The following is a 115343-nucleotide window of genomic DNA, read 5'->3' as shown; positions in this document are numbered from 1 at the left end:
TTATCCTGATTTGAATTGCAACAATCCTGAAAATCAGTAGCCGGGAGTGTATTTCTTACTGTTGGCCGAACGGTATTCTCCGGGCGTGAGCCCGATTGCCGCTTTGAATAGGCGGTTAAAGTAAGAAATGTTATCGATCGACAAGTCCAAGGCGATATCGCGCACCGCCCGGTCGGTCGTAAGGAGGAGAAGTTGCGCTTTTTCTATCTTCTTAGTAATAATATAATGTAGGGGGGTGTTTCCCATCTCTTTTTTGAACAGGCGGATCAGGTGGTCGGTCGTAATGCAGGATATGTCGGCCAACTGTTCCAAACGGATATTCCTGCCGATATTCTCATGGATATGACGCAAGCACTTGCTGATGCGGGGGTCGGAGCTTTCCATCTTATCTTGGCGCAGCGCTAAAAAGCGGGACATGAGTTGGGATAGGATCCCCTGCGTTTCTTCCGAAAGATGCAAAGGCATCTTCTGGTTATCCGCTGCATAATAAGAAAAAGTCGGCAGGTTATCGTATACCTGCGGATCGATATAACGGAGAAACCGGTCGGGATGGATCTCTTGCAGGCGCCGGATGAGCGACAGATCCAAAGGAGTGGCTTCAATTTCCACCGGGAAGCGGTAACGATCGAAAAAAGATTCCCGGTTTGGTTCGTTTTCATAGAAATGAATATAATAAAGGGAGAAGAAACTATCGCATTCGTCATCATGAAGCGTAAAAGGCGGAGTCAGGTAAAGATGATCCGGTTTCAACCGATGAGGCTCCCCATTGATAAAAGTCCGCGCCTCCCCGCCTTTCACATAATAGATGCGGGCAAACGGGCTATATATTTTCTTCCAGTTCCAATTAGCTTCCAGTTCGGAATAACCAATATTCAACAACATTATATTCATACGCGTATATTTAAGAACAAATCGGTTTCATGCCATACCCGAAAACGGTAAATATACTTATTCATAATCATATAAAAGAATAGAAAAGAGGAAAAATCGAAATCGTGTTATCTATTGGTCGAAATAGTGACAGTCCGTTCTTTTTTTTATAAATAGTTTTGTTAAGTACTTCTGAAGAAGCTCCTTTTTCAGATAAGAAGATAAACGAAAGCATAAGATTAACCTATAAGTTGAAGGATTATGAATACGAAACGATTTCAGGGAGACTGGCCGAAAATAGGGATCCGGCCAACCATCGACGGGCGCATGAAAGGTGTCCGCGAATCGCTCGAAGAGCAAACGATGGGGATGGCGCATAGCGTCGTAAATCTATTGTCAAACGAATTAAAATATCCGGACGGCACGCCGGTGCAATGCGTCATTGCCGACTCGACCATCGGGCGAGTGGCTGAAAGCGCCGCCTGCGCCGAAAAATTCAAGAAGGAAAATGTAGGAATCACGATCACCGTTACCCCTTGCTGGTGCTACGGAAGCGAAACAATGGACATGGATCCACACACGGTGAAAGCAGTATGGGGATTCAACGGCACCGAACGTCCCGGAGCCGTCTATCTGGCGGCGGTTCTGGCGGCCCATACACAAAAGGGCCTGCCGGCATTCGGTATCTATGGACACGACGTGCAGGATGCTTCCGTGAAAGAGATCCCTGCCGACGTAAAGGAAAAGCTGCTCCGTTTTTCCAGGGCCGCGATGGCGGTTGCCATCCTGCGAGGCAAATCCTATCTCTCCATCGGCGCCGTCTGCATGGGAATCGCCGGATCGATCGTGAATACCGATTTTTTCGAAGATTACCTCGGTATGCGTTGCGAAGGAATCGATGAAGTGGAAATTATCCGGCGTATGACCGAAGGGATCTATGACAAAGAGGAATATGAAAAAGCGCTGGCATGGACCAGGGCGAATTGTATCGAAAACGAAGATACCTGTAACCGGGAAGATTTAAAGAAAAGCCGGCAAGCGAAAGACGCCGACTGGGAATTTTCGGTCAAGATGATGCTGATTGTACGCGACCTGATGCAAGGTAATCCGAAACTGAAAGAAATGGGCTTCGGAGAAGAAGCGCTGGGCCATAACGCCATCGCCGCCGGATTCCAAGGGCAACGCCAATGGACCGACTTCTATCCGAACGGCGATTTTACCGAAGCGCTCCTCAATTCTTCCTTCGATTGGAACGGCACGCGCGCGCCTTATATCCTTGCTACGGAGAACGATGCCCTGAACGGCACCGCCATGCTGCTCAACCATCTTCTTACCAATACTGCCCAGATCTTTGCCGACGTCCGCACCTATTGGAGTCCCGAAGCCGTGGAACGGGTAACGGGCAAGAAACTGACAGGCGTTGCCGCCAACGGAATGATCCACCTGATTAATTCGGGAGCCGCTACACTGGACGGCTCCGGGCAACAGGCGAAAGACGGCCAACCGGTGATGAAACCTTTCTGGGAGATATCGGAGGCTGAGGTAAATGCCTGCCTGGATGCCACCCGTTGGGTTCCTGCCAACCGAGAATACTTCCGGGGCGGAGGCTTTTCCTCCAAATTCCTGACCAAGGGAGGCATGCCCTGCACAATGGTCCGCCTGAATCTGGTAAAAGGATTGGGTCCCGTACTCCAACTGGCCGAAGGTTGGACGGCGGACATCGATCCGGAAATCCATAAGATCCTGGACGAACGTACGGATAAGGGATGGCCAACCACCTGGTTCGTTCCCCGCCTGACCGATTCCCCGAACTTCAGGGGAGTTTACGACGTAATGAACAATTGGGGAGCCAATCATGGCGCCATCAGCTACGGACATATTGGTGCGGATCTGATCACGTTGGCTTCCATGCTGCGCATCCCCGTTTCGATGCACAACGTAGACGAAAGCCAACTCTTCCGCCCGTCGGCATGGAGCGCTTTCGGCATGGACAAGGAAGGAGCCGACTACCGCGCCTGCCAAACCTACGGCCCACTCTATAAAAAGTAAATAGTACGCCAACTATTTTCTATATCAATTACATTAAACCCGGAAGCGGACAGGTCTTACTGCCTGTCCGCCTTCCCTTTTGAGCCGTCCAAGATGGGAAGAACCAATCATTTATGTTATATTTACGCCATTTCAACAGATAGTAATCTTAAATCAATGAACCGATGACACAAAAAAACAGCCGTCCGGCTTCCCTTCTCAGAGGAAAGGAAGGACAGAATTACCTGTTTCCTTTCGTTCTCGTGACCAGCCTTTTCTTTATGTGGGGATTTGCCCATGCCTTGCTGGATGTACTGAACGCCCATTTCCAGGAAATATTAAGCATATCCAAGGCGAAGTCCGCACTGGTACAGTTTTCCCTCTACGGCGGATATTTCGTAATGGGTATCCCGGCGGGACTACTCATCAAGCGCTTCGGATATAAGAAAGGAATTATTTTCGGGCTGCTTGTATTTGCTCTTGGCGCCTTCCTGTTCTATCCGGCGACATTGATCAAAACTTTTCCGCCTTTCCTTATTGCCCTCTTTGTCATCGCCTGCGGGCTGACTTGTCTCGAAACAGCCGCCAATCCTTATACAACTGTCCTCGGTCCGCCGGCATCGGCCGCCCGGCGCATTAACCTCGCCCAATCGTTCAACGGCCTGGGATGGATACTGGGGCCGCTTTTGGGAGGAATGTTCGTCTTTTCAGGAGGAGATCCGTTCACCTCATTAGCAAAACCGTATATCGGAATCGGGATACTCGTCCTGCTCATCGCCGTTCTTTTTATCCGTACGCCCCTACCTCAACTTAAATCCGAAGCGGGAAGTGTGAACGCATCAACCGGAAAGAGCCGATACAGTGATCTACTGAAGCATCCGCTCTTTCTCTTTGCCGTCATTGCCCAATTCTTTTACGTTGCCGGGCAGACGGGAATCGGAAGCTATTTCATCAACTATGTCGTTGAAGTGCGTCCCGACATCAGTCATCTGCAAGCCTCCCAGATTCTTGCTTTCGGAGGAATGGGCCTGTTCATGGCCGGCCGGTTGACCGGCAGTTATCTCATGAAATTCTTCAATCCCAAAAAACTGCTCTCCATCTATGCCGCCGTCAATGTATTGCTGATGGTGCCCGTAATGATGGGCTGGGGACTATTTTCCGTCGTCTGCCTTTTCTCCTCCTACTTCTTTATGTCCATCATGTATCCCACGATATTTGCCTTAGGGATAAACGGACTGGGAAATAACGTAGAGAAAGGCTCTTCCGTCATTGTCATGGCGGTAGCAGGAGGAGCCGTTATCCCTATGATTATGGGAAGAATCGCCGACCTGTACACAATGAGCGTAGGATTTGCGGTTCCCCTGATTTGTTTTGCCGTAATTTTGATCTTCGGGCTTAGCAAATTAAAGAACTAAACCTTTCTTCTTTCAAGAATTATGCTAATCTTTGTACCGCTTTAAACGTACAAGATCAGATATGTTAAGAGGTATAAAGGCCATGATGCCCGTTAAAAAGCCTTATAAGATAGGCTTGGCACTCAGCGGCGGAGGCGCTAAAGGATTCGGACATTTAGGCATTCTTCAAGCATTAAACGAGCGGGGAATTTTTCCGGATGTGATAGCCGGAACCAGTGCCGGCGCCTTTGCCGGCGTACTTTATGCGGACGGGAACGACCCGGAGAATATCCTGACTTTCTTCAAGAAAAAAACTTTTTCCGAATTCGCCAAGCTCACCATTCCCCAAGGCGGTTTCCTCAACACCCTTCCCTTCCGCGCCTTTCTCGAAAAACATCTGAAAGCGCGTACATACGAAGATTTAAAGATACCGCTTTATGTGGCAGCGACAGACATCGAGCGTGGAAAGTCCAAAATCTTTCATTCGGGGGAGTTAATTCCCTCGATTGTCGCCTCCTGCTCCGTCCCGATCATCTTCTCCCCAGTGGAGATCGACAAACATTATTATGTCGATGGGGGACTGTTCCGCAACCTGCCCGTTACGCCCATCCGAAAACTTTGTGAAAAAGTGATTGCGGTCAATGTCAGCCCGATAGCCTATTCGGAGTTCAAGCCCGCAATCAAATATGTAGCCGAACGCACTATTCATTACATGAGCGCCTCCAACACATTATACGACAGGGATCTCTGCGATTATCTCCTCGAATCGAACGAACTGTCCGATTACACGCTTTTCGACCTGGAACATAGCAAGGAAATTTTCCAAAAGGGCTATGAAGTAGCAATAAATTATATGGAGCATGAAAAAGATCACTTCAAAAAAGACTTCCCCTCCTTTCATTAAATTCTTTGTATAAGGTACTTATCGATTATTCCGTACCAAGGTCGAACAATAGGCAGGACATATATTCATATGAAAATATACATGTTGCAATACTCAAATGCCAACATACAGATTACGCTTTCGATTGCATCCGTTCGCAATGTCGGACAGCGGCTCCGGGACGATCCGTTAATCAGTAGGGATAATCAAATTCCATAAAACGCCTTGAGGGTTTGAATCAGGAATAAAAGATCCTCTTCCGTATGACAGGCGTTTAAAACAATACGCGTCAGATTAGCTCCCTCCGGTTTAGGATATGGAAACGAAGAAAGCAAGATCCCCTTATCCAGGCAATATTCAGCCACTCCATCATCTTTTAAAAGAAAAACCGGGTAATCATAGGTCAAATCCGTAATGCCGGACGGAGCATGCGCTTTAAAAAAGGTAATATTACGGGATAAACACTCCATCGCTTTCTTCCGTTCGGATCCCGTTTGCATAAAAGCGAATAAATAGGCCGGAATAATCGGGGAACTTCCCGTATAAAAAGGCGAATGCCGGAGCTGTTCCAACAAACTCCGGCGTCCGAAAATCACTCCGCCCGGGATTCCTAAGGCCTTGCCGATTGAATCGACAACAACCGTCTCAATCCGGCTTGAACGCAAGGGCGGAAGAAGTTCGGAGATGCCTTTATGTTCTTTCCCAACCACTCCGATACCGTGTGAATCATCAATAATAACCGTAACATTTTTATCGGGATGGATCCGGTTCAGCCAATCAAACGGATAGATTACCGCACTTAAATTGGACAGGGAGTTCGTAAAAATTATATAATGCGCTTCATCGGTCGTATTTATCAGCTGAACCGTTTCATCGGCCCAACTTTCAAACGATTGCCCGTTCGCCTTGCGTTCCCCCTGCCCCCATAACGTCGGGTGAACATCCGGCGAATAAAACATACGCCCCTTATTAAAATAATAATCAACCAACAACCGGCCGGCCAAGTATCCGGAAGAAAGCGTCATGCAATCTTCGAAAAGAAATTCTTTCGCCATAAATCGCTCAAACCGATCGTATATATCCAACCGTATATTCGAACTTCGGGATACGGCGAAATTGGAGCCGTACTGATCTAAACCCTCCTTGATTTTGTCGTGAAAAGCTTTATTATCCGCTAATCCGAGATAAGAAGTACCTGAAAAGAAAAGAAGCGTTTGCCCTTCTACCGCCACAATACGCCCAGGGCAACCATTTGCATACACATTCATAAATAAAAACATTCAAATGATACTAAAAATATGCCAAAGATACAAAAACGACATATATAACACTCCTATCCTATCATTTTATCCAAACAATCTTCTTAAAGATGTTTTTCCGACAACAGGAATAATGAAACGGAAAAATATCTAACTTTGTCAGGCAGAAACATTTTCTGCGGAAAATAGGTATTAAAAAAGAATTCTGACAATGAGTATAACGATTTTGGGTATCGAGTCTTCCTGCGACGATACCTCGGCGGCAGTAATACGGGACGGCGTACTTCTCTCAAACGTGATTGCCAGCCAGGCTGTACATGAAGCATACGGAGGAGTGGTTCCCGAGCTAGCCTCACGCGCGCACCAACAAAATATTATTCCGGTAGTGGGCGAGGCCGTCAAACGAGCCGGCATCGATAAGACCGAATTGAATGCTGTTGCTTTTACGCGCGGCCCCGGCTTGCTGGGCTCCTTGCTGGTCGGCACCTCTTTCGCCAAAGGATTAGCTACTTCGCTGGATATTCCGATGGTAGAGGTTAACCATTTACAGGCGCATGTGCTGGCCCATTTTATCAAAGAAACACCGGAAGACAAGAATCAACCTGATTTTCCGTTTCTTTGCCTTCTGGTTTCAGGGGGGAACTCGCAGATCATCAAGGTGAACGCTTATAATGAAATGGAAGTGATCGGGCAGACGATTGACGATGCGGCCGGCGAAGCCTTCGATAAATGCGCCAAAGTAATGGGATTAGGCTATCCCGGCGGACCTATAGTCAACCGCCTGGCCAATGAAGGAAATCCGAAAGCCTTTGCATTCAGTAAACCACATATCCCAGGATACGATTATAGTTTCAGCGGATTGAAAACTTCTTTCCTGTACCGGCTTCGAGACGAGTTGGAAAAAGATCCCGGTTTTATCGAAAAGAACAAGGCTGATCTCTGCGCTTCTCTGCAGGCAACCGTGATCGATATCCTAATGAATAAGTTGCGAAAGGCAGCGAAGGACTTCGGGATCTGTGAAGTAGCCGTAGCGGGTGGAGTGTCGGCCAATACCGGTTTGCGGGATGCCTTTCATGAGCATGCGGAGAAATTAGGTTGGAAGATCCATATTCCTAAATTTGCATTTACAACGGATAATGCAGCTATGGTCGCCATGACCGGCTATTATAAATATCTGGATCAGGAGTTTTGTCCGATGGACGCCGTTCCTTTCTCCAGAGTGGTTATTTAATCAAATAGAAAATGAAAGTAGAGATTATAACGATCGGCGACGAATTGCTGATCGGACAAGTGGTGGATACGAATTCGGCATGGATCGGACAGGCTTTGGGTGACCTGGGTTTTCAGGTGGTTTACCGGACAGCGATCGGTGATGTAGAACAAGATATTCTGGACGCCTTCGAAACAGCGTTAAAGCGGGTGCCGATTGTATTGGTTACGGGTGGAATCGGCCCGACGAAAGACGACATTACGAAGAAAACGCTTTGCAAATTTTTCCATACGGAACTGGTTTATTCGGAAGAGGCCAACCGGAATATGGAGGAGCTTTTTCTCACCAATGGTCGTAAAATGAATGAGCTTACACGCACCCAGTCTTACGTACCGAAAGATTGCACTGTCATCCAAAACCGGGCGGGAACCGCTCCCTGCACGTGGTTCGAGCGCAACGGTAAAGTACTGGTTTCGATGCCGGGCGTACCGAGCGAAATGAAATGGCTGATGACTAACGAAGTCCTTCCACGCTTGAAAGAAAGGTACAACCGGGACTTGTATATCAAACACCAGACTTTCTGGATTAGCGGCTATACGGAATCGTTATTGGCCTTGACCCTGGATAATTTTGAGGCCACCCTCCCTCCTACGCTAAGGCTGGCTTACCTGCCTCAGGCCGGGATCATTCGTCTCCGCCTTTCCGCCTATTGCGAAAGCGAAGCCTTAGCCGAACAGGAAATCGAAACGGCCAAAGAAAAACTTCATACCTTGCTGAACAGCCATATCATGGTGGAGGCAGACAAGGCGATTGAAGTTCAGATCGGCGAACTGCTACGCGAAAAGCAGTTGACCCTCGGTACGGCGGAGAGTTGTACCGGAGGAGCGATTGCAAAATTGCTGACCTCCGTCCCCGGTTGTTCGGATTATTTCAAAGGGAGCGTTGTCTCCTATGCCAACGAAGTCAAAGCGCAGCTCTTAGGCGTTTCGACCCGGGATTTGGAACTCCACGGAGCTGTAAGTCGCGAAGTGGTAGAGCAGATGGCCAAAGGAGCCTTACACATATTGGATTGTGATTGTTCGGTAGCCACTTCCGGAATCGCCGGACCCGGCGGAGGAACGCTCGAAAAGCCGGTCGGCACCGTTTGGATTGCCGTAGCCTATAGGGACCGGATCATCTCCGAGCGTTACAAATTCGGGCTTGTGCGCGACCTCAACATCCAGCGGACAACCAATGTCGCCCTCTTGATGCTGTACAGTTTGATCCAGAAGGATGAACTCTACAAAGAAGTTCATAATCCGTAAAGGCAAAAGAGACTCCTTTTACAGAAGATAGTCCGTCTTTTTATTTATGCCGGCAGTTATCTATAGAGCATCATTCTCCCCCAAAGAATCTGCGGGGTAAAAAAATGTTTTAATTTTTATGTTATAATTAAATATTTCACTACCTTTGCAGCGCTTTTCAAATAGAAAAAGAAAGCGGAGCAGAAGGAGAGATGGCAGAGTGGTCGATCGCGGCGGTCTTGAAAACCGTTGAACTGAGAGGTTCCGGGGGTTCGAATCCCTCTCTCTCCGCTGAAAGGTCTGGACAAAACCAGACAATAACAGTACAAAAACCTACAAGTCAATGATTTGTAGGTTTTTTTGTTTCCAATATGTCCGTCATAAAAGACACGAAAAAGCCCCCAAAAGACACAAATTTGTGCCTAAATCGTTACCGATTCCGTTCCGGACAAAAACGGTAACGATTTGTCCAAAATTGACCTCTCGCTGCCCTAATTTGTACAGCCTGTATATATCTCACAATTAATATATTAAAAGTAATTTTGCAACATTGAAAAGTGAGATTATGAAGAGTACATTTAAAGTCCTTTTCTACCTGAAAAAAGGGTCGGAAAAGCGTAATGGAGAGGTGTCGATTATGACAAGAGTTACCGTTGATGGAAAAGTTTGCCAGTTCAGTACGAAACAAAGCATCCTTCCTGAGAACTGGAATGTGAAAGCAGGAAAAGCCACAGGAAAGTCTGCCGGACAAATCAACAAGCTGCTGGACGACATCAAAGCTTCCCTCAACCAAATCTACCACGAGCAACAGCGGCGGGACAACTACGTTACTGCCGAAAAGGTAAAGAATGAGTTTCTGGGTCATTCAGAAAATCATGCGACATTACTGGACCTGTTTGGTAAGCACAACAACGATGTGAAACAACTTATCGGCATATCTAAATCCGCATCTACTTATCAAAAGTATGAAGTAACCCGGAAGCATCTTGAGAACTTTATTAGACACAAGTACAACTTGTCGGACATTGCACTGCATGAGATAAACCTAATGTTTATTACCGATTTTGAAGTGTATCTTAAAACGATTTGCAAGTGCAATTCCAACACTACAGCCAAATTCATGCAGTTTTTTAAGCGCATCGTTCTGATTGCCCGCAATAACGGAATCATTATTGGAGATCCTTTTGCGAATTACAAAATCCGGCTGCAAAAAGTGGATAGAGGCTATCTTACGGAAGATGAAATCAAAAAAATACTAGAACTCAACCTTGTATCCGAAAGGTTGGAACATGTCCGTGATTTATTTATCTTTTCTTGTTTTTGCGGTTTGGCTTACATAGATGTGGCAGGTCTTAGAAAGGAGCATATCCGCAAATCGTTTGACGGCAACCTTTGGATTATGACCAAACGGGTGAAGACAGGCACAGATGTCAATGTCCCGTTATTGGATATTCCCAAAATGATCCTAGACAAGTATAAAAACAAGCTCCCAAATGGAGAAATCCTTCCAATAATCAGCAACCAGAAGCTAAATTCGTACTTGAAGGAGATTGCCGACCTGTCCGGAATCAGAAAGAACCTTACTTTCCACCTGGCAAGACATATAATCTCGCCTTTGGAGCTGAAAACAAGCCAGTTGCAAAATGATTCTTGCAGACAGGTAACGATTTAGAAACGAGCGAACTTCATTGATTCACTTAGTTTTTGCATAAAATAAAGAGCGCCTTAACTTGGTGTAAAGTTACTAAATAATACGTATATTTTCACTGCTTCTACAATATATTCTTAACTACAAAAAAAGGTAAATACTTCCATTTTCAGAAAAGTCCTTTTCATAAAAATGAAAAACATTCATTCCTAAACTATATTTTAACAACTTCTGAATATATTTTTATACTGAGAAGGAGATTCCCCTGTATGTTTCTTGAAAAACTTGCCAAATACTGATTGGTCGGAAAAATTAAGGGTTTCCGATACTTGTTGAATATTCATATCCGGTTTCCGAAGTAACAGTCTGGCTTCCGTTATTAAAGCATGATTTATCCACTTTATCGCTGAACGACCACTGTATGTCCGCATTATTTTCGACAGATGGTCAGCAGTTATATTCAGTTGGGAAGCATAAAAAGAGACTTCATGTTCTTTCTTGGCATAGCGGGAAAGTAATTTTCGAAAGCGCAGACTAACATTTTCTGAATGGGTTATTTCAGGGTACTCTTCACCTCGTTTCTTCCAAACTCCATTATCCAGTTCCAGCATCAGGTTTGAAAGGTCGTTTCGGATAATAAGTGAACGATAACGATGCTCCTTATCCGTAATATATTTTTGTATTCTATGGACGATACCCAATATCGTATCTGTTTCTTCTTCGTTGAGTTGATTTAGCGGATATGCCCGTTTAGCATACTCGGCACTATCAGACAGCAAATGTGTAATTGGTGTTACTATTTCTAAAAGTAAATCCTGTGATATTATTATATGAAAACCCTTAAAATCTTCACTGAACGTAATATTGTCAATAATATTCTCAATATGCATTTCCAACAGCATGTTTTTCTGAAACGAATAGGAAACGTAATCCATCACGACTTCTATTTCTCCCTGTAAGGGCAAAATCATTGAATGGGCATTGAGCCGCATCGGTTGAAAGGGAGCTTTCGGAACATCCCCTTTCATTTCAATGACAACAAGTTCATTGCCAAATGTTTCTTGTGGCAATAAGAGATTGATAAATTCATCAAGACCAAGGTCAAGGGTATCTTTCATTGTAATCATAAGTAAATGTTACAAAGATAAACATTCAACTAACAAAATAACGGTTATATTCCTTTTTTTGACATTTTGAGTTATTAATATCACCTGAAATAACGGATATAGACCAATATTGGACGGATTAAACTCTGTTAATTGCTATCATAAAAGCAGAACTTTGCAACGGATTTTTTTAAGTAGAATCATTATTGGTATTGCCACAGATAAAGGTAGAACATGTTTAGAAAAAAATAAAAAATGAATAAAATTTCAATCAAAGGAGTGTATTTGGCATTCCTGACAGTAATGGGCATGATAGCTGTTTCATGTAGTCAAAAAGCTCCCAATTCGGTAAATAACGAATACAATTTATTAGAGGTATCTCTTACAGATAAATCTCTGTCCACGAATTATTCGTCAACAATACGAGGTAAACAGGATGTCGAAATTCGACCCCAAGTTTCAGGACTGATTACTGAGGTTCGTGTTACCGAGGGAGAAATAGTGAAAAAAGGACAGACTTTATTTGTCATTGACCAGGTTGCTTATCAGGCAGCATTGGAAACGGCAAAGGCAAGCGTCAGTGTGGCTCAATCGAATGTGGCGACGGCACAGCTTACTGCCGACAGCAAGAAGGAGTTGTATGCCCAAAATGTGGTATCGGAGTACGAAATGCAAACAGCCCAAAATTCTCTGAGAAGTGCAGAAGCCGAGCTGGCACAAGCACAGGCACAGGAAACCAATGCCCGCAACAACCTCTCTTTTACGCTCGTAAAAAGTCCGTCTGACGGCATAGTCGGGACGCTTCCCTACCGGGTGGGTGCATTAGTCAGTTCTACCATCACCAATCCGTTGACGACCGTCTCGGACAATGCGGAGATGTATGTTTATTTTTCCATGTCGGAAAACCAGATTCTCTCGCTCTCCCATGACAACGGTTCTCTTGGCAATGCTGTGAAGGCAATGCCGGAAGTTGAACTCAAACTAAATAATGGAAATACATATGCTAAAAAAGGACGTGTTGAAAGCATCAGTGGCGTTATCGACCAAAGTACAGGTTCGGTCAGCGTCCGTGCCGTCTTTCCAAACGAAGAACGCATTCTGCTGAGCGGCGGTTCGGGTAGCGTGGTCTTTCCTTATAAACGAAAAAATGTCATCGTCATCCCACAGGCAGCCACTTTCGAGACGCAAGACAAAGTTTATGTCTATAAAGTAATTGATGGAATTGCACAATCAACATTGGTAGAGGTTTTCTCCATTAACGACGGACAGGAATATATTGTGGAATCGGGATTGGCTACTGGAGATATCATCGTTGCCGAGGGAGTGGGCCTGTTGCGAAACGGAACTCCCGTATCACCCAAAAAAGAACAAAAAGGAGAATAAATTATGACACCAAAAACATTTATAGACCGACCGATACTTTCGGCGGTTATATCCATCGTTATCGTTCTGGCTGGAGTGATAGGACTTGTGACGCTGCCTATCGAGCAGTACCCGGATATTGCTACACCGACCATACAGGTTACCGCTACCTATACAGGGGCTAATGCCGAAACGGTTCAAAATAGTGTAATTGTCCCGTTGGAAGAAGCCATAAATGGCGTTGAAGACATGATTTATATGACTTCTACGGCGAGCAACATGGGGAGTGCCTCTATTACCGTTTATTTCAAACAAGGCACAGACCCCGATATGGCAACAGTCAATGTACAGAACCGCGTATCAAAAGCTACCGGACAACTGCCTTCGGATGTAACGCAAGTCGGGGTTTCGGTCAGCAAACGCCAATCAAGTATGATACAGATATTTACGATGTACAGTAGCGATGATGCCTACGATGATATATTTATATCGAATTACTTGAAAATTAATGTCATTCCCCAGATACTCCGTATTAGCGGTGTCGGTGAAGCGTCATCCCTCGGTGCGGATTACAGCATCCGCATCTGGATGAATCCGGAAGTGATGGCACAGTACAATCTTGTTCCGTCGGATATCAGCAATGCACTCGCTGAACAGAACATCGAGTCTCCAACCGGATATATGGGTGAAAATTCCGACAACACCTTTCTTTATACGATGAAATATCGCGGACGTCTTGAAAAAACCGAAGAATTTGAGGAAATTGTCATCCGTTCATTGGCTGACGGAGAAGTTTTAAGACTAAAAGATGTCGCTGTTATAGAATTGGGTGCGGATAGTTATGAGAAGATTGGGGAGGCCAATGGTCATCCCGGCGTGAGCTGTATCGTATTTCAGACAGCAGGCTCAAACGCGAATGAAATCAATACCGAACTCGACAAATTGCTTAAAGAAATAGAGCCTGATTTACCTCCGGGATTAAAAATATCAAAAATACTGAGTACAAAAGATTTTCTGGATGCGTCGATATTCAATGTGACAGAAACCTTGCTGATTGCTTTCCTTTTGGTTGTGCTTATTGTTTACCTGTTTTTACAAAATTTCCGTGCAACACTTATTCCGGCCGTTGGGATTTGTGTTTCCATAATCGGAACATTCGCTTTCCTTTCCCTGTTCGGATTCAGTATCAATTTACTCACACTGTTTGCATTGGTGCTCTCTGTCGGTATTGTGGTTGATGATGCCATTATTGTAGTGGAGGCTGTACAGACCAAATTCGATGAGGGGCATAAGTCTCCTTATCTTGCCGCAGTCAAAGGAATGGAAGAGATTACTTCGCCGATTATAGTTACCACACTCGTTTTTATGGCAGTATTTATCCCTGTATCGTTTATGGGAGGTACTTCCGGGGTGTTCTTTACACAATTCGGTCTTACAATGGCCGTCGCCGTAGGTATATCGGCGGTCAATGCCCTTACATTAAGTCCTGCACTATGTGCGTTGCTTCTCAAGCCAAATCTGGAGACAAACGGGAGTAAAAAGTCACTGAAAGAACGTTTTCATACTTCGTTCAATATTTCGTTCCAGAGGCTGACTAAACGATATATGGGCGGTTTGAAATTCTTTATGCGCCATCGGTGGATTACTCCCACTTTGCTTGTCGGTTCCGTTATTATACTTGCTATATTAATGAATACGACTAAAAGCGGCCTTGTGCCTGACGAAGACCAGGGTGTGCTGTTCGTTTCGGTAAATACTGCTCCGGGAAGTACAATCAATCAGACAAAAAAGACTGTGGATAAAATAGAGGAACGTATCAATTCTATTCCGCAGGTGGAGTCATATAGTAAAACCGTAGGTTATGGATTCGGGGCAGGAAGCGGACAGAGCGCCAATACAGCCTCATTTTTCATACGGCTTAAAGACTGGAAAGAGCGTAAAAACAAGGAAGACAGTAAGGATGCCGTTTCTGCGAAGATATACGAATTGACAGCAGACATTAAAGATGCAGAATTGTTTGTCATGTCTCCTCCCATGATTGCCGGTTACGGTTCGGGTAGCGGAGTGGAACTTTATGTGCAGGACAAAAAGGGAGGCAGCCTTACGGATTTTTACAATGTTACTCAGGATTTCATTACCCGGCTGAATGAGCGTCCCGAGATAGGTTTGGCTTTTTCGTCATTCAACATAAATTATCCGCAATATCTGGTTGAAGTGGATGCAGCCAAATGCAAACGTGCCGGAATTTCTCCCGATGAAGTTCTGAATGTCCTTTCCAGTTATTATGGTGGAACTTATGCTTCGGATATTAACCGTTTTTCTAAAATATACAAAGTGATGATACAGGCATCTCCCGATAGCAGGTTAAACACGGAGTCACTGAATAATACGTTTGTACGTGTAGATGATAAAATGGCTTCGTTAAGCCAATTCGTCACACTAACAAAGACATACGGTGCAGAATCTTTGACCCGGTTCAATATGTTTAATTCCATTTCCATCAATGGTATGATTGCCGAAGGCTATAGTTAGGTAGATGCAATTAACGCTGTTCGGGAAACTGCAGAACAGTATCTTTCGACAGGATACGGCTATGAATTCGGAGGTATTACAAGGGAAGAAGCCGGAAGCACCAGTAATACGGTTATTATTATCTGTATCTGTATCCTACTTATATATCTGATACTGTGTGGCCTTTATGAGAGTTTCCTGATACCTGTCGCTGTATTGCTTTCTGTTCCGTTGGGACTTACGGGTAGTTTCTTTTTTACGAAAATAGCGGGACTTGAAAATAATATTTACCTGCAAACAGGGGTAATCATGTTGATCGGTCTATTGGCGAAAACGGCTATTCTGATAACCGAATATGCCTCAAAACGCAGGAAGGAAGGGATGAGTATTTCGCAAGCGGCCCTTTCGGCTGCAAGAGTTCGTTTCCGCCCTATTTTGATGACTGTACTTGCGATGGTATTCGGACTCCTGCCCCTGATATTTTCATCGGGTGCCGGTGCCAACGGGAATATATCACTGGGAGTCGGAACTGTCGGTGGATTGATTGTCGGTTCATTGGGATTAATATTTATTGTTCCCACAATGTTCGCTCTCTTCCGAATGTTGGACGAAAAAATTTCACCGTCGAAAGTTCCCGGTAAACAAACTAAAAAGATTGAAGAATGAAAAAGATAATCATTATAGGGGTTGTGGCCATTTCAGTTAGTAGCTGCAATGTGTACAAAACATACAACAGACCGGATGTGACAACAGACAATTTATATGGTGAGTCTCTGAATACGACCGATACGGCAAGCATTGCTTCGCTTAGCTGGCGGGAGCTATTTACCGATTCACACCTACAAACGCTGGTTGAAGAGGGATTGGAGAATAATACAGACCTTCAGATTGCCTACCTTCGTATTACGCAGGCACAGGCAACTTTACAATCTTCCAAGTTGGCTTATCTTCCTTCCGTTTCGTTTAATTCGGAAGGAGCATTGAACAGTTTCGACAGGCAGAAAGCATCGAAAAGCTATCAGTTAGCTGTATCATCAAATTGGGAACTGGATGTTTTCGGAAAACTAACAAGTGCCAAACGTGGTGCGAAAGCTGCTCTTGAACAGAGCGAAGCCTACAGGCAGGCTGTACAAACGAATCTGGTTTCTACAATTGCAAACAGCTATTACACGTTACTGATGCTTGACAGACAGTTGGAGATTACGGAACATACGCTCGACAGTTGGCAGGAAACTATCCGTACACTACACGCCTTGAAAAAAGCGGGTTCGAGCGATGACGCGTCAGTGGCACAAGCCGAGGCAAACAAACTCTCTGTTGAGGCTTCCATGCTTTCGCTTCGCCAACAAATCACGGAAACGGAAAACGGCTTATCTTCCTTGCTGGGCAAAACACCGCAACAGGTTGTCCGAGGCAAGCTGGACGACCAACAGTTTCCACAGGAAATGTCTGTTGGCGTTCCATTGCAACTACTTAGTAAGCGTCCCGATGTGCGAAATGCAGAAATGTCATTGGCACAAGCGTTCTATTCAACCAACGAAGCACGAGCTGCATTCTATCCAAGCATCACGTTGAGCGGAACGGCAGGATGGACGAATAGCGGAGGTGGGATTATCGCCAATCCGGGAGCCTTGCTGTTGGAAGCGGTTGGTTCCCTTACGCAACCGATATTTAATCGCGGGACAAACAAAGCCCGACTTAAAATTGCTGAAGCACAGCAGGAAGAGGCAAAGCTGGAGTTTAAACAATCGATACTTGATGCCGGTGCGGAGGTAAACAACGCACTCACACAATGGCAAACTTCACGCGGCAAGATTGAGATAGACATTCAACAGATAGCCTCGTTGGAAAGAGCCGTCAAAAGTACGCAGTTAAAGATGAAATACGGGAACACGACCTATCTTGAAGTGCTCACAGCCGAAACATCGCTTCTTGATGCCGAGCTCACACTCGTTAACGATAGGTTTGACGAGATTCAGGGAGTGATTAACCTGTACCATGCTCTTGGGGGAGGATACTAAGGGAATATTTATAGCAATTAAATCAAATAGTTTAGTAAAGTGGGCGGACTACATAGTTAATAATACTGTTTACATTTGCAATGAATAAAAGCAACAAATTCTGAAATAGAATAATGCAAATAAAACAGATTGGAATTTATTAATCCATAAGACAAAAAACGTATGACCGAAAAAGAAAAATGTCAATCAGGTCTTTTGTATGATGCAAATTATGATCCGGAGCTTCTTGCAGAGAGAGTTGCATGCAAAGAGAAGTGCTACGACTTTAATAATCTACGACCTTTACAAAAGAAAGAACGTGAAACCATAGTCCGCCAGTTATTTGGTCGAACAAGTAATAGTTTTACAATAGAATCACCCTTTCATTGCGATTATGGTTATAATATTGAAATAGGGGAAAATCTCTTCATCAATATAAACTGTATCATCCTTGATGAAGCAAAAGTTATATTGGGGGATAATGTGTTTATTGCTCCCGGTTGCGGGTTTTATACAGCCGGACACCCTTTAGATGCAGAGCGGCGTAATAAAGGATTAGAATTCGCTTATCCAATTTCAATCGGAAATAATGTTTGGATTGGCGCACATGTCTGTGTATTACCGGGTGTTACTATTGGAGACAATACGGTTATAGGAGCAGGAAGTATAGTTACCAAAAGTATTCCGTCCAATGTTTTAGCTGTCGGAAATCCATGTAAGGTAGTCCGGGCTATCACTGAAGGAGATAGACGGAAATATACATAGTTGAGAAGAATGAAGAATGAAAATAAAAAAATAATTTACTGCTTGCCGCTTAGCATTTTAACGAACTGCTGAATGTGCTGAGAAAAGCAATATGAGGTCAAAAGAAAAGTATATGTGGACATAGTCGTCCCAATTATTATCGGGAACTTTGTCGCGATAATAATTCAAATTCATAATTATTAATAAAGGAGAAATAAATGAAATACATAGTAACAGGAGTGGACGGAAAACTGGGTGGAAGAGTCGCAGAAAATATGCTGAAAGAGGTAGGTCCTAAAGACTTAATTTTTACTTGTCCAAATATTGACACATTAAATCCGGAAAAAAAAGAGCGTTGGCAGGGGCTTGGAGTAAGTGTAAAACAGGCTAATTATGATCATGTCGAAGAAATGACAGAAGCGTTTGCCGGAGGAGATCGAATTTATATTGTTTCCGGGGTGTTGATTGGCGACATCAGGGTGCGGCAGCATAAAAATGTGGTGGATGCCGCCATTGCAGCCGGGGTAAAACATATAACATATACTTCCTGCTTAGGTGCCAGCGATCCGGCATACAAGCATGTATATGTAACACCGGATCATACCACAACTGAAAAGTATATTAAAGAGAAAGCGGCAGAAACGGGTATTTCATATAACTTCATGCGGGATAATCTGTACCTGGAAAACTTTCTTACAACTTCTGTAATTCTGGCTTTAAAGGCAGACAAAAAGTGGTATACTACGGCAGGTGAAGGAAAGGCTACCTTTATAGCAAAAGATGACTGCGCAGGGATTGCCACAGCTTTGCTGCTGGGAAAGGGAGAGCACAACGCGGCATATAACGCATGCGGATCCGAATCAATTTCCGAGAGAGATATTGTGAATTTAATCAACGAACTATCCGGTTTGGAAATCGAATATTGCCCTGTCAGTCATGATGGGTTTTTTAAACGTTTGGATGAACAACATATCCCCAGAGACAGCAGCGGTGACTTTTCCAAATCTCCGGTTCCGTGGTGTGGAAACGATATGGTTACAAATGAAGCCAGCATAGCAGAGGGGCTGGCGGATGTGAAAAGTGATGCTGTGGAAAAACTGACCGGTCAAAAACCAAAAACCGCGCGAGAGATTGCACAGAATTACAGTTATATTTGGGAGCAGAACATCACAAATTGGAAAGATATCAAATAACTTCTAAAATAAAGGAAAAATGAAAATGAGAACCATTCGTAGATTTTTAACAACTCTGTCGCTGCTGATCATTTCAGCAGGCGGAATACTTCCCGCATCGGCACAAAGCGCGGCGCACAGCCAAGACGCGAAAAATAGCGGAAATATACCGGAAGCAGTTCCATCCGAAGGGATTAAAAACTGGCTTTCCGATCATCCGTTTAATCTTGTGAAATACTCTTTGCCGGACAACATACTGGAAGAAGAGGTATTTATCCCCATGAGAGACGGAATAAAGTTGTGCGCGACCGTATTTCGGGAAAAAGGTGGCGCTCCCGTTCCGGCTATCACCACAGCCACTCCGTATGGTAAAGATAATTTCAACCAATGGGATTTATTTCGGGACCCGCCGGTAGGAACTGTACCGGGTGGCGGAGGTTTTTATATGGGAGATGTAAGAATTTCAGACCGAACTCCTTTTGAGGCGCCCGATCCCGGTTTTTGGGTGCCGAACGGCTACGCCGTAGTGATAGTAGACCTGCCCGGAGTTGGAAAGTCGGAATCGAATCCGTCGGCAAACATCAGCCACCACGACAGATGGATAGATATAATGAACTGGATAGAAAAACAGTCGTGGAGTACTGGAAAAGTCGGAATGAGCGGCGTGTCTGCGCTTGTTGCTACGCAATGGATCGCGGCGATGTCTCCGGCGCCAAAACAGCTGAAGGCATTTATCGCCTGGGAAGGAATCAATGAAAACGGCCCGGGTGGAGGATATGGCGGCATTCCGGAGAAAAATTTCGCCCCCTGGATAGCGAAAGACCTGCGCGGTCCATACATAAACCCGAACACTGCCGAGCCGGAACTTGGACCGGACGACTGGGATTTCAATGTTTCGACCATAGAAGTTCCCGCCCTGATATGTGCAAGTTTTTCCGATCAGGAATTGCATACTTGGGACACTTTCAACGCGTTTACCCGGATTCAGTCAAAAGATAAATGGCTGTATAATCACCGCCGGCAGAAGTGGGCGGTCTATTACAGCGAAGAAGCGCTCAACTTGCAGAAACGTTTTATGGACAAATACCTGAAAGACGAGCAAAATGCGATGGACGGCGTACCTCTTGTCCGCTTGGAAATAAACAAAGACCGCTTCAATTACAAAGTGGTTGAGACAACCGATTGGCCCGTACCGGGTACTGAATACAAGAAATTGTATCTGAATGCCGCAAATGCATTGACATCCAATCCTACGGATCAGTCAGCTACCGTTGCTTTTAATTCATCTCCTGTCGGAAATTCGGAAAATCGGGCTGTATTCGATTATATTTTCACTCAAGATGTAGATATTGTCGGTTATATGTCGGTGAAACTATATATAGAAGCAATAGATGCCAATGATGCCGATTTATTTATTGGAGTGGAAAAGTTAGATAAAAATGGCGATAAAGTCTATTTTTTCAGCAGTTCAGGCGGTAACGCCAACGGTCCTGTATCAAGAGGTTGGCTGCGCGTATCAAAGCGTGAACTGAATACAGAACGTTCCACTCCGTGGCAACCTATATTGTCTATGCAGAGTAATCAACCGCTAAAACAGGGGGAAGTTGTTGAGGTAAACATTCCTATAATGCCATCAGGAACTACATTCCGTGCCGGAGAAACCCTTCGTCTTGTTGTACAATCCTGGTCAGTGCCTGGACAATGGGAAGGTGGAGAAACTCGTGATTGGGATACAGTATCTGCTGAAGTAAAATTGCATATAGGCGGGAATTATAATTCATATCTTCTTATTCCTGTTGTCTCTTTTTAGCATTCTGCCTGTGAAGTTTAATCTGTGAAAATTAAGTTCTAAGAGGCGATAGTATTGTAATAAATAAATTCTATAACGTATTGAAAAACACCGATTTCCGAGGAATACCGATAGGTAGCAGACTCTTGCTGGCACGGAGTTTCGACTCCGTGCCATATAAGAGTTTGGTTTTCAAAATAAGGCATAGGTTTGGAAACCTGCGACAACGGGGCTGTTTTCGAAAAATACATTATATCTTTATAGATTCAAGGATGGATATTTATAATTTTTATTTATAGTTAATTACCTCAATTTTTAAGGTGTAAAATCTACACTTTATGTTTTCTAAATTCTAAAGGAGTCATCCCTGTGTATTTTTTAAAGTAACGGGTAAAATAAGATGAATTAGGAAAATTTAATTCATCGGATATCTGTAAAATACTCGCATTGGTGGAATTCAACATAATCTTGGCTTCTTTGATGATAAATTCACAAATCCATGCATAAAGTGTCAGCCCCGTAACTTTCTTAAGAATCTTTGTCAAATATTTGGTTGACAGGTATAGTTTGTCCGCATAAAAATCCGGTTTCCGTTCTTTCCTGTAGAAAGTGTGTAGTAATCTGAAAAAGTCGTCGGTTACTTGTTCTTGATGCGTACTCTTAACATTTACTGTTTCTAACGAATAAATATAACTGGCTTCTGCTACCAATATGTAAAGGCTTGCTTTGATAATATTTATTCTGGATGGATGTTTATCCCGCTTATATTGATCCTGAATATTTCCGTAATACTTTTTAAATAAAGTAAAATTGTTCTTATTAAGAAATATACACGGAAGCCTTTCCATTTTTTCAGCCACATTAGGTTGCAGCATCAATGGGAAGTCTGCCATAAAGTCAAGCTTAAAAGTGATACGTTCAAATTGGAACTCGTCTGATTGCTCCGAAAAGGTATAGGATTGGAATGGGGCAATGGAAATGAACATTTTTTGGTGGGCGGAGTAATTTTTCCCATTTGTATGAATTATCGCCGTCCCGGATAAGATGAGAATAAATACGAGTCCATGCATTGGTGTATGTGGAAACTGTTGCTCTGCAAATTTGGTATCATTCCCTACCAATGATATCGAAAAGTTATCAATGATATAATTATCAATTACTTCACAAGTTATTTGTTTTGTTGTTTTCATATTTTCACCAATATGCAAAGATACTAAAAAAGCCCATATAAGGATATATTGAGCGTATATGTGGACGATATAAATCAAAAAAATATGATGAATTTTGCACGATTTATTAAATATAAAAGATATGGGAAGATTAAATAATACCAATTCACAAGCTTATCTATTGGCTCTGGTTGCTTTGCTGGCTGCAATAGGGCCTTTCGTTACCGATTTTTATTTGCCGGCTTTTCCTCAAATGAGAGAATTTTTCGGAGTAAACGCCTCGATGATACAATTGAGCCTTACAGCCTGTATGGTAGGTCTTGCTCTAGGACAACTGTTTATTGGTCCGTTGAGCGATAAATATGGAAGGAAATTACCACTGCTGGTAAGTATTTCAATTTTTATTGTCTCGACCATAGCCTGCATTTTTGCATGGAGTATCGAATCGTTTGTCGTGTTTCGCTTTATACAGGGACTTTCAGGGTCGAGTGGAATTGTAATATCAAAGTCGATTGTGGTGGACAGTTATGAGGGGAAAAAGATGGCTGATTTCTTTTCCATGTTATCGCTCGTACAAGCCATAGCGCCTATTTTTTCGCCTATAATGGGAGGACTTCTGTTGAACGTAACCGACTGGCGGGGTATATTCGTCACGCTTGTTCTTATCGAAATCATAATGTTGTTTTTTGTCGCGCGTTTCAAGGAGTCTTTGCCGGTTCAGAAAAGAAGTACAGGAAAAATACTGAATACATTTAAAGGATACGGTATTGTGTTGCGCAATAAAAAATTTATGAGTTTTACCATGGTTCAGTTTTTTGCCATGGGAATACTGTTTGCTTACATTGCTTCATCACCATTTATCTTTCAGCAGTCTTATGGTTTGTCTCCACTTCAATATAGTCTGTGTTTCACGGTTAACGGATTGGCCATTATGTTGGGACATGCGGTAGTTACCAAATTTTCAAGCTCCGGAAAAGCATTGATTACAGGAACACGATTGATCGTGCTTATGGGAATACTGCTGGCGTTGACGTTGACATTACAATTACCTTTACTCGTACTTGAAATCGTAATGTTTGTATTCCTTATTGCGGTGGGTATGTTGCTGCCTACTTCTTCCACTTTGGCGTTAGGGCTTGAACGAAACAATTCGGGAAAAGCATCTGCTGTTTTAGGATTTCTGGGTTTTCTTGCCGGGGGACTGGCATCGCCATTGACCGGATTGGGTAATATATTGTATTCAACAGGGGTGATAATTCTTTTCTGCTGTTTATGTAGCGCATTTTTTGCATACAAAGCAATCGGGAAAAGAGAAAAAATAGCAGAAGCATCTACTACCAATGAAGATGCGTAAGAATATTAGTAATTAAAATAATTAGATAATTATGGAAAATAAAATCGTTTCATTGGCAATTCATAGGGAAACTAAAGCCAATATAATGAGAGACCTTTTGGAAAATAACGGAATCAAGGTATTTCTCAAAGAAATCCAATCCGACACATTAAGTTTTTCCGTAGGGATATTTGAAAAAGATATTGCGAAAGCTCTGGAAATTATTGAAGACAACCGGCTTTTTAATTACAGTAATAAAGAAATAGCAAAGATTGACGACGGCAGAAAACGAATCCTGGTTCCGGTAGATTTTTCGAACGATTCGTTAAAAGCCTGTAGATTTGCTTTTAGCGTTGCCAAATCAATCGGAGCCAAAGTTAAAATCCTCCATGTTTTCGACAGAGTATATCCTGTGCAGATACCTTTTATAGGAATGACTCAAGAAGACAAAGAAAAAAATGAGGATTTGCTGACTAAATCACGTAAGAAGATATTGGACTTATGTAATAGTATTGATAAGGAAATCTCAGAAGGAATATTACCTTCCATTAATTTTTCTTATGCGCTGCGAGAAGGAGACGCGAGGGGTGAAATAGACGTTTTTATTGATGAATACCAACCGTCATTGGTTGTAATGGGGACACGCGGCGTAGGTGCAGGAAGCAAGTCCTCCGACTATATCGGAAGTAGTGTTACCGCCGATATAATTGAAACAACTAATGTCCCGATTATAGCCATTCCTTATTCATCTTACATCAATGATGTAAAAGATATAAAACACCTTGTTTTCTTGGTAAACAATCTGAGTCAGGAATTAACTTTTGACAATCTGGTGCATTTATTGAATTTAAATAATCCGTTCAAAGTTACAGTTGTTCACCTCAATATAGCCGGAGAAAGTATCATCTGGGGAGAATCCGAAATTCAATCTCAAAGAGATATAATTCAAAGACAATATCCTGGTCGAAATATTGAATCCAAATTGGTTGAAACCACGGGTGTTATTGAAGGCATAGATGATTTGTTGAAAGATATTAAAGCGGATATGATTGCTTTAAACACGAAGGAACGAAATATCTGGGGGCTTATATTTAAGCCAAGTACTTCCCGGAAAATCATATCCCAAATAAATACAAGCATAATGATTCTTAGAAATTGATTGAACATGTAAAGCATAAAACGATACTTTTTTTGATAAGAACAAATTATTCACTATCAAATTTTATGCTTACCTTAAGTTTGCATGAAAACGTTTAGATGAAATAGGAATGATAGTTTTGTATAAACTGAATTAGTTGAAAGAAAGGGAGGCAAAGTGTGAACCAATTTATGCGCTGAATTGATGCTTCATATTCATAATCGGACTCTTTACCTTTCCTTGAACTGAGACCTGAATAAGAATTTAACCTTTTATTGTTAAGGTAGCTAGGGTAAGTTCAAGTTCCTTTCCTTCGATTGATGTTCAAAAACAAAAATATGGAAAATTTTTATTTTATCGGTGTAGATGTATCTAAAAGAAAATTAGATTTCTGCGTAATGCTCCAAGGTAAGGTTTTGCGAGAGGATCAAGTCAGTAATCATCAACAAGCAATTAAAGCTTTGATTAATGAGTTTAAAAATGATTTAGGAATGGATAACAACCAGTTTTTGATTTGTGCTGAACACACGGGACAATACACATATCCTCTAATATGCGCCTGTAAATTACACGAATGCAAACTATGGTTGGAGAATCCATACCAGATCAAATATTCTTCTGGTATGCAACGCGGTAAGAACGACAGGATAGACGCAAAACGTATTGCTCTTTATGCATCTCGTTTCGGCGATAAGGTTCGCTATTATGATGGCCCAACCGAGCAGATAGAACGCCTTAAGCAATTAGAACGAGAGCGTGATCTTTACACCGGACATTTAGCTGCGTATAAAGCACAGCTAAAAGATCAGAAAGATTTTATGCCTGAAGATATTTATCAAAGGAAAGCTAAACGGCTGGATAGTGTAATGAGGAATCTTCAAACAGTAATTGCGAGCATTACGACTGAAATGGAGAACATTATTCGTTCGACGGAAGTATTGTATAGGCAGATGCAACTGTTGATGTCAGTGGATGGTGTAGGTAAAGTTGTTGCTCTAAATATGATTATTGAGACTGGTGCTTTTACTCGTTTTAATGATTCAAGGAAATTCTGTTGCCATGCAGGAGTAGCTCCGTTTTCATACACGTCCGGTAGTAGCCAACATTCGAAAAACAAAGTCTCACACAAAGCCAATAAATCCATAAAGAGACTATTACATTTGGCAGCTGTGTCTGTGATACATAAAACCGGGGGACAACTTAAAGAATATTATCTGCGAAAAGTTGATGAAGGGAAAAATAAAATGCTAGTAATTAATGCGCTAAGAGCTAAAATCGTAGCACGGATGTTTGCAGTTATAAAAAGAAATGAATTTTATGAACCTATTTATATCTAAAAAACTTGCAAAAATCATAAGAATATGAATGATTTATTTATTTCGAGATTTTTCGGCCTATTAACCGAATCCTCACCAGTATCAAACGAAGAAATGAAAACCGCTTATGAACATTTTCTGAAACAAGTATTAACTTTAGATCAATCCGAAACTGATTATTCGGTAATCTTTCGGACACTGAATTTGACTCGTATAGAGCTTAACTCGTTACAGGCGCAGATTTTATACGAGGAGGGAAAAAAATGCCCCCAAATTTACTTATTTAAAAAGAGCATTAGCTTTTGTCATTTCGGAATTAAGACTCTTAAATCTCAAAATTCTCTATCCCGAACAGTTTTGTCAATCTGAATCACGACCATCCCAACACAATCTACACATAATCCCCAAGTCGAAAGGCTTGGGGATTATTGGTATGGCCGAAATTGTAATAAGTATCTTTCTGTCGAAAGAAATCAAAGACAGAAATGGCAAACCCGCTTCACTAATTCAGCTAGCAAATGTTTTTGAATACGTTTTCAATTTCAGTTTCGGAAGTATATACGATAAACGTGCAGAAGTATATAACCGTAAGGCTTGTAATCTTACGAAGACATTAAGTTTTCTAACAAATGTCTTAGAACGAAGTAGAAATAACAAACCGTCTGATAAAAATGAAAAAAAATGATTTTTCAATCAGCTGGATATTAGATGATTATTTGTTTATTATCGGGTAGTAGTTAACTACTACCCCTGTTTTTGCATGTTTAATCAGTCGATCTTTGTACCAAATCAATAAGTTGCGGGTATGAAAATAGTAACTATAGAATCAGAAGCTTATAAAAAGCTGGTGCAAAAAATCGAATGGATTTATTCCTATACAAAAAAGAGAGAGGAAAAGAATGCAACCTTGCAAGCCAACCCGTCTGAGGTTTGGCTAGACGACCAAGATGCTGCCGCTATATTGCGGGTAAGTAAACGTACCATGCAACGGCTACGCAGTAACGGAGAAATAACTTATTCAATCAGAGGCAATAAAGCGTGGTACGCGCTGGCAGAGGTTAAACGTCTGTTATCCGGTCGTGTAGTAAGAAACGATAAACAGGAAGGAGGTAAGCCATGAGTGAGGACGAAGGATTAAGAAATTGGATGCGGGAATGGTTCGAGCAATTCATGGGGCGTTTTGACCGACTGGATAAGTTTATGGATATAATGAGCGGGCGACATAATGTACTGAACGGCGAACGGCTTTTGGATAATCAGGATTTGTGCCAACTGCTGAACGTTAGTAAGCGGACTTTACAGCGTTACCGTTCTGCGGGCGAATTAACCTATATAACCATTCATCACAAAATATTTTATACGGAGAAAAATGTAGAGAAATTCATACGTGACCATTTTGCCAAAGGTGATAATAATAGTGAAACAGAACTTGAACCGGAACCATCTGATTAGCTTTTCTGATTTATCCATTGTTTATACCCCGTACTGTTGTGAAATAGAGCGGGGTTTGTTATTATAGGAGGCGAAAATAATGACTGACACCCAATTATTTACTATTTTTGTAAATGAAGAATCGAATTATAGTTATAAGATATGGGACGTTATGATCGTTCAATAAAAATCGCATTTGACAAAACATCAGGAGAAATCCTTGATGCGGATGAAGTCTTTGATATAACTAAAGATGCCTTTCAAATAAGAAAAAAATATCACGAAAAGAACCTCATACTTTCTTGCTGTGAATGCGAACAGGATTTAATGGTTTCAGGAAGCAAATATGACAGATTACACTTCAAACACAAATCGGGACATGGTTATTGTATTTTAGCTGACGGAAAACTTACACCGCAGGAACACGAAAGATTTACAGAAATTTTAAAATCCAAAGAAAGCGACAGGCACAAAGAACTTAAAACCAAAATCGGAGAACTTTTAAAAAGTGTACCAGATGTTGATGTGAATACTATTTCTATTGACAACAGGTTTATTGTCAAAGAAGATGGTAAAAGAAAACCTGACGTTTATTGTAAATTTCAAGATAAAGAACTTGTATTTGAAATCCAATTGTCTGATTTATCTCTTGGCTACATTTTAAGCCGTTACAAGTTTTACAAAAAGCATGGAATGTATCTGATTTGGATACTTGATAATTTTGACATACATAATCAAGGGACATTAGAGCGAGATATAAAGTATTTGACGGAATATGAAAACTTCTTTAAACTTGATGAAAAGTCTGATACACTTAGACTTGAGTGTGAATACAAATTTCCATTTTTGACAGATGACAATAGGGTTCTTACGAAGTGGCTTAAAAAATCTGTTTCATTAAGCGAGTTGAAATTTGACAACGAAGTTTTTCAAGCATATTTTTATGATTTTGGTGATAATAAAGCAAAAATCGACACTCTTCAAAGACAAAAAGCAGAAGAAATTAAGGAAAGTGAAAGAAAGAGGCTTGAACAAAAGAAACTTGAACGGGCTGAAAGAAAAGCGGAGAATTTAGTCACTAAAATTGCTGACTTCCGAAAACGAAAAATGCTAATCTTCAATTCTATTTCAAGTGAAGTTCGTGAAATGAACGATTTTGAAATAGGAATTCTAAACAAAGTTCTGAACTTAAAAGGAAAAATAACTGCCGGGAAACCTCCCTTAATTAAATGGATAGATGAAGCCCAACAGAATGATGTTGCTTTTCTTGAATTTATTCTAAAAACAAAAGAAATTGAACTTGACATAAATACGGTTGATAATACTGGTAGAACCCCATTGCAGGCGATATTTCAGAATAAAAATATTCACAAAACATTACCAGTATTATCTTTATTGCAAGTCGGTTACAAGATGACTGAAAACGATCATTTAACCCTTTCTGAACTACTTGAAAAACAAAAAATATCAGTTACAGATTTTCACATTTTCAAAATCTGCAATAACCTAACTGATAGAAATCTTGTTCCTAATGCATATCAATTTTCAAAATTGCTTTTTATCGTAGAATCTGCACGTCAGAATGAGTTGATAGCATTCAATTTCACTGGAAATAAATGGATTTCTTTTGCGAACAACGCAATTCAGCATTACAGTGAATATTGGGAGTATATTGAATTAGCATTTAAGCGATTTGGGCTTTGGGATAGACTAATTCAACTTGACACAAAAGCGACTTTCCAGAAAAAAGTTGAGCAATTTTATTCTAATATCCCAAACCAAAAATATGATTTTGACGAAGTGTTTAACGACCTTTATCCCGAATTGGAATATACACTTTGACAAATCTTAGATTGACAGGCAAAAAAGGCGGATTGTTCCGCCTTGATAACCGTTTCCGGTTAGGTCATGAACGCCGGAATACGTAACCGTCATCGAACCAATAGTCGCCTATAAATAAGTCATGGGCGAACTTTTCATAGTCGAAGTAAGTTTTCGCAAATTCTGGCAACTCGTAGCATTCTTCAACGACTTCATACGCATAATCTTCTTCATCCTTGTATGCACCCTGAAAGTCATCCTCGAAAGAGGAAATAAGGTCGTTTATATCTTTGGAACTAAGGTCGTAGCTTTCGTGGTTCAGCCAGACCTCGAATGCCTCTTTTTTCGTATCGTCCATATCGTCTATGGCTTCGATAATTTCAAATATGTTATCGGACAACCAGCTTTCCCCGATAAGAGCTTCGGGTATATATTCCCAATCCTGAAACATTAATTCCGGGTCTTCCTCGTCCTTGTGTAACTCGCGGCAAGCCTCGTAAAATTCTTCTTTATCGGAATAATCCGAAAGGTCTAACCACTTACCTTCTATTGAACCTTCATTATACTTAGCGTAAGTTCCTACATAAATCCGTGCTTCTGATATATTTTCCATAACCTTAATTTTTAATCGGCATCTGCCGGGTTGATTTTTTATTCAGGTGCATTCCCGGTGTAGGGATTAGGGATGTCAAGTATTCATGGACAAAATACAACCTGCAAGCGTGGAGATTTTTCCGTGAACCTGCAAGGCTTGTACTTTACTGCCCGTTAAGATTCCGTAAACACCTTTGCGCCATGATAGAAAATAACCCACCGGGGCAGTTGCCGTATGTGTTAAGGTGGAAAATGAAAGAAGCCGGATTTTTAATGCTTACGCCTATGAATTGAAGGTGCTTACTTAGAAGTGGTTGCCTGCCGTAACCGATAAGGAAGATAAAAGGTGCTGCCGATTCGACCGGACGAAAGGAAGAACCGTTAATAGTATAAGATTGGGAATATCCCGGTTTGTAGGGGAAACGATGTCGCTTTATATGTAAATGCGAGCCTTTAATATGGACGAAAAAAAGGCATCCGAAGCCTTGCCCCGGATGCCCACCACTAAAAGATCAATGTTAAACGACTATTCCGAATCGTAAAACAAAGTCTTTCAGTGGCAAAGATAATGAAGATTTTACTTAGATCGTCGTTTTTTGCTGCCGCCTTTATTTTGCGGGAACTCAAAGACTGTTTTATAGTCCGCATCGAACTTGATTGCTGCATCGAATGTGCTTCCGGTCTTACTGCTTACAAAACCTTTAATAAGGGCGGTCTTGCCGTTCATCAAAAGGTCTGTCAGTTGCCCGTCCGTCAGTTCCTTTTTAGCAATGGAACGCCACACGGTAAGCCCGCAGGATTCATTCTGACACTTGGCGACTTTCTGATAGATAACCACATTTCCGCTCTTACACTTCGGGCAAGGGCATGACTGGCGATTATTCTGCTGTTCAAAAGTCATATCCAGCAATTCAGACGTTATCTGTGAAGCATAGACCTCTATTGCTTTATGGAATGTAGAGGCATCCATATTGCCCGATGCAATCTTATTCAGGGCTTGCTCCCATTGTCCGGTCATGGCAACGTCCGCAATCTTCTTATCCTTTACCGCCAGATAGACCACCAGCCCTTTGTTTGTCGGGACAAGAGATTTTTTCTCGCGTATAATATATTCACGGGAGAATAGCGTTTCAATAATGGCGGCGCGGGTAGCAGGTGTTCCGATACCGCAGTCTTTCATCACCTCGCGTTCTTCTTCGTTTTCTACCTCTTTGCCTGCGCTCTCCATCGCCGCCAGCAATGAACTCTCCGTGTGAAGTGGGCGAGGCTTGGTCTGCTTCTCCTGAATCTCGCAATCGCGGACAGATAGACTATCTCCTTCAATGAGGGCGGGTAAAACTGCCGTATCGTCCTCATCGTTTGGCTCGTCCTTAGAGTTAAATACTGACCTCCAACCGGGGACGAGCGTAACGCTTCCTTTGCAGGAAAAGTGTACGCCGCCCGCGTCAAGCGAAACGGTGGTGTTCTCTTTGATGCAACGTTCGCCGAAGGCTTCAAGCATACGCCCGGCAACCATATCGTAGATAAGCTGTTCATCTTTGGATAATCCCGAAACGGGATCTTCCGTAATAATCAGCGCATGGTGGTCGGTGACTTTACTATCGTCCACCGAACGGGTATTAAGCGTAGTGTCAAACCTACTGTCGATATACGCTCCGAAATCGGGATGCGAACGAAGCATAGCGATCAGGTGCGGAATTTCCTCCAGCACATCTTCGGAGATATAGCGGCTGCCTGTTCGTGGGTACGAAATCTTTTTTACTTCATATAATGCCTGTGCAATCGTCAGGGTCTTATCTGCCGAAAACCCGTACTTGCTGTTGGCTTCTTTTTGAAGTGTGGTAAGGTCGTAAAGTAAGGGCGGTTCCTGTTTGACCTCCTTACACTCCACTCTGGTAACTCGTACCGCATCGACAGCTTTGACCTGTGTCGTTACTTCTTCGACATTACTTCTACTATCGAACTTATCTACCGAATGAACGGCAAACGCCACAGCATCTTTCGCCGTATGCAGCTTCAGACGGAAATAGGTTTGCGGTTTGAAATCCTTATTTTCAAGGTATCTGCTGCAAATAATCGCCAGTGTCGGGGTCTGTACCCTGCCAAGCGACCAAACGCCATAACCTGCCGAAATAGAAAGTGCCTGACTTGCATTAATGCCGACAAGCCAATCGGCGGTACTGCGGGCTTTCGCCGAAGCATAGAGGTTATCGTAATCGCTTCCCGGACGTAAGGTTTGGAATCCATCACGGATGGCGCGGTCGGTAAGTGAGCTTATCCAAAGCCGCTGAAAAGGAAGAGTGCAGCCCAAATATTCATAGATAAAACGGAAAATATTTTCGCCCTCTCTACCTGCATCGGTACAATTTATAACTTCATCCCCGCTACTGAACAATTCCCTGATTACTTTTAGTTGCTTCATTACGCCGGGATCGTTCTTATACTCCTTGCCCTCTTTTACCTGACGGGGCAACAGCTTAAATTCTTTCGGGAGTATCGGCAGGTTCTCACGCTTAAAGCTCTCGATACCGTAATGTTCCGGCATGGCAAGCCCGACCAAATGCCCGAAAGCCCATGTAACGGCATACCCGTTACCCTCTATATAGCCATCTTTTTTATTGTTTGCGCCGACTATGGCTGCTATACTCTTAGCCACAGACGGTTTTTCTGCAATTATAATTTTCATTTTAACATTGATTTTTTAGTGGTTGATAAAACAGATTACATCTTGCGCCCCTTGCCTTTCTTCGGGGCGGCAGGAGATTGTTTTTGTTCCTGCTTCTGCTCTTTTTTCTCCGCCTGCTTTTCGGTGGGCTGCGACTGACCTTTCTTTAGCGGTTCGGTCGAATGCTTGGTCGCTTCGTTGGTCTTACCCTCGTTATTGACTGCGACTTGCGTTTTACTCTCTGCGGCGGGTTTAACGTTCTGTGTATTCTGCGCCGCCTGCTTTGCCTCGATAGCCCGTACCTGATCGGGGTGCTTGGTGGTATGGCGAACCTTACCCCTGTTTTCGTCAATCCATACCCACGCATTGTACTTCTGTCCTTTCTGGTCGGTGGCTTCGACCTTTTGCACTCCCGAAGCATCCGGCTGTTGTTTGGGTTTCTGTGCTTCCATGTCCTTGACAAAGACAGGCTCTTTGTTACACAGCTTGTCGAAATCTTCACGGGAAAGTTGTACGCCGCCCTGCTTGGAATAGACCCATATCTCACCGAGTTTGCGGGCTTTAGGCATTTTCTGTTCCTGACCTTCTGCCTGCCCCTCGCTCTGCTTGGCTCGCCGTTCTTGGTTGAACTGCTGGCGTTGTTCATCGCTGAACTTGAAATCGAAATTCTTGCTTACAGCGTTGTACTGCACGAAGCGGTCAATCTTCTGTGGCTGTTCGCCCTGCTTCGTTTTCTTATCCATACCCTCAATCCAAACGGCTTTACCCTCTTTCAGTCCTTGTTGTTGTTCATCGGAAAGCGGGGCATTTTTCAAGGTCTGCGGAATATAAATATCCTTCAACGCCATAGCCTCGAAACGATTTGTTAGTTTATCAAGGGAGATAAGCGAAGGTACTTTCTCGCCTCCGGCTACGGGTTCAAGGTCGAACACACGCCCGCCGTGTCCTGTCTTTTGGAACTGTTCTTTATCCTGATCGGTAAAGACAACTCCCATGAATGGCTTTTCAAAGTCGGGTTGCTCCTGCTTGGGATGGGTGGCGATTTTGATGCTGCCGTCCGGCTGTTGTTCCAGCGATAAGCGGGCTTGCATGGGAAATTCCTGTCCGTCAACGGCAGGCTTAATTTCGACCAGACCGGGCGATTTATGCCCGTAAACCATTGCTTTGAAGGCATCTTGCAAGTTCTCACCGGAAAGCCCTAATTTTTCAACCTCTTTCCAGTTGAGCTTATTGAGGTCTAAAGGTTGATACTTTCCTGTAAACTCTACCTCTATGCGTATCTTACCGTCAAATTTGACGCGGTACGGGTCGAGTGCCTTGTCTTTGTGGTCGATACGGATAAGTTTGTCGAGGAAAGCCGCAACCTTATCTACCGCAGACGCGGTAACAGCATAAACACCCGTGTGCGATGGGTGGCTGAACTGTGCCGAAAACTTCTTGAAGAAATTCTCCAACGCATTGCCGTTGGTGTCGATCTTCATAAACCGGTCGGCGTTCTCTTTCTTGGGATCGACCGTTTTTAACTTGCCGTCCTGTTCTCCTGCGATGGCTTTTAACTTGCCATCTTCGCCCTGTGTCAGAAAGACTTTAGGTTCTTCATTTTTTACTTTTTTTTCGTCCATAATAAATATGTTTTTATTCTGCATTAATATTAATGCAGAACGAAAGTAAGCCTAACTAATGGACTGATTGCAAGGTTTTAAGACGGTGGATGCTTGTGTCCGGGGTTGTCTGGGGTTGTTTTGAAATCGGGGTGTTTTTGCTTTCCGTTTTTGTCCTTTAAGTCGAAAATGCAGTTGCAGTTTTTATTGTTTAATATGCTTACAGTTTATACTAAGCCCAAGAATATGTTAAAGAACAATTAAATTCACTATCTTTGTGGTTTATAACATATTGTATTATGATACATCCATTCTTTAATGTGATAGTCCATAAGGACGATGAACTTCCGAACTTACATGGAATATGTGCGGGTTTTGAAAATCGTCTATGGAGAAAAGACCAATTAGTCGATTACCTGTTTGAGTATTTACCGGAATTCGCTTTAACGCATACGGAGTTTTCAAACCTTAATGGAGAAAATGCTGTTGCAACGATACGACAAGTCGTAGCCAATATATATCAAACTAAAAAGTTCAAAAGCAGAGGTGAGTTTGGAGAACTTTTACTGCATGCGATTATTAGAGAAACATGCGATACGATTCCAGCAATAAGCAAGATATATTATAAGGATGGGCCAAATGATACCGTCAAAGGCTTTGATGCTGTTCATGTTGTGTTAGCAGGAGAAGCGTTAGAATTATGGTTAGGAGAGGTTAAGTTTTATCAAAGCATTTCAAGTGCAATTCATGATGTTGTGGAAGAATTGAAGCAGCATATTGAAATTAGATATGTAAAGAACGAATTTGTAGCTATTGCAAATAAAATTGATAACACTTGGCCTCATGCCGAAAGACTTAAAGCCCTTCTAAATCCTCATACTTCTTTAGATGATGTATTTTCTAATACTTGCATCCCTATTCTACTGACCTATGATTCAGCAACATTAGCAAAGCACAATCAAAAATGTGACGAATACATAGCAGAAATCTCTGATGAGTTTTCAAAATTTCATAAAAATTTTAGTGACAAATTAGGTGATTTCCCTTTAACAATACATTTGTTTCTGCTACCATTAAATACTAAGGAAGAGTTAATGAAATCATTAGAAACTAAGTTGAAAACATGGCAGAACCTATGACCACACAAGAACTCCGGACTATATTAAGAAAGGAATTGCCCACTGATATAGATAAATTCCATTTAATAAAACAAGTTGCCGCATTTGTAATGACTAACCAAGTTGTTGGTCAAGAGTTTATTCTGCGTTTATTAGCAAGAATAAATGAATTTCAGGGATTAGAACCCATGATAAGTGGGTTAATAAGACAGGTTGGGCTTTTCCCGTACATGGATGAAGAGAATCTATCTTTTAAAGATGCTATTGCTCATGAATTACACCGTCCTGTTGGATTCAGCGAAAATATAGTATTTCATCATGCTCAAGCCGAAGTGTATTACGCTCTTCTTCGAGGAGAAAATATTGTTTTGAGTGCGCCAACAAGTTTCGGCAAAAGTCTGATTATAGATTCCGTTATAGCTTCTCAAAAGCACTCAAATATAATTATTATTGTTCCTACAATAGCCTTAATAGATGAAACTCGAAAGCGATTATCCAAATTCAAAAACTCATATAAAATTATCACTCATCCAAGTCAATCTTTTGGCAAACGAAATGTCTTTATACTTACCCAAGAGCGAGCAGTAGAAATAATTCCAAAAATTGATGTGGATTTCTTCGTTATAGATGAGTTTTATAAACTTAGTCCTCAAAAAACGGACGAAGAAAGATGCCATGTTCTGAATCAGGTTTTTTATACGTTAGTAAAAAAAGGAGCGCAGTTTTACCTTTTAGGACCTAATATTGAAAGAGTCACAACAGCTCTTTTAGATAATGTTAAATTTAAGTTTATTAGAACAGATTATAAAACCGTTGTTTCCGAACGACATCCAGTAAGAATTAAAGAGGGGCAAGGATCAATAGACCGATTAATCGAGATAAGTTCATCTTTGGATGAACCAACTCTAATATTTTGTCAATCTCCCGCAAGTGCAAATAAAGTAGCAAATGCGTTTTTAAATAGTGGAAAATTTGAAAAAATAAAAGAGAATGATGATTTGGCTGATTGGATAAAGAGTAATTATCATTCACAATGGATTCTTCCCAATTGTTTAGAGCATGGAATAGGTATTCATCATGGTAGAGTTCCTCGTGCAATTGCCCAAAAATGCGTCAAGTTGTTTAATGAAGGAAAAATTAAATATTTGATTTGTACTTCAACTCTAATAGAGGGGGTTAATACTAAAGCAAAAAATGTTATAATATATGATAACAAAATAGCTCGTACAAAATTTGATTATTTTACATTCAACAATATCTGTGGCCGTTCAGGTAGAATGTTCTCCCATTTTATAGGGCATATATATCTTTTTCATGAACCGCCCGCAGCAGAATTACCATTAGTCGATTTTCCGATTTTCTCTCAAAATGATGATGTTCCAGAAAAGCTTTTAATTAATATTGATGAAGACGATTTGAAAGAAAGTTCAAAACAAAAATTAAAGAAATACTTTGAACAAGATATATTATCGAAAGACACATTGAAAAAGAACTCATATATAGATTTAGATAAGCAATTAAAGTTGGCGGGTATCATTCATAATAATATCTCTAAGATATATCGTATTATGAAATGGAATCAATACCCTACAAACGATCAATTAAAATTAGCCTGTATGTTAATCTGGGAGTATTTCATAGCTTCAAAGAAAAGAATATATGGGGTAAGTTCTGGAAAGCAGTTACATTTTAGAATTAACCAATTTAGAGAGGCTGGAAGTATAAAAAACTTTATTGACACCATTGTTAATGAAGTAGATGGTAATAAACCTGATGAAGTTAATGAGGCTATCGAACTATCTTTTGATATTCAACGACATTGGATAAACTTTCAATTTCCTCGTTATTTAATGAGTTTAGGTAATATTGCTAATGATGTTTTTGAGAAGCATAATCTTGCTGCTTGTGATTATTCATACTTTGCCAGTTTAGTTGAATGTTATTTTATATCTCCTTATGTTGTACCAATGGATGAATATGGATTGCCTATTCAGGTCTCAAAAAAAATAGGAGATATAATTCCGATTTCTTCAAATATAGATGAGGCATTAGTACAATTATCGCGTTTTAACCCATCTCCCCAAAGATTCTCTGGAATTGAAAGAGAGTTTATTGGAGAATTTCAAAAATATATATAAGAAAAGAGGCTGTCATACAGCCTCTTTTCTTATATTCCTACTCCTCCTTCGGCAACAAATGCCGCAAATTCTCATCATTACGAATCCGCTCCAATTCATCAACCACAATCTGTTTTGCTTCTGCTTTGATGCGGTCGTAATTCTCCTTAATCATTTCTTTCATGCGATCCACGCCGTTTTCATCTACAAAGTTGGTGATAACAGGGATTTTCTTGTACTCCTTCGTTTCGGCGGCTACCCGCTCGTTATGGACTACGATTTCACAGTGGAAAATCTTCTGCTCTATCCGTTCATCAAAATTGTCCGCCACCGCACCCACGAACATACCTTGTGTAAGATTAGAAATTTTGGAAGGCGGTATGAGGCTATCCATTTGGGTAGAAATCGAGGTCGATTTATCGTTGCGGTTTATTGTCATGGATTGCCGCTTTTGAAGGACTTTCCCGAAGCGGTCGGAAAGTGTTTTCGCCGTATCGCCGACTACTTGTCCGGAAAAGATGTTACCTACCGTGTTCATCACTACGGCGGCTTCTTTATCGCCGTAATCACGCTTTAGCTGCGAAAAGTCCTGAAAGCCCAATAGTACGGCAACCTTGTTGCTTCGTGCGGTGGCTATCAGGTTATCCAGTCCTTTGAAATAGATAGTCGGCAACTCGTCAATGATAACCGAACTTTTCAGCATCCCTTTCTTATTAATCAGCTTCACGATACGGGAATTATATAATCCCAATGCCGCACCGTATATATTCTGGCGGTCGGGATTGTTCCCCACGACCAACATTTTAGGGTCGTCCGGATTATTAATATCCAGCGTAAATTCATCGCCCGACATCACCCAATATAATTGTGGGCTGATCATGCGGGAGAGCGGAATCTTCGCGCTCGCAATCTGCCCCTGCAACTGGTCGGCAGCACCAGATTTCCACGCATCCATGAACGGAGAAAGGTAGTTTTCGAGATCAGGATAAGAGGTCAGGATCGGGAAAATATCTTCGTAGCTTTTGTTCAAAAACTCAATGGCATGGGGAAAAGTACAATACTTCCCATCCTCGTAAATCCGCAAGTACCATATAATAGCGGCGAAAAGGATAATCGGGGATTCCACGAAGAAATCGCCCTGCTTCTGCACCCACGTCCGGTTCAAGTTCAGCATAATCGTATATGCCGATTCGTAGGCATCCGAAATATCATCCATGAAAGAAGGATTAATCGGATTGCAACGGTGCGAACGGCTCGGATCGTCGAAGTTAATCACGTAGAAAGTCGGAACTTTCTCGTAGCCTTCGCGGTTGTTTAACAGGTGGTTATAAGCAATGGTCGAAAGGTCGGGAAACTTAAAATCATAAATATAGCCTGTATAACCTTTCTCAATTTGCTGCTTGATGAACTGGTTTACAACGGCATAAGACTTACCCGAACCCGGAGTACCTAGAACGATAGCTGCCCGGAATGGATTTACAACGTTTATCCAACCTTTCCATTGCTTCTTTTTATACCAGAACTTCGTAGGCAGGTTTACCGAATAATCATTTACCATCAGCTTAGTTTCCTGCATGAACGATTCGTTTTCCGTATTGAAAACATCATCAAACATATTGTTTTTGAGTAGGCGGCTTATCCATGTACCCGCCATCAATAGCAATATGTAACCTACTGAAATGCTGAAAATGTAAAACCCGGCATTGGCTACTTTGGGTAACGGCAATGCCAACAGCCACCAGTTCAAAAAGAACAGGACAAAACCGATACCGAGGCACACATAGATTTTCGTCCATGTAATCTTTTCCTCTTTTACTCCCTTTGTTCCCAGACAGGATAGGGCAAGGAACACTACGGCAAAGATTTTGGTTATCAGAATTGAGCCAAACAGTCCTGCCGTCCGTTGGAAATTTATCAGGATTTTATCGACCACCCCGATATTGATTCCCCACTCGTGCATTGCTTCATAGCAGAACCAATACACATTTATCACTACGAATAGTATAGAGAGCGCACGCATAAAGTCCATTACTTTAGCCAATCCCCTCAGGTCATCTTCATTTTGCATAATCGTAAAAATTAAATTGTTATTATTTCAAATTTTATAGCTGCCTGCCATACCTGCGCTTTTTCTTCTTCCTGCGCTTAATGGTCGGTTGGTTGTTGTCCTGCCCCTGCTGTTCGGGGGTAAGGACAGATAACAAGCTGCCCGCTGCATCTTCGACTGTAGAATGTCCGGCTTGCGGTTGTTTGTCGGTAGCGGATTTATCAGTCTGTCGTAAATTATCGGACTGCTTCGGCTGCTGTGTTTGCAGATCCTCGCGGGGCGAATCATCTGCGAACCGTTCGTTAAGGACATTCGCCGAGAACTCCTTACCCAGACGCGAACCGTTCAATACCGCCCGCTCGTTGTGGTCGATAAACGTAGCCCCGAAAATGCGCCCTTCATCATTCCGACGAAGTACCAAGTCAATACCTTTCTTCTGCAATGCCGCCCGGAACTCGCTTTCGGTGCGGGTACTGTTCAAGGCTTCGGAAACCACTGTACGGGTACGGGCTGTAACGCCGTCCGCCTTAATCGTTTCTTTCGATTTACCGAACTGCTTTTCCAATGCTTCGATACCGAGAGCTTTGCCGAACAGGGAGGATTTCAAGGGCTTACCGATACGGTTGCCCTCATCGTTCAATGCTGAATATACCAATCCCCTATAAGGCTTGCCTTTATTCTCCCCTTTGATTTCCTCTACGCCTACATTATATAAGGATAGCAGGGCGCGATATTCGCCGAGTGTCTGGAAACGGTACATTCCGGAAAGCGGCTTGATAACGTTTGCCACCTGTTTTTTTAAGTTCTCATGGCTAACGTTTACCGGGGCAAGCTGCCACGCCTCGCCCTGCTTCTGACCTTTGGCGGGAATCAGATTGTATTTCCGCTCCAAATCTTCTACAATAGCCGCACTGCGCCGTTTTTCCATTTTGTCGGAAACGGGCCTGCCGTTAGGCTGCACCCGTGAACCGACAATGTGAATATGCTGTCGGTCGATGTCCTCGTGCTTAAAAATTATATAAGGCTGATTGCCATAACCGAGGCGTTCCATGTATTCACGCCCGATGTCCGATAGTTGCTGATCGGTCAGCTTATCGTCGGGATGTGGATTCAGTGAAATATGGATTGCGGGGTTTTTGGTGGTGATATGTGAAGGCATAAACCGCTCAAAATCCTGCATACAGGCAGAGGTGTTGAACGCTCCATCAGCAGGTTCAATCACTAAATTAGTCGCCAAAACCTTACCTAAACCCTCGTCCACTTTCTCCTGATTGTAGGAAAGTGCGCCGTACAGGTTGCTCCCGTGAGAAATTTTCGCCACCATTTTTTAGAGGTATTTCGCCTTAAACTGCTCGCATAGCTGCATCACTTCGCGCCCGATTCCCGCCAGTTCTACGGTCGCTTTCTCCAATTTGTAGAGCAATGCGAGTGCTTTTTTCTCCCCGAAATTGCTGTGCAGTTCTTTTACGATCTGGTTGTAATTCACGCCAACGCTCCGAAACTGGCTGTGTAATGCGGTCAGCTTTGCGGTAAATTCGACAGCCGATGCGTCCGTTTTTACTACCCGGAACTCATCGCCAAAGATGCGGGCTGAGATAAAAGCAGACAGTGATTGTACGCCTGACTGCTCGAACATGGCAAGAAATCCGGCGTGCTGTGTATCCGTCAGGTTCACCGTCAGCCGATGTTTCGCCGGGTCGTTCTTCGGTGGTCTGCCCCCCTTTCCCCGTTTGCGGGGTTCTCTTTTTTCTTCGTTCATAACATTAATCTTTTAGTGGTTATATGAACGCTACGGACGGCTCATGCCGACTTAATTTTTCCCGACTTCGGAGAGGAAAATCCCCTCTGGAAGAGCAAGAGGTTGATGCTGCAAAAAACGTAGTTTGCTGCAATCAACACATCTTGCTATTTGCCAAAATGCAAATACGTTTTGCCCGCAAGGGGCATCTTTTCGTCCCGAATTTTTCGGGATGTAAGACTGCCCTTCGCCGGGCAATTTATGAGTGCCGAGCTTATCTTAAAAATCGGCATGAATACCCCGTAACATTTCATGCTGCAAAGTTACGGTGATTAAATAATATGCTGTATATCAATAAGTATAGACAATGCCGGACAGAAGCTACCACCCCTCGAAAATATAGTTCAAGTATGAAAAAGAAGGCGTTTATTTGCCGTCAAAATGGATTTGAAGCCTCGTTGATTTATGAATTTACAGAGGTAAAAAATCAACGATTTGAATTTGCACTGTCGTGCTGTCGTACTGTTGTAAATAAGTGCTGTCGTAGTTGTTTATCGCTTTGCATTTTTAGTCCTGTGACTATGTATTGTAGTAAACAATCAAATAAGCGGGGAACTATCAATACAATTCAATCCTCTGATACGAAAGCATTGTAGTCAGTAAGCATATCATCAAATACCAACTGAATAAAAACAGTACCGAATTAGAGGTACGGATAATTCAATAAATAACAATTAAAACATTCAGAACAATGAAAAAGGAAGTAAGTAAAAAAGAGCCGAAGTATGTAGCATTCAGCACACAGAAAGGTGGAGCAGGAAAAACTACCCTTACCGTTTTGGTCGCAAGTTACCTGCATTATGTAAAGGATTTCAATGTTGCAATCGTGGATTGCGACTACCCGCAGCACTCCATCGCGGAGATGCGGGAACGTGATTTCAAAATGGTGGAACAGGACGAGTATTACAAAGGGATGGCTTATGAGCAATTTACCCGTATGGGAGGTAAGAAAGCCTATCCCGTGATTGAGAGCAGTACGGAAAAAGCGTTGAGCGATGCCGATACGCTTTGTGAGCAGGGCGAATATGACTTTGTATTCTTCGACCTGCCCGGTACGATGAACAATCGTGATTTAGTCCTCGCCCTTGCCAGCATGGATTATATCATTGCTCCGATTGCCGCCGATAGGGTGGTAATGGAAAGTACACTTAACTACATGATTGTCGTAAGGGACAATATCGTGAATACGGGTAAGTCCAATATCAAAGCTATACGGCTTTTATGGAATCTGGTCGATGGCAGGGAAAAATCCGAATTGTATGAGGTGTACGAAGGGGTTATCAAAGAGTTGGGGTTTATAGCCCTTAACACCTTCATCCCTGACAGCAAACGTTTTCGTAGGGAGCAGTCCGTCAATCACAAAGCCCTGTTCCGTTCAACATTATTCCCTGCGGATAAATCCCTTGTCAAAGGCAGTAATATAGATGCCCTTACCGATGAGCTTTTGGAATTGATAAATGGGTAAGCTATGGCAAAGAAAGTAGATACATCAGGGTTTGACCCCGACTTTATCATAGGTCAGACCAAACCCGACAACAGGGCAAATCCGCAGGTTATCCAACCCGCTGAACCTGCGTTGGAAGATAGCCCGCCGGAACAGCCGAAAGAAAAAGAAACGCCAAAGCGTAAGCGCGGCGGGCAGGCAGGATATAAAGAAACCTTTTTGAAGCGTAACGAAATCAAAACACGGCAGTGCGTCTATATCAGCTTCGATGTTCATGCGGTTATCACAAAACTTGTCAGGGCTTTGGTCGATGCCGGAAATGATATTTCCGTAGGCGGGTATATAGATACGGTGCTTAATGAACACCTGCAACTCCATAAGGAAGAAATAAACGAGGTATATCGGCAACGCCCGGACGATTTACTGTAAATGAAAAAGCTATGGAAAGATATATCATTTCAGCCATTATGCTGTACGCATTAGTTGTTGTCCTATACCTGCTCCGGGAACGGATGCAGAAACGGAAAAAGAACGCAGCGAAAAATCCCGCTTTCAACCCGTTTCGCTCTGCTCCGAAAGAAGATATAGTCGGCAAAAGCAAATTTGACCTTAGACAATCCCGGACAGTAGCTACCACGCTGATTCATAACGAAAAACGGATTGAAAATGAGCCTATATTTGCTGACGAAAACAAAAAAGATGCTCCGGTAATACCCCCTTTGGTTGAATCGGAAACAGTCGTATCAAGCGAAAATATGACGGACGAAAATTCAAACGAAATCAATTTAGTAATTGAGAACACAGCCCCCGAATTTGAGCCGGAATATGAAGATATAGACGAAGAAGAAACAGAGGACGAAGATACCGAAGGGGTCGCCGGGGTTTCGATGGCACTTGGACTTGGCTTTGACGAACTGGCGGGCATGGTGCGGACGGTAGAAACTGCCAACGATGCAACATCCGAAGAAAAAGAAGAAGCCGGGCGGATATTGGTAGAAATACGGCAGACCGAAATGTTTGAACAGGTCGCAGGCGATGAACCGAAAAAGAAAGTGGTGTCTGCACTTATGGACGATTACTTTTCCGCTTTCCATAGAAAGAAACGGGAGGCGGGAGAAACAGACGAACCAGCGGTAAAAGCACCGAAAAATTTTGATGTTCGCAGCTTTGCGTAGGATGTGGAACAATTAAAAAAACGAAGCAAAATGAAAGAACGGGATTACGGTTAGCTATGGATGCCAACCACTAAAAGATTGAGTTAAACAACATTATTCATTTCCGGTACAGGGGGCTGTTCCACCCCCTGTACCATTAATCAAAAAATCGTATGACAAAGAAAAAAATTCTTATGTCGGCAGCCTTCATTTTCGCTGCCGCATCATCCGCCCTTGCACAAGGCAACGGTATCGGAGGTATTACCGAAGCTACCAACATGGTAACTTCGTATTTCGATCCCGGCACAAAATTGATTTACGCCATCGGAGCCGTTGTCGGCTTGATCGGCGGAATCAAAGTATATAACAAGTTCAGTTCCGGCGACCCCGATACATCGAAAACCGCCGCCTCTTGGTTCGGCGCGTGTATCTTCTTGATTGTCGCCGCCACCATCCTACGCTCCTTCTTCCTGTAACCCATTTCAAAAACGATAAAACGAAATGGAGCATAATATTAATAAAGGCATTGGCAAGAGTGTAGAATTTAAGGGTTTGAAGGCGCAATATCTGTTCATCTTTGCGGGTGGTCTGTTGGCTGTATTCGTAGTTTTTGTCATTCTGTACATGATCGGCATAGACCAATGGGTATGTATCGGCTTTGGCGTTATTGCCGCATCCGTTTTGGTATGGCTGACTTTCAACCTGAATGCGAAATACGGAGAACACGGATTAATGAAAGTGCTGGCAAAACGGCAGCACCCGCGCTACCTGATAAACCGCAAAAATTCCCGCCGCTTGTTCCAACGCCCTAAAAAGAAGGAGGTGCGCGATGCGTAATATATTGAAAGCGGCGACCATCGAAAGCAAGTTCCCGCTACTGGCTGTGGAACACGGCTGCATCATCAGTAAAAACGCGGATATAACGGTAGCCTTCCGTGTCGATCTGCCGGAACTGTTTACCGTTACCGCCCTAGAATATGAAGCCATACACTCGGCTTGGGCGAAAGCGATTAAGGTTTTACCCGACTATTCAATTATTCAAAAGCAGGACTGGTTCGTAAAGGAAACCTACAAACCGGAAACGGATAAGGAAGATATGAGCTTCCTGTCCCGCTCGTTTGAACGCCACTTTAACGAACGTCCCTACCTGAACCATAGCTGTTTCCTGTTCCTGACAAAAACGACTAAAGAGCGAATGAGAATGCAGAGCAATTTCTCATCGCTTTGTCGTGGGAACATTATTCCCAAAGAGGTAAACAAGGACACGGCTACACGGTTTTTGGAGGCGGTCGGGCAGTTCGAGCGAATTGTAAACGATTCGGGATTTATAAGCCTTACCCGCCTTACTTCGGACGAGATCACGGGAACGGAGAACCAGCCCGGATTGGTGGAGAAATACTTTGCCCTCTCGTTGGACGATACGACTTGTTTAGAGGATATGGAACTTGGAGCGGACGGTCTGCGTATCGGAGAAAAGAAAGTATGCCTGCATACGATTTCCGATGTGGAGGATTTGCCCGGAACGGTCGGAACGGATATGCGGTATGAAAAGCTATCGACTGACCGGAGCGACTGCCGACTGTCGTTTGCAGCACCCGTAGGGTTGCTGCTCTCATGCGACCATGTATATAACCAGTACATTTTTCTGGACGATTCGGCGGAGAACCTGCGGAAGTTTGAGAAGTCAGCCCGCAATATGCAATCGCTATCAAGGTACAGTCGTGGAAACCAAATCAACAAAGAGTGGGTCGATAAATACCTGAACGAAGCGCACAGCTTCGGGCTTACTTCGGTACGGGCGCATTTCAATGTGATGGCATGGTCGGAAGATGCGGAGGAACTAAAGCATATCCGTAACGATGTCGGCAGCCAGCTTGCCTTAATGGAGTGCAAGCCCCGCCATAATACAACGGATGCGGCTACGCTCTATTGGGCTGCCATGCCGGGCAATGCGGGGGATTTTCCGAGTGAGGAAAGTTTTTATACGTTCATCGAACCTGCCCTGTGTTTCTTTACCGAAGAAACCAACTATCAAAGTTCGCTTTCTCCTTTCGGCATTAAGATGTGCGACCGTGTGAGCGGTAAACCGCTTCATGTGGATATATCGGATTTACCTATGAAACGCGGGATTACCACCAACCGAAATAAATTCGTGTTGGGGCCATCCGGTAGCGGTAAATCCTTTTTTATGAACCACCTCGTCCGCCAGTATTGGGAACAGGGTACGCACGTTGTCTTGGTCGATACGGGTAACTCCTATCAGGGATTGTGTGAAATGGTGCGCCGGAAAACCAAAGGGCAGGACGGCATCTATTTTACATACACGGAAGAAAATCCGATTTCTTTTAATCCTTTTTACACAGACGATTACAAGTTCGATGTAGAGAAAAAAGACAGCATTAAAACATTGCTTTTGACCCTCTGGAAATCCGAAGATGATAAGGTCAGCAAGACCGAAAGCGGCGAACTTGGTAGCGCGGTATCGGCGTATATCGAGCGTACCAGGGCTGACCGCTCTATCGTACCGTCCTTTAATACATTTTACGAATATATGCTNGGATTAATGAAAGTGCTGGCAAAACGGCAGCACCCGCGCTACCTGATAAACCGCAAAAATTCCCGCCGCTTGTTCCAACGCCCTAAAAAGAAGGAGGTGCGCGATGCGTAATATATTGAAAGCGGCGACCATCGAAAGCAAGTTCCCGCTACTGGCTGTGGAACACGGCTGCATCATCAGTAAAAACGCGGATATAACGGTAGCCTTCCGTGTCGATCTGCCGGAACTGTTTACCGTTACCGCCCTAGAATATGAAGCCATACACTCGGCTTGGGCGAAAGCGATTAAGGTTTTACCCGACTATTCAATTATTCAAAAGCAGGACTGGTTCGTAAAGGAAACCTACAAACCGGAAACGGATAAGGAAGATATGAGCTTCCTGTCCCGCTCGTTTGAACGCCACTTTAACGAACGTCCCTACCTGAACCATAGCTGTTTCCTGTTCCTGACAAAAACGACTAAAGAGCGAATGAGAATGCAGAGCAATTTCTCATCGCTTTGTCGTGGGAACATTATTCCCAAAGAGGTAAACAAGGACACGGCTACACGGTTTTTGGAGGCGGTCGGGCAGTTCGAGCGAATTGTAAACGATTCGGGATTTATAAGCCTTACCCGCCTTACTTCGGACGAGATCACGGGAACGGAGAACCAGCCCGGATTGGTGGAGAAATACTTTGCCCTCTCGTTGGACGATACGACTTGTTTAGAGGATATGGAACTTGGAGCGGACGGTCTGCGTATCGGAGAAAAGAAAGTATGCCTGCATACGATTTCCGATGTGGAGGATTTGCCCGGAACGGTCGGAACGGATATGCGGTATGAAAAGCTATCGACTGACCGGAGCGACTGCCGACTGTCGTTTGCAGCACCCGTAGGGTTGCTGCTCTCATGCGACCATGTATATAACCAGTACATTTTTCTGGACGATTCGGCGGAGAACCTGCGGAAGTTTGAGAAGTCAGCCCGCAATATGCAATCGCTATCAAGGTACAGTCGTGGAAACCAAATCAACAAAGAGTGGGTCGATAAATACCTGAACGAAGCGCACAGCTTCGGGCTTACTTCGGTACGGGCGCATTTCAATGTGATGGCATGGTCGGAAGATGCGGAGGAACTAAAGCATATCCGTAACGATGTCGGCAGCCAGCTTGCCTTAATGGAGTGCAAGCCCCGCCATAATACAACGGATGCGGCTACGCTCTATTGGGCTGCCATGCCGGGCAATGCGGGGGATTTTCCGAGTGAGGAAAGTTTTTATACGTTCATCGAACCTGCCCTGTGTTTCTTTACCGAAGAAACCAACTATCAAAGTTCGCTTTCTCCTTTCGGCATTAAGATGTGCGACCGTGTGAGCGGTAAACCGCTTCATGTGGATATATCGGATTTACCTATGAAACGCGGGATTACCACCAACCGAAATAAATTCGTGTTGGGGCCATCCGGTAGCGGTAAATCCTTTTTTATGAACCACCTCGTCCGCCAGTATTGGGAACAGGGTACGCACGTTGTCTTGGTCGATACGGGTAACTCCTATCAGGGATTGTGTGAAATGGTGCGCCGGAAAACCAAAGGGCAGGACGGCATCTATTTTACATACACGGAAGAAAATCCGATTTCTTTTAATCCTTTTTACACAGACGATTACAAGTTCGATGTAGAGAAAAAAGACAGCATTAAAACATTGCTTTTGACCCTCTGGAAATCCGAAGATGATAAGGTCAGCAAGACCGAAAGCGGCGAACTTGGTAGCGCGGTATCGGCGTATATCGAGCGTACCAGGGCTGACCGCTCTATCGTACCGTCCTTTAATACATTTTACGAATATATGCTGGGCGACTACCGCCGGGAACTGGAAGAAAGGGAAATCAAGGTAAGCAAAGAGGATTTTAACCTCGACAATATGCTTACCACCCTTCGCCAGTATTACCGGGGCGGGCGTTTCGACTTTCTGCTCAATTCCGAGCAAAATATCGACCTGCTGAATAAAAGCTTTATCGTCTTTGAAATTGACAGTATTAAGGAGAATAAGGAACTATTTCCTGTGGTGACGATCATTATTATGGACGCGTTTATCCAGAAAATGAGGCGGTTAAAAGGTGTGAGAAAGCAACTCATTGTTGAGGAAGCATGGAAGGCTCTCTCATCGGCGAATATGGCTGAATATCTGAAATATATGTATAAAACAGTCAGAAAATATTTCGGGGAAGCCATTGTCGTAACGCAGGAGGTGGACGATATTATCGCTTCGCCCATTGTCAAAGAGGCGATTATCAACAATTCCGACTGTAAAATCCTCTTAGACCAGCGAAAATTCATGAACCGCTTTGATGTGATCCAGTCGCTTTTAGGATTGACCGATAAAGAGAAAGGGCAAATCCTGTCTATCAACATGGCGAATCATCCCGGCAGATTTTATAAAGAAGTCTGGTTCGGGCTGGGTGGCGTTCAGTCGGCGGTATATGCTACGGAAGTTAGCGGCGAAGAATACCTGACTTACACAACGGAGGAAATCGAAAAAATGGAAGTTTTCAAAAAGACGGACGAACTCGGCGGGGATTACGAACTGGCGATTAAGCAGATTGCCGAAAGCAAACGCGGATAATTATTAACCGGGGCGTTTGAGCCCCATAACCACTAAAAGATCATGTTAAAAAGATTCAGTAACGAGCAACTGGAAAAGTTGCTCATCCACACGGTAGGGATAAACAGTATCCTTACCGAAGTTCTGCTCAAACAGCAGGAAGAAACGGAAGTCATCGGCGACAACGCCCATATCGACATCCTTGTTATCGACCCCAACGGTAGAGGTAAACGCTCCGTAAGAGAGGCTGAACCCCTCAATCTTGATGTGCTGTGCGGCGATTGGAAAAGTTGTAAAAAGAAACCGGATTTATTGATATTCAAGGCTGAACCGGGCTATATGATAGCACTCGGCAAAAAGCCTGAAAACGGTATGGTCGCCGATTGCTACCTGATCCAAAACTTTCAGGGAAACCTCTGTTTCTATGCGGGAGATGGTGCGGTTATTCTTTCCTACGACAAAGAGGGAGATACGATTACACTCTTTCCGGGCGGCGAGTACAATCGAGTGGAAGAAACGAAAAAGTAAGAAGGTACGCCATGTTCAGCAAATGTAATGCAGCCGACCCTTGTGCCGCACATCAGGATTTTCACCTGTGGGAGATTACGGGACGTTGGGTAAGCCCGGACGGTGCGCCTGCGGTAACTATTTACCGCAACACTTCCCGCAAGCGGGGAGGCATCCAGCTCCGTCTTACTTACAACAACCCGCAGGTGGTCTGTGATTGTACGATGTACTGTGTGTTCGGTCTGTATTACATAGACCTGTACGGGCGTATCGGGATTGCCTACGACCGGGAGCGGGAGGTACTCTTGCTTTCCGCTTTCGGCGAATATATCCGGACAGAGGATTAGCCCGAAAGGGCTATCCACTCTCTCGGATAGTAAGACAAATAAATAAGTAATAAACAATTAAAAATTCATAGCAATGAAAAAGATTTTTTTAAGCCTTGTATTAGCCGTTAGTTTCTTCGGCTTTGAGGCAAAAGCACAGTGGGCGGTAATCGACCCGACGAACCTTGTTCAAAACATTTTGACGGTTGGTAAGACCGCAACGACAGCAACCAATGTAATCAACTCCTTTCAGGAAATGCAGAAAATCTACAATCAGGGCAAGGAGTATTACGACAAACTGCAATCGGTACATAATCTTATCAAGGATGCCCGCAAAGTAAAGGAAACGGTAGAGCTGGTAAGTGAAATATCGCAGATATATTCTACCAACTTCAATAAAATGCTGACGGATAAGAATTTCACGCCCGCAGAACTGGAAGCCATATCAGACGGATATACCAAGATATTGAAGGAGAGCGGCAACCTGCTTTCCGATATAAAGAATATCGTTTCAGCCTCCAACGGGCTTTCCATGACCGATGCCGAGCGCATGGCAATCATAGACCAGATACATACTAAAATGGTGGAACATCGCAACCTTGTGAGCTACTTTTCCAAAAAAAGTATCTCCGTTTCATTTATCCGCAGTCAGGAATCGGGCGATATGGAGCGGGTACGCTCCCTGTATGGTGATCCATCCGAAAGATACTGGTAAGCCATGATGTTGTTAGCAATAGATTTCGATAACCTGCACCAGCTTCTTAGGAATCTGTATCAGGAAATGATACCCCTTTGCGGCGACATGATCGGTGTCGCTAAAGGGATAGCGGGTTTAGGTGCGCTGTTCTATGTGGCTTCCCGCGTATGGCAAGCCCTCTCACGGGCAGAACCGATAGACGTATATCCACTGCTACGTCCCTTTGTGATTGGCTTGTGCATTATGTTCTTTCCGACTTTTGTACTCGGTACGATCAACGCTGTTATGTCGCCTGTGGTAAAAGGAACGCATACCATTTTGGAATCGCAAATAGAGGATGTGCAGGCATTACAGGCGGAGAAAGACGCGCTGGAATATGATGCGCGGGTACGCGAGGGCAAAGCGTGGTTGGTCGATGACGAAGTGTACGACCAAAAGATGAAAGATTTGGGGATATGGGAAATGGGGGAGATAATCAGTATGTGGGGCGAACGCAAATGGTACGATATGAAAATGTGGTTTCGCCAGTTAGTCCGGGATTTCTTCGAACTGCTGTTCAATGCCGCTGCCCTGACGATTGACACGTTGCGTACCTTTTTTTTGGTGGTGCTGTCAATCTTAGGGCCGCTGGCATTCGCACTCTCTGTTTATGACGGTTTCCAATCCACGCTTACCAACTGGCTTTCACGGTATATCAGCGTGTACCTGTGGCTACCCATTGCCGATTTGTTTTCGGCGGTGCTTTCAAAAATTCAGGCGCTCATGCTGCAAATGGATATAGGGCTACTCAAAGACCCGTCCTACGTACCGGACGGCAGTAACGGCGTGTATATAATCTTTCTGATTATAGGCATTATCGGGTATTTCTCTATCCCGACCGTTGCAGGCTGGGTCATTCAAGCCGGAGGCGGTAGCGGTACACGCGGGGTAAATGCGGCTGCGAGTAAAGGTGCTGCCCTTGCCGGAGGTGTAGCCGGAGCCGCTGCGGGCAACGTAGCCGGACGCTTATTAGGTAAATAATAAAAAACACTCAAAAAATTATGGAGTTCAAAAGTTTAAAGAATATAGAAACATCATTCAAGCAGATACGCCTATTCAGTATCGTGTTTCTGGTACTGTGCGCCGCCATTACGGGTTATTCCGTATGGTCGTCGTACAGCTTTGCCGAAGCGCAACGCCAGCGTATCTATGTGTTGGACGAGGGCAAGTCTTTGATGCTTGCCCTCTCGCAAGACCTTTCGCAGAACCGCCCTGTCGAAGCACGGGAACACGTTAAGCGTTTTCACGAACTGTTCTTCACGCTCTCGCCCGACAAGAAAGCCATCGAAAGCAATGTAAACAGGGCTTTGTTTCTTGTCGATAAAAGTGCTTTCAAATACTATCAGGACATGGCGGAAAAAGGGTATTATAACCGTATCGTTTCGGGCAATATCAACCAGATTGTGCAAGTGGATAGTATCGCCTGCAACTTCGATGTGTACCCTTACACGGCGGTAACGTATGCCCGGCAAATGATTTTACGGCAAAGTAATGTTACAGAACGAAGTTTAATTACCCGCTGCAACCTGATTAACTCGGTACGCTCGGACAATAACCCGCACGGTTTCACTATGGAGAAATTCGAGATTGTGGAAAACCGCGATATACGGGTAACGGAAAGGTAGGTGCGCCATGATACGGAAAATCATCAATCGTATAAACGAGTGGCTGGAAGACCGCTTGCGCAGCCTCGTCAGACCGTTAAGCCCAGATGCACGGGTAATCGTAATCGTTACTATGCTGATTGTATTCAGCGGGCTGTCTATCTACATGACCGTTTCTTCCATTTACAATTTAGGTAAAGACAAGGGCGAAAAAATGCAGATAGAACAAATAGAAACTCTGAAACTGCAACAGCAGCAAAGGGACAGTATTAACAATCAAAACAAATTTTATAATGGAACAGGAGAATTTGAATAGAGGAACGCCACCGCCGGAAACGGCGGCTGTTCCCGAAGTACAACCATCCGCGCCGGAAGCGAAAAAAGAGCCTCAAAATCCTATGAAAAAGGAACTTACAATGGCAGAGCAGCAGAAGCGTAAAAAGATGCTGATAATGCCGCTTTTCTTCCTGATTTTCGGTGGTGCGATGTGGTTGATTTTCTCGCCATCGGAGAAAGACGAAGCAAAGGTCGAAGGGTTGTCCGGTTTAAATGCCGAACTACCCATACCCAAAGACGAGGGAATTGTTTCGGACAAGCGCGATGCTTACGAGCGGGAAGCCATGAGGCAAAAGGAACAGGAACGGATGCGCTCTTTGCAGGACTTTTCGACCATGTTCGACCAGAACGAAAAGCAAAAACAGGAGGAATTAATCACTACTCCCGAACCTGTCGGGAATAATGAAAGCAGTTCCCGGCGGGCAGGCAATACCGTACAATCTTCGGCACACGCCTATCAGGATATAAACCGCCAGTTAGGGGAATGGTACGAAGAACCTGCCGAAGCGGACAAACAGGCGCAACTTGTCGTAGAGCAGCGTATGAATGAACTCGAACGAAAGTTGGAAGAAGCCGAAGCGCGTAAAGCCGCTGAGGACGAACAGACGGCACTACTGGAAAAGTCTTACCAAATGGCGGCGAAGTATATGCCGCAGCAGGCAGGACAAACCGAAAGCAACAATACTGCTGTTCCTTCAACGAAAGACAAAGTAAATGTTCAACCCGTAAAACAGGTGCGCAAAAACGTAGTATCGTTGTTGGCCGCACCGATGTCGGACAAAGAATTTATCGAATCATTCAGCCAGCCCCGCAATATGGGATTTCTCACTGCCGCCGGAAACGAGGGAGTGAAAGACAAAAACAGTATCCGTGCCTGTGTGAACCAGACCGTAACGCTGACAAGCGGACGGGAAGTACAAATCCGGTTATTAGAACCGATGCAGGCGGGAAATATTCTTATCCCGGCTAACAGCATCGTAACAGGTTCATGCAAGATTGCGGGCGAACGACTCGATATAGCGATTAACTCCATTCAGTACGCCGACAATATTATTCCGGTTGAAATTTCGGTGTACGACACGGACGGTCAGCGGGGCATTTTCATTCCCAATTCGGACGAAATAAAAGCGGTCAAAGAGGTGGCTTCCACGCTGGCATCGTCAGCCGGGACAAGCATTATGATTTCAGACGATGCGGGTTCGCAGCTTGCCGCCGATATGGGAAAGGGACTTATACAGGGAGCAAGCCAGTATGTGAGCAAGAAAATGAGCGTGGTTAAGGTTACGCTGAAAGCGAACCACCGCTTATTGCTCCTGCCAAAAGAAAATTAAAATCCACTAAAAATCAATGTTTAACGAATTCTTAAAATTAAAAGTATGAAACGAATCTTTTTAATGCTCGCCTTTGCTGTGAGCGTATTTGCAGCCAATGCACAGGAAGTAATCGGAGAAACGGCCACGGTAGTACAGACCAATCCTACAATGGGCGACTACTATCAGGGCTTTACCCGTCCGCTGACGTTCGATAGGATGATACCGCCGTATGCGCTTGAAGTTACTTTCAATAAGACTGTTCACGTTATTTTCCCCGCACCAATCCGCTATGTCGATTTGGGGTCGGCAGATCTTCTCGCGGCGAAAGCGGACGGAACGGAAAACGTGTTGAGAGTGAAAGCCGCTTTGCGGGATTTCAGTCGGGAGAGTAATCTGTCCGTCATTACAGAAGATGGAAATTACTATACGTTCAACGTAAAATATGCCGATGAACCTGTGAAACTTTCCGTTGAAATGACCGACTTCCTGCACGATGGCGAGGCGGTAAACCGTCCGAACAATGCTTTGGCGGTTTATATGCGGGAGTTGGGACAGGAATCGCCCTTGCTTGTCAAGCTGATTATGCAGTCCATATACAAAAACAACGATAGGGAAATAAAACATATCGGCTCAAAACGTTTCGGAATACAGTACACGCTCAAAGGGGTTTATACCCATAACGGCTTGTTGTATTTCCACCTGCAACTGAAAAACTCGTCCAATGTGCCGTTCAATGTCGATTATATCACATTCAAAATCGTGGATAAAAAGGTAGCCAAACGCACCGCCATTCAGGAACAGGTGATTTACCCACTCCGGGCGCACAATAACCTTATGTTGATAGGCGGTAAGCGCACGGAGCGAATGATATTTACCCTGCCGAAGTTCACTATCCCCGATGATAAAATGCTGGTCGTGGAATTGGGCGAACAGGCAGGCGGACGGCATCAGCGTTTCACGGTTGATAATGCCGATTTGGTGCGGGCAAAGGTTATTAACGAACTGAAAGTGAAATAACCATGAAGCGACTAACAATCATATTAACGCTTGCTCTATGCTTCGCCTTTTCGGGCCGGGCATACGCCCAACGTTGCTTACCGGGTATGCAAGGCATACAGGTAACAGGCGGCATGGTGGACGGTATTTATTCGTCCGAAACCAAGCATGAAACGGGCTACTACGCAGGTGTGGCGATGGCTACATACGCAAAGAACGGCAACAAATGGATATTCGGTGCGGAGTTTATGGAACGATACTACCCGTACAGGGAAACACGCTTACCCCTCACACAGTTTACCGCTGAAGGCGGCTACTACCTGAAAATCCTATCCGACCCGTCAAAGACCATTTTGCTGTCGTTGGGTGGTTCTGCCCTCGCAGGTTACGAAACATCGAATTGGGGCGAAAAGACCTTGTACGATGGTTCTACGCTCAAAAACAAGGATGCTTTTATCTACGGCGGAGCTATCACGCTGGAATTGGAAACTTACCTTTCCGACCGTGTTGTGTTTCTTATGACAGGTCGCCAGCGTGTCCTTTGGGGCAACTCTACGGGGCATTTTCATACGCAGTTCGGTATCGGGCTGAAATTTATTATCAATTAGCCCCATGAAAGAGAATGATGAATGGTACACACCTATTGAGATTATATGTTCTCTGGGTGAATTTGATTTAGACCCTGCAACCTCCTCAGAGGCATACGGTTTAAATCATTCCGCAAAGCATATTTACACAGTAAAGGAAAACGGTTTGAAACAAGACTGGATGGGGAGAGTATGGCTTAATCCTCCTTATTCCAATCCTTTGATTCAACAATTTCTTACCAAAATGGCAGAACATAATAACGGAATCGCTTTAGTTTTTTCCAAGATTGAAGCTAAATGGTTTCATGATATTGTTTTTCGTCATGCTACGGCTGTGAAATTTCTATATGACCGCATTCAGTTCTACCGACCTGACGGAACAAAGGGAACACAACCAAGAAATGGCTCTATGCTTTTGGCTTATGGTAAAGAAAATGCGGAGATACTTTTAAATAATGCCCTAAAGGGGAAATTTGTATTCTTATAAATAAAAATAATTAAAATGAAAAAAATAAAGAGTTTTTTCGGGATAACAGCGTGGCTGGTGGCGATGATGCTACTGGCCTTAGCCTGTAACGACAATATGGATATTAATAAGGTGTACGCATTTGATTTGGTTTGTATGCCAGTTCAGAAAAAAATCGTTCAGGGAGAGGTGGCGGAAATCCGTTGCCGGATTGTAAAAGAGGGGGATTATCAGGATACACGGTATTTTATCCGTTATTTTCAGCCGGATGGCGTGGGAGAGCTTCGATTGGATAACGGAACGGTTCTTCTTCCGAACGACCTTTATCCGTTGGATAAAGAAACGTTCAGGATGTATTACACTTCGCACTGTACCGACCAGCAGGCAATCGACGTGTATATCGAAGATAATCACGGACAGGTCGTGCAAAAGTCGTTCAGCTTTCAGAATGATAAGGGAGAGGACGAAACGGAAGATGGTAATGATACTGTGTAGTTATATTATATTCAACGTCCTTTGCTGGCTATGTATAGCCCGGTCGTTGATGAACGCCCCGACAGACGTAGAACTGTGGGGAAAAGAAGTTGAATAAGTAGAAGTACCCGGAGCAATTCGGGTACTTACTGCATTTATAAATTGGCTATGAAATACATAATAATGACCCTTACCGTTTTGCTGCATTTGCCCGCATCAGGACAGCAAAAAGTTTCTCTTAGACAATCGGAAATAAAGCAATGTATGAAACTTGTTTACTCCGTAAAAGAGTTTCAGCACATTGCCGATTCCATGCAAATGACCATTGAGGAACTATGCGACTATCCCGTGATTTTTCCGATTAGGAAACCGGAGCGTATTTCATCGGGTTTCGAGATACGCAAACATCCGATTTACATGGTGTGGAAATTCCATACAGGGATTGATATTTCAGGCGTAAAAGGCACTGCGGTATATGCCACAGGTAACGGAACAGTAATTCGTAAAGGCTATTGTTCGGGTTATGGAAATTATATTGAGATTCAGCACGCTGGCGGTTTTCGTTCATTCTATGCACATTTGAGTAAAACGATGGTAAATGTTGGCGATTCGGTAAGTATCGCTACACAGATTGCCTACATAGGCAATACAGGGGTTGCAACTGGTAGTCACTTACATTACGAAATTCGGAAAGGTAATTACTACCTGAATCCGACCGGATGGTGCAACCTGCTGTTTGTAATAAAAATACAGGCGGAAAAATACCAGAGTAATTAATGAAACTTCTTTTTTGCGAAAATTCAACAGATTATGAACTATATAAAGCAAAACTTACAACCCGGAGAAGAAATAAAATATGTTGCAAACCTGCATTTTTTCCTGTTCATCCAGCCGATTATATTGCTGCTTATCGGTGCTTTACTGGCATCAAGTCCTAAAGAAATATCAGCGATGACGCACTATGCGGGTCTGTTGATTTTATTTTTCGGGGTTGTGTCGCTCGTGCAAAGGCTACTTGTAAAAATAGGCTCAGCTTATGCCGTTACCAATAAGCGGGTAGTGCTTAAAACAGGCGTAATCAGCCGCCGTGCGGTCGATTTGGTATTGGCAAAATGTGAGGGATTGCACATAAAACAAAGCATTTTAGGCAGAATATTCGGCTTCGGCACAATAACCGTTACAACGGGAGGCGTAACAAGCTCATATCCGTTTATAGCCAATCCGCTTGCTCTCCGGCGGGAGATAAACACACAGATAGGGTAAACAAAACACGAACAAACAACTTTGGGTAAGTTGTTGAAAAACATCTGACAAACAGTTTCGTCAGGTGTTTTTTTATGAGTATTTTTGTGAAAAATATAATTATGAGTTTAGAAACAAAATCAAAAGAATTAAAGAATCTTGTGTCAGCTTATCCGACAGACTGGTTCTTAGGAAATCTGTGCCAATTAATGAGTTTTATAGCAAATGGTATGGCACAAGATCAATTAGGGAACTTATCTTCTCCCTTACGTCAATTATATTTTTTGGCTGGACTCCATATTACGTCTTTGCCGCAAAAGATCAAAACTCAATATACGGAGGAGGAATGGGATAAGTTTGTTGATCTGCTCAATGATATTGAAAATGAGTACAGTAAATTGTTTTTTCCTGAGCCAGACGAAGTAATTGATGAGGAATGGAAGAAAGTTAGAAGTGTTGCAATGCCTTCTTTCCTTTCTTATTTTAATCAGGGGCCGCTGAATTATGAAGAACAAACTATAAATTGGATAAAAGATTTATTTTCCCATTTAGATGCTACAATACAAAAAGAAACTGGCTTAACAACCGATGATTTCCTTACTTTCTATGATAATTTAGACAAATTAGTTCAAAAAAATTTCGAAAGCCATTCTTTAGGTTCTGCCCCTTTAAGAAAAGATTGGGATAAATATACAAAATTGAAGATGGCAATTCCTGAAGAAGTTCCCGAAGAAATCAGAAATATCGGTAAAGAAAAAGAAGCTTTATATATCTCTGTTGCGGATCATGGAATTATGAATAGATTTTATGCAGAGGAACTGGTTTCTGATAATTTAACGATAGACCAAGTGAATAAAGTATTGTCTTTGTTGTCATGTAAAAGAGACGAAACGGATTATTTATATTATACTTCCACTAAGCCAGGAAATCCTTTGTACGAAAGACCTATTATTTCTTTAGATGAGAATATGTTTCAAGTCTTTGAAATAAAACAAGTAATACATTCTATTGAATACTTATTAGAATCAATATGTAGTAAAGAAGAAAAGTCTAAAACAGCATATATTGACAGAAAAGGGAAACTGTTGGAAACGAAAATAGTTGATTTATTTAAACTTTTCTTTAAAGATTGTGAGGTTTATACGGGTTATTATGTAGATGGATGTGAACAAGATATTCTTATTTTATGGAAAGAATATGCATTTATAATTGAAGCAAAAGGATACAAATTGAGAGAGCCACTTCGTGATCCTGACAAAGCCTTTGTTAGAATCAAAGATGATTTTAAGGGTTGTATCGAATATGCCTACACACAAACAAAAAGAGTTGAAGAAAAATTTGTAAATCAAGAACCCTTAAAAATATGTGATAAAGACGGTAATCTAATAAAGGAAATTGATACTCAAAAATATGAAAATAACGATTTTTCAATTATTGTAAATCTTAAATCATTCGGTCAGATTCAAAATGATTTATCCACTCTATTACCGGTTGACAAGGAATGTAGTGCTTATCCATGGGCTGTAAAATTAGATGACCTTGAAACATTTCTTTTAATGCTAATTGCAAAGAAAAAAGATCCAATGTCTTTCATTAATTATCTTATAATGAGAGAAGAACTTCATGGTAAATTGATTTGCTCCGATGAATTAGAGATTTGTGGTGGGTTTATTTCAGGTAAAATCAATGATAAGGTTATCGAGAAAAATGACAAAATAGTAACAATGCCTGATTTAGCTAACATTTTTGATGAACAGTACAAAAAAGGACTTGGATTTAAAAACGAAAAACATTGGAATGAGAAGCAAGAAGGCAAAACATTGTTTCTATAAATAGGTTCTTTGGTGCTTTTATCGCATATAATCAAATAAAAATATAGGACATGAATCTTCCAAAGCATACTCAATCTAAGAAAAAGGGCAGAGATGGGCTAAACATTGTTACAAAAATTGTAGAAAAGGAATTTGATTGGATAGTCCGCCCAAATCATCAGGAAGATGATTATGGAATAGATGCTTACATTGACATTACTATTGATGGCTATGTTACTGGCAAATCTATTGCGATTCAAATAAAATCGGGAGAAAGCTATTTGAAGGAATTAAATAATGACTTTTGGAGTTTCATAGGAGAAAAGAAACATTTAAACTATTATCTAAATCACGATACCCCTGTACTAATCGTGTTGGTAGATTTAGATAAGGAGATTGCATATTGGGAAGTCTGTAAAATTGAATATATAAGTCTAAATGAAACAAGTTGGTCGATGCCAGTACCTAAGAATCAACAAATAAATATTCATCAAAAGGACGAGCTTCTAAAATATATATCTAAAAATGTTGATTATGTATCTCAATTAGAGCAATACTGGAATGACAATAAATCATTGTCAGAATATGCGCGGATTTGTATTTTTGCGGGGAAAGAGGATATTGAGCAAATGAACTATCAACCACTAATTGACCTCATAGAACGAATTTGTGCTAACAAACTTCATCTTTCTCGTTATAAAGCAAATGTTGAAATAGGAATACATGGTTATGATTACGACGAAAGAGAATTATATCAGATAGATGAAGTGAAAAATTGGGCGATAAATATATTTAAAAATGTCCCCGGTTTATCCTACTTTTTAGTAAATGATGCAAACGCTCAATTTCTAAAATTATTTCTATTTTCAATGATTACAATAGTTAAATCAAGTAGTCAGCTGGAAAATAGGAGATTTTACATTGAATATGAATCGAAAGAGTTAGAAAAGGTTTTCAATATTTTATTTGCGGACTTAAATGATTTTACAGAAGCATTTAAAATAGACCAAGAAATTAATAAGCAAATGTCATTCTCTATTGCAGAATGTATAACAGGGGATGAAATACCCTTTAAATGATTGCATATCGGCTTTTTGCTTCTTTTTCTCCCGCATAAAGCCCTGCTAATGGCTCATGGAAAAAGAAGTCCGGGCAAAGTTCCCCCTGCCCGGATATAAGTTCTTAAAGTCGTCTTCAAAGGCATTTATAGCCCATTCTCAACCATATACCGCAGTCTCCCGGCTACCCACTCAATAGAGGGCTTTCGTGGATAATGAAACGTCCTACGGGCGATGTTCTCAATAATAACAACCTCCTGTCGGAGTTGCACCGAATTACATTTGGGGTCTATCTCATGCAAAAGTTCTTCCAGTTCATAAAACTGCTCTTGCGTAGCTATAATCGGGTTGCCGATATATGAGTCTATCCTCATACTTCCCCTATTTTATCCACTTTGCACTCAATTATAACTACTTCGGCATTATGGGTATATAAGCCGTTTTCTTTGGCGTGGTCGATTGCCTGTACTTCGGAAGAGAATGCGCCAAAAAATACACGGCTTGCCCTTGTCTTGTATATGTCCGTTTGGAATAATATAAATACTGTCATAATGATATTTTTATAGGGCGAGATTGCTCCCGCCCTTATTAATACTTGGTTTATACTGCCACCGCCTCCGCTTTGGATTGCGCTTTGGGTACTCCGACAATCTGCACCTTATCTGCTTGCGGGGTCGGTTTCGCCTCTTTCTTTTCGGATTTTGTCGCTTGGGACTGTTCCTCGCCTTTCGGGGCGGTGGTTTCCGACTTCGGGGCGGTGGTGTTCGCTCCCTTTTCGACTGCTTTTCCGGCTGTTTTAGAAGTTTTCTTCGTCTTGGTGGTCTGTTCTGTCTTTTTTACTTTGGCATCGGCTTTCGCTTTCTTTTCAGCCTCTTTCAGCCCTGCGATACGTTCGTCCAATCGGGCGTTTTTCTTGCCGTATTCCTCTTTGTGAGTGCTTACAATTTCCTCCGTCTTTTCGGGCAGATGTTGTTTTGAGAATGCCAATAACATACCGCCTTTTTCATCGCCTACGGTTCTTGTGCCGTCCGTAAGGTGGCTATACAGATAATCACGGCGTACAATGGTTTTCTGTTCTTTGGTCAGCGAAGATGCGATTTTGAGTTTCTTATCATCCGTCAGATAGCCGTAATAGTCATTTTCTTTCAGTCCTACGGCTTTGTAGCTATGACGGCGCAATTTAGACAGCATAAAGAAATATATTACTGTTTCTTCATCGGCGGTAAATGCCGACTGTGGTATCTGTTCCGTGCGCAAAAGTTCCTTTAAGCCCTCGGCGGTCTTTTCGTCTGCCAATTCGTTATTACGCTTTTTCTTGGCGGTAAGGTCGGAGATTAACTGCTCGTTGGTCTTGGTGTCTTTGGTAGCTACTTCTTTGTAGTACATTCTTACGTTACTATCGCCGATTTTAGCGTACACACGGATTTTGCCCTGCTCTTTAAGCGTTTCGAGGTCTTGGCTCTCTTTTTCGTACCGTTCCTGTTGCTTACCGTATTTTTCCTGTGCCTTGTCGTAATCTTCGGGCTTTTTGTACTCGGAGGCTTGCGGTTCGGTTGGGGCTGTGGGGTATGAATTAAGGTTATACGTTTGCACGTTCTTAAACTCGTAACCGCCCTTTTTGATTATTTGGGTTGCCTCGTTGTCGTGGCTGTACTGTTCGCCGACAAATGTAAGTTTCGGGTCGGCAAGGGCTACGGCTTGCGCCTGTTCTACAAGGTATGCCGTTTGCTTGTCCGACAAACATTTTTTGTTGGTACACTTGCCACAACCGCCATTCTCGGCGAACAGGTCAAAATTGCTCGAATTGTGAATACATTTCAGACACCCCGTTTTGTCGAAACTGTAATTATCAAGGTTGTTCGTATAACAGTTCCGTATCTTGCCCTCCAACGCATTGGCGGAGATATGACACCATTCGCCTGCGCCGTCTTTGCCTAAACGGTCGTTCAAAATGTCCTCCTGTATCTTCTTGTCGTATTTGCTTATAACTATCCCTGCCGATGCGGTCAGCTTGCCCTCTTTTACGAGATTGGCGATGCCTTTAACGAGGTCGCAAAGTTTCAGCGTTTGATAGATATGCTTTTCACTCTTACCGTATGCTACTGCGAGGCTTGCAATGTCGTACCGCTTTGTGTCTATCAGACGTTTGTAAGCCTCTGCCGCCTCCATTGGTGGCACATCCTCACGCTGTAAGTTCTCAGAGATTGAAAGGTCATACGCCTGTTCGTCTGTTACCTCCCGAACAATACATGGGATTTCGGCAAATTTGAGCATACGGCAAGCCCTGAAACGGCGTTCCCCGCAAATGATTTCATAATGTTCGCCCTTTTCTCCCTTACGTCGTACCGTAATGGGTTGTATCAGTCCATGAACGGAGATACTTCGCGCCAACTCTTTCAGAGCATCGGCATCGAATGTTTTTCGGACGTTGTAATTGCTCGGCTCTATCAAGTCCGAAAGAATGTTTACGGCTTTGCGTTCGCCGTTGTCGGGTTTGCTAACCACTACTGCGGTTACTACTTCGTTTGCTTTCTCTGTTACTGCTACGGCTGTGCCGTTGTTCTTTACTGTTGTCATAATCGTAATTATTAAAGTGATTTACTATTGTTTGTTTTTAGGTTATTGGCACAAATGGGGCAAATAACAAGGATTTCCATAATGTCGTTATCCTCTTTGTCGGTTACATCGAAACTGGCTCGAACGCTATCGCATCCGCATTTTCGAGGGTTATGCTCAAATGAAAAACTATTATTAGGATAGTTGTTTGCGTACTCGTTTAACGAGCCTAACGAATTGAAATACTTTGGTTTCATGTCTTTTCAGTTTTAGAAAATTAATACTATCAAAAGGAGGATAAAGCCAACGATAACGGCAAGAGAAATAAGGCAGGATAAAACGCCTTTAATGATTGCCCATACTAAATAAATCCCTGCGACAACCGCCACGAACGACCAACCCCAGAGGGCAAAACCCGCCACTGCAAAAGTTATTTTCAAAATCGAACCTATGCTGATTGGAAGGTTTGAGAATCGTTGTTTCCTGTTTTTTTCTGCTGTTCGTATCATAATTCTGACTTTTTTTTAGAACGCTATGCCGTATCGGAGCCGGTTATGAGTGATCGAGTTTCAGGGGCAGAGAAAGGTAGTGTTTAGCCGATGCAAGTTTTTCGGGAATAAATACGCTCGCCGGAACGGAAAGAGGAAGATTTTTCATGAAACCGCCTGCGGCTTGAACTTGCTTCGGCGTGAAGAACACGGAAATACTTTCGCGCATGAAATCGAATCACTTCATCGGTACAGTCGGCATTCCGCTGAAAGAGGAAGAAGTTATAAGATACGGGCAGTAGAAAAAATCACCGATTACTCTTATCAGTCTAAAGCAGGAGTACAAAAAGTAGCATATTTAACCGCTGCCAAAATCAGTTTGCACTTTAAGTATAGACAAGTGCAGACGAAAGCTACCAGCGCGCAAGGGATTGATATATGTTGTATTTTAATGACTTACCTTTGTTTTCCCGTAATCGTAGTATTAACGATTAAAAATAAAATGATATGGAAATAGTCAATATAGAATCCGGCACATTCGAGGCTATGATGTCGCGTTTTGAATCCTTTACGCAAAAAGTGGAATCATTATGCGGGCAACATCATAAAGATAAAGACCTGAAAGACTGGTTGGATAATCAGGATGTATGTTTAATTCTGAATATAAGCCAGCGAACATTGCAGACCTTACGCGATACCGGAAAGCTGGCATATACCCAGATACACAGGAAGATGTACTACAAGCCGGAAGATGTGGAAAAGGTCATTAACAACTTAAAACCGTAAGTAAGATGAGTAATGAGATTATAACAAGGGATAATGAGCGGATAAAAACATTTTTTCGCTCGCTCGACAGGATGTTAGATAGCATCGAAATCGCTCTGACGGACTACAAGCCGATGCTGAACGGAGAAAGGTTTCTGACCGATGTGCAGGTGGCGGAGAGCTTAAAAATCAGCCGCCGGGCATTGCAAGTATATCGCTCCGAAGGCAGAATGCCTTATATTCAATTTGGGGGTAAAACCCTGTACCGGGAATCCGATATTCAAAAGATATTGGAAAAGAACTACCGAAAAGCATGGGAGTAATTTATTGTTAATCCACTTTGCCACTAATATTAAGCCCCCGAAATCTCTTGATTCCGGGGGCTTAATGCAGAGGGAAGCTACATCGCTTTTCTTCGCTCCATAAGCCTATCCATATCCTCCGAAATTTTATCATCGGTTACTCTGGAATAAATCTGCGTACTGCTGATATTAGTATGCCCCATCATTTTGCTGATACTTTCTATCGGAATACCTGCTGAAAGCAAAAGCGTCCCGAACGTGTGGCGGCTTTGATGATAGCTCAAATTGCCTTTTAGACCCGCCAAAAAACCGATTTCATTGATACAATACCATAGCTGATCCCGATTAGGCAGAGGAAAAACGGGCTTGGTATCATCCTCTGTATTATATAGCGACAGGATTTGCTCGGCAATCGGATGTAAAGGGATAAAGGCTTCAACATCGGTCTTTTTCCGATGGATTCTTATATACTTTCGCCCATCGGCTGTCTTTCCGATATGATGAGGGTATAATCCTTTTATATCCACATAGGCAAGTGCCGTGAACGCAGAAAAGATAAAGGCTCTACGTGTAAGTTCCTGCCACTTATCGGGCATAGGATGCTCCATAATTGATTTCAACACATTTCTGCTTATATGTTGCAACTTAGGAGCAGCTTTCTTTTCATACGGAACATCGGCAATCGGATTGAACCGAAGTATTTCCCGGTCAACGGCAATATAGATAAGTCGGTTCAACCAAGTAAAACAATGGTTGATATGTCCCGATTTATATTCCATGCTTTTTAAGTAGAGTTTGTACCCCTCACCAAACTCTTCGGTAATATCCGTAAAGGCAATATCTTTCAACTTTAGTGTAAGAAGATACCCTCGTAGATTGCTTTGGGAAACCTTTGATTGTCGATAGGTGGATGTTGAGTTTATCTCAACCGAACGCAGCCGAAGTCGTTCCCGCTCTTCTTCACCTGCCTCCAGTAGCATAGTCGGGATGGAGTTTAGTTCTGTGATAGTATTTTTGAGTAGTTCAGCACTGATAACGCCTTGTTCTTTGAGGATTTTCTCATAGGCTTGTTCAATCCGCCCGCGAAAAGCCATCAGTTCATTATTAGCCCTTTCTTCTTTAATCCTGCCTTTGCTACTATTCCAATTATCGGGATTACAAAAGATGCCTGTCGAAATAGCCGTTTGCATGTTATCAACAGTAATGCGACACATAACAGCCGTCGTTCCGTCTGTTTTAATCTTGTTCTTATTGATGTAGAATAATATTTTGAATGTACTTCGCATAATATTTCTATTTTAAATGGTTAAAGAACTAATTTTAAATCTTGGGTTTCTTCAATATACCTATCCATATCCTCAAAGAGTTTCTTCGGAGTAACACGGGCATATATCTGGGTGGTTTTTATATCCGAATGACCGAGCATTTTGGAAACCGTTTCGATAGGTACGCCAGCTTCGAGCGTAATTAAACTCGAAAACGAGTGCCGTCCCATGTGGTAGGTCAGTACCGGAATATCGAGCATCTGGCGTATGCTTTGGAGATTCCATTTCAGCGTGTTGTACTCCATCTTAGGGAATAATGTCTGCCTTGACTTGTTTCTGTACTTCTCGATTAACCCGATAGCTTCGGGAAGCAACTTTACCCTGCAAAGTTTACCGTTCTTGCCTCGCTGATATTTGAGCCACAGGTCGCCCGCATCATCTTTGGATAGATTTTCGTTTGTGATGGCTACCACATCAACGTAGGCAGTCCCGGTATAGCAGGCGAAAAGAAACATATCGCGGGTGGTAATATGCGACCATCGATGTTCTTGAATCTCCAAATCCCGTATTTTCTCAAATTCTTCGCGGCTAAGGGCTCTTGGCGGATTCTCTTTCTGCTTTAGCAGCGGATAGTTAGCAAAGTAGTGTTTATCGGAATGCCCTTCTTTAAAGGCTATTCGGCAAATCTTTTTCAGTAATGCCAGATAATGTCGGGCAGTTTCCACACTCAACCCTCTATCAAGAATTATATAATCCTGAAATTCCCGGATGAACTGCTCGTTAAGCTGGCTGAATGCAAGGTCTGACGAGTTGGAGTTTTTCTTGATAAACTCTGCCAACCGTTTTCGGGTATAGAGGTAATTAGGCAGGGTACGGTGTGATACATCTATACCGACACGCGCTTTCACGTCTTCAATATGACGGTCGAAAAGCCGCATCAAAGTCATTTGTGTTGCCATTCCACCCTGAAACAGATTTTTCACGGCTTCGGCATCGAAGGGTTGCTTTCGTTCAATGAGTGTATCGTAAGCCTCATTGACAGCAAGGAGTAATTTATCCAACTTTGTGTTGGTAGCCACTGCCTCACGGCTTTTCCCGTCCAGACGGCTCGCGCGTAGATTCCACAGCGAGAGAGTACAGGAAAGTTTGGAACTGAACTGTGCCATTGACTGGCCGACAGTGATACGCCCCATAATCGGGGTCTTACCCGACTTGTCGGGAGAACTCTTTTTCAGGTAGAGTAATACCTTGAATTTTTCTTGTTTCATAACACTTATAATTTAATGGGCTTTGCTGTCAAAAATCGACAGCAAAGTTACCTGTTATATAAGTGCTCTTAATTACGCAAAATACTGTAAACCAACACATAATACTCGCGGTTAAAAATCATCGGTCTGCTTCCGGTTACCTATTTTTATTTGGTAACAGGCAGGCTAACGATTTGGTAACTGAAACACCTCGTAAATCTGCTTTGGTTTGAATATTTCAGCTTACCGCAAATCTTCACAAATCAACTCATGTCAAACGTGTTAGCTATTCTACTTCTTATATCATCTTACCCTTGCTATTCTGCTTTTTATCCACTGCGGACGGCATACGTTTGCCACCACTACCACATTAAGTAAAGGTGTTCCCATCGAAACTGTCTCAAAAATGCTAGGTCATACCAATATTGAAACAACACAAATCTATGCCCGTATTACTAATAGCAAGATTAGCAGCGATATGAAAGGGCTCTCAGAGCAATTTTCTGGCATTGAAAAAATTTATAAAAAGATAGCCCAGTAGTTACCGATTTGCCAAGAGTAATGAATCGGTAACGAAATAGGTAACGATTTTCAATATAAAACATTAAAAAACAAAAGAATATGGAACTTCTTTCAATCGAAAATAAAATCATTAAAGTTCAAGGAAAACAAGTGATCCTTGATAATGATGTTGCTGACTTGTACGGGGTGGAAACAAAGCGTATCAATGAAGCAGTCAAAAATAATCCAGATAAATTCCCGGAAGGTTATATCCTGTATTTGTCTATGAATGAAGCAAATTCTTTAAGGTCGAAAATTTCGACCTTAAAGAATTTAGGGCGTGGTGAACATTTCAAATACTCGCCAAAGGCATTCAGTGAGAAAGGGCTGTATATGTTGGCGACTATTCTGAAATCGCCCAAAGCAACGGAAACGACCATTGCCATCATTGAAACTTTTACCAAAGTCAGGGATTTGTCCCGCACAATCTCCCAGCTATCGGAACAATCAGAAAAAGAACAGCAAAAGTCAATGATGCAGAAAAGCGGGGAACTAATTTCTGATATATTAAGTGATGATTTTCAGACAGTAGGAACGGAAACAACGATTGAATTTAATCTCTCGGTTTTGAAGGTTAAGCATACCGTGAAGAAGAAGCCGAAAGGTGATCAATAATAATAGTAACAAGAAATTCGAGTTGACCACTTCTTTTTATATTTGACTTGAAATTTGGGAGATTAGAAGGCCAATATCATTGCTTTCTTCTTCAATCCATTCATTGGATTTCATTAGTTCTAATATAAAATCTTTTTGTTCCTTTGAGTATTGATTTGGATTCAATCCAGAAAAAGAAAGATCGTTTCTCCACTGACTATTGTGATAATCAGATGTAGCTACAATACTTTCTTTTTTACCGTTGGGGGTAATTAGTATTAATGATGATTTTTTATCAGAGATACATTCTATTCTATTTGCGATACGTTCATAAATTTTTAATCCATCATAATCCCAATCGCATAAGTAATATATTGGAAGAGGAATATTGGATATATTTTCGAAAGGTTTTGTATTATTTCCACCGGCACACCAAAGTTCCACGTTATTTTGACGAGCAATGGTAAGTGTTAAAAAATACATATTCTCGCAAATGATAATAAATTTAGGGTTTAGGCAGGGTACACGATAAAATCCTTGATTTTCATTTTGTGGAAATTCTTGTACCCCAATAATTTTCAAGACTGCTCGTTCCAATGCACTATCTTTTTGAATGTATTTTGATGACTTAAAGAATAGATTTGATATACCTTTTCTACTTTCTTCTCCTTTTTCAATCTTATCTTTCAGCTCATATAGGATAGATTCTGATTGATTCATTGTTATTAATGCTCTAATCTCGAATTCAGAATAGTTCGATTGAGCATTCAATATCTCATTTTCTGATAAGAATTTCTCATAGGTAATATAAAGATGTTCAAAACCTTGTTTTGTGTATTCAGCATTAAATTTTGCTGTCGGAACAATTATTTTCTTGGTTCCTTTTTGTGCATAACCCAAACATTTGTCAGGATAAGACAATAAATGCTCGATGTAAGGCTGTTCATGTATCTGCAAATGAGTTTGCCTATCATGATATAATTGATGTAATGCTTTTATGTCACGCCATGTCAATTGCTTATTCATCCTGCATAGAACTTAAAATTGGACTTGCATATTCCGTCGCTTCTTCTCCTTCATTGAAAATCGCAAATGTGCCGATTCTAACGCCATCAACCAGACCGTTTAACATGTATTGATAACGTCCTTTTTCACTTGAATCATCCAAAGGGTGTCGAGAAATAACAACAAGTTGATAATCGGACTCCTGTGCTATTTCCTCTAACATCTTAAAATTACTTCCGATATTTTCTGTTTCATCTATTGGCATAATTCGTAATCCCTTTGCCAATTTTCCACCACTTACTTTCTTTTCAATAAGCGATAAGCGAGCTATACAAAGCAAGGCGATTGCAGCATAAGTCTGACCGGTACTGCCAGAATTGATAGTGCCGTCATTTTTCCTCATGCTAAAATCAATATTAAAATATGATTTTGGATTCAATAGGTATTTTACATCTATTCGTCGAGCTTTCCCGCCACATTGCAGGTATGCCTCTCTCATCATTTCCTCTATACTGATTTTATCTCCCAATGATGCAAATAAATCTGTATAAGTCGCTTTTTCTTCCAAACGGGTGACAAAATTATCTATCCATTCTATTGGATAGGCGTCTGAATAGTTATGTTTAATATTTAAGGAAATACCCTGAGAAATCTGGCCATTACGGGTGAAGTAGTTGGATATTTCTGCTATTTCTGTGAGGTATTCAATGCTTTTATCTCTAACCTCAGAAAATATTTCTTTTAGAATATTCAGTTTCACATCACTGAATTCAGTATATTTATCTGTTATTTCTGTCAGATATTCCTTTATTTGTTGCAGTACATTTATTTCGTTATTTATAATCCTACGAGTAAGAATGTCAGGAAGTATTTCTTTTGATAGAGCAATAAAATCCTCTGAGCCTTTGAAACGTATTTGACTGGACTGATGTACATGTTTTTCTACAATGTAATCGTAATGTACCCTATATGAATCTATTATTTTATTCAAAGCTCTGTATTCATCATCCGGATTAAGATATTGGTTTTTGTAGTTATCCAATACGATATTTAATTTATCGTTTGATAAATTTTCGTATTTAAGCAAATATTTTGAATATTCGGATTCTTCTGTTTTCAAGTCCTGATTTATTCTAATAATATTTTGTTTTGCCACTTTCCGTTCGGCCAGTTTTTCACTTTCGCTATAATTAAGATTGTCACATGATGTGTCAGTTAGCTTTAAATACCAGTGAAGTTGGTGCTCTAAAGTTTCTTTCTCTTGTTTTTTTTCGTTTTCTAATTTTGATAACGTATTAAGCAATTGAGCAGAATTTAATTCCGTTTGTAATTTATCATGTCGAAGGAACTTTGCTATGCCTGCTAAATCTTTGTTTATCTGCTCTTTTAGTCGGTCGGATTGATTTATGGTTGTTAAACATCCATCAATATCCAATTTCCATTTCTTTATATCTTCAGCATAGAAATAGTGTATCCAATAAGATTCAAATTCACTTTTTGTCTTATCCAAATCTTTGTCAATTTTGTAATTTTCAACAATTTCTTTTTCTCTGTATACTTTTACAGATTCATTGCCTATGTTATTAAATACTAATTTGAGAGCGGATAAATCTTTTTTCTGTTTTTCTAATCGTTCTAACTCACTTTGCGATTTGTTGTAATATTCAGCAAAATATTTTTCTATTTGTTTTGTGTCGTCGGTGTCAAAAATTTGTGTTTTGACATACGAAATATATTCATGAATGCCATTTAATTTTATCCAGAATCCATCATTGCTTTTATTCTCAGAATTCAAATGATAAAATAATTCTTCAGGTACAGGCAAATACTTTGCGTCATCATTAAAGATTTCGGGCTTTTGCGTCGTCAAATCTTTAAAATGGACAAGAACACTTTCTTGCTCTCTGCTTAAAGCCTGTTTATTTTTCAGCGCCCAATTGGATAGAGAATAGGGATTACTTGTATCTGCAAATTTTGATAATGCCTTTTGCTTTTTAATTTCATTGTCTATTTTTTCTATCTTTTGTTGATAAATATCTTCAATATCATCATATAGAATCCAATTGGAAGATAAGAATTTAGGCATCAATTTTTGTGCATTTATGGCTTTCTCTAATGCTTTTATCTTGCCACGTTTTTCGTTGTTTCCCAGTTGAACGTAAAATTTAGTTTTCACTTTTTCTACGGTTTGATATTTATCAACCCAATGCCCTACCGTCTCTATTTCTCCATACAATCGCTCGATATGATTAATAATATTTGATTCTGTAGATTCTTCAATCAAATTATATTTGGAACATTCATGTGAAATCTCATCCAACTTCGTGTTTAAAACTTTATTGGCGTCTTCTATCTCTTTAAGTTTCTTGTCTGCATTTTGTATTATATCCAAATGCGAATGAATTTCGTTAAAAAGAAGGTCGATATTTTCCTTTTTTTCTTTTAATCTGTTTGTCCTAATATTGACAATACAACCAATAGCCTTTTTTATTTTCTGTTGGCTATCGGATATCTCTTTTTTTTTGTTTTTTATATTGCGAAAATGGTAAACTGATTTGGATTTGTATAATTCTATTTCTGCTTTATGCTTCTCTTCTTTCAGCAATTTTAGCTTTATTAAATCCTGTTCTTTTGCTGAAACGTTTTGTAGGATTTCCTTATGTCGCCGATGCCCGTCCAAGTCTGCTTCAATATTATCTAATCGCTTCTGAAAATCTTCATGTATTTCTGTTTCTTTTTTGTCATCAAAGAAAAAATACTTCAAGGATTCCGAATCGTGTTTGAAATCACGTCCTCTAGCAAATGAGCGAAGGATACGCGCATAATTTTTAAGACGTGTCTTGTCCGTTATTTGAATCGGTAATAATTCATGCTCCATCAAATAGTCGTGATAGGCTTTTTGCGTTACCCTTTGACAATTAAATTGGTCTTCTAATCGCCTCGATACAGCATCAATATCTTCGACTATTTCTCCATTTAATATATCTCGAAAGGATATTGGACTTTGCAGTGGTGTATATGCATCTTTTCCATATCCACCTTGAATAATGAATGGGTCTGGATTGAGGGTTGCCGTGGAAATAAACATGCCAAGTACAATGTATTTATGTGTTTCAACTTCTACATTAATAAAGACATACCCGTAACGACCAATAGGCATTGTTTTAGCAAGCCTTTCGTCTGTACCTTCTGTTGCCGATAAAAATTCGCTTCCAACAAAAATCAGTTGCAAAATGTCGGCAATCATTGATTTTCCAACACCACTGTCCCCTGAAAAATCAGTTCGGAAATTGTGAAAAAGATAATCCGTATGGAAATGATGCTGAATACCGACTGTAGATAGACTATGTATTCGGGGAAGTTGCTTTGCCATGATTGCCTTTAATTATTTCGTCAATATTCATAATTATTTCTTCGTACAAGGTTAATAATCTCTTGCAAGATGGCATTACCTCGAACATTTGAGTCTCTTTATCAAGAGTTACCCACCCAATGTCGTTGAATTCGGAAAGAGTATTCCGAATAACTTGTTGAATGGCTTTTTCATCGGCATCAATCGATATATCTTCATTGTTTTTAGCAAACAACCTTAGCAAGTTCCCTTTATACTCATCATAATCCTCAAATATGCGCTTAACAAAAGCATCAATCGACTGTTGATATTCTGAGGTTGGGTCTATGATGCAAATTCTTACTAACAAAAATCCAACTATCAGGTGAGCATCTTTGAGCCTTCTTCTATTAAATTCAGGTATATTTCCGCGACTGATTCTCCCGTTTTCATCTTTACGGAAATCAATAAAAAAGTATTGCTCATTATCTTGTCCTTCATCAGATAAATACAACTCAAAAAAATCAGTATAAAACTGGCGTAGGCTTAAATAGTTATATCGGGTAAACCCAAAAATTCCTTTAGGCTTACTTTGACGCTGGATATGTACTCCATTTTTCAAGGCATAATCCAAGGGGGCAAAAAACTCTTTGGCATCAGGATGCTCTAAGAATTCATATTTCACTTTCTTTTGTATATCGTTGTCTTCCATACGGCAATAGTTGGATATAATGAATAACTTACTTTCTCTTTCTGGTGGATTTCCACTTGATGTATTTTACTTTTAAAATATTTCTCCATCGCACGGGAAGCAAAACGAACAGCTACGTTTATATCTCCATGCTCTTTTTCCATTATTTCAAAAAAATACATCGAAAAATCCACTTCTTTTGAAGTATTTAACTGGTATTCAAGGTCTTCAAGATACAGTTTAATGCGCTTGAACATGGCTGTTTGCTCATTACATCGCCTTAATTCAAGCAGCGAGGCCTCTTTGTTGGTATCCGGAATAATAACTTTGGTAGTCCGCTGCGAAGGAATTTGCTCCAGACTCCAATTCTCTTTTATTATTAGAAATTTTTGTATTTTATCCGGCAATATACATTCATTGTAAATATTGCTTGGTAAGCAAACTTCTCCGCCTTTAGTTAATTGGGAATTATCTAAGGTGTATTTGAGAAGCAGTTTAAATTTTCTATAAAAATCCTGTTGGTTGACGTTATTGATATATTCATCCAATTTTGGTTTCATTCCATCAATCTTTCGCCCAATGATTTGTAGTTTATTCCTTATTCCTTTGAAATATTGGATGACGTCTGTTGTTTCTTTGAAATAAGCAATGCCCTTTTCTTCTTTTTGGAAATTAATCATCCAATCCTCTATTTGTCTTGAACTACGAAATGCGATATTCAATTCTCGTGTCTGTACTCCTAAGCCAGACAGTATATCTACAATATTTTTGAGCGAGGATAAGTCATAATCGTCATTCTGGTTTATTTCTGCACGAAATTCCAGAATTGCCTTTGCCACTTTCCTATCTAAGACAGAAGTTTGTGCGCTAACTTTTCTCCGATATGTATCAAACGTATATTCATACCATTTGGGAAATGGCTCATCATCTAATTTGTTTAGAATGAATTTGAAATCTTCTTCTATTTCAGTAGGATTGAACGTATCTGATAACACCTTGGCAATTTCGCCACACAATTGTTCTGCATAAGGACGGAAGCTATAAACATTTTTGTTCTCATCTCTCCACAGGAAAAATTTTTGCAGAGACCTTATGGTTTGGTTAAATTGTTCTGTTTGTTCCGTTTTTATATCGTTTTTCCTGACATATCTTATCGATTTAAGAATATCATCTTCTGTAAAAGTCGTGTCAAGTTCTTTATTTTCGATGCGCTGATATAAATGAAAAATTACCAACATGATATTTCTGTTGGGCAACAAGTTATTGTATTCTTGCTTAACTTCATTATATAGATTGAATGCATCCATATTAAGAATTTAAAAATTATTACTTCTCAAATAATTAATTATTGTTGTTTTACTTTTCCAAACGTTTCTAATTCAATGTATTTTGCATTAAATCTATCGGAAGGGATTTTCTTTTGCAAAAGATTATGAAAGTTTTCATCATGTGTTGCTAAAACAATTTGTTTTCCCAGATTGACAGAAATACTTCTTAATAAGTCAATGGTTGAAAGAATGTTTATGCTATCCATTGATTGAATAGGGTCATCAATAAAAATACAATCAACAGAATTGCCATCATTATCTTTTGCATTTAATGCTTTTGCTAAGAAAATGCTTAAGCTCAAGATATTCAATTGGGCTGTACTAAAATATAGTGTTGGAACGATAGATGCATTACCATTTGTGCCCGTTACAAATACGTTTAGCCGTGGTTTGTCGGTACTGAAATCACATTTGAATTTGATTTCTTTATATACCGGATGTGGGTCTATTTTTTGATACAGGGAATTAATCAATTTCCCGTGAAAGAATGATTCAATTTGTTTATCAATAAATTCCGAAAGTAAATCTCGTTCTTGTTTCAATTTAGGATATACAGATTTCTCTAAGAATGATTTTTCTTCCAATATTGCATTTTCTTTTCGCTTGAATTCTTCATGTTTTAAAAATGGCAATACGCTTTCCTTATACACTTTTGTCTTCTCAAATGATTGAATAACATCCTCTTTTTGAGAAATTTTCTTTTTGTAAATAGAATTTGTATCATCCAATAACTTTCTTAATTCATCTTTGGTTTTATTGAGCAAATTTATTTCTAACTCCGATTTTAGGAAATATTCAAAAGACATGATTTTCTGATTCGTCAATTCTTTTTCGATTTCAATTTTCTGAATACCTGAAAGTACAGCTCCCTCCTCGTTCTTCTCTAATGCCTTTTGATACTCTGAAATTAATTTGACATATTTTTCTATCTCATCTTTTACTGTGTCTATCTTTGTCTGAAAATCCTTTTGTCGTTTGTCAAACTCAGGAACAATACCATTATCTCCGACTTGATTTTCAGACATAAAATTGATGATCCTTACATAAGCGTCAGTTTCTTTTAGTTCATTCAGTTTCGCTTTAGAATAAGGGATTTCGTGCTCATTTATAACCTTTCTCCGTTGCTCTAATGGCTGACATGTTGTAAGGATTCCTGCTTGACTTGCTTTCAACTCTTCTGATATCCTTGATGATTCTGTTAGTTTATTACCAAGGTCTTTCTTAATAGCTTCAACATCATTATCGCCTAATTCTTTCAATAGCTTATTGATTTCTGCATCCAAATTTTGAGCTTTCAATTTGTATCCTTCAATTGTTTTTGCTAATTCACTTTTGGCAATTACCTCTTTGGATTGATTTTCTTTCAGGCTATAAAGAGTAGGATTAATAGTATTTAGAATGACATTCTTTTCTTCCTTTTGTTGATTTAATAAACTTTCTAACTCTTGTTCATTTTTAGTTTTTAATGATAAAAGATTTTTCATTCTTTCGGATAAGAATGTATTCTCAGAAATATTTTGAATCAGTGTTTCAAATTTATCATGGTTGTGTTTACAAAGAGGACAAACTGATGATTGGCTTTTGCTAACAATATCGGCGCCTTTGCTTATTAATTGTTCTATATCGGCATTAAGTTTATTTGCATTAGCTATTTCTGTTTCGGTTTTGCTTAAATCTGTTTTTAAATCAGTAATCAAATTAACTCTTAATTTCAATCGTTTGATTGCTTCATAAAAAGATTTTGTTTTTTCATTTTCAGGAACCTGAAAATCATCGGTTGATATTTGATTTACTATTTCATTCCAATCCTTAATCTCTTTTGTTATTATGCTTATGCGTTCTTCGTGTTCAGAATTTGTTTTTGTATAAGAATCTATAAGTAAAGTCAAGTCTTTCTTTGCTGTATTTTTCTCATCTAACGATTTTAATAATTCAGGAATTGTAGCCAATTTAGAAGACAATTTTTGACGATTTTCTATTTCCGAATTTAATTTTACACTGATTTCATTATGAGTATTCAGTAGTGGTTTGAGTTTGGCATCTATCTCTTTTAGTTCTTCATTTCTTTTGTCTACCGAATCGTTTATGGCTGTCAACTCTTTGTTGACTTCCTGATATTTGCGGTATATGGCCAATAACTCTAAGAATTCTAATTGCGCTTGGCTGATTTTATGAAGTTCTTCTTCTTTATTCTTTTTTACCCTTTCTGCTTCATGGAGTTGTTCAAATTGCTTTTGTATCTTCTTTAAACCTATCAATTTTTCATTGGATTGTTTAAGCTTTCCTTTGTTGTCAAAATATAATTCAATATTTATATTGCTAATATTATCTCCTGTAACTGCAGAGTCAATTGCGGTTATCTTTCCTTGCAATTTGCTTACTTCATATTTCAAATCAGTGATGCGCCCATTGATTAAATCGGAGAGTTGCTGAATATGTTTCTCGGTATAATCGAATCGAACAGATGGAATTTTTTCTCCCTTTGCATTTAACTTTTCTATCTCAGAATTAATTTTCGATAATATTTCAGCGTCAAAGTCAAAATTGATCTTCGACTGTAACTCTTGTAGCTCATGTTCCAATCCATTTATCTTGTTAGTATTATGTTTAATAAGCTCAATTATCGTATTATACTTATTATCAAGATTTACATCGCCAAATGATTTGATAAACTTTGCGTACCGAATGTTTGCATCATCTTCTTTTAGAAATGCGTCAATCCATTCTTGAGATAACAAGACATGTTGAAAATATTCACGTTCCTTAATTGTTTCTTTTTCTTCGAACTTAAAATCACGTTGATTTGCCCTTAATCTGCCAATTTTCTGCTCAAAAGGTTGTTCTTGTAACGTAGTATGAAGCCTAACAATACTCTCGGTATTAGTATTGGCAAACTGGTTTCTTATGATGTAATTTGTCTCCTCGGCTTTTGCCGAATTTTTATTATCGTCTTTTCGTCTAAGAAAACGGCTGATATTATTCGTAAATCCCCATTCAACAGCATCATAAAATGAAGTTTTTCCGAAGCCATTCGGTGCATAAATTGAAATAAAGTCAGCAATTTCATCTGATTCTGTAGTGAAATCAAATGTTCCATCTTTTACTTCATTGTAAGCTCTAAATGCTTGTATTTCTACCTTCTTGAATTTCATTGCTTATTTCTTTAATGATTTGTTGATATAAACCGTCAAGTTCTTCTTTGTCTGTACCTCGTCCGGATATTTTTAAATTACTATTTTCAATCAATTGATATATTTTAGAATTAGTTGAATAAGTTGAATCTATGCTAGTAGATTCTATAATCTCAGCTGGCTCGGATATATCCAAGTCGCTATTAACAATATGCTCCCATATTAATTGAGATATTAAATCTGCATTTATGCTATTAGACATCTTATCTTGAACGATTTTACGACTTGAAAATTTATCATTTTCAATTTTATATTTCAGTTGAGTACTGACCTCTTCTTTGACAATAAATAAAATGTAGATATTCCAGCATTCAAAATCTCGTCCTTTGTCTTCAATCTTTGACTGGTAATATGAAGCTATTGTGCCAGTGATAGATTCCCAATTCTGGCTCAACATATTTTCTGAATCAAAAATGAAAGAGAAAACACTAACAGTACCAATAAATTCAATTTTTGACAGCAATGGATTGAATGTCGGATACAACTCATCGAGAAAATCGAGCTTTTCAGTTATTAATGATGTTTTCATATTCTTGTTTCAATTTTTGGATAAGTTCATTCTCGTTGACATTGTTAAATTGAATATAATCTTCAGCCTTATCCACAATACATTTTTGTTGAAATGCATAGATATGCATATGCTTGAAGCTTTCAAACGGGTGATTGATGCCATCATCTATATTCATTTGCTTTTTTTGAATACTTTTCGATACATCAGGAATTATTCCTTTTCCGAGTACAGATATTTTGGGCTCAGTTTCATTTGCAAAAATTAAACATCCCCCTTTTTTTAATCCTTTATAATCTGAACGAACAATATCTATCATTAACTTACTCCAATCTTCCTTAGATGAAGAATAAATTACGCGATATCGATTGAATATATTATCCAGTTCTTCTTCCGTATTAGGATTTAAACCTACTATTTTCAATACAATAAGAAACTCCAACCAAGCCGCCCATAGCCCTTGATTGTAGTAACTCGAATGTTTCTCACCATAAACAAGTAATCGTTCTCTCAACCTTTTTTTGATAATATACGGTGTCAGAGGATTTTTTGCAATCTCATCAGTTATGTCTCGCAGAAATTGTTTTGTATATTCAATATCCTGAAAACATCCTTCGAGCTTCATGATTTGCTCTTTAAGGAAAGCGAATGATTTATAAAATGGAGGGCATAATGCGGACAATTGTTGTTGGTGTGCATTTATTATTTCGTCAAATAAATAGATAGGAGAGAATTCTATGCTTCCCAACTGTTCATTTTCAGCATCTACCATTTTGTTTTGAATTCCTGCCAATAAAATATAATCACCAGAGATTTTTAATATTCCACCTCCTGAATGACCTACGATTTCCTCATACCCTGCATTACCAGGAACTTTCCCCTCTATGAGTTGATTCGCTCTCAAGCCTTGGATGGTTACATTTTCATCACATCTATACCAATTTGCTTTTATATCTGGATTTGCATTTCTTCGAGGCTCAGGATAACCAACCAAAAGGTATCCTATTCTTTCATTCTCAAAATCATCAATTCTGATTATGTTATCTAAATCATGAATTTTTTCAATCTTTATAATTGCTATATCTCTGTTAGGATGAGGAAAATAGTTTTCATTCTCAACTAAGTCTTCAAAAGGAATTTCAATTTTATTCCAACTATTATTATTCAATTTGAATCTTGTAAATTGGGTAATTTGATTATCAAAATTAGCTATATTATGTTTTGCCGTTAACACATAAGAGTATGTATTATCCATTGGTTGGAAGATACAGCCGCTTCCACCATTTACAATTATAATGTACTCTTTGATAGCATCAATACTCATATCTTTATATATTCTGAGGCTTCTACAATAGAAAAATTCGGATAGTCTAAAAAATCCTGTTTTGTAAAAATATTGGACATTAATTTCGGATAATTAAAATATAGGTTAGCATGTTCCTTATTTTTTATTATCCTGGCCAAGCATCGTTTATCCGGTAATTTATGTTTGCTCCCATTTGAACTAATCAGAAAATTATCGGATCGAATGAGATTTAACAATTCAATACATGTATTTGATTTACTCCCGTGATGGGACAATTTCACAAAATCTACTTTTAATGGATTTTTGGGTGAATATCCTAAACTTACCATACTATCAATAATTGTTTGAGGATGTGCATCACTTAAAAACAATATATTTTTTCCCTGTTTTTCAACTACAAAAGCAATGGCGCTTCCATTGTGTATAGAATCATCTTCTTTGAAAGAATCTGAATTGATAAGGTCAGATAGGCTTGATGAATAATCGCTTGTGCGGGAAGTATCTGATATCGGGTACTCTTTTTTCCATTTACACAAAAGCAATTGCAGTTTATCTTTGGATGGCGATAAAATAGTAAATTTTAAGCCGGATATACTTAACTCATCCCCACTTTTAATAATTCGCCTATCCCAAATATTATTATCTTCAATGAAGTCCTCAAAAGCAACGCCTTGTGCAATACTGGTATTGCTACAAGAAATATCTTTTATCTTCAAAAGGTTTTCCTCGATTTCTTTTTGCTGAAAATATTCGAATATAAGCCTTCCCGAATTAAACCAAACCTTTTTCACTAAGCCTTTGGCATCCGCATCTTGCTCAAACCACCTCAAAATTCCACCAATATGGTCATCATCAACATGGGTTAGAATAAGCAAGTCAATAAATTCGTTTTGGCTCTTTATGTGCTCAATCAGTTGCTTCAACTCCCCAGGTTCTGATTTTCCCTTTTTGTTTTTATATGAATACGTTTCACCCGTTCCACCATCAATCAGAATATTATAAAACCTCCCTTTTTCATCTTTAGTTCTAAGATGAATGGCGTCTCCGTTATTTGCCTGTAATAATTTGAATTCCATAGATATTATCTTTTTGTAGAGACTAACAAATCCTTCACATCAATTTTCAACGCGTTGGCAATCTTTACCAATGTTTCAAGAGAAGGTTGTGCTTCGTTAGTACACCAACGAGAAACAGTCGCTTCATTCTTTCCCAACGTTTCCGCCAACCACTTTCCAGTTTTATTCTGTTCTACAAGTACGATTTTTAGCCTATTTATCTTTCTCATCAGTCAAATTATTGATGTGTTTTGCAAATATAATGATTTGTATTATGCAATAGACCTTTAGTCTTCAATATTTTATGTAAATAAAGATTGGGAATAGAAAATGCAACTATTTCTCAAGTCTCAACAAATGTAAGAAAGCCTTATTCACTTCAATTAGCTCCAGTTCTTCTTTCGCAACCTTGAGACTTTCTACTTGGTTGGTTTGTGCTTTAGATTAATTATACTGTTCAATAGGCTCATCAAACTTGTTGGACACTCGTTCGACAAACAGAAGCAGATAGCAGAAAAAAACGAAGAACTAATATATTGCGAATAGGAAAAATATCTACTTTGCCATTTTCTTAATATTAAAGTCATTTCTCCACTAATTTTTAGGCAAAGATACAAGAAATCACCCACAAGTAGCAAGGTCAGGCACTGCGTGTTTGCACTGGCAATCTCCACACCTGCGGGTAGTATTCCCACTGAAAACCTTGCATGAAGTGAATGAATTTCCTGTGAACGTGAAAGCAAAAAATTAATGTTTCATTTTAAATTTTGCTTGTCATGAAAATAGATTATTTCAAGATTCCAGAAATCAAAGTGTCCTATAAGGATAATGTGAACACAACCGAACGTTTCCAGATTAAATGTTCTGAAGATACAGTACAAATTTTCAAGATTGCATTCGGGGAATGTATGCAACACCATGAAGAGGCCTATGTTATTTTCATGAACCGTTCTAACCGGGTATTGGGGATTTCCAATATTTCAAAATGTGGTGTGGCCAGTACATTGGTTGATATTAAAATCATTATGCAAACGGCATTGAAAGTACATGCTTCTGCTATCATCTTTTCACATAATCATCCGTCGTCCATTTTGCGACCAAGCCAGGAAGATATTCGGTTAACAAAAAAGCTAAAGGAAGCTTGTGAGCTTCTGGATATTTCTTTTCTGGATCATATCATTATGACCGAAGAAGATCATTACAGCTTTGCTAATGAAGGGCTTTTATAGCCCTTCTTTTGTCGAAATCAGATCTTATCCTGCTTCTTTTATTAACCCCTCCCATAGGCAGTCATTCCATCGGGGGCGGTTGATCATTTCCATTTCTATATGCAAAAGTATTTACGGCTTCTTAACCTCTTTGAAAGTTCAAGCCCTAAAGGGTTTGATGCAAAAATCTTCCTGCTTCGCTTCGCTTGAGCGTATTTTTCCACAAAAACTTGCAAAGACTAAAGCCTACACTTTCTGGCATATATGAAACGAAAACGACCGACCCTACGGAAAGACGCATATAAAAAAAGTCGGATTTACGAGAAGCAGGAAAAAAAGTTATGAAACTCAACTCCCTCACCTCAAGAATCCGCATATATCTAAAAAATCAGAAGTTATGGAAGCAACAAATTTAAGCGAAGCAAGGATTTATGTAGGTACATATGCAAAGTACAACGATGGCTCAATCGAGGGCAAATGGTTTGACCTTTCCGACTTTTCGGACAAAGACGAGTTTTACGAAGCTTGTAAGGAGTTACACGCAGACGAAGAAGACCCGGAATATATGTTTCAGGACTGGGAAAATATACCGGACGAATTAATCGGCGAAAGTTGGTTGTCAGAAAATTTCTTCGACATCCGGGATGCAATGGACGATTTAAGCGAAGACGAGCAGGAAGCGTTTATAGTGTGGTGTAATCACGGTTCACACGACCTTTCAACTGAAGATGCAAACGACCTTATTTCTTCTTTCAGGGACGATTTTCAAGGCAAATACAACGATGAAGAAGATTACGCCTATGAAATTGTAGAAGAGTGCTACGAACTGCCAGAATTCGCAAAAACATACTTCGATTACGAAAAGTTTGCCCGTGACCTGTTCATGGGTGATTACTGGTTTGAAGATGGTTTTGTTTTCCGGGCTTCCTGATTGTTTTGTGGGCGGGTTTCCCCGCCCACAAAACAAATTATAATGAAAGCAAGCGGTTTATTCAGGTTATTGTTCCGGGTGGGTTTACTGGCTTTAGTAATTTATTTTCTGTGTACTTCGGCGGGTATATGGGCGGTATTGATAATAGCGTTTTTCGTTATCCGCTTTATCCTGCGGTTATTCCTATCCGTGTTATATAGCCTTTTGATGGCTGCGATTTTCATTGCCTTATTACTCACATTATTAATATAAAGTTTATGGAATCATTAAGTAAAAATGGCGTATCTACAACTCAAGAGCCGGGACAGGAAAAATATATAACGTTCATTGCCGGGACGTTCAGGGGTACAGAATATTTCCAGTATGATTATCGCCATACAGACGGAGAACTTTTCTCTACGGTAACGAAAACGCTGGAAGAGTGCCGGAAACGGCGGGACGAATGGCTGTTAAGAGATAGATAAATGGCGGGTGGAGTTTACCGCCCGCTACTTTTTCCATGAGTTGATGCGGAGAAAAAGTAGCAAAAAGCCGATATAAAAATCTGAATTTTATTTATAGATAATAGTTTGTAACTACCTGTTTATGATGTCTGTAAATAAGTCATTCTTGTTTTTTAATCTAATTTTTGCTTCGCAGTTATGTTCTTTTTTTATTAAATTTTGAATGGTTAAATTATCTAATAGATTATAATGGATGACTAATTGCTTCATTTTGGGGAAGCTAAAACATTCATAAAACAAAATAAGCAGTTCGTCTATGGACATTTGCGCTTGAATGAATTGAGCATACTGTTTATATTCTTCATGTACCTCCTGTTTTTTTTTATTTGATGCTTTTTTCCCTAAAGAATATATTTTTTCATCTTCGTTTGTTTTTATATATTTCAGAATGTTGTATAAGTGTCTAAAATAATAACCAACAACTTCGTATTTATAAAAAAAATATGCGTATCCAAAGCCTAATTGCTTGTCAATAGGCAATTCTTTGTATGTGTTATAGGCTTTATCGCTAATTGAATATTTGTCATTAATATAGGCGTTTCTAAAAGGTTTTCTTGTTTTGTGAATTAATTCATCTTGTTCTTTTTCAACTTCAGGAGGAATATTCCAGCCAGTGTGTATTTCCCCTTGCAAATCTGTTTCGGCATTATAAGCATCTTCGGCGTTATAATTATTAGTATATCTATCACTGTCCAGAGACTCAAAAATTAGTATTAATTGATATCTAGCTGACTTAAAGAATTGTATTCCTTTTCGTTCTCGATTGTTTGACTGATTGTTGATTGTAGCTATTTCTTTATCAATATTAGTCTTCTGGTCTTTTCTAGTGATTTTAATTTTGTTATTAGTTTCGGGATATTCTTCATAAACAAAATTGCCTAAGTAGGAAAAATGACCTGCTATCTTTTCAAGAATCTCTCTTTGAACTTGCAGTAAATTGAAAAAAGTTGTTTTGAATTGTTCATTAGAAGATATTTCTTTTTGTTTTTTATTAAAAACGATTTGTTCCCACAAGGTGTAAAAAAGTAAAATAACACTTAGTATGCCAATTATAGGGGCTGTAATACCTCCAATTGTATCACCAATTTGTCCAGTTTCTCTAAAATCCAAACAAGCTAGTCCTGTTCTTGTAAAAACAAAGGGAGCTATTAGTGCGAATACAATCCCAATAGCTATCATTATGATTATAATTTTCTTCATAACTATTATTTTTAGTTCCGCAAAAATACCCATAAAAAAACACCTGACAAAATTACTTATCAGGTGTTTTTCAACAGGTTGTCTAAAGTTGCTTATTCCTTTTGCTCTTCTTTCACATTCTCATTATTGAAAGCAAACGTTAGCTGTACCACCTGCCCGAAGCTGTCTTCAATATATACGTCAATTTGTTGTTGGTCGGTGGAAGCGGAAGTATAGTACAGGCGGAACGTTTCACCCGGAAGCGGGTATAAATCATTTGGAAGGAAAACCGTTTCATCCGCCATCCGCAGCGCTCCTTTACCATCCGGTTGAAAATATCTGATGAAATACTTCGTTTCTTCGTAATAGCCTTCCCTGTTAAGTTGAAAACGTATTTCTGCTGTTTCGCCTATCTTAATCCGTTTCTGTACGGGCATCGTTGTTACTGTGAACGGGTAAACCTGCTGAATATCCAGCTTATCATTACAAGAAAACACCAGCAGCATTGCTCCCAGCAAGTACACCCCCATTAATATGTTTCTGATTATCTTTTTCATATTGCACTAATTTATTATGAATTTAAAACCGACCCCGAACTGTGTATGAAACTTTCCGATGGAAGAACCGAACAGCACACGTTCACGAGCATTGATAAGAAAAACCACCCTGTCCGTCAGGTAAGTTTCTATTTCTAAAGTACTAGCTCCACCATAGATGAAGGTATCTTTATTTAGTAGTCTAGAACCATCATATAATAGCTTATTTCCCCAGTTGCTTGTTTCATATCCGGCAAGAGCCGACAACCCGAAGGACAAAAAGACCGTTTTCCGGCGGTCATAAAGTATTTTGATATAATACCCACCTTCGCCTGTAAACTGGCTTACAGGCACGGTTACATTCTTATATTCATACTCCTTATTGAAGTATTCCGCCCCGACTACCCAACGGTTTCCGTTTTTGGTATAAGTGGCAAGCGCAGCACCGAAATAGTAAGCCGATTCCGGTTTGCCGGGCTTCTTAAAGCCGTCCGCCATCCCGCCCGTGAATTGGATTCCCTTTTGTCCGGGCAGGTAACGTTGTGCGTGTGCCAGGTTAAAAGTCTGGCACAAACACAACACTGCTATAACACAGATTAACTTCTTCATCTTATTTGATTTTAAGTTCGTTAATCACTCTGGAATTCACAATGTCCGAACTTTCGATACGGATATTTTGGTGACGGCCACCGTTCTTTTCGACCAGCTCTACCACCAGTATTTTATCATCCGGGATAGTGAACTTTGGTAAAGTATAGACCGTGCGGATGGTGGACTTTCCTCCTATGGTAATCACTTCGTTAAAACTGCGTACAGGATACAAAACCGATTCCTGAATGGCGGTACGTTTTGCCACTTGCTTATCGACAATCTTAAACTTGATGAAGTCAGTATCAAACGGTATGTTGGAAGAGTTCTTTACCTGCGTATGGAAATAGAACATTCCGTTATGCACATAAATCCCCTTGACTAAGAACTGTATCCCGAAACGCTTGCATCCCAAATGCCGTATCTCCCGGTCATTGTTTTTGTAGATGGACTGCATTATCAACTTCACCAGCAAAGGCGATTCGTTTCCCAGTTCCCGAAAATAAATGTTCATCCGGGTTTGGGAGTAATCGGTTATGCTTTCATTTTCAAGGAAATCTTTCATTTCGATGTTTAGCATTTCCGGCTCTTTGGCATATTTGGCGTTGAATGAATAAAAGCTGCCATCCTCACATATCACCGAAAAGTTGGTTTCACCCGGAAAATCTTCAGTCGAAGCTTTGACACGGATCACATTTTCCGCTCCGTCCGCTTTTCCTGCGATAATGTGGTTGGAACCCAAATCCACATATTTCACAGCCGAAGGGAAAATGATATGTACTGTTTTGGCAAACGTTACCTGAACTCCATAAGGCGTAACCATTTGCCCGTAAGGAAGCTTTTGGGTGATACCCTGAAATAAATCGTTGCTTTGTGCTTTGATCGTCACTACACAGAAAATCAAGGCGAACATGATAATTATCTTTTTCATTATAAATTGATTATTAGTTGCCGTTGGCAGATCGATAGCTACTTCCCGGCTCATTAGTAATTGATTTTTTAGTGATTGTCATTGTTTGGAATATAGCATTACCTGATAATTGGCTTTCAAGTTTATTTTTACCGTCCTGAATTTTTTAGACAGGTATTGCGATCCACCTTGCAATATCCCCCTTGTAAGATCAGAAACAATGGCAGCTCCGGCATTTTGATTGACGGTAAAACTTGAGCCAAGTCCCACACCGATGTTCGCCATGCCTTCGTTCAGGGCTTGCATTTCCAATGAAGATGGAACAGATATGCCCTTTTGTCCGTCCGAATCATATACCGCCAATTCTACCGGAATGATATTGCCATTATACTCCATCGAAGAAATAGAAATATCCATTCGCTCGCCTTGAACCCTTGCATTCCCAGACAAAAGTGTATTTTTGGGTACAATGATATTCCCGGCCTGCAAAGGCTCTAACAGGCGAAGCCGCACACTCTGCCCGTCCGTTACAGATTGGTTTTCATGAATACAGGCAAGAATGGTATTTTTTCCCATGGACAATCCACTCCCCACTACCGTATTAAATCCGAGATTCCGTGGCTGGCTGTATGCTGTAATAAATTCCTTATCGGCCATAGATGTTTGCAGCCCCGATACGGTTGTTTCTGTAACAGCTTTTACGGGTAAAGACTGAACCTTTCCCTGCATGGGTACGCTCGGCGTGATCTGTTTTATTGTTTTTTCTTGGGTCTGGCCGTTGTTCATGTATTTTGCAGCCAGTTGATAAGACTTTTCAAGTAGAGCCAATTGTTCATCTGCTGTATTTGTCCCCTTGTTTTCTTTTTCGTATAGCCTGTTTTCCAGTTCTTCAATTTTCCGGGTAAGTACCTCTTCCTCTTTATCTTCTTTGGGCGTTTCATAAAAACTCCCCAACTGACGGTTTATGCCTTGATACGCATAAGCTGAGGACTGGACATAAGAATTTCGAGGCGAAGAACCGTCCGAATAATTTCGACCGGCAGTGAGCGGTTGCTTATCCGACAAATCTGGATTCATGCTTGGATTATCCACCGTTTTACTTTCATCGCCCAATATAAAGCCAAAATCTTGCAGAGAGCGCATTCGTTCATTCTGCTTGTTTTGCATTTGTTCTTGTTCATAAGCCGTTTTTTTATCTCTGATAATACCGTCTTTTTGGGGTAAGGGTATATCCGCATTGAAACCACTTATCTCATTCGGTTTCACTTCATTATTCGGTGAAGGGGCAAATATCAGCCACATACAGCCGGCAAATGCAATTCCCATCAATGGAAAAATGATAAGCTTCCTCCGCTTTTGCATCTCCTGAGGGGAAAGCGGTCTCTTTTCCTTCTCTTCACGTTTATTCAAATTCTGATTTTGTTCCATATTCTTTTAATTGATACTGGTTAATATTGTCTTTGCGTTGAAGTTTCAAGCGTTCAATATGCTTAATCTCCATAAAATCTTTTTCGGCACTCTTTTTACCCATATTGTATATGGACGAAATCGTCCAGTAAATCGAGAGGATACTACCCCCGATAATGAAAATCACAATAATGACAATTCGGGTATCTTTTGACAACCTTTCACAAGCATGGCGGAGCTTATGATCCAACGAGCCTCTAAGATTCGTGAATGTTTTCTTTACCATAGCTTACCGTTTTAATACCTGTAAATCCTTGTTTTCCGTAATTTCGAAAGCTTCAATAGTAAAACCATGCGGGTTATTATCGCTCCTGACAGAGTTCAACAACCGGCACCGGGTAACGAGGCTTCTTTCGGTAACACTACTCTCCCTGACAATCATTTGCCTGGCGTATGTCGCCACATGATACGGGTATCGATCGAAGTTGCAAACCACACTGTCCACTTGAACCGTCTGATTGATATTCCCGGAAATAATTCGGTTATAGTACCCCTTTTCGGATAAATCCTTATAGTAGTTGAAGGCACTTTTATCAGCCAGAAAAAATGAACGTTGAATATTCGATTCAATAGCGTTCTTATCCGGCGAAAGGGTAAAGAAGAGTTCATGGAAACGCTTTACGTGTTCCCTGGCTTCTACCGGGCGGTTCTGCGATAAGTCCTGTGAAAGTGCCAGCATAAGAGATTTGCCTCCATCAAGGACATATATCTTTTCACGTTGTTTTTCTACAAAACTGTATGATTTCCAAAGGGCATATCCTACAATTCCAGTGCATACACAGACAAATACAATTCCAAACAAGCGTATTTGTCTAAAACTACTTTCTATATTCTTTAAACTTTTAAATTCCATTTATTTACTGTTTTATTTCTTGATTAGTTTTCCTGAGATATTTCCGGTGGCTGCCCCTGCCGCCGCACCTGCAAGGTTTCCTCCTGTACTTGCTGTTTTAGAGAGATTCCGGTTCATACCACCCAGTCCGCCAGCCTGAATAATCCAGCCTGCTACAGTTGGAATGGTAAAGTATCCCACAATTCCGATAATCATAAAGATGATATAAACCGTATTGGAACTATCAGGGATGAAATTCGGATCGGAAAGGGCTTCTATGTCCTGTTGAAGCATCAGCACCTGAATGCGGGCAAGAATAGAACTGAATAAATCCGATACGGGAAGCCATAGATAAACGCTGATGTAGCGTGTTATCCATTGTGTGAGGGTGGACTGGAATCCATCATAGACTGATATGGCAAAAGCTATTGGCCCAAGTATTGCCAATACGATCAGAAAGAAAGTTCGTATCGTGTCAATGACAAGTGCTGCGGCCTGAAAGAGGATTTCCAGCAATTCCCGGAACCAGTCCTTAACCATTTTCTTGACGTTGTATGCACTCCTGTCCATGTACATCCCCATCATTGTCGCCAAATCAGAAGGAGTCCATCCCAAGTCTTCCAATTGCTTGTCGAATACTTCATCAGAAACCAGGTAAGCGGTTTCGGGATTTCGTAACATGGCTTCATATTCCAGCTTATCTTTTTGTTGACGGTATTTGTTCATATCAAAAGTTTGCCCTTCAAGTAGGGTGTGTGTGCCTTTCACTACCGGAGACATTACGCTGTTGATTGTCCCCAAGACAAACGAGGGAAAGAACATAATGCACAGCCCGATAGCAAAAGGACGTAGAAGCGGATATACGTCTATAGGTTCAGCTCTTGCTAAAGCTTGCCATACTTTCGCAGCCACATAGAACAATGCACCCAATCCCGCCATGCCTTTGGCTACTCCTGTCATGCTACTGCACAGAGGCATCATATCCTCATATAGATTTCTCAGAATCTCGTGCAGGTTTCCAAAATCAACGGCTAGCAAGTTCATGATTACCAGTATCTATCGTTAGCATTTCCATATAAAGCCATTACCCGGTCTGTATCGTTGATTTTCTTTGCCCGTAAGTAGGAAACAGATATGTTTTTGCGGGTGTAATAAGCAACCAAGTTCCGATAATTCAGCACAGAGCTATATGCTTTGTCTATCCTTTCCATGCGTTCGGCATCACTCATGGAAAGTCCGTTGATATTCACTACGTTTTTAAGTTCTGTAAGCACATCCGAACTTTCTTCCAATAGTTTCGCATAACCGAAAGCAATCGCATTCAGTTCTTCCGGACGGAAGTTTTTATCGGAAAGCATTAATTGAAAATTTGTAACGTATATATCCGTAATGTCACCGAGTAGAAGCACCGTTTTCTGCACTTTGCGGGCATCCTTTACTAAGTTGTTTACCGCTTTTAGGGCATCATAATACTCCTTTCCCTGTTCGTAGAGTTTGACGGTTTGCTTGAAATTATCCAGAGTATTGCTCACAGTTTTGGAAGTCTGTGCAATTTGGTTAGTTGTATTCACAATACTTTGAGCCAGGTTTGTCGGGTCAATTACGGCCCATTGGGCGTTAGCCTTACCTGCGAAAAAGCACAGAACTGCTATTAACGCTATTATCTTTGTTTTCATTGCTTTATTATTTTTGATTGATATTAATTCTGATTGCGCTTACTTTCAGCAAGCTGTTTAATGGCAAGTTCGATATTGCCGTCTAATTTCTCGGTAAGTTGGAATAGCTCAAGCTTTTCACTCTCTTCCGTTGTGTAGGTATAATATTCTTCCAAACTTACTTCCGTAGCATATACAGCGGATTGCGTACCACCCAGCCCGATCCATACTTCTTTATATTTACGCCCCGGATGGTTTGCCATGTTGATGGAAAGCACCTGTGCCTTTTCTTTTTCCGTTAGCCCCAGGAGTGCTTGAATACTATCGAACTTATTCATATACTTCCGCTGGTCTAGCAGGATTTTACAATCGCTGTTATTGATGATGGATTCCTTTACAATCGGTGAAGAAATAATATCTTCGACCTCTTGAGTAACCACAATTGCTTCCCCGAAAAACTTGCGGACGGTCTTGAAGAGGTACTTAATGTACTCCGCCATTCCTTCCTTTGCAATGGCTTTCCATGCCTCTTCGATTAGTATTAATTTTCTGACACCCTTTAGCCTACGCATCTTATTGATAAAAACTTCCATGATAATGATGGTGACAATAGGGAACAGAATTTTATGGTCTTTAATATTGTCCAATTCAAAGACGATGAAACGTTTCGAAAGCAAGTCAAGCTGTTTATCCGAGTTTAGCAGGTAATCATATTCTCCACCTTTGTAGTAAGGTTCAAGCACATTCAGAAAGTTTGCCACATCGAAATCTTTTTCACGGACTTGTTTCGATATCAATATTTCTTTGTACTCACCACTTACATATTCGTAGAATGTATTGAAGGATGGTTGGATGCCACCTTTCAGCTTATCTATGTATAAGTTTACAGCATTGGAAAGAGCAACTTCTTCCGCTCGTGTAGGAGGTTCGTTGTCGCGCTTCCAAAGCGTCAGAATAAGCGTTTTGATGGATTCCCGCTTTTCAATATCGAAGATGTTATCATCGGTATAGAATGGATTGAAAGCTATGGGATTCTGTTCTGTATAGGTGAAATAAACTCCATCTGAACCCTGCGTTTTACGATTTATCATTTCGCACAACCCCAAGTAGCTGTTTCCGGTATCCACCAAAAGTACGTGACTACCTTGTTCGTAGTATTGCCGTACCATGTGGTTGGTGAAAAAGGATTTTCCTGACCCCGAAGGTCCCAGGATGAATTTGTTACGGTTCGTGATAATCCCTTTTTTCATCGGCAGGTCGGAAATATCCACATGAAGCGGTTTACCCGTCAGCCTGTCCACCATCTTAATCCCGAACGGGGAAGGCGAAGACATGTAATTGGTCTCTTCTGTGAAGAAGCACAAAGCCTGTTCGATGAAGGTGAAGAAGGATTCTTCCGAAGGAAAATCGCCTTCGTTGCCAGGAATACCAGCCCAGTAAAGGGTCGGGGTATCCACAGTATTGTGGCGAGGTTTGCATCCCATTAAGGCAAGTTGGCTCCCGACATCATTCTTGATATGCTTGAGTTCTTCCCGCTCGTCTGACCAGGCCATCACGTTGCAATGGCAGCGAACGGAAATTAACCCCTGACTGTGTGCTTCGTTCAAGTATTCTTCAATCCATTCTTTGTTCACCTGATTGGCACGGCTATACCTTGACAACGAATGCATATTACGGGCTTGTTTCTCAAAGCGTTTCAGGTTCTCCGCATGATCATCTATGAAAATGTATTGATTATACACATGGTTGCAGGAAAGCAACACTCCCACAGGCGCAGCGAACGACAAACAGCAGTCGCTTCGGTCGGTGGACAGCTTTTCATAACGGGAATCGGTTGAAATCTTACCGGGCAGGTCTTCTACGTCTGAAAGGGTATGCAAGCATAGAATATTGTCGCCTATACGTACATTTTCAGCATTAAGTTGAATATCTTTCAGAGTAGTAGTGTCGCTTTGCGACAAGGAAAAGTATTTCTCAATAATACCAGCTTTTCCCGGTGTTCCTGTAATTTCATCCGAGTTGAGACGGGTAAGAGTGATAAATCCCGAATCGTTCATAATCCGTTCAAACTGTCCGACTGATTCCATAAATTTCTGTATTGCTTCCTTATCCTGAATTTCTTTTGGAATGATAAATCCCCGGCAAAGCGTATTAAAATTGCTTTGGATACGGCTTCTTTCTTTCGTTGTTTTTGTCAAAAACAGGAAGCAAGTATGATTTAAGAACGGCCTTTCGTTGAAGTGTCGTTCAAAACTGCGAGATAGAAAACTTAAATCATCCTTTTGAACCTCCGGCATATAAGTTTCCTTGATAAACCAGTCTTGCTTATGGATGATCGAATAATTAGGCAACACCTTGATTGCTTTATGCCAGGCTGAATGTATCGCATCATATTCGATTCCGGTAACGGTGAAAAGTTCCGGAAGTTCTACACGAAAGGCTACTGTTATATCTGCATCCTTACTGATGATGAAATCTTGTTCAGCTGATAGCAAAGGAAACTTGCTTTCCAATGTGGCTGCTTTTAATATATTTCTCATGCGTTTCTCCTCCTATTATAAATGAATAATCGAGAAATAGCTTTGCGGTTGATGATATAACGGGGGTGATTTCTGCGTGCGAAAAGTTTCATCAGTCCGTAAGTCCCGTATTTGTCATTCAGGGTGAAAGTCAGATAGACAAGCACCAAGGCGGAGATACATCCAAAGCCGATACAAATCCATTGGTTGATACCAACCATGTAGATCACCACAAAGGCCACAAAGACGGCAAGTAGTCCTCCGGCAAATATGAAAAGATACTGACTGCGAAGCCCCTTAAACTCTACGGGACGACCTATTCCCCTGTTGATTGAATAACCTGCCATAGTTTTTAAAGAAAGAATGAACGCAGGATAGTGGCGGCAACGATAAGAAAAATACAAGCGCCGAACCAGCTTGCAGCAGTCTTACCCGTATCAGGGTCACCAGAACTGAACTTGTTATAAACTTTTACACCACCGACCAAGCCAACTACAGCCCCGATGGCGTAAATCAATTTTGTAGCCGGATCAAAATAACTGGTAACCATATTGGTTGCTTCAGTGATACCTGCTGTTCCGTTACCCTGTGCAAATGCCGAAGTTGCAGCCAAAACAATGGCTACTGAAAGAAATATCTTCTTTTTCATTTTGAACTTGATTTTTATTGCCGGAAGCAAGCGGATGATCCACTGTCCGACTGGATTAATAACTGAAAGTTTTTGTGGTTTGGGCCATAGACCTTTTTGTAATGTTTGTCAGAAGCTAACCATAGTCTTTTTCTTTCATACTGATTTGTTTTAGAGGTTCTACATATAGTCGTTCATGTCGAACGCCTGTAAATCTTCAGGGCTGGTTTCGTTTGGCGGGGCGATAAATACTGCATCGTATTTACCCAGCATTTCCGCCACCCGTACCATGCCCCCGTTTATCTCTTCTATCACTGTATCGTACAGACTGGTTTGTTGCATAACGGCGAGCGTTTGTAGTGCTTTACGTTCCTCTTCTTCCGGCGATTCATCTTGATGGATAACCCGGACAGCCTGTGCCATTTCTTCAAAGGAGATTCCCCGTGCCGATTGACCTTCTCCAGTTATGGAAAGTGCTATGTCACTATCGTCAAATTCCAATTTTTCCCCTTCCAATTCTTCTTTTCGTACGTGCTCCTCAAACACCATTTCAAACTCAACATCCATCGGCAATGGAGTATCTTCCGTGTCTTGCAAGGCAAATGTAGAAGTATTATTAACCCCTTTAGAAAATTGTCTTTCAGTGGCTTTATATGACGTAACTTGTCTTAAGCGAAAGGTAGATTCACCTATGATTGACCTTTTCTCATGATTGATCTCCTCCTTTTGCAAAGGCATCTTTCTCCGTCCTTTTCTGAGCCACCAAAACAGAATGAGGTAATAAATAATTATTCCTGCAATTATTATTTTTAGTATCATATCGGTCTTTCCAGAGTTTTTCTATACAATTCGTTGATTTCGTCCTGATATTGCTCGAAGTGATGCAGGATAATCGTTTCTACATAGCTGCTTATAGTCGCTTTGCGCTCACCGATAACCCTCACAATTTTCATTAGCTTCTCATGTGTGGAACGGCTCACATAGATAGGCTGGCGGTCGGGAAGTTCTATTTTCTGAAAGTAGATTTCCCGATAATCGGCAGGGGTACTTTTCTTCCGGCGGGTAGCTTCCCTGATGGTTTTTTCTTCCGGTTGCCGGACAGGTTCTTCCATAGCTTCCTGTATTATTTCCGGTTTATCCGGCTCTTTACTTACGATTTTAGGTGGAATTTCCTGTTTCACGGGCAAACCCTGTGAAATAATCTGCTTCATAAAATCTTCATCCACCTGTACTTTTTCCTGCTTTGCCATGTTAGTATAGTTTTATAATGTATCCAACTTCAGCCACCAGTTCTTCAAGGTTACTGCCTTTTATCATTCGCTTATCAGCAGGGAACAGCGTGGACCGGAAGACAGAAACCTTTTCGCCTGACATTTCCTTTTTGTATCGTTTTGTATCAGGGATAAAAGTCTTCATAAGGGGAAGTCCCAGTTCGCTAATGGTATTTTCATAAATACTGTACAAGTCTGTTTTCTCACGCCCATCAACTTGATTCCAAAACAGGTGTAAACCCTGTATTCGGTAAGCATCATTGTTTACCAGCAGATTGTTTACCGTCATGGCAAATGACAGACTGCTTTCCAATACTACCCGGTCGGCGGTAATCGGCGTAAAGATATAATCCATGGAGGCCAATGAATTGATAATCCCTTCACTGTTCACCGTTCCGGGAAGGTCGAAAAAGACTACATCTATTTCGAGCGGTTCGGTTTTCAGATATTCTTTGGCCGTGGTGATAGCATTTTCTGGTGTGCTGCACAAGACCGGATACGCTCTCTTTCCCAATACCTTGAATTGGTTAAAGGCTAGCAGCTTGTAATTCGTATCACTATTGACCTGTTCACCGTCCCGTTTACGCATGGCACTGATGCTGTGTTGTGGGTAATCGCAATCCACAACCGCTACATTGTAACTTTTCAGATAGTACAGGTAGCTTGCTACTAGCACAGTGAAAGTAGTCTTGCCGACACCACCTTTTTGGGTGGAGAAGGCAACGAATAATGTTTCTTTTTTCATTTCTTTCAGTCTTTATTGTTTTACTTCATTATTGATTTACTGCTTTATCGCAGTATCTATTCCTGTCATTCAACCAATGAATATGTATTTATCCCTGCATAGAAATAAGGAAGTATCCATTTCCTTACATATTGTCTTATTGATTGCTTGAAACATTGGTTTCACTATTTCTTGATTTCTTGATTTCTTGAAATCAATAGACCGGTGTTTATTCATATCGATGATTCTATCGGTATTTACCGCTTTACTTCTCTATTTCAACCCAGTTTTCGAGAACAAATAAATGAATAAAAACTACCCCTTTTTGAAAGTGCCTTACGATGGCTTTGAATGGCTTCGCTTGTCCTATAATGCACTATTTTACAACATAATTAATCCCTGTTACTTTGCAACGGAATCCTGTTTAAACGGACAAAAAACATCCGATTGAGCAGCTTTCCGGAGTTCATTTATCTTATGGCTAACCGCTAATCCGTCTACAGGCGGATTTTATTTGCGTCAGGCAAATAGCAAGGTGTGTTCTGCGCAGCTTGAAATTCTTTCAGCAGCTTAGAACCCCTTGCCCGGACAAGCCTCGATGGGTTGTACTCCGAAGTCGTAAACCTTTTAAAGAATAATGGTATGGGAAAAGAAAAAACGAATGTGCCACAATCCGGTGGCAAAGGACGAAAGCCAAAGGCAGACCCGGCAGTTTTCCGGTATTCTATCAGTTTCAATTCTGCCGATCACGCCCGTTTTTTGGCTCTCTTTGAACAGTCCGGTATGCGGACAAAAGCGCATTTTATCACAGAAAGGATCTTTGGCGGTTCATTCAAGGTGATAAAAATTGATAAGGCAGCAGTCGATTATTACACACGCCTAACAACTTTTTACGCTCAATTTCGGGCAATCGGCGTAAACTATAATCAGATTGTGAAGGCTCTGAACTCCAATTTTACCGAAAAGAAATCCCTTTCTTTTCTCTATAAATTGGAAAAGGCAACCGAAGAACTGGTGGGATTAAGCCGAAAAATTATCGAACTCACACAGGCATTTGAAGACAAATATTTGAGTAAGTGAGAACAGGGGAAGCTTGCTTACTATGTCGAACGAGAAAATATTATGTAAATGGTTGCAAAAATAAATGTGGGAAGTTCGCTTTTCGGTGCGCTGGCGTACAATCAGAATAAGGTTGATGAAGAACAAGGCAAGGTGCTTTTCAGCAACCGGATGTTTGAAAGTGAAGACGGAAATTTCAACATCCAGCGTTGCATGGAAAGTTTTGAAATGCAGCTACCTCAAGATATCAAGACTGAAAAACCAATTATCCATATATCCCTGAATCCGCATCCGGACGATAGACTTTCGGACGAACTGTTATCGAAAATAGCACAGGAGTACATGGAGAAGCTGGGCTATGGTAATCAACCTTACATGGTTTACAAGCATGAAGACATCGACCGTCATCACCTACATATCGTATCTCTGCGGGTGGACGAGAATGGCAAAAAACTGAATGATAAGTTTGAACACCGCCGGAGCAAAGACATTACAAGGGAACTGGAAGAAAAGTACGGTCTGCATCCTGCCGAAAAGAAGCAACAGCAGGAACACTACCAGTTCCAAAAGCTCGATTATGCTGCAGGTGATGTAAAGCACCAGCTTTCCAATACGGTTAAAGGCGTTGTAAATACTTACCAATTCCAAAGTATCGGAGAACTTAATACCCTGTTATCATTATATAATGTACGTGCGGAAGAAGTCAAAGGTGAAGTCCGGGGCAAGGCTTATAATGGTATTGTCTATTCCGCAACCGATGATAAAGGCGAAAAGCTGGGTAATCCCATAAAGTCTTCCCGGCTGGGTAAGTGGATCGGTTATGAAGCATTGGAACGCAGGATAGGACAAGCAGCAACCAAATGGAAAGACGGCAAGCTGAAAGCCAATATCAAAGGTCGGGTAAGCGAAGCGTTGAAAGCTTCCGGGTCAAAAGAACAATTTGAAAAGAACCTGAAAGATAAAGGAATAGAAGTCGTATTCCGGCAGAACCCAGAAGGGCGCATATATGGTGCAACCTTTATCGACCACGAAAACAAAGCTGTCCTGAACGGCTCTCGTTTAGGAAAGGAATTTTCAGCCAATGTATTTAATGACCTGTTTAGAGAATTCCATGCAAACGAGGGACACACAAAACAGGCTGTTCCAAAAGAACCATTCATACCTTCGGCAGAACCATTCGTGCCGTCAGAACGGCAATCTGAAAACGGGAAATCTATAATCGGAAGCCTTTTCAGTATCCTGCCCGATGGCAGCGATTCATCGGCAGGGAATGATAAAACCCCGCCAACTCCTAAAAAAAAGAAAAAACGCCGTTACGGACGGCAGATGTAATAACAATCTAAAAAGCAACCAATTATGCAGAATGAAGATGATTTAAGAGGGCTTGCCAAAGTCATGGACTTTATGCGGGCAATCAGTATTTTATTTGTGGTAATCAACATTTACTGGTTTTGTTACCAGTCGATAGTAAACTGGGGTATCAATATCGGCGTACTTAATAAAATACTGTTAAACTTTCAGCGAACCGCAGGGCTATTCAGCCATATCCTTATAACGAAGGTATTTGCAGTGATATTTATTGCCTTGAGTTGCTTAGGAACAAAAGGAGTAAAGGATGAAAAGATTACGTGGGGAAAGATTATCGCTTTCCTGATAGCCGGATTTATCCTGTTTTTCCTGAACTGGTGGATGCTGTATTTGCCATTACCACTTTCGGCAAACGCTACATTTTATATCCTGTCAATGACTGGCGGGTACTTATGTTTATTGGTCGCTGGGGTATGGATGTCCCGGCTACTCAAAAACAACATGATGGACGATGTTTTCAATTTGGAGAACGAAAGCTTCATGCAGGAAACCCGCTTGATGGAGAATGAATATTCAGTGAATCTTCCATCACGTTTTTGGTATAAGAAGAAACAACATAAGGGATGGATAAACGTGGTAAACCCATTCCGGGCTACTATTGTGCTGGGAACTCCCGGTAGTGGTAAATCTTATGCTGTGGTTAATAGTTACATTAAACAGCAGATAGAAAAGGGTTTTGCGCTCTATTGTTATGATTATAAGTTCCCGGACTTATCGGAAATCGCATACAACCACCTGATGAATCATTCGGATGCTTATAAGATAAAGCCCACATTCTATGTTATCAATATTGACGATCCACGCCGAAGCCACCGATGTAACCCTATTAATCCGACATTTATGACGGACATATCGGATGCTTACGAATCGGCATACACCATTATGCTGAACCTGAACCGAAGCTGGATTCAGAAGCAGGGCGACTTCTTTGTGGAATCCCCAATTATTCTACTGGCAGCAATTATTTGGTTTCTCAAGATATACAAAGGCGGACAATATTGCACTTTTCCTCACGCCATTGAATTTCTAAATAAAAAGTATGCAGATACATTTACTATTTTGACTTCTTACCCGGAATTGGAAAACTACTTAAGTCCATTTATGGATGCGTGGCAAGGTGGAGCGCAAGATCAGTTACAAGGGCAAATCGCATCGGCTAAGATACCGCTATCGAGGATGATAAGCCCGGCATTGTACTGGGTAATGACAGGTGATGATTTTACACTGGATATAAACAACCCAGACGAACCGAAGATCCTTTGTGTCGGTAACAATCCCGATAGGCAGAATATTTATTCCGCCGCTTTGGGACTGTACAATAGTCGTATAGTGAAGTTAATTAACAAGAAGGGACAGCTTAAAAGTTCGGTTATTATTGATGAGTTGCCGACTATTTATTTTCGTGGATTGGATAACCTGATAGCGACTGCCCGTTCCAATAAGGTAGCAATCTGTTTGGGCTTTCAGGATTACAGCCAGCTAACGAGGGATTATGGCGATAAGGAAAGTAAGGTAATCCAAAATACAGTCGGAAACATCTTTTCCGGGCAGGTAGTGGGGGAAACAGCAAAAACATTATCAGATCGCTTCGGAAAGGTTTTACAGAAGCGCCAGTCCATGACAATCAACCGTCAGGATAAATCAACCTCAATCAGTACACAGATGGATAGTTTGATACCTGCCAGTAAAATATCCAATCTTACGCAGGGGATGTTTGTGGGTGCGGTGAGTGATAATTTCGATGAACGGATAGACCAAAAGATTTTCCACGCTGAAATTGTAGTGGATAACGAAAAAGTAAAACGTGAAACTGCCCGCTATGAAAAAATACCGGAGATTATCGACTTTCGGGATGTGGATGGCAACGACTTGATGAAAGAACAAATCCAACTTAATTATGACCGGATAAAGCAGGATGTAAAACAGATTGTCATTGATGAAATAGAGCGCATCAAGAACGACCCGGAGTTGCAGTATTTGGTGAAATCCGAAGAGTAATTTGTAAGTTGTTGAAAACTAAAAGATATTTATGCCATTGAATTAATTAATAATCATTATATTTGCGGAATACATCAATAACTTGATTAATGAAACAGATTAATAGATTGAAAGTAGTATTAGCTGAACAGAATAAAACCGGGAAATGGTTAGCTGAAGTTCTTAGTAAGAATGAAGCTACTGTTTCCCGTTGGTGTACTAATGAAATGCAACCTTCGCTTGAGACTTTAGTGAAAATTGCTAATGCACTGGATGTTGATGTGAAAGAATTGCTCGTTTCCACAAAGAAAAAAGAGAACTGATATGTATTTACATGAATTAAAACTTTGGAATTTCCGAAAATATGGAATTGATGGAGAAGTTTTTGAATCTTCTGAACCGGGGCTAAAAGTTCAATTTAGGGATGGTGTCAATGTCCTTGTTGGAGAAAACGATTCAGGAAAGACAACTATTGTAGATGCCATACGATATGTTCTAAGAACTCAAAGCTTAGAATACATTCAGGTGGAAGAAAAAGACTTTCATCAAAACCCTGTAACAAATCTACGCACCACAGAAATGAAAATCGAGTGTACGTTTAGGGGGTTCTCTGATACAGAAGCAGGACATTTTCTTGAATGGATAGGTTTTGAAGAGAAAGGAGATGGTCAGAAAGAATATATATTGAAAGTTTGGTTGTACGCTCGGATAAAAGATAATTCGATATACCAATATGTTCGGGCTGGAGTTGATATAGAGGGGAGTTATATTGAAGGAGAAGCACGAGACCTGATGCGAGTTGTATACTTGAAACCATTGAGGGATGCTCTTTCAGAAATGACACATGGTAACAAATCTCGATTAGCACAAATATTAAAATCACATTCAATTTTTAAAAGAACAAAAGATGTACACGGAAATGAAATAAGGCATGAACTTGAAGATAAATACAACACTTTAAAAGATAGCATTGATGATTTTTTCGATTTGTCGAAAACAGAAAAAGGAAAAGAAATCACGGAAACAATAAATCGGTTGTTGGGTGAGAAGTTTTTATTAGGAAAAGATGCAAGAACGGCAGGCATTACCCTTACAGGTAGTGACCTTGTAGATATTTTGAAACAATTAGATTTAATTCTGGAAAAAAATAAATCAGGTTTGGGGTCGCTAAACTTGCTTTTTATTGCAGCGGAATTGTTGCTGTTTGAAGACACAAATTCAAGTTTAAAATTGACTCTAATTGAAGAATTGGAAGCTCATTTACATCCTCAATATCAGTTGCGACTTATAGATTTTATTAATACAAATAAACAATATGGTCAGTTTATTCTTACCACGCATAGTACTACATTAGCTTCTAAAATAGATTTGAACAGTCTAATTGTGTGTAACAATAATCATGTATTCCCTATGGGAGAAGAGCATACCACTCTAAAACCGACAGATTATAGATTCTTGGAGCGTTTCTTAGATGCGACTAAGGCTAATTTGTTTTTTGCTAAAGGTGTTATTATTGTTGAAGGTGATGCTGAAAATTTACTTATTCCTACTATCGCTGAAATTATAGGACGACCATTGCACAAATATGGCATTTCCATAGTTAATGTTGGCAGTACAGCATTCAAGCGTTATGCTAATATTTTTGTTAGAAAAGAAATCCCATTGTTTGATGTTAATGTAGCCATTTTATCGGATTTAGACATAAGAAGCCTTGAATATTATGAAGGTTCAGTGCCAACAGTAACTATTGTGAATGATGGCTTTATTAATAAATTGAAAGGAATTACCCAAGATATAAATTATAGTAATATTCCTGAATTTTTCTCTACAAAAACAGAATTTGAGACTTTCATACAAAATAATAAAACTATTGCTCGATTCCCTAATCAACCCAAAGGAAAGCTTTCTATTAAAGAGCAGTTGGTGCAAATATTTGATTCTGAATCACAAACGGAATTGAATGAAACTCTATTAACTTCATTGAGAAAAGAAAAAAAAGAACGAATAGAAAGTCAGTGGAATGATAAATTTCCAGTAAAAATATATCTCCCTGAACACTGGACATTAGAGTACGAAATTGCTTCCAGTAAATTATATAAATATTTATGCCAAGCCATAGAGTTGGCAAAAATTGAAAAATCAAATCCTTATTTCAGCGTAAGTGATGATGATTTTAATTCTATAAAAGCTGCTATCAACAGTTCACATAGTGCAGAGGTTTTAATTGATAAGCAAGAGATTTTTGATGTTTTCCAACCAGTTTGTAATAGTGCTGTCTCGAAGGCAATTGTCGCACAATATTTAGCGCAAATTTTAATAATGGAAAAAGAACTCGGCGTAAATATCGAAGAGGCTATTTTGTCTGATTTGCAGATAAAGTACATTGTAGATGCTATTTGTTATGTGACAGAACCAATAATATCAGAATCTGAAAATCAGGAATAGTTATGACAAAGTTCGCTAAACCGGAAGAAATACAGTCCGCACATTCTATTCTCTTGAAAAATAAACCATATTTTGAGCAGGATAAAATAGACATTATAGAATGTAACGAAAGTCGTGATGTAAAAGCATGCCCCGGAAGTGGAAAAACAACTACTCTTTTAGCCAAGTTGATAATATTGGCTAATCGTATGCCACTACCCGAAAATCAAGGCATATGTGTCCTAACCCATACAAATGTTGCAATAGATGAAATTAAAAATAAATTGGGACATAAAGCAGATATGCTGTTCAGATACCCAAATCATTTTGGTACAATACAGTCTTTCGTTGATAAATTTTTGGCGATACCGTATTTCTCTTCTTTATATCTAAAAAAACCGTCTCAAATCTCCAATGATTCTTATATAAAGAACTTAGATAGAAGTTTTAGGATGAAGTTAAATTCTATAAAAAGCACTAAGAATGATTTATATAAAAGGATGTGGAACTTTTTTTTGAGTAATGATAGTCTTTTAAGGAACGTTCGTTTATCTATAAAAGATTCTGAATTTCAACTGATTGATATAAGCACAAACTCTATAATTAGCTTCAAGAAACCTAAAAAAGGGAAAACATATACGGATTGGAGTAGTTCTGAAAAGGATGAGATGAAAAAACTGATGATAGATATTGTTCTAAATGTCTACAAATATTATTCTTCTATCAGTTATCACGATGCCTATACTCTATCAACAGCTTATATCATAGAAAATCCTAAAATAAAAGAATCCATATCTTCTCGTTTCAAATATCTTTTTATTGACGAAATGCAGGATACAGACAGGCATCAATTAGATATTATTAATTCTATATTTGATTCGAGTAAAACAATTATTCAGTGTTTTGGTGACCATCACCAAGCGATTTTCAATAAAATCAAATCAGAAGAGCTGTGGAAACCTTCCAATACACTGGAAATAAACGGGAGCAAGCGATTTGGAGAGAATATCGCTAAAGTTTTACGCAGTGTGTGTCTTGAAAAAAACGATGCGCTTGTAGCTAATCCAGTCATTAATTCTCTTTTTCCTACTATTATTGTATTTGATAATCCACTAAATGTACTTCCAAAGTTTTGTGAATTACTGCAAATAAATAAAATAGACTCAAAGACAATTTGGGATGTTGCTCAAGAAGAAAAAAAATCCACAGGTGATTTTTCACATAAAATTAAAGCTATTGGCTGGGTTGGTAGCCCTAATAGCCTAACAAGAGCCGCTAATGACCTGACAATTAAATCTTATTATAATAACTTCAATGCTCAAATAAAGAAGAAAGATAAAGTAGATTATGATTCTATCAAGTCATTTCTAAGGAAACAGAATGGGGCAAAGGTTAAAGACTATTCAAACAAAATCATAGAAGCCTTACTTCATGTATTATCAACCGTAAATAAAAAATACTCGAATGGCAAAAGTTCGAGAAATTTCACAAAAACATCCTTATTAGATTATTTTTCAAGTAAATCAATTGAAGAATTTAATATTTTCAACTCCAATATTGCTAGATGGGCGAAAAGCATACATAATAGTGATGGGTTTTGTGATGTGACAATTGCGGAAATTAAATTATTTGTTACCTCGAAATTCTGCCAAATATTTGAAGTTGATTCTACAAATCAATACATATCTAAGTTTCTAAATGATTCTCCAATAAATATTCCGACTGATGATGAAGTAAAAAACAACAATGTTTTTGAAAATAATGGAATTGAAGTGGAAGTCGCCACAATTCATTCAGTGAAGGGGGAAACACATATTGCAACATTGTATCTCGAAACATCATACCAAGGAGAGCATGAAAGTCAGCGTATAATGGAACAGCTAAAAGGAAACTATTATATTCCACCTCGAAAAAAAGATGTATATAAAAAAGAGACTTTGAAAATGACACATGTTGGGATGAGCCAACCTAAATATTTTTTATGTATGGCTATTCATCAAGACAGGTTTGATGATGCACTTGATATACGTAATGGTGGAATGTGGGAAATAGTGAATGCCTAATTATCAAAAGACGCTTTTTTAGGAAATCTCATTTGAGAAATAATCACGCATGATCTCAATAATTTTTTGTGATTTTGATTCTCGTGCTTTTTCTATAATTTCTTTTTCTGAATAATACTCAATTTTATATTTTTTTGTGTTTGAGGATTTTGTTCGCAATAAATCTAATGCGTCATCAGTAAAACCACCAGTTGACCAAAATTCAAAAATAATAGCTTTTTCATTATTCACCCATGCTTTTATCCAGTCATAAATTACTGGTACTTTATGGGTTATCCATTCGTTAATTTCATTGGAATCTATTTTTCTTTTATACCCTTTACACTCTGCAATTATCAATTCTGTTTGCCGAATTGCATATACATCTATTTCTCTGCGTTCTCCCTCTTGCATTATACGTTTCCCTATTTCAATGCTTTGACATAAATTGCTGTGATAATATCCTACGGCTAATTCAAATAAATCTCCTCTTAAATTATTAGTTTTGCCATCAACTAATTTATTCAGTTTTTCAATGAGTTTTACATACTCTTGTGGATTTTCCTTTAATATTGCACCCGCATTTGTGACTGTATTAATTAGGGACTTTAGTAATTCCAAATATTCCTCACCAAATAATTTATTTATTAATCCGACAACTATTCCTTTTTGTTTAAGAAGAGTAAAAGCGTCTTCTTCAAAATAGCCATCTGTCAATAGAAATGGAATGAAATTAGGGACATTTTGAGATTTTATAATTTCTATTTTTCTTATAAAAAAAGATACTTCTTCAATGCCAATTTTTTTACCTAAAAGTATATCTGCGACTACAAAACTGGGAGTTATTTTTTTTTGCGCCTGACTATACTTTGTCGTTCCTGAAACATAAGAAGGAGCAACAAATCCCCATTGCAATTTGGAAAAGGTAGAATGGAATTTCCCCGAAGAATAGGAGATTAAGCCAATATTTTTTGCCCAATCATTAAATTGATTTAGCACAATGCTTTTAGCCAATTCAATTCCTTTATGGTGTCTGAAATTGTTGTTGATGTTTATTTCGCAATTCTGCAAGCTATATAAACCATCTTCTTTTACTAATAGGCGGAATTGGATTAAATCTTTTATGATGACCGAAAATCGTTTATGCCCCTTTAAATTTTGTGTTGGGCTAAAAGTATATGATGCTAACTGATTTTCGTCAATGTACCCATTGTGATATTCAATAGCCTTAATTATAGCGTAATATCTTTTAGCAGACGTTTTGAATGCTTCAATCAGTCCTTCATAATATTCAGGTTTATCATATTGCTTTTGTAAATAGAATAATGTTTGATTATCAGCAAAAAGCCCCTTCAATTTCATTACTGGAGACTTTAAACGCGATAAGCTTTTTCGTATCGCATCATTACTCTTTCCTGATTTGGATAGAATGGATATTAATTCTCCGGTAAGAATAGGTCCTTTTTCTTCTAATATTTCCTCAATATATGTCACACCACACTATTTATATAAAATTACTCTTAAAAGGGCTTCTCGCTTTTTTTAAAAAAATGATTTTCAGCAAGTTATCATGTTTTTCCAAAAAATGAATGTCCAAATGGACAATAATTTGTGTCCAAAACAAATGGTTTGTAAAGATACAAATTTAATTTTTGCAGCTAAAAATAGATGATAGAAAATATTAATATAAGCCAAATAACGCCAACCTGTGCCACCTAACGCCACGTTCCTATATGTAAACTATTTCATCCGTACTTTTAATTCGATAAGTTTTTATTCACCATTAAAAATTAAAGTTATGGATGTAAATTCAAAAAACAAGTCCGGCTCTGATGAACAGATGATGGACATTCTTCTTGTCTTTGACAAGGAAAAGAAAACGATTAATGCCGTAAAGGGTATTGATGAAAACGGGGAACTGGAAACCGTTCCGCCGAAGCAGGAACATAACAACGATTTCCTGAAAGTGGATAAGCAGGGTAACGCACTTGAAAATTTCTTGAAGAACTTTTTCAATCAGCTAAAAGACCCGACCCGTTTCAGTTTCTTCAAAGTAGCTTCTGAAGACACCGAACGGACAGTAAAAATCATTCAGGAGAATATCAAGAACCCGACACCTGCTGCGGATGAGATGCTTGATAAAATTCGTATCGAGCCTAAAGACCTGAAAGTGGAGAATCAAAAAGAATCCACAGTGAAGGAACAGAAGACTGATACGAACAAATATTTCATCGACCCTAACAGAATCAACTGGGATGACCTTAAAGGTCTGGGTATCAACAAAAAAAACAGTTTGAGAAGTCAAAGGCTTTAGAACCTATGCTGCGGGGATATAAGTCGCCTTCTACCCTTCCGATTGAAGCTAACTTCGGGTCAATGGTAATGAAAACGGATGCCCGGCTTTCGTTCCGTCCGGACAGTGAAGGGAATGTGGTATTGGCTATTCATGGTATCCGTAAAGAGCCGGAACTTGACCGTCCGTTCTTTGGACACCAGTTTACCGATGACGACAAAAAGAATCTTAGGGAAACCGGAAATATGGGTAGAATTGTTGATGTAAAAAACTACCGTACAGGCGAACTTGTACCTTCTTTTATCAGCATCGACAAACAGACCAACGAATTGGTATCCATGAAGGCTTCGTCCCTCAGACTTCCTGATGAAATAAAAGGCGTTAAGCTGGATGAAAAACAAAAAGCAGTCCTGATGGAAGGTAAAGCGGTATTCCTTGAAAATATGATTTCCGCCAAGAATAAACAGTTTTCTGCCTTCGTTCAGGTCAATGCGGAAAAACGCAGCCTTGAATTTATCTTTTCCGAAAAAGAGCAAAAGCAAATCCAGCAACAGGGACAACAGCAGAGGAACGACCAGTCCGAAGGGGTGCGTATTCCCAAATCCCTTGCAGGGGTGGAGTTATCCGACAAACAGCAGGCTGATTTGCGGGCAGATAAAACCATCTATGTGAAAGGGTTGAAAGATAAAGAAGGTCAGGAATATAATGCCTATGTAAAGGTAAACCATGAAAAAGGAAAGCTGGATTTCTACAAATTCAATCCTGATAAAGCGAAAGAGAAAGCCAAAGAAATAACCCCAACCAACGAACACAAAACACAGGTAGCAGTCAATTCCGAAGGCAAAACCAATGAAGCAACCAAGAACCTGGGCGAACCTTTGAAAAAAGCTCAAAACCAACCAACCGAAAAACAAGTTGAAAAGCAGGAAAAGGTCAAAGAGTATAAGCAGGCCGAAGCTCCAAAGAGATCAAAGAACCGTAGGATGTAATAATCTGAATTTTCGTATCTTTACCAAAGAAAATTCCATTGTGAATAGATTTTATGTTATCTATTATTGAGATTCTTTTTGTGGTTAACACCCGGCAGGGGCACTGAGTGCTTTTATTTTATTTTGGAAAAAGAGTGGCGTAATCTCTATTATCTTTTTATTTGTTCAAAACTGTGTATTGGCATTTTTTATATGTACTTTTACATAAAGCATTAATTTACAAAGCATATGTGTAATTTATTTGATTCTATTGAGAGAACATATTTAGAAGCTGCAAAGCATAATGAAAATACTTATGACTATTATAATATCAGTGCGAGAACTGATATAACGAAAGTAAGAGATGCTTTGGAAGGCTGGTTTTCTCGTTATCCTAAAGAAGAAAAAAAAGAGTTAAAGAGCAGATTCAAAAAAGATTTTGATTCTGAATTTTATGAACTATTCCTATATGAATTATTTAGCAAATTAGGCTATAAAATTATCATTCATCCTGATTTATGTTCTTCACCTAAAAAACCTGATTTTTTAATTTTTAAAGATGATTTAGAAATATACGTTGAAGCAAAAGTCGTTAAAAACAAGACAAAGGAACAGGAAGCTTTTGAGAGAAAAATAAATGAATTTTACGATAATCTGAATAAATTAAATTCAGAGAATTTCCTTTTACATATTCAATCTTTCAATATCCTTACACAAAAACAACCTAGTACAAAAGGAATAATCACACATATTGAAAAAGAATTAAAGAAAATCAACCCAGACATATTAAGTGATGAAATTGATAAAGAAGGTGTTGATAAATTGCCTGTTATTGAATATAATAATGGAGATATTCACATAATTATAAAACCTATCCCTGTAATACCATCTGCCAGAAAAGAAAAAAAACGTCCGATAGGAATGTATCCAATAGAAACGTTCTGGGGTGGTGGTGAAGAATCCCTCAAAGATTCTATTGAGAAAAAAGCAAAAAGATATGGGAAATTAGATAAGCCATTTATTGTATGTATGAACTCATTAGATATTATGACGTCGGGAAAAATTGATGTTGATAATGCTATTTGGGGGTCATTAGCATGGTCGTGGTCTACAAATCCAGATGACAGGGACGAAAAATGGATACGTCAGATTGATGGTGTATTTTTAGATAAGAAAGGGGCTCGGCTTAAAAATCTTACAGGTGTCTTTGTTTCTAAAATATGTCCTCATAATATCCCTGTTGCTAATTATTGGTTCTATGAACATCCTTTCTCTGAAAATAAAATGGATTTCAATGAAATAGGATTAAAATTTAATTATGTGGAAAAAGGGCATATTATCGATAATACAGGTGATGATTTAGACGCAATACTTGAAATTTCAAAAGATTGGCTTACGTAATATTTACAGTTTCTCAAGAATTAATTTATGAACATCGGTGGCTTTATAGTAGCACCTGCCATCATCTAATTTGAAAAAAGGAAGAATACCTTTTTTCCTGTAGCGTTGGAGTGTTCGGGTACTGACTTTCAAAAGAAACATCAAATCCTGATTATCCAAAAGCTGTTCGCCATCCAAACAATTGCGCTGAGTGGTGAGTCGCTCTATTTTTTTGTCCAGCATATCGAATCTGTCTAGCATGCGTTCCATCCATGCTTCAAAATTTTCTCTATCTATATTCATGGTTGCTGATTATATATGACCTTTGATAAAATAACTCTGGTTTGAAGGGTCTTTGATGATTATTTCCTTCTCCCGCATAAAACGTATATAGCTTTTTGCCGTGCGTTCCTTTACATCCATAATTTGTTGTATCTGTTCGCACAGGTCTATATAGGTTATATAGGTTTGCTGATCGAAAACCTCACGGGCTACGCTTACCAGTTCCTTTTCTTTCCGCTTCTCTTTTTCTTCGCGGGGCTTTTCGCCACGATATAGGTGCATTCCAGCTTCCTTGTCCCAAGAAAAGAGCATCAACGGAACATCTAACGGACTGCCTTCCCTTACTTTCAGGGCTTTGACTACTGAGATAGTGGCATCGCCATCCAGTTCGATGGAAAGGATAGCAGCTGCTTTGCGTTGGAGTTCAGACCCCAGGTGTCCACGAAGCTTTAATCCGTTCGGAACATAGTGAAGAACGCATATAATACAGGTTTGATAAATTCCGGCTAACCGATAAAGCTCATCCACTATGCGAAGGCTTTCCACTTCGTCATTGGCGGAATGCACCAAATCTGCAATGCCGTCAATGACTACCAGCCGGATACCGCCATATTGATAATGAAATTTATCCATGCTTTGAACGATAGCCTGTAGACGTTCTTTGCGGGACATTCCTGTTAAGCAGAAGGCTTTGAACTCATCCGGCTTTTCAGATCGTTTTGCTCGTTTTAGAAGATTAGAAACATTCTTGAATAGCTGTACTTCCGATTGTTCTGTGTCATATAGCAAAACGGCCTTGTTTTGGGTGTTTGGATACACATTGATTCCTAATGTATCAACCTGACTATTTTCAGGTCGGATTGACCCCGCCACTAACGCTGCAACATAGTTGCTTTTCCCTGTTCCCTCACCACCCGTGATGCAAAGAATATTTCCTTGTGTTCCCAGTGGTACATCCCCAGCAGAAATAATTTCCTGAGCCTTTTCCGGAGGATTATTAAAATCTATCTCGCACGATTTCAACATGGTCATAGTATCGCTATATAGAGTATCTAATAAATCAAGAAATAGTTTAAGGAATGACTCTCTGATGTTTCCCAGCCTGAAATAATCGGATATATCTTTCTCTTCTTTCGTTCCTGGAAGTGGAAGTAAAAGTCGTTTTATTCCATGTCCCGATAATTGCTTTTCATGCTTTGCAGAACTTTCCAAACCTGTTTTATCCATATCATAAAGCAAGACGATGTGCTTGAAACGAAACGTTAGCTTGTGTATAATTTCAGTAGGAACGCTTACAGTTTCGCTATTGAAGCATATTGCATGGAAACTATGTGATGCAAGAGAAAGCACATCTTTTTCACCGCCTGTGATAAAGACCGTATCTCCTTTGGCGGGTAATTGTTCCAATCCAAAACAATATTTTTCACCAATATCACCGCCATATAGGAAGCGCATTTTTGAGAATGGCCGATATAATTTGATATAACGTTTGCTTTTGTATCCGAAGATGGGTTCTAAAGCTGATGAAACGATTGAGTAAGATTTTTCTTCGTTGTTTTCACTTTTAAACTCCTTGATGGAACAAACTTTATATGCTTTCAGCATTTCAGTAGTTATACCGTATTGTTGCCAGTACTCCAATTCATTTCGGGTAAATTTCTGTTCCATAAAACTGTATGGCTTGGATTTATTTTCAGGTATAGCTGAAATGGGTGGCTCTGGAATGAACGGTACAGATCTTTCAACATTTTCCAGTAATCCTAACGACAAGTCTTGGTTTATCATTTTTAATATTTCCACAAAATCGCTGGCATTATTACAGTTCAATCCCTTCAGTTTACTTACAAAGTAGAAACAATCTCCACTATATTCGTCATTGCCGAAATCTTTCAGTTTGTAAGTGCTTGCTTTTCTGTCAAAATAGATATTACAAGAAGCCTTCTTGTCTTCGTATAATGGATTGAAGAAATTCCGACCTACACGCCATTGGCAAGGGATGTAATGTCTAAATACATTCAATCCATTACTTGTCTTTTCTAAGATTTCTTCTTTCCTTAACATATAATTTATGGTTCGTTACTAAGTCATTAAGACATTCGGTATTACTTCTAATCAGTCGCTCTTCCAACATTCGTTTTATTTCTCCGATTTTGTAGAAATATCTTCCCCGGATATTGGAATAAGCAATTATTCCTGCTACCCGAAGTCTTTGTAATGTCTTGTCACTGATTTTTAAGAATGTGCAGACTTCGTAACTATCTACCCAAATTTCATCTTCGTTGATACTTTCCGCTTCCTGTTTATTGAGGATATAATCCGCAATAGTATTTATCTTTGCTTCCAGCTCCTTAAATGCTTTTGATTCTATCATTATCACATCCATAATCTATCGTTTATTGATTCTCTGCAAAGATCGGAAGGATTAAAATGTGGATTTCACAAGACGAACCCATGTTGGGTGATATTTTTCTTCTAATTCCTATATCTATCTTAAAAACAAATAATTATCTTTATTATGGCTAAATAGAAAGATTATGTATGATCAAATTCAACCGTTACAAAATACCTTTTATTGTCTATTTAAATAAATAACCCAAGCTGTACACAACTTGGGTTATTTAATGTTTTAAATCAAAATCACTTATTATCCGCATTGTTCATTCGTTTATTAAGAGCAAGTATCAAGCGATTCAAATAAGTTGTTCGTTCTCCTTTTCTCCCCCTGATTTCAACAAATATTCGATAAATATCACCCAACTCAATATTAAACATTTGCTCAAATATTGAAGACAAAATCTTTAAGTCAATATTACCAGAATTAACACTCTGTTCTGCATGAATAGCATAAATTAGCTCTACCAAAGCAGACTTTGTGTCAGTCCATCTATATTTGCCATTTACACTTAAAGCTCCGTTAATAGTATCTTCACTCTGTTTCAGCTTTATTAATTCCGATTTCAGATATGTTGCCAACATATCATTGGCTAATAGTTTTGCTGCTTTGAAATCATAATTGGTAGAAAAATCAGGGTCTCTTTCAAAGTAAAAAGACTCCAGATTCAAACCCGGCTCATGTCTATTCCTTAGAAAATAATATTCGTCCAGAATAGTTTTCCCTAATCGGTAATATTGGATAAAATCGTTGTTTTTGTGGTGAAATAAGTTTATGTATTCCTGTTCCCGTTCAAAATATTCTTTTATTGCTTCATACCCACAGACCGGCTTGTTTAATTCTAAATTGTGTATTTTCTTGTAGTATATCAATTTTGAAAACAATCTGGGCTTTATCTCCTTAAAGAATGTAATCTCTTCATAATATGTATTAAACTTATTTTTAGAAACTAATTGTTTTACTTCTAAAAAACCCTTCTCCAAAATCTGAATAATATGTGGCACATCTCTTATAATATCAGATATATCCAATTCTCTCAACTGAATTTCGCTCTCAATCCGTCTTGATATGTTATCTATTTTTCTAATCATTTTCTGTAGATTTAAATGATAAGATTTTGCATGCAAAAAACAAAATCTCTTTATAGCATGAAATAACTCTTGGAATATGGCATAAGATATCCGTGGTAAACATTTCAATATTCACCAATTCTCTTTAGCAGACATCTGCCTTGAAAGGGTTATCAATGATAGATAGTCGTATCCAAATCTACTTTTATTAGGGTTTTATTATAAAAAATTCTTAGCGTAGAGCTGTCCGCAAGCTGCATCTATTGATGCTCCAAATTGTTGTCTGCGGGTCGCAGAAATACCACGAACACGTAATTCCGAAACAAACTCAATTATATTTTTCTCTGTTGGTGCTTTGTAGTCAGACTTTGCACCCACAGCGTTATTGTAGGCAATTACATTTACATGAAAAAGCTCCGGACGCTTTTGTGACTTCACTAATTTCTCCAATGCTTTTAAATGAATAATAGAATCGTTTACTCCCGAAATCAACAAATACGCAAGATAAACTTTACGATGTGTTTTGATGGTATGTTGATTTAGTATTGAAAGATTCTCTTTCAAAGAAAAACGGTGTTCGAGTGGGATTAATTCCATCCGTTGCTCTGCAAATGGAGAGTGGACAGATAAAGTTACATTGACTTGTGGGTACTCTGTCGTAAGTCTATGCAGGTTTGGCGCAAAACCAACTGTTGATACAGTAACTCTTCGTGGTGAAAAACTGCCATATCCGTCACTAGTCAAAACGTTCAATGCTTCAAAAAAATGAGGGTTAGCCAATGCCTCCCCCATACCCATAAAAGAAATACTGTCGGGCAATTTTTGCCAAAGAGAGTGTACTACTTGCGCACATATCTCATCTGCACTTAAATTACATGTAAATCCGGTAGCTCCTGTTGCACAAAAAGCACATCCTAAATTACATCCGGCTTGTGAAGAGATACAAACTGAAGACCATCCTGCACGATAACGTGAATGAACGGTCTCTACATAGGCTTTGGTCTGTGTTTCAAAAAGGACTTTTTCAACTTGTTCTGCTGATTGAACAAGTACTGGATTAAGGGGCAAAGGTGTTTCTCCGAATCGTGATACTAGTAATTGCCTGACATTTTCAGGCAACTCTTTTACATCTTGAAATTTCTCTGTGCCTCGTTGTAGAGAAGTAACAAGTTGTACAAATCTAAAGAGAGGAACATTTTCCACTTCCATAAATTTGCGAATCTCCGATAAAATAGAACCTGGAGGCAGGTTAGGCAATAATTTAGCCCCAATATTTTTCTTTTGTTTCATATATATTATGTTATAGTTCTAATGCTTTAGTTATACTAACTTCATTAATGAAATATTCGTCATGAGAAATGATTAATACTGTTCCTCGATAGTTTTTGATGGTATTAGTCAGGATTGATAGACTCGATAAATCGAGATTGTTCGTAGGCTCATCCAATATGAAAATATCGGGTATATGATTGGAAATCATCAAGCAACATAAGTAGAGACGCATTCGTTCGCCTCCACTTAATGTTTGGCAACTCTTATCCCATGTTGACTGCGGAAATAATGCCCGATTCAATCGGAGTTTTATTTCGTGATCTGCTAAGTTGTGTTCATTGTATCGTTCGGCTAACTCCAAAAGAGTTCGGGCTTGATTGACTTGCTCATATTCTTGGTCGAGATAGACATAAGAAAAGCTGCTTTTCGTGACTTCGCCTTGTGTTGGCGAAAGTTCTCCAAGGAGCAACTTGATAAACGTTGTTTTACCACTTCCGTTATTGCCAAGAATATGGATTCTCTCACCACTCCTTATTTCGACATCAATCGGAGATTGCCACAATAATTTATCTTTAGCGTAACCGAAATTTAGGTCTTTGGTAGTAATCAAAACCTTTCCGTCATGTAGTTTTGCATTTTCAAAATTGACTTTTAATTCTGCACTGTTTTTTTGTCGTTCCCGTAATGCGGACAAACGTTGTTGAGTATCGTCAATGATACCGGAATGCTTTACCTTTAATTTTGCAGAACTATTCTCAGCCAAATTGCCACGGGTATTCATAATGATTCGGGCAACACCGCCTTTTTGTTTGCTGCGTTCGCCTTGCGATGCGCGTCTGTCCTGACGCTCTTGAACTTCTTGTGCTTTCTTTCGTGCTACACGAAGTGCTGTTTGCTCGGCATCAATCTGCTGCTCTAATGCACGATCTTCAATCGCTTTTTGCTCCCTGTAAAAGTCATAATTTCCACCATATAGCTTGATTCCTTTCGATGATAGCTCGTAAGTCGTATCCAAAAGGTTTAATAAACTGACATCATGACTGACAACCACAACTGCTGCTTTGGTAGATGTG

General features: G+C 40.2%; 101 protein-coding genes, 1 tRNA gene and 5 pseudogenes (2 of these 107 running past the window's edge). 59 read left to right on the top strand and 48 right to left on the bottom strand.

The window, feature by feature from the left end; all coding sequences use genetic code 11:
- A protein-coding gene (locus BQ8014_RS09045; RefSeq protein ID WP_080905903.1) for a LutC/YkgG family protein crosses the window boundary here: on the top strand, window positions 1-14 show its end. Its footprint begins 565 nt before the window's first position; only the last 14 of its 579 coding nucleotides appear in the window; its start codon lies off the left edge, out of view; the stop codon is at window positions 12-14.
- A gap of 19 nt (window positions 15-33) precedes the next feature.
- Here BQ8014_RS09045 and BQ8014_RS09040 read toward each other — a convergent pair whose 3' ends face one another.
- On the bottom strand, window positions 34-891 hold the full coding sequence (locus BQ8014_RS09040) for an AraC family transcriptional regulator (RefSeq protein WP_080904091.1): 858 nt from the start codon (window positions 889-891) through the stop codon (window positions 34-36).
- 240 nt (window positions 892-1131) lie between these two features.
- Here BQ8014_RS09040 and BQ8014_RS09035 point away from each other — a divergent pair, with 240 nt between their 5' ends.
- The 3 genes from BQ8014_RS09035 (at window position 1132) to BQ8014_RS09025 (ending at window position 5196) form a co-directional block, all read left to right on the top strand.
- A complete protein-coding gene (locus BQ8014_RS09035) occupies window positions 1132-2919 on the top strand; it encodes an L-fucose isomerase (protein WP_080904090.1) in 1788 nt (595 codons plus the stop codon).
- A gap of 164 nt (window positions 2920-3083) precedes the next feature.
- Complete coding sequence (locus tag BQ8014_RS09030) at window positions 3084-4313, top strand: sugar MFS transporter (protein WP_080904089.1); 1230 nt, start codon at window positions 3084-3086, stop codon at window positions 4311-4313.
- A gap of 61 nt (window positions 4314-4374) precedes the next feature.
- Window positions 4375-5196 carry a patatin-like phospholipase family protein gene (locus tag BQ8014_RS09025; RefSeq protein ID WP_200814380.1) on the top strand — a complete coding sequence of 274 codons (822 nt, stop codon included), beginning with the start codon at window positions 4375-4377 and terminating at the stop codon, window positions 5194-5196.
- Between the two features lie 185 nt (window positions 5197-5381).
- On the opposite strand, the gene BQ8014_RS09020 is transcribed toward BQ8014_RS09025, so the two are convergent.
- A complete protein-coding gene (locus BQ8014_RS09020; RefSeq protein ID WP_160150063.1) occupies window positions 5382-6443 on the bottom strand; it encodes an aminotransferase class I/II-fold pyridoxal phosphate-dependent enzyme in 1062 nt (353 codons plus the stop codon).
- A gap of 202 nt (window positions 6444-6645) precedes the next feature.
- On the opposite strand from BQ8014_RS09020, the gene tsaD reads away from it, so the two are divergent.
- From tsaD to BQ8014_RS09000, 4 genes and pseudogenes are all read left to right on the top strand, one after another.
- Window positions 6646-7665, top strand: coding sequence for a tRNA (adenosine(37)-N6)-threonylcarbamoyltransferase complex transferase subunit TsaD (gene tsaD, locus BQ8014_RS09015; RefSeq protein ID WP_080904087.1), 1020 nt, complete (start codon window positions 6646-6648; stop codon window positions 7663-7665).
- A gap of 11 nt (window positions 7666-7676) precedes the next feature.
- Window positions 7677-8948 (top strand): competence/damage-inducible protein A, encoded by a 1272-nt coding sequence (locus BQ8014_RS09010; RefSeq protein WP_080904086.1) that lies wholly within the window; start codon window positions 7677-7679, stop codon window positions 8946-8948.
- Between the two features lie 185 nt (window positions 8949-9133).
- Window positions 9134-9218, top strand: a tRNA-Ser gene (locus tag BQ8014_RS09005).
- Between the two features lie 274 nt (window positions 9219-9492).
- Window positions 9493-10530 (top strand): annotated as a pseudogene (locus tag BQ8014_RS09000) (site-specific integrase); the annotation flags it as partial.
- A 266-nt stretch (window positions 10531-10796) separates the two neighbouring features.
- Here the strand turns inward: BQ8014_RS09000 and BQ8014_RS08995 are convergent.
- Window positions 10797-11702 carry a helix-turn-helix domain-containing protein gene (locus BQ8014_RS08995; protein ID WP_080904084.1) on the bottom strand — a complete coding sequence of 302 codons (906 nt, stop codon included), beginning with the start codon at window positions 11700-11702 and terminating at the stop codon, window positions 10797-10799.
- A gap of 234 nt (window positions 11703-11936) precedes the next feature.
- Here BQ8014_RS08995 and BQ8014_RS08990 point away from each other — a divergent pair, with 234 nt between their 5' ends.
- From BQ8014_RS08990 to BQ8014_RS08965, 6 genes and pseudogenes are all read left to right on the top strand, one after another.
- Window positions 11937-13064, top strand: a complete 1128-nt coding sequence (locus tag BQ8014_RS08990) for an efflux RND transporter periplasmic adaptor subunit (protein ID WP_080904083.1) — start codon at window positions 11937-11939, stop codon at window positions 13062-13064.
- Between the two features lie 3 nt (window positions 13065-13067).
- Window positions 13068-16220: pseudogene (locus tag BQ8014_RS08985) on the top strand (efflux RND transporter permease subunit).
- Entirely contained in the window at window positions 16217-17575 is a 1359-nt protein-coding gene (locus tag BQ8014_RS08980; RefSeq protein ID WP_080904082.1) for a TolC family protein, read from the top strand. Before BQ8014_RS08985 ends, BQ8014_RS08980 begins: the two are co-directional and overlap by 4 nt.
- Before the next feature lie 162 nt (window positions 17576-17737).
- Window positions 17738-18319, top strand: coding sequence for a sugar O-acetyltransferase (locus tag BQ8014_RS08975; RefSeq protein ID WP_080904081.1), 582 nt, complete (start codon window positions 17738-17740; stop codon window positions 18317-18319).
- A gap of 197 nt (window positions 18320-18516) precedes the next feature.
- The gene (locus tag BQ8014_RS08970) at window positions 18517-19491 is read left to right on the top strand and encodes an NmrA family NAD(P)-binding protein (RefSeq protein ID WP_080904080.1); all 975 of its coding nucleotides are present in this window, start codon (window positions 18517-18519) and stop codon (window positions 19489-19491) included.
- Window positions 19492-19510: 19 nt separating this feature from the next.
- Window positions 19511-21280, top strand: coding sequence for a CocE/NonD family hydrolase (locus BQ8014_RS08965; RefSeq protein ID WP_080904079.1), 1770 nt, complete (start codon window positions 19511-19513; stop codon window positions 21278-21280).
- A 308-nt stretch (window positions 21281-21588) separates the two neighbouring features.
- Here the strand turns inward: BQ8014_RS08965 and BQ8014_RS08960 are convergent, their stop codons facing one another.
- Window positions 21589-22449: a helix-turn-helix domain-containing protein gene (locus BQ8014_RS08960; RefSeq protein WP_080904078.1), complete on the bottom strand. Its 861-nt coding sequence runs from the start codon at window positions 22447-22449 to the stop codon at window positions 21589-21591.
- Window positions 22450-22570: 121 nt separating this feature from the next.
- Between BQ8014_RS08960 and BQ8014_RS08955 the strand changes: the two genes are divergently transcribed.
- The 6 genes from BQ8014_RS08955 to BQ8014_RS08920 all read left to right on the top strand — a co-directional run bounded on the left by BQ8014_RS08955 (window position 22571) and on the right by BQ8014_RS08920 (window position 29488).
- A complete protein-coding gene (locus BQ8014_RS08955; RefSeq protein ID WP_080904077.1) occupies window positions 22571-23782 on the top strand; it encodes a multidrug effflux MFS transporter in 1212 nt (403 codons plus the stop codon).
- A gap of 31 nt (window positions 23783-23813) precedes the next feature.
- Window positions 23814-24920: a universal stress protein gene (locus BQ8014_RS08950; RefSeq protein WP_080904076.1), complete on the top strand. Its 1107-nt coding sequence runs from the start codon at window positions 23814-23816 to the stop codon at window positions 24918-24920.
- A 317-nt stretch (window positions 24921-25237) separates the two neighbouring features.
- Window positions 25238-26236, top strand: coding sequence for an IS110 family RNA-guided transposase (locus tag BQ8014_RS08945; protein ID WP_080902553.1), 999 nt, complete (start codon window positions 25238-25240; stop codon window positions 26234-26236).
- A gap of 784 nt (window positions 26237-27020) precedes the next feature.
- The gene (locus tag BQ8014_RS08930; RefSeq protein WP_080904074.1) at window positions 27021-27335 is read left to right on the top strand and encodes a helix-turn-helix domain-containing protein; all 315 of its coding nucleotides are present in this window, start codon (window positions 27021-27023) and stop codon (window positions 27333-27335) included.
- A complete protein-coding gene (locus BQ8014_RS08925; protein ID WP_080904073.1) occupies window positions 27332-27667 on the top strand; it encodes a helix-turn-helix domain-containing protein in 336 nt (111 codons plus the stop codon). Before BQ8014_RS08930 ends, BQ8014_RS08925 begins: the two co-directional genes overlap by 4 nt.
- Before the next feature lie 141 nt (window positions 27668-27808).
- A complete protein-coding gene (locus BQ8014_RS08920; RefSeq protein ID WP_080904072.1) occupies window positions 27809-29488 on the top strand; it encodes a DUF6035 family protein in 1680 nt (559 codons plus the stop codon).
- 64 nt (window positions 29489-29552) lie between these two features.
- On the opposite strand, the gene BQ8014_RS08915 is transcribed toward BQ8014_RS08920, so the two are convergent.
- The 3 genes from BQ8014_RS08915 to BQ8014_RS08905 all read right to left on the bottom strand — a co-directional run bounded on the left by BQ8014_RS08915 (window position 29553) and on the right by BQ8014_RS08905 (window position 34348).
- The gene (locus BQ8014_RS08915; protein ID WP_080904071.1) at window positions 29553-30080 is read right to left on the bottom strand and encodes an antirestriction protein ArdA; all 528 of its coding nucleotides are present in this window, start codon (window positions 30078-30080) and stop codon (window positions 29553-29555) included.
- A gap of 558 nt (window positions 30081-30638) precedes the next feature.
- Window positions 30639-32747 carry a type IA DNA topoisomerase gene (locus BQ8014_RS08910; RefSeq protein WP_080904070.1) on the bottom strand — a complete coding sequence of 703 codons (2109 nt, stop codon included), beginning with the start codon at window positions 32745-32747 and terminating at the stop codon, window positions 30639-30641.
- A 35-nt stretch (window positions 32748-32782) separates the two neighbouring features.
- On the bottom strand, window positions 32783-34348 hold the full coding sequence (locus tag BQ8014_RS08905) for a DUF3945 domain-containing protein (protein ID WP_080905901.1): 1566 nt from the start codon (window positions 34346-34348) through the stop codon (window positions 32783-32785).
- Window positions 34349-34626: 278 nt separating this feature from the next.
- Here BQ8014_RS08905 and BQ8014_RS08900 point away from each other — a divergent pair, with 278 nt between their 5' ends.
- Both BQ8014_RS08900 and BQ8014_RS08895 read left to right on the top strand, forming a co-directional pair.
- Entirely contained in the window at window positions 34627-35466 is an 840-nt protein-coding gene (locus BQ8014_RS08900; RefSeq protein WP_080904069.1) for a HamA C-terminal domain-containing protein, read from the top strand.
- On the top strand, window positions 35451-37583 hold the full coding sequence (locus BQ8014_RS08895) for a DEAD/DEAH box helicase (RefSeq protein WP_080904068.1): 2133 nt from the start codon (window positions 35451-35453) through the stop codon (window positions 37581-37583). The genes BQ8014_RS08900 and BQ8014_RS08895 overlap by 16 nt, the downstream gene beginning before the upstream one ends.
- A gap of 37 nt (window positions 37584-37620) precedes the next feature.
- On the opposite strand, the gene mobC (BQ8014_RS08890) is transcribed toward BQ8014_RS08895, so the two are convergent.
- From mobC (BQ8014_RS08890) to mobA (BQ8014_RS08880), 3 genes are read right to left on the bottom strand one after another with little or no spacing between them, the layout of a single operon-like run.
- Window positions 37621-39630, bottom strand: a complete 2010-nt coding sequence (gene mobC / locus BQ8014_RS08890; RefSeq protein WP_080904067.1) for a conjugal transfer protein MobC — start codon at window positions 39628-39630, stop codon at window positions 37621-37623.
- Window positions 39631-39664: 34 nt separating this feature from the next.
- Entirely contained in the window at window positions 39665-40933 is a 1269-nt protein-coding gene (gene mobB, locus BQ8014_RS08885; protein WP_080904066.1) for a conjugal transfer protein MobB, read from the bottom strand.
- A 3-nt stretch (window positions 40934-40936) separates the two neighbouring features.
- Complete coding sequence (gene mobA / locus BQ8014_RS08880) at window positions 40937-41368, bottom strand: conjugal transfer protein MobA (RefSeq protein ID WP_080904065.1); 432 nt, start codon at window positions 41366-41368, stop codon at window positions 40937-40939.
- 730 nt (window positions 41369-42098) lie between these two features.
- On the opposite strand from mobA (BQ8014_RS08880), the gene BQ8014_RS08870 reads away from it, so the two are divergent.
- From BQ8014_RS08870 to BQ8014_RS08765, 22 genes and pseudogenes are all read left to right on the top strand, one after another.
- Complete coding sequence (locus tag BQ8014_RS08870) at window positions 42099-42872, top strand: ParA family protein (protein ID WP_080904063.1); 774 nt, start codon at window positions 42099-42101, stop codon at window positions 42870-42872.
- Between the two features lie 3 nt (window positions 42873-42875).
- Complete coding sequence (locus BQ8014_RS08865; RefSeq protein WP_080904062.1) at window positions 42876-43280, top strand: DUF3408 domain-containing protein; 405 nt, start codon at window positions 42876-42878, stop codon at window positions 43278-43280.
- A gap of 11 nt (window positions 43281-43291) precedes the next feature.
- A complete protein-coding gene (locus BQ8014_RS08860) occupies window positions 43292-44026 on the top strand; it encodes a hypothetical protein (protein WP_080904061.1) in 735 nt (244 codons plus the stop codon).
- A gap of 152 nt (window positions 44027-44178) precedes the next feature.
- A complete protein-coding gene (locus tag BQ8014_RS08855; RefSeq protein WP_080904060.1) occupies window positions 44179-44481 on the top strand; it encodes a DUF4134 domain-containing protein in 303 nt (100 codons plus the stop codon).
- A gap of 25 nt (window positions 44482-44506) precedes the next feature.
- Window positions 44507-44842, top strand: coding sequence for a DUF4133 domain-containing protein (locus BQ8014_RS08850; RefSeq protein WP_080904059.1), 336 nt, complete (start codon window positions 44507-44509; stop codon window positions 44840-44842).
- Window positions 44835-46559, top strand: a pseudogene (locus BQ8014_RS08845) (TraG family conjugative transposon ATPase); the annotation flags it as partial. The gene BQ8014_RS08850 and the pseudogene BQ8014_RS08845, both read left to right, overlap by 8 nt.
- Before the next feature lie 106 nt (window positions 46560-46665).
- Window positions 46666-49164 carry a TraG family conjugative transposon ATPase gene (locus BQ8014_RS08840; RefSeq protein ID WP_080904058.1) on the top strand — a complete coding sequence of 833 codons (2499 nt, stop codon included), beginning with the start codon at window positions 46666-46668 and terminating at the stop codon, window positions 49162-49164.
- A gap of 42 nt (window positions 49165-49206) precedes the next feature.
- Window positions 49207-49671: a DUF3876 domain-containing protein gene (locus BQ8014_RS08835; protein WP_080904057.1), complete on the top strand. Its 465-nt coding sequence runs from the start codon at window positions 49207-49209 to the stop codon at window positions 49669-49671.
- An 11-nt stretch (window positions 49672-49682) separates the two neighbouring features.
- Window positions 49683-49997 (top strand): DUF3876 domain-containing protein, encoded by a 315-nt coding sequence (locus tag BQ8014_RS08830; protein WP_080904056.1) that lies wholly within the window; start codon window positions 49683-49685, stop codon window positions 49995-49997.
- Window positions 49998-50070: 73 nt separating this feature from the next.
- Window positions 50071-50691 carry a DUF4141 domain-containing protein gene (locus tag BQ8014_RS08825; RefSeq protein ID WP_080904055.1) on the top strand — a complete coding sequence of 207 codons (621 nt, stop codon included), beginning with the start codon at window positions 50071-50073 and terminating at the stop codon, window positions 50689-50691.
- Window positions 50692-50694: 3 nt separating this feature from the next.
- The gene (gene traJ, locus BQ8014_RS08820) at window positions 50695-51693 is read left to right on the top strand and encodes a conjugative transposon protein TraJ (protein ID WP_080904054.1); all 999 of its coding nucleotides are present in this window, start codon (window positions 50695-50697) and stop codon (window positions 51691-51693) included.
- A gap of 20 nt (window positions 51694-51713) precedes the next feature.
- Window positions 51714-52337 (top strand): conjugative transposon protein TraK, encoded by a 624-nt coding sequence (traK, locus tag BQ8014_RS08815; RefSeq protein WP_080904053.1) that lies wholly within the window; start codon window positions 51714-51716, stop codon window positions 52335-52337.
- 7 nt (window positions 52338-52344) lie between these two features.
- Entirely contained in the window at window positions 52345-52632 is a 288-nt protein-coding gene (locus BQ8014_RS08810) for a TraL conjugative transposon family protein (RefSeq protein WP_080904052.1), read from the top strand.
- The gene (traM, locus tag BQ8014_RS08805; RefSeq protein WP_080904051.1) at window positions 52610-53983 is read left to right on the top strand and encodes a conjugative transposon protein TraM; all 1374 of its coding nucleotides are present in this window, start codon (window positions 52610-52612) and stop codon (window positions 53981-53983) included. Before BQ8014_RS08810 ends, traM (BQ8014_RS08805) begins: the two co-directional genes overlap by 23 nt.
- Before the next feature lie 45 nt (window positions 53984-54028).
- Window positions 54029-54982 (top strand): conjugative transposon protein TraN, encoded by a 954-nt coding sequence (gene traN, locus BQ8014_RS08800; RefSeq protein WP_080904050.1) that lies wholly within the window; start codon window positions 54029-54031, stop codon window positions 54980-54982.
- 2 nt (window positions 54983-54984) lie between these two features.
- Window positions 54985-55569: a conjugal transfer protein TraO gene (locus BQ8014_RS08795; RefSeq protein WP_080904049.1), complete on the top strand. Its 585-nt coding sequence runs from the start codon at window positions 54985-54987 to the stop codon at window positions 55567-55569.
- A 4-nt stretch (window positions 55570-55573) separates the two neighbouring features.
- A complete protein-coding gene (locus BQ8014_RS08790; protein ID WP_080904048.1) occupies window positions 55574-56035 on the top strand; it encodes a DNA N-6-adenine-methyltransferase in 462 nt (153 codons plus the stop codon).
- Between the two features lie 15 nt (window positions 56036-56050).
- Complete coding sequence (locus tag BQ8014_RS08785; protein ID WP_080904047.1) at window positions 56051-56509, top strand: DUF3872 domain-containing protein; 459 nt, start codon at window positions 56051-56053, stop codon at window positions 56507-56509.
- 147 nt (window positions 56510-56656) lie between these two features.
- Entirely contained in the window at window positions 56657-57265 is a 609-nt protein-coding gene (locus BQ8014_RS08780) for a M23 family metallopeptidase (RefSeq protein WP_200814379.1), read from the top strand.
- 33 nt (window positions 57266-57298) lie between these two features.
- Window positions 57299-57751: a PH domain-containing protein gene (locus tag BQ8014_RS08775; protein WP_080904045.1), complete on the top strand. Its 453-nt coding sequence runs from the start codon at window positions 57299-57301 to the stop codon at window positions 57749-57751.
- 101 nt (window positions 57752-57852) lie between these two features.
- Window positions 57853-59562, top strand: coding sequence for a hypothetical protein (locus BQ8014_RS08770; RefSeq protein ID WP_080905900.1), 1710 nt, complete (start codon window positions 57853-57855; stop codon window positions 59560-59562).
- Window positions 59563-59612: 50 nt separating this feature from the next.
- Window positions 59613-60620: a DUF4365 domain-containing protein gene (locus tag BQ8014_RS08765; RefSeq protein WP_080904044.1), complete on the top strand. Its 1008-nt coding sequence runs from the start codon at window positions 59613-59615 to the stop codon at window positions 60618-60620.
- 125 nt (window positions 60621-60745) lie between these two features.
- Here BQ8014_RS08765 and BQ8014_RS08760 read toward each other — a convergent pair whose 3' ends face one another.
- The 5 genes from BQ8014_RS08760 to BQ8014_RS19380 all read right to left on the bottom strand — a co-directional run bounded on the left by BQ8014_RS08760 (window position 60746) and on the right by BQ8014_RS19380 (window position 63872).
- The gene (locus BQ8014_RS08760) at window positions 60746-60973 is read right to left on the bottom strand and encodes a hypothetical protein (RefSeq protein ID WP_080904043.1); all 228 of its coding nucleotides are present in this window, start codon (window positions 60971-60973) and stop codon (window positions 60746-60748) included.
- A complete protein-coding gene (locus BQ8014_RS08755; RefSeq protein WP_234998018.1) occupies window positions 60970-61149 on the bottom strand; it encodes a hypothetical protein in 180 nt (59 codons plus the stop codon). Before BQ8014_RS08755 ends, BQ8014_RS08760 begins: the two co-directional genes overlap by 4 nt.
- Before the next feature lie 50 nt (window positions 61150-61199).
- A complete protein-coding gene (locus BQ8014_RS08750) occupies window positions 61200-63176 on the bottom strand; it encodes a ParB/RepB/Spo0J family partition protein (RefSeq protein ID WP_080904041.1) in 1977 nt (658 codons plus the stop codon).
- A gap of 248 nt (window positions 63177-63424) precedes the next feature.
- Complete coding sequence (locus tag BQ8014_RS08745) at window positions 63425-63664, bottom strand: hypothetical protein (RefSeq protein WP_080904040.1); 240 nt, start codon at window positions 63662-63664, stop codon at window positions 63425-63427.
- A gap of 43 nt (window positions 63665-63707) precedes the next feature.
- Window positions 63708-63872: a hypothetical protein gene (locus BQ8014_RS19380; protein WP_160150062.1), complete on the bottom strand. Its 165-nt coding sequence runs from the start codon at window positions 63870-63872 to the stop codon at window positions 63708-63710.
- A gap of 278 nt (window positions 63873-64150) precedes the next feature.
- On the opposite strand from BQ8014_RS19380, the gene BQ8014_RS08735 reads away from it, so the two are divergent.
- A complete protein-coding gene (locus tag BQ8014_RS08735; protein ID WP_080904038.1) occupies window positions 64151-64429 on the top strand; it encodes a helix-turn-helix domain-containing protein in 279 nt (92 codons plus the stop codon).
- 5 nt (window positions 64430-64434) lie between these two features.
- The gene (locus tag BQ8014_RS08730; RefSeq protein ID WP_080904037.1) at window positions 64435-64731 is read left to right on the top strand and encodes a helix-turn-helix domain-containing protein; all 297 of its coding nucleotides are present in this window, start codon (window positions 64435-64437) and stop codon (window positions 64729-64731) included.
- Window positions 64732-64808: 77 nt separating this feature from the next.
- On the opposite strand, the gene BQ8014_RS08725 is transcribed toward BQ8014_RS08730, so the two are convergent.
- Both BQ8014_RS08725 and BQ8014_RS08720 read right to left on the bottom strand, forming a co-directional pair.
- The gene (locus tag BQ8014_RS08725; RefSeq protein ID WP_080904036.1) at window positions 64809-65996 is read right to left on the bottom strand and encodes a site-specific integrase; all 1188 of its coding nucleotides are present in this window, start codon (window positions 65994-65996) and stop codon (window positions 64809-64811) included.
- Window positions 65997-66016: 20 nt separating this feature from the next.
- Window positions 66017-67243: a site-specific integrase gene (locus BQ8014_RS08720; protein WP_080904035.1), complete on the bottom strand. Its 1227-nt coding sequence runs from the start codon at window positions 67241-67243 to the stop codon at window positions 66017-66019.
- A gap of 304 nt (window positions 67244-67547) precedes the next feature.
- Between BQ8014_RS08720 and BQ8014_RS08715 the strand changes: the two are divergent.
- Both BQ8014_RS08715 and BQ8014_RS08710 read left to right on the top strand, forming a co-directional pair.
- Window positions 67548-67763 (top strand): annotated as a pseudogene (locus BQ8014_RS08715) (tyrosine-type recombinase/integrase); the annotation flags it as partial.
- 80 nt (window positions 67764-67843) lie between these two features.
- Window positions 67844-68398, top strand: a complete 555-nt coding sequence (locus BQ8014_RS08710) for an ORF6N domain-containing protein (protein WP_080904033.1) — start codon at window positions 67844-67846, stop codon at window positions 68396-68398.
- Window positions 68399-68434: 36 nt separating this feature from the next.
- Here BQ8014_RS08710 and BQ8014_RS08705 read toward each other — a convergent pair whose 3' ends face one another.
- Genes BQ8014_RS08705 through BQ8014_RS08665 form a run of 9 tightly spaced genes read right to left on the bottom strand, consistent with a single transcriptional unit; the run spans window position 68435 to window position 81022 of the window.
- Window positions 68435-69403 carry a hypothetical protein gene (locus BQ8014_RS08705; protein WP_200814377.1) on the bottom strand — a complete coding sequence of 323 codons (969 nt, stop codon included), beginning with the start codon at window positions 69401-69403 and terminating at the stop codon, window positions 68435-68437.
- Window positions 69396-72755, bottom strand: coding sequence for a rhoptry family protein (locus tag BQ8014_RS08700; protein ID WP_139785105.1), 3360 nt, complete (start codon window positions 72753-72755; stop codon window positions 69396-69398). Before BQ8014_RS08700 ends, BQ8014_RS08705 begins: the two co-directional genes overlap by 8 nt.
- Window positions 72727-73425, bottom strand: coding sequence for a condensin complex protein MksE (locus tag BQ8014_RS08695; RefSeq protein WP_080904031.1), 699 nt, complete (start codon window positions 73423-73425; stop codon window positions 72727-72729). Before BQ8014_RS08695 ends, BQ8014_RS08700 begins: the two co-directional genes overlap by 29 nt.
- A complete protein-coding gene (locus tag BQ8014_RS08690) occupies window positions 73395-74711 on the bottom strand; it encodes a hypothetical protein (protein WP_080904030.1) in 1317 nt (438 codons plus the stop codon). The genes BQ8014_RS08695 and BQ8014_RS08690 overlap by 31 nt, the downstream gene beginning before the upstream one ends.
- 38 nt (window positions 74712-74749) lie before the next feature.
- On the bottom strand, window positions 74750-77884 hold the full coding sequence (locus tag BQ8014_RS08685; protein ID WP_080904029.1) for an AAA family ATPase: 3135 nt from the start codon (window positions 77882-77884) through the stop codon (window positions 74750-74752).
- Complete coding sequence (locus BQ8014_RS08680) at window positions 77850-78452, bottom strand: ABC-three component system middle component 1 (RefSeq protein WP_080904028.1); 603 nt, start codon at window positions 78450-78452, stop codon at window positions 77850-77852. Before BQ8014_RS08680 ends, BQ8014_RS08685 begins: the two co-directional genes overlap by 35 nt.
- Window positions 78430-79755, bottom strand: coding sequence for an ABC-three component system protein (locus BQ8014_RS08675; protein ID WP_080904027.1), 1326 nt, complete (start codon window positions 79753-79755; stop codon window positions 78430-78432). Before BQ8014_RS08675 ends, BQ8014_RS08680 begins: the two co-directional genes overlap by 23 nt.
- The gene (locus BQ8014_RS08670) at window positions 79752-80813 is read right to left on the bottom strand and encodes a ComEC/Rec2 family competence protein (RefSeq protein ID WP_080904026.1); all 1062 of its coding nucleotides are present in this window, start codon (window positions 80811-80813) and stop codon (window positions 79752-79754) included. The genes BQ8014_RS08675 and BQ8014_RS08670 overlap by 4 nt, the downstream gene beginning before the upstream one ends.
- Window positions 80814-80818: 5 nt before the next feature.
- On the bottom strand, window positions 80819-81022 hold the full coding sequence (locus tag BQ8014_RS08665; protein WP_080904025.1) for a helix-turn-helix transcriptional regulator: 204 nt from the start codon (window positions 81020-81022) through the stop codon (window positions 80819-80821).
- 546 nt (window positions 81023-81568) lie between these two features.
- Between BQ8014_RS08665 and BQ8014_RS08660 the strand changes: the two genes are divergently transcribed.
- The 3 genes from BQ8014_RS08660 to BQ8014_RS08640 all read left to right on the top strand — a co-directional run bounded on the left by BQ8014_RS08660 (window position 81569) and on the right by BQ8014_RS08640 (window position 83395).
- Complete coding sequence (locus BQ8014_RS08660; protein WP_080904024.1) at window positions 81569-82021, top strand: JAB domain-containing protein; 453 nt, start codon at window positions 81569-81571, stop codon at window positions 82019-82021.
- A 376-nt stretch (window positions 82022-82397) separates the two neighbouring features.
- Window positions 82398-82931, top strand: a complete 534-nt coding sequence (locus tag BQ8014_RS08650; protein WP_080904023.1) for an antirestriction protein ArdA — start codon at window positions 82398-82400, stop codon at window positions 82929-82931.
- A gap of 257 nt (window positions 82932-83188) precedes the next feature.
- Entirely contained in the window at window positions 83189-83395 is a 207-nt protein-coding gene (locus tag BQ8014_RS08640) for a DUF3873 family protein (protein ID WP_080904021.1), read from the top strand.
- A gap of 111 nt (window positions 83396-83506) precedes the next feature.
- On the opposite strand, the gene BQ8014_RS08635 is transcribed toward BQ8014_RS08640, so the two are convergent.
- From BQ8014_RS08635 to BQ8014_RS08565, 15 genes are all read right to left on the bottom strand, one after another.
- The gene (locus BQ8014_RS08635; RefSeq protein WP_160150061.1) at window positions 83507-84634 is read right to left on the bottom strand and encodes a putative phage abortive infection protein; all 1128 of its coding nucleotides are present in this window, start codon (window positions 84632-84634) and stop codon (window positions 83507-83509) included.
- A gap of 92 nt (window positions 84635-84726) precedes the next feature.
- Entirely contained in the window at window positions 84727-85170 is a 444-nt protein-coding gene (locus BQ8014_RS08630) for a DUF3872 domain-containing protein (RefSeq protein WP_080904019.1), read from the bottom strand.
- A 6-nt stretch (window positions 85171-85176) separates the two neighbouring features.
- Window positions 85177-85758 carry a conjugal transfer protein TraO gene (locus BQ8014_RS08625; RefSeq protein WP_080904018.1) on the bottom strand — a complete coding sequence of 194 codons (582 nt, stop codon included), beginning with the start codon at window positions 85756-85758 and terminating at the stop codon, window positions 85177-85179.
- Window position 85759: 1 nt separating this feature from the next.
- The gene (traN, locus tag BQ8014_RS08620; protein WP_080905898.1) at window positions 85760-86668 is read right to left on the bottom strand and encodes a conjugative transposon protein TraN; all 909 of its coding nucleotides are present in this window, start codon (window positions 86666-86668) and stop codon (window positions 85760-85762) included.
- Between the two features lie 78 nt (window positions 86669-86746).
- Complete coding sequence (gene traM, locus BQ8014_RS08615; RefSeq protein WP_080904017.1) at window positions 86747-88075, bottom strand: conjugative transposon protein TraM; 1329 nt, start codon at window positions 88073-88075, stop codon at window positions 86747-86749.
- Window positions 88050-88340: a TraL conjugative transposon family protein gene (locus BQ8014_RS08610; RefSeq protein ID WP_080904016.1), complete on the bottom strand. Its 291-nt coding sequence runs from the start codon at window positions 88338-88340 to the stop codon at window positions 88050-88052. The genes traM (BQ8014_RS08615) and BQ8014_RS08610 overlap by 26 nt, the downstream gene beginning before the upstream one ends.
- A gap of 3 nt (window positions 88341-88343) precedes the next feature.
- A complete protein-coding gene (traK, locus tag BQ8014_RS08605) occupies window positions 88344-88967 on the bottom strand; it encodes a conjugative transposon protein TraK (protein WP_080904015.1) in 624 nt (207 codons plus the stop codon).
- 12 nt (window positions 88968-88979) lie between these two features.
- On the bottom strand, window positions 88980-89990 hold the full coding sequence (traJ, locus tag BQ8014_RS08600) for a conjugative transposon protein TraJ (protein ID WP_080904014.1): 1011 nt from the start codon (window positions 89988-89990) through the stop codon (window positions 88980-88982).
- 2 nt (window positions 89991-89992) lie between these two features.
- Window positions 89993-90622: a DUF4141 domain-containing protein gene (locus BQ8014_RS08595; protein ID WP_080904013.1), complete on the bottom strand. Its 630-nt coding sequence runs from the start codon at window positions 90620-90622 to the stop codon at window positions 89993-89995.
- A gap of 23 nt (window positions 90623-90645) precedes the next feature.
- Window positions 90646-93141, bottom strand: coding sequence for a TraG family conjugative transposon ATPase (locus BQ8014_RS08590; RefSeq protein ID WP_080904012.1), 2496 nt, complete (start codon window positions 93139-93141; stop codon window positions 90646-90648).
- Window positions 93138-93467 carry a DUF4133 domain-containing protein gene (locus BQ8014_RS08585; RefSeq protein ID WP_080904011.1) on the bottom strand — a complete coding sequence of 110 codons (330 nt, stop codon included), beginning with the start codon at window positions 93465-93467 and terminating at the stop codon, window positions 93138-93140. The genes BQ8014_RS08590 and BQ8014_RS08585 overlap by 4 nt, the downstream gene beginning before the upstream one ends.
- Before the next feature lie 5 nt (window positions 93468-93472).
- Complete coding sequence (locus BQ8014_RS08580) at window positions 93473-93769, bottom strand: DUF4134 domain-containing protein (protein ID WP_080905897.1); 297 nt, start codon at window positions 93767-93769, stop codon at window positions 93473-93475.
- Between the two features lie 159 nt (window positions 93770-93928).
- A complete protein-coding gene (locus tag BQ8014_RS08575) occupies window positions 93929-94567 on the bottom strand; it encodes a hypothetical protein (RefSeq protein WP_234998017.1) in 639 nt (212 codons plus the stop codon).
- Window positions 94564-94998: a DUF3408 domain-containing protein gene (locus BQ8014_RS08570; RefSeq protein ID WP_080904010.1), complete on the bottom strand. Its 435-nt coding sequence runs from the start codon at window positions 94996-94998 to the stop codon at window positions 94564-94566. The genes BQ8014_RS08575 and BQ8014_RS08570 overlap by 4 nt, the downstream gene beginning before the upstream one ends.
- Before the next feature lies 1 nt (window position 94999).
- Window positions 95000-95764: a ParA family protein gene (locus tag BQ8014_RS08565; protein WP_080904009.1), complete on the bottom strand. Its 765-nt coding sequence runs from the start codon at window positions 95762-95764 to the stop codon at window positions 95000-95002.
- Between the two features lie 621 nt (window positions 95765-96385).
- Between BQ8014_RS08565 and mobA (BQ8014_RS08555) the strand changes: the two genes are divergently transcribed.
- From mobA (BQ8014_RS08555) to BQ8014_RS08530, 6 genes are all read left to right on the top strand, one after another.
- Complete coding sequence (gene mobA / locus BQ8014_RS08555; protein WP_080905895.1) at window positions 96386-96823, top strand: conjugal transfer protein MobA; 438 nt, start codon at window positions 96386-96388, stop codon at window positions 96821-96823.
- 48 nt (window positions 96824-96871) lie between these two features.
- Window positions 96872-98134, top strand: coding sequence for a conjugal transfer protein MobB (mobB, locus tag BQ8014_RS08550; protein WP_080904008.1), 1263 nt, complete (start codon window positions 96872-96874; stop codon window positions 98132-98134).
- A gap of 24 nt (window positions 98135-98158) precedes the next feature.
- Complete coding sequence (mobC, locus tag BQ8014_RS08545) at window positions 98159-100168, top strand: conjugal transfer protein MobC (RefSeq protein ID WP_080904007.1); 2010 nt, start codon at window positions 98159-98161, stop codon at window positions 100166-100168.
- An 89-nt stretch (window positions 100169-100257) separates the two neighbouring features.
- Window positions 100258-100470 (top strand): helix-turn-helix domain-containing protein, encoded by a 213-nt coding sequence (locus BQ8014_RS08540; protein WP_080904006.1) that lies wholly within the window; start codon window positions 100258-100260, stop codon window positions 100468-100470.
- Window position 100471: 1 nt separating this feature from the next.
- On the top strand, window positions 100472-102592 hold the full coding sequence (locus BQ8014_RS08535; RefSeq protein WP_080904005.1) for an ATP-dependent nuclease: 2121 nt from the start codon (window positions 100472-100474) through the stop codon (window positions 102590-102592).
- A gap of 2 nt (window positions 102593-102594) precedes the next feature.
- Entirely contained in the window at window positions 102595-104634 is a 2040-nt protein-coding gene (locus BQ8014_RS08530) for a UvrD-helicase domain-containing protein (RefSeq protein WP_080904004.1), read from the top strand.
- 18 nt (window positions 104635-104652) lie between these two features.
- On the opposite strand, the gene BQ8014_RS08525 is transcribed toward BQ8014_RS08530, so the two are convergent.
- Window positions 104653-106107 carry a hypothetical protein gene (locus tag BQ8014_RS08525; protein WP_080904003.1) on the bottom strand — a complete coding sequence of 485 codons (1455 nt, stop codon included), beginning with the start codon at window positions 106105-106107 and terminating at the stop codon, window positions 104653-104655.
- A 304-nt stretch (window positions 106108-106411) separates the two neighbouring features.
- Between BQ8014_RS08525 and BQ8014_RS08520 the strand changes: the two are divergent.
- Window positions 106412-107895, top strand: a pseudogene (locus BQ8014_RS08520) (DUF3945 domain-containing protein).
- Window positions 107896-108123: 228 nt separating this feature from the next.
- Window positions 108124-109275 (top strand): hypothetical protein, encoded by a 1152-nt coding sequence (locus BQ8014_RS08515; protein WP_080904002.1) that lies wholly within the window; start codon window positions 108124-108126, stop codon window positions 109273-109275.
- Window positions 109276-109278: 3 nt separating this feature from the next.
- Here the strand turns inward: BQ8014_RS08515 and BQ8014_RS08510 are convergent, their stop codons facing one another.
- From BQ8014_RS08510 to abc-f, 6 genes are all read right to left on the bottom strand, one after another.
- Window positions 109279-109557 carry a helix-turn-helix domain-containing protein gene (locus BQ8014_RS08510; protein WP_080904001.1) on the bottom strand — a complete coding sequence of 93 codons (279 nt, stop codon included), beginning with the start codon at window positions 109555-109557 and terminating at the stop codon, window positions 109279-109281.
- Between the two features lie 9 nt (window positions 109558-109566).
- Complete coding sequence (locus BQ8014_RS08505; RefSeq protein ID WP_080904000.1) at window positions 109567-111597, bottom strand: bifunctional DNA primase/helicase; 2031 nt, start codon at window positions 111595-111597, stop codon at window positions 109567-109569.
- Window positions 111560-111919 (bottom strand): helix-turn-helix domain-containing protein, encoded by a 360-nt coding sequence (locus tag BQ8014_RS08500; RefSeq protein WP_080903999.1) that lies wholly within the window; start codon window positions 111917-111919, stop codon window positions 111560-111562. Before BQ8014_RS08500 ends, BQ8014_RS08505 begins: the two co-directional genes overlap by 38 nt.
- Before the next feature lie 254 nt (window positions 111920-112173).
- Window positions 112174-113019, bottom strand: coding sequence for an RteC domain-containing protein (locus tag BQ8014_RS08495; RefSeq protein ID WP_080903998.1), 846 nt, complete (start codon window positions 113017-113019; stop codon window positions 112174-112176).
- A gap of 198 nt (window positions 113020-113217) precedes the next feature.
- Window positions 113218-114288 carry a radical SAM protein gene (locus BQ8014_RS08490; RefSeq protein ID WP_080903997.1) on the bottom strand — a complete coding sequence of 357 codons (1071 nt, stop codon included), beginning with the start codon at window positions 114286-114288 and terminating at the stop codon, window positions 113218-113220.
- A 10-nt stretch (window positions 114289-114298) separates the two neighbouring features.
- Window positions 114299-115343, bottom strand: the 3' portion of a protein-coding gene (gene abc-f / locus BQ8014_RS08485; RefSeq protein ID WP_080903996.1) for a ribosomal protection-like ABC-F family protein. It continues 545 nt past the right edge of the window; the window shows 1045 of its 1590 coding nt (coding positions 546-1590); the start codon falls outside the window, past its right edge; its stop codon occupies window positions 114299-114301.

It is taken from the genome of Parabacteroides sp. Marseille-P3160 (assembly GCF_900162725.1).
Classification (GTDB): Bacteria; Bacteroidota; Bacteroidia; order Bacteroidales; family Tannerellaceae; genus Marseille-P3160.
This window is presented reverse-complemented; position numbering and strand designations above follow the sequence as displayed.

Excerpts from the sequence above, each read along its gene's own strand:
- BQ8014_RS08790 (WP_080904048.1), top strand. The coding sequence starts at position 55,574 with ATGAAAGAGAATGATGAATGGTACACACCTATTGAGATTATATGTTCT.
- BQ8014_RS08965 (WP_080904079.1), top strand. The coding sequence starts at position 19,511 with ATGAAAATGAGAACCATTCGTAGATTTTTAACAACTCTGTCGCTGCTG.
- BQ8014_RS08905 (WP_080905901.1), bottom strand. The coding sequence starts at position 34,348 with ATGGACGAAAAAAAAGTAAAAAATGAAGAACCTAAAGTCTTTCTGACA.
- BQ8014_RS08840 (WP_080904058.1), top strand. The coding sequence starts at position 46,666 with ATGCGTAATATATTGAAAGCGGCGACCATCGAAAGCAAGTTCCCGCTA.
- BQ8014_RS08710 (WP_080904033.1), top strand. The coding sequence starts at position 67,844 with ATGGAACTTCTTTCAATCGAAAATAAAATCATTAAAGTTCAAGGAAAA.
- BQ8014_RS08585 (WP_080904011.1), bottom strand. The coding sequence starts at position 93,467 with ATGGCAGGTTATTCAATCAACAGGGGAATAGGTCGTCCCGTAGAGTTT.
- BQ8014_RS08795 (WP_080904049.1), top strand. The coding sequence starts at position 54,985 with ATGAAGCGACTAACAATCATATTAACGCTTGCTCTATGCTTCGCCTTT.
- BQ8014_RS09040 (WP_080904091.1), bottom strand. The coding sequence starts at position 891 with ATGAATATAATGTTGTTGAATATTGGTTATTCCGAACTGGAAGCTAAT.
- BQ8014_RS08810 (WP_080904052.1), top strand. The coding sequence starts at position 52,345 with ATGATACGGAAAATCATCAATCGTATAAACGAGTGGCTGGAAGACCGC.
- mobB (WP_080904066.1), bottom strand. The coding sequence starts at position 40,933 with ATGGTGGCGAAAATTTCTCACGGGAGCAACCTGTACGGCGCACTTTCC.
- BQ8014_RS08660 (WP_080904024.1), top strand. The coding sequence starts at position 81,569 with ATGAAAATAGATTATTTCAAGATTCCAGAAATCAAAGTGTCCTATAAG.
- BQ8014_RS08870 (WP_080904063.1), top strand. The coding sequence starts at position 42,099 with ATGAAAAAGGAAGTAAGTAAAAAAGAGCCGAAGTATGTAGCATTCAGC.
- BQ8014_RS08915 (WP_080904071.1), bottom strand. The coding sequence starts at position 30,080 with ATGGAAAATATATCAGAAGCACGGATTTATGTAGGAACTTACGCTAAG.
- BQ8014_RS08690 (WP_080904030.1), bottom strand. The coding sequence starts at position 74,711 with ATGGATGCATTCAATCTATATAATGAAGTTAAGCAAGAATACAATAAC.
- BQ8014_RS08635 (WP_160150061.1), bottom strand. The coding sequence starts at position 84,634 with ATGAAGAAAATTATAATCATAATGATAGCTATTGGGATTGTATTCGCA.
- BQ8014_RS08865 (WP_080904062.1), top strand. The coding sequence starts at position 42,876 with ATGGCAAAGAAAGTAGATACATCAGGGTTTGACCCCGACTTTATCATA.
- BQ8014_RS08755 (WP_234998018.1), bottom strand. The coding sequence starts at position 61,149 with ATGACAGTATTTATATTATTCCAAACGGACATATACAAGACAAGGGCA.
- BQ8014_RS08950 (WP_080904076.1), top strand. The coding sequence starts at position 23,814 with ATGGAAAATAAAATCGTTTCATTGGCAATTCATAGGGAAACTAAAGCC.
- traK (WP_080904053.1), top strand. The coding sequence starts at position 51,714 with ATGGAGTTCAAAAGTTTAAAGAATATAGAAACATCATTCAAGCAGATA.
- BQ8014_RS08665 (WP_080904025.1), bottom strand. The coding sequence starts at position 81,022 with ATGAGAAAGATAAATAGGCTAAAAATCGTACTTGTAGAACAGAATAAA.
- BQ8014_RS19380 (WP_160150062.1), bottom strand. The coding sequence starts at position 63,872 with ATGCGCGAAAGTATTTCCGTGTTCTTCACGCCGAAGCAAGTTCAAGCC.
- BQ8014_RS08765 (WP_080904044.1), top strand. The coding sequence starts at position 59,613 with ATGAATCTTCCAAAGCATACTCAATCTAAGAAAAAGGGCAGAGATGGG.
- BQ8014_RS08610 (WP_080904016.1), bottom strand. The coding sequence starts at position 88,340 with ATGGTAAAGAAAACATTCACGAATCTTAGAGGCTCGTTGGATCATAAG.
- BQ8014_RS08535 (WP_080904005.1), top strand. The coding sequence starts at position 100,472 with ATGTATTTACATGAATTAAAACTTTGGAATTTCCGAAAATATGGAATT.
- BQ8014_RS08565 (WP_080904009.1), bottom strand. The coding sequence starts at position 95,764 with ATGAAAAAAGAAACATTATTCGTTGCCTTCTCCACCCAAAAAGGTGGT.
- BQ8014_RS08770 (WP_080905900.1), top strand. The coding sequence starts at position 57,853 with ATGAGTTTAGAAACAAAATCAAAAGAATTAAAGAATCTTGTGTCAGCT.
- mobB (WP_080904008.1), top strand. The coding sequence starts at position 96,872 with ATGGTTGCAAAAATAAATGTGGGAAGTTCGCTTTTCGGTGCGCTGGCG.
- BQ8014_RS08540 (WP_080904006.1), top strand. The coding sequence starts at position 100,258 with ATGAAACAGATTAATAGATTGAAAGTAGTATTAGCTGAACAGAATAAA.
- tsaD (WP_080904087.1), top strand. The coding sequence starts at position 6,646 with ATGAGTATAACGATTTTGGGTATCGAGTCTTCCTGCGACGATACCTCG.
- BQ8014_RS08860 (WP_080904061.1), top strand. The coding sequence starts at position 43,292 with ATGGAAAGATATATCATTTCAGCCATTATGCTGTACGCATTAGTTGTT.
- BQ8014_RS08970 (WP_080904080.1), top strand. The coding sequence starts at position 18,517 with ATGAAATACATAGTAACAGGAGTGGACGGAAAACTGGGTGGAAGAGTC.
- BQ8014_RS08490 (WP_080903997.1), bottom strand. The coding sequence starts at position 114,288 with ATGAAACAAAAGAAAAATATTGGGGCTAAATTATTGCCTAACCTGCCT.
- BQ8014_RS08930 (WP_080904074.1), top strand. The coding sequence starts at position 27,021 with ATGAAAATAGTAACTATAGAATCAGAAGCTTATAAAAAGCTGGTGCAA.
- BQ8014_RS08680 (WP_080904028.1), bottom strand. The coding sequence starts at position 78,452 with ATGAAAACATCATTAATAACTGAAAAGCTCGATTTTCTCGATGAGTTG.
- BQ8014_RS09030 (WP_080904089.1), top strand. The coding sequence starts at position 3,084 with ATGACACAAAAAAACAGCCGTCCGGCTTCCCTTCTCAGAGGAAAGGAA.
- BQ8014_RS08835 (WP_080904057.1), top strand. The coding sequence starts at position 49,207 with ATGTTAAAAAGATTCAGTAACGAGCAACTGGAAAAGTTGCTCATCCAC.
- BQ8014_RS08675 (WP_080904027.1), bottom strand. The coding sequence starts at position 79,755 with ATGAGTATTGATGCTATCAAAGAGTACATTATAATTGTAAATGGTGGA.
- BQ8014_RS08630 (WP_080904019.1), bottom strand. The coding sequence starts at position 85,170 with ATGAAAAAGATAATCAGAAACATATTAATGGGGGTGTACTTGCTGGGA.
- BQ8014_RS08955 (WP_080904077.1), top strand. The coding sequence starts at position 22,571 with ATGGGAAGATTAAATAATACCAATTCACAAGCTTATCTATTGGCTCTG.
- traM (WP_080904051.1), top strand. The coding sequence starts at position 52,610 with ATGGAACAGGAGAATTTGAATAGAGGAACGCCACCGCCGGAAACGGCG.
- BQ8014_RS08515 (WP_080904002.1), top strand. The coding sequence starts at position 108,124 with ATGTGTAATTTATTTGATTCTATTGAGAGAACATATTTAGAAGCTGCA.
- traN (WP_080905898.1), bottom strand. The coding sequence starts at position 86,668 with ATGAAAAAGATAATTATCATGTTCGCCTTGATTTTCTGTGTAGTGACG.
- BQ8014_RS08945 (WP_080902553.1), top strand. The coding sequence starts at position 25,238 with ATGGAAAATTTTTATTTTATCGGTGTAGATGTATCTAAAAGAAAATTA.
- BQ8014_RS08855 (WP_080904060.1), top strand. The coding sequence starts at position 44,179 with ATGACAAAGAAAAAAATTCTTATGTCGGCAGCCTTCATTTTCGCTGCC.
- BQ8014_RS08570 (WP_080904010.1), bottom strand. The coding sequence starts at position 94,998 with ATGGCAAAGCAGGAAAAAGTACAGGTGGATGAAGATTTTATGAAGCAG.
- BQ8014_RS08995 (WP_080904084.1), bottom strand. The coding sequence starts at position 11,702 with ATGATTACAATGAAAGATACCCTTGACCTTGGTCTTGATGAATTTATC.
- BQ8014_RS08785 (WP_080904047.1), top strand. The coding sequence starts at position 56,051 with ATGAAAAAAATAAAGAGTTTTTTCGGGATAACAGCGTGGCTGGTGGCG.
- BQ8014_RS08920 (WP_080904072.1), top strand. The coding sequence starts at position 27,809 with ATGGGACGTTATGATCGTTCAATAAAAATCGCATTTGACAAAACATCA.
- BQ8014_RS08500 (WP_080903999.1), bottom strand. The coding sequence starts at position 111,919 with ATGGATGTGATAATGATAGAATCAAAAGCATTTAAGGAGCTGGAAGCA.
- BQ8014_RS08830 (WP_080904056.1), top strand. The coding sequence starts at position 49,683 with ATGTTCAGCAAATGTAATGCAGCCGACCCTTGTGCCGCACATCAGGAT.
- BQ8014_RS08900 (WP_080904069.1), top strand. The coding sequence starts at position 34,627 with ATGATACATCCATTCTTTAATGTGATAGTCCATAAGGACGATGAACTT.
- BQ8014_RS08725 (WP_080904036.1), bottom strand. The coding sequence starts at position 65,996 with ATGCGAAGTACATTCAAAATATTATTCTACATCAATAAGAACAAGATT.
- BQ8014_RS08640 (WP_080904021.1), top strand. The coding sequence starts at position 83,189 with ATGGAATCATTAAGTAAAAATGGCGTATCTACAACTCAAGAGCCGGGA.
- BQ8014_RS08730 (WP_080904037.1), top strand. The coding sequence starts at position 64,435 with ATGAGTAATGAGATTATAACAAGGGATAATGAGCGGATAAAAACATTT.
- BQ8014_RS08705 (WP_200814377.1), bottom strand. The coding sequence starts at position 69,403 with ATGAATAAGCAATTGACATGGCGTGACATAAAAGCATTACATCAATTA.
- mobA (WP_080904065.1), bottom strand. The coding sequence starts at position 41,368 with ATGAACGAAGAAAAAAGAGAACCCCGCAAACGGGGAAAGGGGGGCAGA.
- BQ8014_RS09010 (WP_080904086.1), top strand. The coding sequence starts at position 7,677 with ATGAAAGTAGAGATTATAACGATCGGCGACGAATTGCTGATCGGACAA.
- BQ8014_RS08825 (WP_080904055.1), top strand. The coding sequence starts at position 50,071 with ATGAAAAAGATTTTTTTAAGCCTTGTATTAGCCGTTAGTTTCTTCGGC.
- traN (WP_080904050.1), top strand. The coding sequence starts at position 54,029 with ATGAAACGAATCTTTTTAATGCTCGCCTTTGCTGTGAGCGTATTTGCA.
- BQ8014_RS08695 (WP_080904031.1), bottom strand. The coding sequence starts at position 73,425 with ATGGAAGACAACGATATACAAAAGAAAGTGAAATATGAATTCTTAGAG.
- BQ8014_RS08495 (WP_080903998.1), bottom strand. The coding sequence starts at position 113,019 with ATGATTAGAAAAATAGATAACATATCAAGACGGATTGAGAGCGAAATT.
- BQ8014_RS08670 (WP_080904026.1), bottom strand. The coding sequence starts at position 80,813 with ATGGAATTCAAATTATTACAGGCAAATAACGGAGACGCCATTCATCTT.
- traM (WP_080904017.1), bottom strand. The coding sequence starts at position 88,075 with ATGGAACAAAATCAGAATTTGAATAAACGTGAAGAGAAGGAAAAGAGA.
- BQ8014_RS08575 (WP_234998017.1), bottom strand. The coding sequence starts at position 94,567 with ATGATACTAAAAATAATAATTGCAGGAATAATTATTTATTACCTCATT.
- BQ8014_RS08580 (WP_080905897.1), bottom strand. The coding sequence starts at position 93,769 with ATGAAAAAGAAGATATTTCTTTCAGTAGCCATTGTTTTGGCTGCAACT.
- mobA (WP_080905895.1), top strand. The coding sequence starts at position 96,386 with ATGGGAAAAGAAAAAACGAATGTGCCACAATCCGGTGGCAAAGGACGA.
- BQ8014_RS08625 (WP_080904018.1), bottom strand. The coding sequence starts at position 85,758 with ATGAAGAAGTTAATCTGTGTTATAGCAGTGTTGTGTTTGTGCCAGACT.
- BQ8014_RS08910 (WP_080904070.1), bottom strand. The coding sequence starts at position 32,747 with ATGAAAATTATAATTGCAGAAAAACCGTCTGTGGCTAAGAGTATAGCA.
- BQ8014_RS09035 (WP_080904090.1), top strand. The coding sequence starts at position 1,132 with ATGAATACGAAACGATTTCAGGGAGACTGGCCGAAAATAGGGATCCGG.
- BQ8014_RS08960 (WP_080904078.1), bottom strand. The coding sequence starts at position 22,449 with ATGAAAACAACAAAACAAATAACTTGTGAAGTAATTGATAATTATATC.
- traJ (WP_080904054.1), top strand. The coding sequence starts at position 50,695 with ATGATGTTGTTAGCAATAGATTTCGATAACCTGCACCAGCTTCTTAGG.
- mobC (WP_080904067.1), bottom strand. The coding sequence starts at position 39,630 with ATGCAAAATGAAGATGACCTGAGGGGATTGGCTAAAGTAATGGACTTT.
- BQ8014_RS08650 (WP_080904023.1), top strand. The coding sequence starts at position 82,398 with ATGGAAGCAACAAATTTAAGCGAAGCAAGGATTTATGTAGGTACATAT.
- mobC (WP_080904007.1), top strand. The coding sequence starts at position 98,159 with ATGCAGAATGAAGATGATTTAAGAGGGCTTGCCAAAGTCATGGACTTT.
- BQ8014_RS09025 (WP_200814380.1), top strand. The coding sequence starts at position 4,375 with ATGTTAAGAGGTATAAAGGCCATGATGCCCGTTAAAAAGCCTTATAAG.
- BQ8014_RS08925 (WP_080904073.1), top strand. The coding sequence starts at position 27,332 with ATGAGTGAGGACGAAGGATTAAGAAATTGGATGCGGGAATGGTTCGAG.
- BQ8014_RS08590 (WP_080904012.1), bottom strand. The coding sequence starts at position 93,141 with ATGAGAAATATATTAAAAGCAGCCACATTGGAAAGCAAGTTTCCTTTG.
- traJ (WP_080904014.1), bottom strand. The coding sequence starts at position 89,990 with ATGAACTTGCTAGCCGTTGATTTTGGAAACCTGCACGAGATTCTGAGA.
- BQ8014_RS08780 (WP_200814379.1), top strand. The coding sequence starts at position 56,657 with ATGAAATACATAATAATGACCCTTACCGTTTTGCTGCATTTGCCCGCA.
- BQ8014_RS08510 (WP_080904001.1), bottom strand. The coding sequence starts at position 109,557 with ATGAATATAGATAGAGAAAATTTTGAAGCATGGATGGAACGCATGCTA.
- BQ8014_RS08750 (WP_080904041.1), bottom strand. The coding sequence starts at position 63,176 with ATGACAACAGTAAAGAACAACGGCACAGCCGTAGCAGTAACAGAGAAA.
- traK (WP_080904015.1), bottom strand. The coding sequence starts at position 88,967 with ATGGAATTTAAAAGTTTAAAGAATATAGAAAGTAGTTTTAGACAAATA.
- BQ8014_RS09020 (WP_160150063.1), bottom strand. The coding sequence starts at position 6,443 with ATGAATGTGTATGCAAATGGTTGCCCTGGGCGTATTGTGGCGGTAGAA.
- BQ8014_RS08685 (WP_080904029.1), bottom strand. The coding sequence starts at position 77,884 with ATGAAATTCAAGAAGGTAGAAATACAAGCATTTAGAGCTTACAATGAA.
- BQ8014_RS08895 (WP_080904068.1), top strand. The coding sequence starts at position 35,451 with ATGGCAGAACCTATGACCACACAAGAACTCCGGACTATATTAAGAAAG.
- BQ8014_RS08990 (WP_080904083.1), top strand. The coding sequence starts at position 11,937 with ATGAATAAAATTTCAATCAAAGGAGTGTATTTGGCATTCCTGACAGTA.
- BQ8014_RS08745 (WP_080904040.1), bottom strand. The coding sequence starts at position 63,664 with ATGATACGAACAGCAGAAAAAAACAGGAAACAACGATTCTCAAACCTT.
- BQ8014_RS08595 (WP_080904013.1), bottom strand. The coding sequence starts at position 90,622 with ATGAAAACAAAGATAATAGCGTTAATAGCAGTTCTGTGCTTTTTCGCA.
- BQ8014_RS08760 (WP_080904043.1), bottom strand. The coding sequence starts at position 60,973 with ATGAGGATAGACTCATATATCGGCAACCCGATTATAGCTACGCAAGAG.
- BQ8014_RS08850 (WP_080904059.1), top strand. The coding sequence starts at position 44,507 with ATGGAGCATAATATTAATAAAGGCATTGGCAAGAGTGTAGAATTTAAG.
- BQ8014_RS08975 (WP_080904081.1), top strand. The coding sequence starts at position 17,738 with ATGACCGAAAAAGAAAAATGTCAATCAGGTCTTTTGTATGATGCAAAT.
- BQ8014_RS08735 (WP_080904038.1), top strand. The coding sequence starts at position 64,151 with ATGGAAATAGTCAATATAGAATCCGGCACATTCGAGGCTATGATGTCG.
- BQ8014_RS08980 (WP_080904082.1), top strand. The coding sequence starts at position 16,217 with ATGAAAAAGATAATCATTATAGGGGTTGTGGCCATTTCAGTTAGTAGC.
- BQ8014_RS08700 (WP_139785105.1), bottom strand. The coding sequence starts at position 72,755 with ATGGCAAAGCAACTTCCCCGAATACATAGTCTATCTACAGTCGGTATT.
- BQ8014_RS08530 (WP_080904004.1), top strand. The coding sequence starts at position 102,595 with ATGACAAAGTTCGCTAAACCGGAAGAAATACAGTCCGCACATTCTATT.
- BQ8014_RS08775 (WP_080904045.1), top strand. The coding sequence starts at position 57,299 with ATGAACTATATAAAGCAAAACTTACAACCCGGAGAAGAAATAAAATAT.
- BQ8014_RS08505 (WP_080904000.1), bottom strand. The coding sequence starts at position 111,597 with ATGTTAAGGAAAGAAGAAATCTTAGAAAAGACAAGTAATGGATTGAAT.
- BQ8014_RS08720 (WP_080904035.1), bottom strand. The coding sequence starts at position 67,243 with ATGAAACAAGAAAAATTCAAGGTATTACTCTACCTGAAAAAGAGTTCT.